95 protein-coding genes, 1 tRNA gene and 2 pseudogenes (2 of these 98 cut by a window edge) are annotated in these 115,343 nt (G+C 36.9%); 50 read left to right on the top strand and 48 right to left on the bottom strand.

What is annotated here, in order from left to right; translation table 11 throughout:
* The 3 genes from DAY19_RS13970 to DAY19_RS13960 all read right to left on the bottom strand — a co-directional run.
* Positions 1 to 1,479, bottom strand: partial view of an ATP-binding cassette domain-containing protein gene (locus DAY19_RS13970; protein ID WP_115363510.1) — the 5' portion only. 687 nt of this gene lie to the left of the window's left edge; only the first 1,479 of its 2,166 coding nucleotides appear in the window; its start codon is at positions 1,477 to 1,479; its stop codon lies beyond the left edge, outside the window.
* A gap of 8 nt (positions 1,480 to 1,487) precedes the next feature.
* Positions 1,488 to 3,134 (bottom strand): ABC transporter transmembrane domain-containing protein, encoded by a 1,647-nt coding sequence (locus DAY19_RS13965; protein WP_115363508.1) that lies wholly within the window; start codon positions 3,132 to 3,134, stop codon positions 1,488 to 1,490.
* Between the two features lie 71 nt (positions 3,135 to 3,205).
* The gene (locus DAY19_RS13960; protein WP_115363506.1) at positions 3,206 to 4,108 is read right to left on the bottom strand and encodes a Rossmann-fold NAD(P)-binding domain-containing protein; all 903 of its coding nucleotides are present in this window, start codon (positions 4,106 to 4,108) and stop codon (positions 3,206 to 3,208) included.
* Between the two features lie 272 nt (positions 4,109 to 4,380).
* Between DAY19_RS13960 and DAY19_RS13955 the strand changes: the two genes are divergently transcribed.
* Together DAY19_RS13955 and DAY19_RS13950 are read left to right on the top strand one after the other, a co-directional pair.
* Positions 4,381 to 4,716, top strand: coding sequence for a hypothetical protein (locus DAY19_RS13955; protein WP_115363504.1), 336 nt, complete (start codon positions 4,381 to 4,383; stop codon positions 4,714 to 4,716).
* 21 nt (positions 4,717 to 4,737) lie between these two features.
* A complete protein-coding gene (locus DAY19_RS13950) occupies positions 4,738 to 6,351 on the top strand; it encodes a PhoU domain-containing protein (RefSeq protein ID WP_158536919.1) in 1,614 nt (537 codons plus the stop codon).
* Here DAY19_RS13950 and DAY19_RS13945 read toward each other — a convergent pair whose 3' ends face one another.
* The 9 genes from DAY19_RS13945 to DAY19_RS13905 all read right to left on the bottom strand — a co-directional run bounded on the left by DAY19_RS13945 (position 6,352) and on the right by DAY19_RS13905 (position 20,859).
* Positions 6,352 to 6,924, bottom strand: a complete 573-nt coding sequence (locus tag DAY19_RS13945) for a hypothetical protein (RefSeq protein ID WP_115363500.1) — start codon at positions 6,922 to 6,924, stop codon at positions 6,352 to 6,354.
* Between the two features lie 73 nt (positions 6,925 to 6,997).
* Positions 6,998 to 7,765: a hypothetical protein gene (locus DAY19_RS13940; protein ID WP_115363498.1), complete on the bottom strand. Its 768-nt coding sequence runs from the start codon at positions 7,763 to 7,765 to the stop codon at positions 6,998 to 7,000.
* A gap of 80 nt (positions 7,766 to 7,845) precedes the next feature.
* Positions 7,846 to 9,144, bottom strand: a complete 1,299-nt coding sequence (locus tag DAY19_RS13935) for a S8 family serine peptidase (RefSeq protein WP_158536918.1) — start codon at positions 9,142 to 9,144, stop codon at positions 7,846 to 7,848.
* An 88-nt stretch (positions 9,145 to 9,232) separates the two neighbouring features.
* A complete protein-coding gene (locus DAY19_RS13930) occupies positions 9,233 to 10,147 on the bottom strand; it encodes an endonuclease/exonuclease/phosphatase family protein (protein WP_115363494.1) in 915 nt (304 codons plus the stop codon).
* Entirely contained in the window at positions 10,148 to 10,945 is a 798-nt protein-coding gene (locus tag DAY19_RS13925) for a hypothetical protein (RefSeq protein WP_133296980.1), read from the bottom strand.
* Between the two features lie 74 nt (positions 10,946 to 11,019).
* A complete protein-coding gene (locus DAY19_RS13920) occupies positions 11,020 to 12,084 on the bottom strand; it encodes a hypothetical protein (protein WP_115363490.1) in 1,065 nt (354 codons plus the stop codon).
* Between the two features lie 136 nt (positions 12,085 to 12,220).
* On the bottom strand, positions 12,221 to 17,314 hold the full coding sequence (locus tag DAY19_RS13915) for a hypothetical protein (RefSeq protein ID WP_115363488.1): 5,094 nt from the start codon (positions 17,312 to 17,314) through the stop codon (positions 12,221 to 12,223).
* Positions 17,315 to 17,496: 182 nt separating this feature from the next.
* The gene (locus DAY19_RS13910; RefSeq protein ID WP_115363486.1) at positions 17,497 to 19,677 is read right to left on the bottom strand and encodes a hypothetical protein; all 2,181 of its coding nucleotides are present in this window, start codon (positions 19,675 to 19,677) and stop codon (positions 17,497 to 17,499) included.
* Positions 19,678 to 19,773: 96 nt separating this feature from the next.
* Entirely contained in the window at positions 19,774 to 20,859 is a 1,086-nt protein-coding gene (locus DAY19_RS13905; RefSeq protein WP_115363484.1) for a tRNA dihydrouridine synthase, read from the bottom strand.
* A 94-nt stretch (positions 20,860 to 20,953) separates the two neighbouring features.
* Here DAY19_RS13905 and DAY19_RS13900 point away from each other — a divergent pair, with 94 nt between their 5' ends.
* Positions 20,954 to 21,595, top strand: coding sequence for an HAD family hydrolase (locus tag DAY19_RS13900; RefSeq protein ID WP_158536917.1), 642 nt, complete (start codon positions 20,954 to 20,956; stop codon positions 21,593 to 21,595).
* A 9-nt stretch (positions 21,596 to 21,604) separates the two neighbouring features.
* Positions 21,605 to 23,041, top strand: coding sequence for a signal recognition particle protein (gene ffh / locus DAY19_RS13895; RefSeq protein WP_115363480.1), 1,437 nt, complete (start codon positions 21,605 to 21,607; stop codon positions 23,039 to 23,041).
* Positions 23,042 to 23,417: 376 nt separating this feature from the next.
* Here ffh and DAY19_RS13885 read toward each other — a convergent pair whose 3' ends face one another.
* The 3 genes from DAY19_RS13885 to DAY19_RS13875 all read right to left on the bottom strand — a co-directional run bounded on the left by DAY19_RS13885 (position 23,418) and on the right by DAY19_RS13875 (position 25,701).
* Positions 23,418 to 23,885: a hypothetical protein gene (locus DAY19_RS13885; protein WP_115363476.1), complete on the bottom strand. Its 468-nt coding sequence runs from the start codon at positions 23,883 to 23,885 to the stop codon at positions 23,418 to 23,420.
* A gap of 271 nt (positions 23,886 to 24,156) precedes the next feature.
* Positions 24,157 to 24,975 (bottom strand): hypothetical protein, encoded by an 819-nt coding sequence (locus tag DAY19_RS13880; protein ID WP_115363474.1) that lies wholly within the window; start codon positions 24,973 to 24,975, stop codon positions 24,157 to 24,159.
* A gap of 183 nt (positions 24,976 to 25,158) precedes the next feature.
* Positions 25,159 to 25,701: a YceI family protein gene (locus DAY19_RS13875; protein ID WP_115363472.1), complete on the bottom strand. Its 543-nt coding sequence runs from the start codon at positions 25,699 to 25,701 to the stop codon at positions 25,159 to 25,161.
* Positions 25,702 to 25,735: 34 nt separating this feature from the next.
* Between DAY19_RS13875 and DAY19_RS13870 the strand changes: the two genes are divergently transcribed.
* Positions 25,736 to 25,975 carry a hypothetical protein gene (locus DAY19_RS13870; RefSeq protein ID WP_115363470.1) on the top strand — a complete coding sequence of 80 codons (240 nt, stop codon included), beginning with the start codon at positions 25,736 to 25,738 and terminating at the stop codon, positions 25,973 to 25,975.
* Positions 25,976 to 26,464: 489 nt separating this feature from the next.
* Here the strand turns inward: DAY19_RS13870 and DAY19_RS13865 are convergent, their stop codons facing one another.
* The gene (locus DAY19_RS13865) at positions 26,465 to 26,896 is read right to left on the bottom strand and encodes an Rrf2 family transcriptional regulator (RefSeq protein WP_115363468.1); all 432 of its coding nucleotides are present in this window, start codon (positions 26,894 to 26,896) and stop codon (positions 26,465 to 26,467) included.
* Between the two features lie 146 nt (positions 26,897 to 27,042).
* On the opposite strand from DAY19_RS13865, the gene hmpA reads away from it, so the two are divergent.
* The 4 genes from hmpA (at position 27,043) to DAY19_RS13845 (ending at position 31,448) form a co-directional block, all read left to right on the top strand.
* Entirely contained in the window at positions 27,043 to 28,212 is a 1,170-nt protein-coding gene (gene hmpA, locus DAY19_RS13860) for an NO-inducible flavohemoprotein (protein ID WP_115363466.1), read from the top strand.
* A 114-nt stretch (positions 28,213 to 28,326) separates the two neighbouring features.
* Positions 28,327 to 29,628 (top strand): cytochrome-c peroxidase, encoded by a 1,302-nt coding sequence (locus tag DAY19_RS13855; protein WP_115363464.1) that lies wholly within the window; start codon positions 28,327 to 28,329, stop codon positions 29,626 to 29,628.
* A gap of 120 nt (positions 29,629 to 29,748) precedes the next feature.
* Positions 29,749 to 31,020: a hypothetical protein gene (locus DAY19_RS13850; RefSeq protein ID WP_115363462.1), complete on the top strand. Its 1,272-nt coding sequence runs from the start codon at positions 29,749 to 29,751 to the stop codon at positions 31,018 to 31,020.
* Positions 31,020 to 31,448: a hypothetical protein gene (locus tag DAY19_RS13845; protein WP_115363460.1), complete on the top strand. Its 429-nt coding sequence runs from the start codon at positions 31,020 to 31,022 to the stop codon at positions 31,446 to 31,448. Before DAY19_RS13850 ends, DAY19_RS13845 begins: the two co-directional genes overlap by 1 nt.
* Here the strand turns inward: DAY19_RS13845 and DAY19_RS13840 are convergent.
* A complete protein-coding gene (locus tag DAY19_RS13840; protein ID WP_115363459.1) occupies positions 31,440 to 32,315 on the bottom strand; it encodes an arginase family protein in 876 nt (291 codons plus the stop codon). The two genes, DAY19_RS13845 and DAY19_RS13840, sit on opposite strands and share 9 nt — an antisense overlap.
* Before the next feature lie 23 nt (positions 32,316 to 32,338).
* Here DAY19_RS13840 and DAY19_RS13835 point away from each other — a divergent pair, with 23 nt between their 5' ends.
* Entirely contained in the window at positions 32,339 to 33,652 is a 1,314-nt protein-coding gene (locus DAY19_RS13835; RefSeq protein WP_115363457.1) for a DUF4339 domain-containing protein, read from the top strand.
* Between the two features lie 11 nt (positions 33,653 to 33,663).
* On the opposite strand, the gene DAY19_RS13830 is transcribed toward DAY19_RS13835, so the two are convergent.
* Complete coding sequence (locus DAY19_RS13830; RefSeq protein ID WP_115363455.1) at positions 33,664 to 34,503, bottom strand: MBL fold metallo-hydrolase; 840 nt, start codon at positions 34,501 to 34,503, stop codon at positions 33,664 to 33,666.
* Between the two features lie 203 nt (positions 34,504 to 34,706).
* Between DAY19_RS13830 and sucC the strand changes: the two genes are divergently transcribed.
* From sucC to DAY19_RS13810, 4 genes are all read left to right on the top strand, one after another.
* A complete protein-coding gene (gene sucC / locus DAY19_RS13825) occupies positions 34,707 to 35,879 on the top strand; it encodes an ADP-forming succinate--CoA ligase subunit beta (RefSeq protein WP_115363454.1) in 1,173 nt (390 codons plus the stop codon).
* Complete coding sequence (gene sucD / locus DAY19_RS13820; protein WP_115363452.1) at positions 35,879 to 36,754, top strand: succinate--CoA ligase subunit alpha; 876 nt, start codon at positions 35,879 to 35,881, stop codon at positions 36,752 to 36,754. The genes sucC and sucD overlap by 1 nt, the downstream gene beginning before the upstream one ends.
* 44 nt (positions 36,755 to 36,798) lie before the next feature.
* Complete coding sequence (gene ndk / locus DAY19_RS13815) at positions 36,799 to 37,227, top strand: nucleoside-diphosphate kinase (RefSeq protein WP_115363450.1); 429 nt, start codon at positions 36,799 to 36,801, stop codon at positions 37,225 to 37,227.
* A 192-nt stretch (positions 37,228 to 37,419) separates the two neighbouring features.
* Entirely contained in the window at positions 37,420 to 37,893 is a 474-nt protein-coding gene (locus tag DAY19_RS13810) for a CarD family transcriptional regulator (RefSeq protein WP_233500278.1), read from the top strand.
* Between the two features lie 113 nt (positions 37,894 to 38,006).
* Here the strand turns inward: DAY19_RS13810 and DAY19_RS13805 are convergent, their stop codons facing one another.
* Complete coding sequence (locus DAY19_RS13805; RefSeq protein ID WP_115363446.1) at positions 38,007 to 38,603, bottom strand: TetR/AcrR family transcriptional regulator; 597 nt, start codon at positions 38,601 to 38,603, stop codon at positions 38,007 to 38,009.
* A 104-nt stretch (positions 38,604 to 38,707) separates the two neighbouring features.
* On the opposite strand from DAY19_RS13805, the gene uvrB reads away from it, so the two are divergent.
* Positions 38,708 to 40,705, top strand: a complete 1,998-nt coding sequence (gene uvrB, locus DAY19_RS13800; RefSeq protein WP_115363444.1) for an excinuclease ABC subunit UvrB — start codon at positions 38,708 to 38,710, stop codon at positions 40,703 to 40,705.
* Here uvrB and DAY19_RS13795 read toward each other — a convergent pair.
* Positions 40,668 to 41,180 (bottom strand): M48 family metalloprotease, encoded by a 513-nt coding sequence (locus tag DAY19_RS13795; protein WP_115363442.1) that lies wholly within the window; start codon positions 41,178 to 41,180, stop codon positions 40,668 to 40,670. The genes uvrB and DAY19_RS13795 overlap by 38 nt on opposite strands.
* A 113-nt stretch (positions 41,181 to 41,293) precedes the next feature.
* Here DAY19_RS13795 and DAY19_RS13790 point away from each other — a divergent pair, with 113 nt between their 5' ends.
* A complete protein-coding gene (locus DAY19_RS13790) occupies positions 41,294 to 41,692 on the top strand; it encodes a hypothetical protein (protein ID WP_115363440.1) in 399 nt (132 codons plus the stop codon).
* Positions 41,670 to 42,818 (top strand): metallophosphoesterase, encoded by a 1,149-nt coding sequence (locus DAY19_RS13785; protein ID WP_115363438.1) that lies wholly within the window; start codon positions 41,670 to 41,672, stop codon positions 42,816 to 42,818. Before DAY19_RS13790 ends, DAY19_RS13785 begins: the two co-directional genes overlap by 23 nt.
* On the opposite strand, the gene DAY19_RS13780 is transcribed toward DAY19_RS13785, so the two are convergent.
* Positions 42,815 to 43,825, bottom strand: coding sequence for an HD domain-containing phosphohydrolase (locus DAY19_RS13780; RefSeq protein ID WP_115363436.1), 1,011 nt, complete (start codon positions 43,823 to 43,825; stop codon positions 42,815 to 42,817). The two genes, DAY19_RS13785 and DAY19_RS13780, sit on opposite strands and share 4 nt — an antisense overlap.
* Positions 43,822 to 46,500 (bottom strand): putative sodium/potassium/calcium exchanger, encoded by a 2,679-nt coding sequence (locus DAY19_RS13775; protein ID WP_115363434.1) that lies wholly within the window; start codon positions 46,498 to 46,500, stop codon positions 43,822 to 43,824. The genes DAY19_RS13780 and DAY19_RS13775 overlap by 4 nt, the downstream gene beginning before the upstream one ends.
* Positions 46,501 to 46,727: 227 nt before the next feature.
* Here DAY19_RS13775 and DAY19_RS13770 point away from each other — a divergent pair, with 227 nt between their 5' ends.
* Entirely contained in the window at positions 46,728 to 47,561 is an 834-nt protein-coding gene (locus DAY19_RS13770; protein ID WP_115363432.1) for a flagellin N-terminal helical domain-containing protein, read from the top strand.
* Positions 47,562 to 47,621: 60 nt separating this feature from the next.
* Here the strand turns inward: DAY19_RS13770 and DAY19_RS13765 are convergent, their stop codons facing one another.
* A complete protein-coding gene (locus DAY19_RS13765; protein WP_115363430.1) occupies positions 47,622 to 47,966 on the bottom strand; it encodes a hypothetical protein in 345 nt (114 codons plus the stop codon).
* A 131-nt stretch (positions 47,967 to 48,097) separates the two neighbouring features.
* A complete protein-coding gene (locus DAY19_RS13760) occupies positions 48,098 to 48,505 on the bottom strand; it encodes a DUF523 domain-containing protein (protein ID WP_115363429.1) in 408 nt (135 codons plus the stop codon).
* 134 nt (positions 48,506 to 48,639) lie between these two features.
* Here DAY19_RS13760 and DAY19_RS13755 point away from each other — a divergent pair, with 134 nt between their 5' ends.
* Positions 48,640 to 49,827 carry a hypothetical protein gene (locus DAY19_RS13755; protein WP_115363427.1) on the top strand — a complete coding sequence of 396 codons (1,188 nt, stop codon included), beginning with the start codon at positions 48,640 to 48,642 and terminating at the stop codon, positions 49,825 to 49,827.
* A 43-nt stretch (positions 49,828 to 49,870) separates the two neighbouring features.
* On the opposite strand, the gene DAY19_RS13750 is transcribed toward DAY19_RS13755, so the two are convergent.
* The 8 genes from DAY19_RS13750 to DAY19_RS13715 are packed head-to-tail and all read right to left on the bottom strand — an operon-like array spanning position 49,871 to position 56,841.
* Entirely contained in the window at positions 49,871 to 51,361 is a 1,491-nt protein-coding gene (locus DAY19_RS13750; protein WP_115363425.1) for an aldehyde dehydrogenase family protein, read from the bottom strand.
* 9 nt (positions 51,362 to 51,370) lie between these two features.
* Entirely contained in the window at positions 51,371 to 52,582 is a 1,212-nt protein-coding gene (locus DAY19_RS13745) for a thiolase family protein (protein ID WP_115363423.1), read from the bottom strand.
* Positions 52,579 to 53,241: a 3-hydroxyacyl-CoA dehydrogenase family protein gene (locus DAY19_RS13740; RefSeq protein ID WP_115363421.1), complete on the bottom strand. Its 663-nt coding sequence runs from the start codon at positions 53,239 to 53,241 to the stop codon at positions 52,579 to 52,581. Before DAY19_RS13740 ends, DAY19_RS13745 begins: the two co-directional genes overlap by 4 nt.
* Positions 53,234 to 54,097, bottom strand: a complete 864-nt coding sequence (locus DAY19_RS13735) for a 3-hydroxyacyl-CoA dehydrogenase NAD-binding domain-containing protein (protein WP_115363418.1) — start codon at positions 54,095 to 54,097, stop codon at positions 53,234 to 53,236. The genes DAY19_RS13740 and DAY19_RS13735 overlap by 8 nt, the downstream gene beginning before the upstream one ends.
* Before the next feature lie 6 nt (positions 54,098 to 54,103).
* Positions 54,104 to 54,916: a Phenylacetic acid catabolic protein gene (locus DAY19_RS13730; protein ID WP_115363416.1), complete on the bottom strand. Its 813-nt coding sequence runs from the start codon at positions 54,914 to 54,916 to the stop codon at positions 54,104 to 54,106.
* 28 nt (positions 54,917 to 54,944) lie between these two features.
* On the bottom strand, positions 54,945 to 55,733 hold the full coding sequence (locus DAY19_RS13725; protein ID WP_115363414.1) for an enoyl-CoA hydratase/isomerase family protein: 789 nt from the start codon (positions 55,731 to 55,733) through the stop codon (positions 54,945 to 54,947).
* Positions 55,734 to 55,735: 2 nt separating this feature from the next.
* Complete coding sequence (locus tag DAY19_RS13720; protein ID WP_115363412.1) at positions 55,736 to 56,515, bottom strand: enoyl-CoA hydratase-related protein; 780 nt, start codon at positions 56,513 to 56,515, stop codon at positions 55,736 to 55,738.
* Between the two features lie 14 nt (positions 56,516 to 56,529).
* Positions 56,530 to 56,841, bottom strand: coding sequence for an EthD family reductase (locus DAY19_RS13715; protein ID WP_115363410.1), 312 nt, complete (start codon positions 56,839 to 56,841; stop codon positions 56,530 to 56,532).
* A 285-nt stretch (positions 56,842 to 57,126) separates the two neighbouring features.
* Between DAY19_RS13715 and DAY19_RS13710 the strand changes: the two genes are divergently transcribed.
* Entirely contained in the window at positions 57,127 to 57,492 is a 366-nt protein-coding gene (locus tag DAY19_RS13710; RefSeq protein WP_115363408.1) for a hypothetical protein, read from the top strand.
* 7 nt (positions 57,493 to 57,499) lie between these two features.
* Here the strand turns inward: DAY19_RS13710 and hppD are convergent, their stop codons facing one another.
* Complete coding sequence (gene hppD / locus DAY19_RS13705; protein WP_158536916.1) at positions 57,500 to 58,573, bottom strand: 4-hydroxyphenylpyruvate dioxygenase; 1,074 nt, start codon at positions 58,571 to 58,573, stop codon at positions 57,500 to 57,502.
* Positions 58,574 to 58,675: 102 nt separating this feature from the next.
* Here hppD and DAY19_RS13700 point away from each other — a divergent pair, with 102 nt between their 5' ends.
* The 12 genes from DAY19_RS13700 (at position 58,676) to DAY19_RS13645 (ending at position 76,920) form a co-directional block, all read left to right on the top strand.
* Positions 58,676 to 59,191, top strand: a complete 516-nt coding sequence (locus DAY19_RS13700; RefSeq protein WP_158536915.1) for an energy transducer TonB — start codon at positions 58,676 to 58,678, stop codon at positions 59,189 to 59,191.
* An 83-nt stretch (positions 59,192 to 59,274) separates the two neighbouring features.
* Positions 59,275 to 62,703, top strand: a complete 3,429-nt coding sequence (locus DAY19_RS13695) for a thiamine pyrophosphate-dependent enzyme (RefSeq protein WP_115363403.1) — start codon at positions 59,275 to 59,277, stop codon at positions 62,701 to 62,703.
* Entirely contained in the window at positions 62,700 to 64,037 is a 1,338-nt protein-coding gene (locus DAY19_RS13690; RefSeq protein WP_115363401.1) for an NUDIX domain-containing protein, read from the top strand. The genes DAY19_RS13695 and DAY19_RS13690 overlap by 4 nt, the downstream gene beginning before the upstream one ends.
* A gap of 256 nt (positions 64,038 to 64,293) precedes the next feature.
* On the top strand, positions 64,294 to 67,143 hold the full coding sequence (locus tag DAY19_RS13685) for a hypothetical protein (protein WP_115363399.1): 2,850 nt from the start codon (positions 64,294 to 64,296) through the stop codon (positions 67,141 to 67,143).
* Positions 67,144 to 67,463: 320 nt separating this feature from the next.
* Positions 67,464 to 70,028 (top strand): hypothetical protein, encoded by a 2,565-nt coding sequence (locus tag DAY19_RS13680; protein WP_133296979.1) that lies wholly within the window; start codon positions 67,464 to 67,466, stop codon positions 70,026 to 70,028.
* Positions 70,029 to 70,154: 126 nt separating this feature from the next.
* Entirely contained in the window at positions 70,155 to 71,777 is a 1,623-nt protein-coding gene (locus tag DAY19_RS13675; RefSeq protein ID WP_115363396.1) for a carboxyl transferase domain-containing protein, read from the top strand.
* A 22-nt stretch (positions 71,778 to 71,799) separates the two neighbouring features.
* The gene (locus tag DAY19_RS13670) at positions 71,800 to 72,594 is read left to right on the top strand and encodes an enoyl-CoA hydratase-related protein (RefSeq protein WP_115363394.1); all 795 of its coding nucleotides are present in this window, start codon (positions 71,800 to 71,802) and stop codon (positions 72,592 to 72,594) included.
* A 6-nt stretch (positions 72,595 to 72,600) separates the two neighbouring features.
* Positions 72,601 to 74,505 (top strand): acetyl/propionyl/methylcrotonyl-CoA carboxylase subunit alpha, encoded by a 1,905-nt coding sequence (locus DAY19_RS13665; protein WP_115363392.1) that lies wholly within the window; start codon positions 72,601 to 72,603, stop codon positions 74,503 to 74,505.
* Positions 74,506 to 74,516: 11 nt separating this feature from the next.
* Positions 74,517 to 75,431 (top strand): hydroxymethylglutaryl-CoA lyase, encoded by a 915-nt coding sequence (locus tag DAY19_RS13660; protein WP_115363390.1) that lies wholly within the window; start codon positions 74,517 to 74,519, stop codon positions 75,429 to 75,431.
* Positions 75,431 to 76,246, top strand: a complete 816-nt coding sequence (locus tag DAY19_RS13655) for an enoyl-CoA hydratase-related protein (protein ID WP_115363388.1) — start codon at positions 75,431 to 75,433, stop codon at positions 76,244 to 76,246. The genes DAY19_RS13660 and DAY19_RS13655 overlap by 1 nt, the downstream gene beginning before the upstream one ends.
* Entirely contained in the window at positions 76,203 to 76,604 is a 402-nt protein-coding gene (locus tag DAY19_RS13650; RefSeq protein ID WP_115363386.1) for a hypothetical protein, read from the top strand. Before DAY19_RS13655 ends, DAY19_RS13650 begins: the two co-directional genes overlap by 44 nt.
* On the top strand, positions 76,591 to 76,920 hold the full coding sequence (locus tag DAY19_RS13645) for a hypothetical protein (RefSeq protein WP_115363385.1): 330 nt from the start codon (positions 76,591 to 76,593) through the stop codon (positions 76,918 to 76,920). The genes DAY19_RS13650 and DAY19_RS13645 overlap by 14 nt, the downstream gene beginning before the upstream one ends.
* Here DAY19_RS13645 and DAY19_RS13640 read toward each other — a convergent pair.
* Positions 76,901 to 78,949 (bottom strand): ATP-dependent helicase, encoded by a 2,049-nt coding sequence (locus DAY19_RS13640; RefSeq protein WP_115363382.1) that lies wholly within the window; start codon positions 78,947 to 78,949, stop codon positions 76,901 to 76,903. The genes DAY19_RS13645 and DAY19_RS13640 overlap by 20 nt on opposite strands.
* Before the next feature lie 182 nt (positions 78,950 to 79,131).
* Here DAY19_RS13640 and DAY19_RS13635 point away from each other — a divergent pair, with 182 nt between their 5' ends.
* From DAY19_RS13635 to DAY19_RS13610, 6 genes and pseudogenes are all read left to right on the top strand, one after another.
* On the top strand, positions 79,132 to 80,148 hold the full coding sequence (locus tag DAY19_RS13635; RefSeq protein ID WP_133296978.1) for a C1 family peptidase: 1,017 nt from the start codon (positions 79,132 to 79,134) through the stop codon (positions 80,146 to 80,148).
* A 202-nt stretch (positions 80,149 to 80,350) separates the two neighbouring features.
* Positions 80,351 to 80,437, top strand: a pseudogene (locus DAY19_RS15550) (endonuclease III); the annotation flags it as partial.
* A gap of 171 nt (positions 80,438 to 80,608) precedes the next feature.
* Positions 80,609 to 82,054, top strand: a pseudogene (locus DAY19_RS15545) (FumA C-terminus/TtdB family hydratase beta subunit); the annotation flags it as partial.
* A 27-nt stretch (positions 82,055 to 82,081) separates the two neighbouring features.
* A complete protein-coding gene (locus DAY19_RS13620; protein ID WP_199506664.1) occupies positions 82,082 to 84,010 on the top strand; it encodes an acetoacetate--CoA ligase in 1,929 nt (642 codons plus the stop codon).
* A gap of 107 nt (positions 84,011 to 84,117) precedes the next feature.
* Positions 84,118 to 84,819 carry a hypothetical protein gene (locus tag DAY19_RS13615; protein WP_115363378.1) on the top strand — a complete coding sequence of 234 codons (702 nt, stop codon included), beginning with the start codon at positions 84,118 to 84,120 and terminating at the stop codon, positions 84,817 to 84,819.
* 4 nt (positions 84,820 to 84,823) lie between these two features.
* Positions 84,824 to 86,992 (top strand): hypothetical protein, encoded by a 2,169-nt coding sequence (locus DAY19_RS13610; protein WP_133296977.1) that lies wholly within the window; start codon positions 84,824 to 84,826, stop codon positions 86,990 to 86,992.
* On the opposite strand, the gene DAY19_RS13605 is transcribed toward DAY19_RS13610, so the two are convergent.
* The 3 genes from DAY19_RS13605 to DAY19_RS13595 all read right to left on the bottom strand — a co-directional run bounded on the left by DAY19_RS13605 (position 86,987) and on the right by DAY19_RS13595 (position 89,172).
* The gene (locus DAY19_RS13605; protein ID WP_115363374.1) at positions 86,987 to 87,583 is read right to left on the bottom strand and encodes a hypothetical protein; all 597 of its coding nucleotides are present in this window, start codon (positions 87,581 to 87,583) and stop codon (positions 86,987 to 86,989) included. The genes DAY19_RS13610 and DAY19_RS13605 overlap by 6 nt on opposite strands.
* 102 nt (positions 87,584 to 87,685) lie before the next feature.
* The gene (locus DAY19_RS13600; RefSeq protein ID WP_115363372.1) at positions 87,686 to 88,813 is read right to left on the bottom strand and encodes a hypothetical protein; all 1,128 of its coding nucleotides are present in this window, start codon (positions 88,811 to 88,813) and stop codon (positions 87,686 to 87,688) included.
* Positions 88,813 to 89,172 carry a response regulator gene (locus DAY19_RS13595; protein ID WP_115363369.1) on the bottom strand — a complete coding sequence of 120 codons (360 nt, stop codon included), beginning with the start codon at positions 89,170 to 89,172 and terminating at the stop codon, positions 88,813 to 88,815. Before DAY19_RS13595 ends, DAY19_RS13600 begins: the two co-directional genes overlap by 1 nt.
* 205 nt (positions 89,173 to 89,377) lie before the next feature.
* Here DAY19_RS13595 and DAY19_RS13590 point away from each other — a divergent pair, with 205 nt between their 5' ends.
* The 3 genes from DAY19_RS13590 to DAY19_RS13580 are packed head-to-tail and all read left to right on the top strand — an operon-like array spanning position 89,378 to position 94,799.
* Positions 89,378 to 93,487 carry a proline dehydrogenase family protein gene (locus tag DAY19_RS13590; RefSeq protein WP_115363367.1) on the top strand — a complete coding sequence of 1,370 codons (4,110 nt, stop codon included), beginning with the start codon at positions 89,378 to 89,380 and terminating at the stop codon, positions 93,485 to 93,487.
* On the top strand, positions 93,487 to 94,302 hold the full coding sequence (locus tag DAY19_RS13585; RefSeq protein WP_115363365.1) for a pyrroline-5-carboxylate reductase family protein: 816 nt from the start codon (positions 93,487 to 93,489) through the stop codon (positions 94,300 to 94,302). The genes DAY19_RS13590 and DAY19_RS13585 overlap by 1 nt, the downstream gene beginning before the upstream one ends.
* Positions 94,302 to 94,799 carry a PaaI family thioesterase gene (locus DAY19_RS13580; protein WP_115363363.1) on the top strand — a complete coding sequence of 166 codons (498 nt, stop codon included), beginning with the start codon at positions 94,302 to 94,304 and terminating at the stop codon, positions 94,797 to 94,799. Before DAY19_RS13585 ends, DAY19_RS13580 begins: the two co-directional genes overlap by 1 nt.
* A gap of 1 nt (position 94,800) precedes the next feature.
* On the opposite strand, the gene DAY19_RS13575 is transcribed toward DAY19_RS13580, so the two are convergent.
* The 3 genes from DAY19_RS13575 to DAY19_RS15345 form a co-directional block, all read right to left on the bottom strand.
* On the bottom strand, positions 94,801 to 95,568 hold the full coding sequence (locus tag DAY19_RS13575; protein ID WP_115363361.1) for a Nif3-like dinuclear metal center hexameric protein: 768 nt from the start codon (positions 95,566 to 95,568) through the stop codon (positions 94,801 to 94,803).
* 21 nt (positions 95,569 to 95,589) lie between these two features.
* Positions 95,590 to 96,813 (bottom strand): tetratricopeptide repeat protein, encoded by a 1,224-nt coding sequence (locus DAY19_RS13570; protein ID WP_115363359.1) that lies wholly within the window; start codon positions 96,811 to 96,813, stop codon positions 95,590 to 95,592.
* Positions 96,814 to 97,024: 211 nt separating this feature from the next.
* Positions 97,025 to 99,286 carry a hypothetical protein gene (locus DAY19_RS15345; RefSeq protein WP_199506663.1) on the bottom strand — a complete coding sequence of 754 codons (2,262 nt, stop codon included), beginning with the start codon at positions 99,284 to 99,286 and terminating at the stop codon, positions 97,025 to 97,027.
* 234 nt (positions 99,287 to 99,520) lie between these two features.
* Here DAY19_RS15345 and DAY19_RS13560 point away from each other — a divergent pair, with 234 nt between their 5' ends.
* Positions 99,521 to 99,976 carry an acyl-CoA thioesterase gene (locus tag DAY19_RS13560; RefSeq protein WP_115363357.1) on the top strand — a complete coding sequence of 152 codons (456 nt, stop codon included), beginning with the start codon at positions 99,521 to 99,523 and terminating at the stop codon, positions 99,974 to 99,976.
* 68 nt (positions 99,977 to 100,044) lie between these two features.
* A complete protein-coding gene (locus tag DAY19_RS13555) occupies positions 100,045 to 100,323 on the top strand; it encodes a hypothetical protein (protein ID WP_115363355.1) in 279 nt (92 codons plus the stop codon).
* On the opposite strand, the gene DAY19_RS13550 is transcribed toward DAY19_RS13555, so the two are convergent.
* The gene (locus DAY19_RS13550) at positions 100,320 to 101,018 is read right to left on the bottom strand and encodes a M15 family metallopeptidase (RefSeq protein WP_115363353.1); all 699 of its coding nucleotides are present in this window, start codon (positions 101,016 to 101,018) and stop codon (positions 100,320 to 100,322) included. The two genes, DAY19_RS13555 and DAY19_RS13550, sit on opposite strands and share 4 nt — an antisense overlap.
* A gap of 16 nt (positions 101,019 to 101,034) precedes the next feature.
* The gene (locus tag DAY19_RS13545; RefSeq protein ID WP_115363351.1) at positions 101,035 to 102,984 is read right to left on the bottom strand and encodes a hypothetical protein; all 1,950 of its coding nucleotides are present in this window, start codon (positions 102,982 to 102,984) and stop codon (positions 101,035 to 101,037) included.
* A 130-nt stretch (positions 102,985 to 103,114) separates the two neighbouring features.
* Between DAY19_RS13545 and DAY19_RS13540 the strand changes: the two genes are divergently transcribed.
* Both DAY19_RS13540 and DAY19_RS13535 read left to right on the top strand, forming a co-directional pair.
* Positions 103,115 to 103,708: a YiiX/YebB-like N1pC/P60 family cysteine hydrolase gene (locus tag DAY19_RS13540; protein ID WP_115363349.1), complete on the top strand. Its 594-nt coding sequence runs from the start codon at positions 103,115 to 103,117 to the stop codon at positions 103,706 to 103,708.
* A 3-nt stretch (positions 103,709 to 103,711) separates the two neighbouring features.
* A complete protein-coding gene (locus DAY19_RS13535; protein ID WP_115363347.1) occupies positions 103,712 to 104,344 on the top strand; it encodes a class I SAM-dependent methyltransferase in 633 nt (210 codons plus the stop codon).
* Here the strand turns inward: DAY19_RS13535 and DAY19_RS13530 are convergent, their stop codons facing one another.
* The 4 genes from DAY19_RS13530 to DAY19_RS13515 form a co-directional block, all read right to left on the bottom strand.
* Positions 104,345 to 104,713 (bottom strand): hypothetical protein, encoded by a 369-nt coding sequence (locus DAY19_RS13530; RefSeq protein WP_115363345.1) that lies wholly within the window; start codon positions 104,711 to 104,713, stop codon positions 104,345 to 104,347.
* Between the two features lie 235 nt (positions 104,714 to 104,948).
* Positions 104,949 to 105,161 (bottom strand): (Na+)-NQR maturation NqrM, encoded by a 213-nt coding sequence (gene nqrM / locus DAY19_RS13525; protein ID WP_115363343.1) that lies wholly within the window; start codon positions 105,159 to 105,161, stop codon positions 104,949 to 104,951.
* A 22-nt stretch (positions 105,162 to 105,183) separates the two neighbouring features.
* The gene (locus DAY19_RS13520) at positions 105,184 to 106,212 is read right to left on the bottom strand and encodes an FAD:protein FMN transferase (protein ID WP_115363341.1); all 1,029 of its coding nucleotides are present in this window, start codon (positions 106,210 to 106,212) and stop codon (positions 105,184 to 105,186) included.
* Entirely contained in the window at positions 106,212 to 106,604 is a 393-nt protein-coding gene (locus DAY19_RS13515; RefSeq protein ID WP_115363339.1) for a nucleoside triphosphate pyrophosphohydrolase family protein, read from the bottom strand. Before DAY19_RS13515 ends, DAY19_RS13520 begins: the two co-directional genes overlap by 1 nt.
* Positions 106,605 to 106,780: 176 nt before the next feature.
* On the opposite strand from DAY19_RS13515, the gene DAY19_RS13510 reads away from it, so the two are divergent.
* The 3 genes from DAY19_RS13510 (at position 106,781) to lpdA (ending at position 112,240) form a co-directional block, all read left to right on the top strand.
* The gene (locus tag DAY19_RS13510; protein WP_115363338.1) at positions 106,781 to 109,507 is read left to right on the top strand and encodes a 2-oxoglutarate dehydrogenase E1 component; all 2,727 of its coding nucleotides are present in this window, start codon (positions 106,781 to 106,783) and stop codon (positions 109,505 to 109,507) included.
* 20 nt (positions 109,508 to 109,527) lie between these two features.
* The gene (gene odhB, locus DAY19_RS13505) at positions 109,528 to 110,760 is read left to right on the top strand and encodes a 2-oxoglutarate dehydrogenase complex dihydrolipoyllysine-residue succinyltransferase (protein WP_115363335.1); all 1,233 of its coding nucleotides are present in this window, start codon (positions 109,528 to 109,530) and stop codon (positions 110,758 to 110,760) included.
* Positions 110,761 to 110,836: 76 nt separating this feature from the next.
* Entirely contained in the window at positions 110,837 to 112,240 is a 1,404-nt protein-coding gene (gene lpdA / locus DAY19_RS13500) for a dihydrolipoyl dehydrogenase (protein WP_115363333.1), read from the top strand.
* 123 nt (positions 112,241 to 112,363) lie between these two features.
* Here the strand turns inward: lpdA and DAY19_RS13495 are convergent, their stop codons facing one another.
* The gene (locus DAY19_RS13495; RefSeq protein ID WP_133296976.1) at positions 112,364 to 113,299 is read right to left on the bottom strand and encodes a hypothetical protein; all 936 of its coding nucleotides are present in this window, start codon (positions 113,297 to 113,299) and stop codon (positions 112,364 to 112,366) included.
* 151 nt (positions 113,300 to 113,450) lie between these two features.
* On the opposite strand from DAY19_RS13495, the gene DAY19_RS13490 reads away from it, so the two are divergent.
* On the top strand, positions 113,451 to 114,941 hold the full coding sequence (locus DAY19_RS13490; RefSeq protein ID WP_158536913.1) for a PilZ domain-containing protein: 1,491 nt from the start codon (positions 113,451 to 113,453) through the stop codon (positions 114,939 to 114,941).
* Positions 114,942 to 115,031: 90 nt separating this feature from the next.
* Here DAY19_RS13490 and DAY19_RS13485 read toward each other — a convergent pair.
* Positions 115,032 to 115,118: transfer RNA gene (locus DAY19_RS13485), tRNA-Leu, on the bottom strand.
* A 32-nt stretch (positions 115,119 to 115,150) separates the two neighbouring features.
* Here DAY19_RS13485 and DAY19_RS13480 point away from each other — a divergent pair.
* Positions 115,151 to 115,343, top strand: partial view of a hypothetical protein gene (locus tag DAY19_RS13480; protein ID WP_115363327.1) — the beginning only. The gene runs 1,157 nt beyond the window's last position; the window shows 193 of its 1,350 coding nt (coding positions 1–193); the start codon lies at positions 115,151 to 115,153; the stop codon falls past the right edge of the window.

Genomic DNA, 115,343 nt, shown 5'->3' with positions numbered 1-115,343 from the left:
AATATTTTTTAATAATGGGATCAGAGTAATTGGGTTTGTGTAACTGACTTGAGTAAATCTCAAATCGAGGCTTTTTAAATAGAGATCTTCAAGTGAGTATAGTGACCTTTTTTCTATATCTTTAATTAATTCTATGTGTATGTCTTTTAGAACTTTTCTCGAAGATAAATTGGAATTTCGATTAGTTAAGTAGCGATTTATTGGAAGAAAGATAAAAATAATGAGCGAGATACTTGCTAATAATTTTGAGATACTTAAATCTTGATTCCAGTATTGATTTATACCGATCGTTAAACACAGAATTATCGTAATAAATGATAAAACGTAAAAATGAATTGCATATTTGAAAATAAGCATTTCACATTTTAAATCATGTAAAGCACTACCGGCAGTCATACTAGTAAGTCTTTTATTAAAAATAGGAAGTATATTTTCAAAGAAAATAGATTCAGAACGCCTTTTTAATTCATTTGTTAGTATCATTCTTTGCTTTGAAATATTTTGGAATAAAGTTTTTGCAATACGAAGGTTACGATGATGTCTCTTATAATGAAGAAAGTAGAAAGGGGACATGATCAATATTGGAAGGGCCATCTTCCATGATATGATCACTAATGGGATAAGAAACAATGGTACAAAAAGTAAATCTAGAATTTGAGCGGTTGTATTTGAGCCAAAAAACCTTGTCATTCGATTAATCTGCTCGTATAGGTTTATATTGATATGTTCCTTTTCAATATTCGCATCTTTAAAGTTTATCATTTGTCTAAAGAGTTCTGTCTTTAAAAGATAATTAACTCTTGATGATGTCCATGCGATTATACTCGATCTTATATTTCTTATTCCGTAATCAATGGCCAGGACTATGACTACTCCCGTTGATGCATTGATAAGAGTTAGACTATCTCTTGTGATTAAATAGTTCTCGTGTATAAAATAAATGTAGTAGGGTATTACTAGTATTGAACAGGTGGAAATTAAAGTTAGTAGATATAGAGAGTTTATATTTTCCCTAAAGCGAAAGAAAAACTTTATCATCCATTTTTTTTCATTTTTGCTTATGTTGTTTACGGTGTTTTCTTTGTCGTCGCTACTGATCAAAACCCGTCTTTTTACAAGTATTGCTGAATTAATATTTATATGACTTGTTTTTGAAAGGTCTTTTCTTTGACCTTTTGAGTTTAGAAGGTAATATTCCTTTTTGCCATCATCATAAGAATAAATTAATAGGTCACCATCTTTACAGTAGTTATCGATGTTTTCATTTATTATTATAAAGCAAGGTAGTGCCTCTCTTTCTATGTTTTTAAAGCTAATATCAAGATGAATGCTTTCAAATCCTAATGATGAAAGTGCATTTCTAATGTCTACTAGTCGCATTCTTGGGTACGACAAAAGAATCTCACTTACATCTTTCTCATGTATATCGTCTTTTTTAAATTCAATAAAGTAGCTAAATAACCTCTTTTTATTATTCATACATTATCCTAGGTTAAGTAACTACTGTATTCACCTATGCGATTATTAAATAAGTCTCTATTACATAGGTTTATGTAGTTATGGTCTTTTGAGTTTATGAAAATTATTTTATTGTCTCTAATGTTTGCGATATGATTGTATACTTTTGCGTAATCTCTCTTATCAATATTCGCTTCAAAGTCGTTGAGGAAGATGACCTCTGGGTCTAAAGCAAGTTTTCTTGTCATGTAAATTAGTGCTTTTGCTTCGTTTGAAATTAAAGATGTATCCTCTTGAGTGATATATGTCTCTAGTCCTAGAGGTAATGCGCTTAGTATTTCGTTTAATCCCAGTGTGTTAATGTAATAGTTTAAATTTGATTCTGGTATCAATCCAAACGAAGTTAGGTTCTCTTTGATTGTTCCATCCCATATATTCACCTGTCCATTGAGTATAGTGATTTTCTTATAGATAGAGGTCTCATCAATGTTTATGAGGTAATCATCATTAATGAGAATTTTATTTCTTAATTGATTGATTTTTGATGATAAGATGTAATTGATCATGTTTTCATCTGCATTCTCTAAAGAGATAGTATCTCCTTTCATAAATGGAACCATTACTTCTTTCTTATTTTGCTTTAGAGGGATAATCATTGAATAGATGGTTTCAATAACTTTTGTTCCCATCTCCTTTTGATGTATAGAGGGGCTGATTGATAAGTCTTCTATTATCTTTGTTTCATGTAAACGTTTTATAACTTTAAACATACCAATGGTCGGGCCAAAGGACTTACTTGCAATATATACACTTGCCACAAGTCCACCTATTCCTATTTGATTTATCGTTATTAGATACGAACCTACAGCTATTATTAAGATGATATTTATTTGGGCAAATAAGTTATTTAAGTTTATGTTATTTAACTCTTCTTTATTGGTGATAAACTCCTGTTTAACTGCTCTTCTCATTAATACTTTAAAACGATTGTGAAAAAGGTTAATTCGACCAAATCTTTTAATTGTTCTGAGGTTGTTTAGTGTGTGATAAAGAAGGTTATCTTTCTTTATAATTGAGAGATGCTTAAAATATATTGAATCTCCAACTTGTTGTGTTGAGTTTAGTGAAAATATTGTGAATATGATAATTAACACTAATGGAATAAATGCCAGTATTGGATTGATATATAAAAGAAAACCAATGTACATAAGAAGAAAGGGGAGCTCTGTAAGAGTAACAATGCCACTATTTGCATAAAGGGCCTTGTCTGCACCGATCTCATTTAAAGAATGCTGAAAGAGTCCTATATTATAATATGATGGATCCATAATGATATTTTTAATAAGATTTTTAGTCTTGTTGTTATCGTAACGGGCGCTGTTAAACGTTATTATATAAAATCTTAAATATTTAAGGCCGGCCTCTACCAATATAAAGACAACGAGTGCTAGCAGGATGTAAAGTAAGAGCGCTGTATCTCTTTCTGGAATTGCTCTGTCGAAGATATTTAATATAAGAATCGGTATCGCAAGAATGGCCAGATTAATGATAAAGTTTAAAGAGATTAATAATGGTAGAGAGATAAAGTTATAATTATATAATTGAACACACTCTTTAAACCACTTTCTAAGTGAATTTGGTAGGTGTGAAAGGCTGATATTCTCTTCATTAGTCATGCCATCTCCTATAGTGGGAAACTATATGAGATTAATCGACGACATTGAGAGACTTTTTGACTTAATAAAAGTTAAATTGCAGCTCTTGTATTTGCAATTGCCAAGTGTTTAGCTCTTCTTTCTACAAGGTCTTGAATAGCAAGTTTTGCTTGATCAATCTTTTCTGTCTTCTTCTCGTTTAATACTTTACCGTGGTTTAGGATATCTCCAAGGCGGTAAACTCCATGCTGCTTGTCGTATTCAGTTTGAATCGCAGAAGGTGAGCCAAGGTCGACGAAAACAGAGTTATTTGGACAGTGACCTCTGAAGTGCTCATCAGCAAAAATGGTATCATTAGATCCAATTGTATTCACATGAGAGTTGAACTTGTAATAAGAATCAAAGTCTCTCCATTTAACGGTTTGAATATTTACGTTTGGAAATTCTTCAATGAGAGCTTGTACTTTTTGTGGATTTCTAGCACTGATATAAATATTGTATTTCTTCATTAAGTGCTTAATCGAATCTCTTGCAAGTTGTCCTGAGCCAAGAATTAAAACATCACCAGTTTCATATTTTGACTGAATGATTCTTCTCATGATTCCGGCATATGATTGTTGACCAATCTTAACGAGGTGCTTTTTTCTCACCTCTTTAGCATCTTTAAAAAGTTTTTCTAAAACTCTTAAAATAACAGAAGAGCGAATATCTTCTTTAAGGTAATTTGCAAATGCTTCTTTAAATTGAGCAACGATCTCACTTTCACCTTTTAGTTTACTTTGTAGACCGCAAATCGTTTCTAAGAGAAAGTGATAGGCTTGTTTTGAAGTATGGTATGTACCTAAGGCTTTATCCTGTGAATCAAACTCTGTAGTTGTGAGAATGATTGTTCTTTGGCAAGTAATTAGAACAAATGCCCCTGGCATCTCTAATAGTCTTTTAGGTATTTCGTTACTTTTTGTTTGAATATTAAGTAAATGGATCTTTTCTAACAAAAATCTGTTCCTTGCGTTGTGTTATTGTCCGATCTCTGTAAAAAGAGATTACAAAATTCAACACTTAAAAGTGTCACAATTTTGTAGAATTCATTATGCATTGACGATATTGCGTTAATTTGTCTTCATTGAGCAAAATAGTCAATGTTTTCTTTACAATATTACTATCTTACACATTTTTATTTAGGTCTAATTGAGTCTGTCTATGATGCGATCAATAACTTCCTAAAGTTCTTTTCACGGGTAGAAATTTCTGCTAATTTGTCCTCATCATGAATACAGTTACGAAAAGTTCAAATGATGTGGCCAGTGAGGCCAAAAAGCCTAAATCAGCGTTTAAAAGAGTGCTTGAGAGGCTGTGGAATAAGTTGAAAAAGCCTGCTTTAGCATTTGATCGCAAGGTTGATGGGGCCATTTCTTTCTTTATTCAACACTATGGCAAAACAAAGTTCATGGTGGCCATGTCAAAGAAAATTCAATACTTAGGAATTGAAGGACTTTGGAATAAAGGCCCAAAAGCTTTTATTTATTTTTTCCTATTTTATCTAATTCGAGATACAATATTGTACATAATCATACCAATTTGGGTGGCCAAGGCTACTTCGTAAATTAATTTTATTATGTACTATTTGCAACACATCTTATTTTTTATCTCAGGTCTCGCAATTTTCTATTATGGCCAAAGAATTATTTCAGCTGGAATTCAAAGTTTAGGCTCACAAAGTATTAAACATATCGTCTCTGATATTGATGGTAAAAACTTTGTGGTTAACTTTTGGAATGGAGCAAGACTAAGTCTTCTAGCATTTTCCCCAACTATGGCAAATCTTGTTACCATTGGTCTAGTTAATGCTAACCTTATAAAGCAAAAGAGGGTGTTGCCAATGTTTTTAGGCTCATCTCTGGGCTCAATTGCAATATTCATTATTCTTGTTTTCTCATCTCAAGAGACGGCCTTGAATCTGATGGCCTTCGCTTTAATCTTAGGTTTAATTTCTCGCAATCTCTATATTAGGAAGTTATGTAAGCTCTTATTTGGTCTTGCTTTCCTATTCTTAGGCGTTGCAGTTATGCACGAGAGTTTTGTAAACCTTGTAACGTGGAAGTATATTCAAAACTTTATCGTCTTATTTATCGATTACTCACTTTTTACAAATATGCTAATAGGACTCACTGTTGGAAGCATCATTGCTGTTATCTTAAGAAGTCAGACAATGACTTTGGCAATTGTAGTGGTTCTTTTAATTAGTAACCTTTTTCCAACTAGTTTTTGCTTTGCAATGCTTACAGCGTCTTCACTTTGTTCGTTTGTCATTAACTTTGATACAGCAAGACGAAATGCAAGACCTTTGGCGATAAGACTAAGCCTTGGCCCATTAATTCATTATTCAGTCGCTACAGCAGCTTCTTTTCTATTGATTGTATTAATTGATCATAATGTTCAAACTGATTTAGATCCACTTAACCTTGTTGTTCTGGGATTCTTCTTTGTAAACATTTTAGCTATTCTTAATTATTTCTTTTTTAAAAACATTATTTCAGAAATGGTTAAAGGCCTATATCCTGATGCTAAGTTCAAGGATCGTCCAAAGCTTAAATTTCTAGGTGATCGTCGTCACATATCTTCAACAATGGCCTATGTCCTAGTAGAGCTAGAAATTGGGAAGCTCATGGATATTGTTTCTCGAATGTTTGATAAATGTTATGAGTACGTAGAAAGTCCAACTAAAGGTGCTAGAGCACTTGCAAAGATTAAAGATTACGAAAAGATAATCGACAATATTCAAATTGAAATCAATGAATTTATATCTAAGGTCATCTCTAGCGGAGTTGAAGAGGAAGAGAGTCGCAATGCCATTAAGTTAATGCAGATTGCTTCTGATCTTGAGCAGCTAGCTGATAGTCTAGATAAGTTAACGACAATGCTTACGAAGTACTATGAAAATTGGCAACTATCGGCCGATGAGTCTGAGCGCTTATTAAACTTTTATAAGGAAGTTCAAAATCTTTTTGCAGAAAGCTTAAGCCTTTATGAAGGGCATATTGCCTCTGAAGAAGATGTTGAACGAGTTATTCATGATACAAGAGAGCTCAAGAAGCATCTGATGACTGAAAGAGAGGACTTCGCTAAAGTTCATCACAATGAAGATGGTCGAAAACATATCTATTATTCTGATATGATGACTTCAATTTCTGTTGTTAGAGCAAATGTGAGAGATATTTACTTACTTCTTTCAAAGTAATTATTCCCATTTCTGCGTTAATCCGTTTTGACAAACGACTAGTGGAAGCTCTTTAACGACAGTATTTTGATCCTTATTAATTGCAAAAGGAAATAACTTTTTAGTTGAAGCTATCTTTCGTCCAATAATCTTTTCTTTATGTGCACGAGAGGCTCTTACTCTTCGATAACGAACACATTTTTTTCCTCTCATTCGAATACATTTTTTTATAATAGAAACTTTATGAATTTGATTTTCGTGATACTTCATCTCCTTTTCTACTTCTTTTTTTGTATTTGTTATAGGAATGTACTTTTCACCATTTGTTGTTCTAATTCGGTAATTACCAAATGGTCTAACCGGTCTTAAAGTCAGTAGATCTTCTTTAGCTTTAAGATTGATATCAACTTTATATTCAAAACAACTATAGTCTTGATCAACAACTTCACTCATTACTTCTAATGCTGTTATTTGAATTTTAAAAAAATTTGGTATCTCATAAAAGTCACGAGCAATCTCAGACAGTCGTTGCTGAGAAGGTTTTTGGTTACAACTTATAAGTAGTAGGGGAATGATTATTATTAAAGCTCTCATGAAATAATCATAAGGCCCTAATGCTATCTTTTAATAGTGGGGAAACGCTTAAATTAGGTTAATAAAGCTAAAGCTAAAACCAAAGTGCTTGCATGCGCTTAAGAGAAATATCAGTGTATTCGATATCTTCTGTTTTAGATGCAAGGCCTCTTCCCTTATCTGCTTTTTCTTTATGTGCTAGATTTTCAATAAGTAGTTTATTAAATACTACGCTCATCTTAACTAGTGAATTAGCACCTTTTAGAGTTTGTGCTGATACTTTCTTATCTTTAGCTAGTGTAATGTAATTAGCAAAAGTATAGTAATTATCTGAGAATCCATTATAACAAAGTTGCTCAAGTTCTTTGTGTGTTCGATCCATATGATCTCTCATCGCCAGAGGTAGAGTCTTCTTTGTTGCTCTTTTTCCTTCGTATGGAAGATGCCAAACAACATTTTCAATATCGTCTGTAATTTCTTCTTTCAAGGTATATTCCCACATTTTCGGTCGATCATTATAATTAATGAACTCCTGATGAAAGGAAGCACATGTTTTAATCTCTTTTTTAAAACTAGGGTATATCTGTGAGAAAGTTAAATATTGTTCATATAAAGATAAGAAATAGACTTTCTTATTATCTAGCTTTGAAATATCTTTAGACGTTTGTGAGTCTGCACTTGCAGGACCTCTTTTTTTCTTTTCAAACTTACGAACTTTATAAGTCGGGGTAGGGTTTACTTCGCTTTCTGATCGGTCTGTAAACTGTGCAAATTGGTCACCAAGCCCGTTACCGTAATGTTGTGATCCAGCACAGCTAATAAGTGTTGTCGATAATAGAAATAGTGTTCCAATTTTTTTCATTTTAGTCACCTCTTACTATCTCTTATCGACAGAAAGAGGCTTATATTTAGAAAAAATAGATGTGTTCTAGAGTGAACCTATCACCATCTTAAGAATCGTCTTGCCGTCATTATTGCGGCCGATTCATTTAAAGTTCCACCACTTACACAAAGATCACTTAATTTAGCTTTCTTAGTAGCTGATGATAATAGTATGTCTTTTACATGCGCTGGTGAAATAGGCTTAGCGTAGTAGTCGGCCATTGCGAAAATTTTGGCCGCTATATTGGTAACGTGAGGAGCTGCCTGTGATGTACCATTAATTGGAATGTAGCGATCTCCTGGTGAACATGAGTATATGGCCACACCTGGTGCAAAGAGAGAAACAGTTGTTTTCCCAAAATTAGAAAAATAAGCTTTATCTTCATTGTCTTCGTCAATTGCTCCTACGGAGATAACATTATCAGCGATAATTGATGAAGGGTAGTGAAGCATTTCATCTGTATTATCTTTCTTATTTCCAGCAGAGAAGACGAATAAAAGATTTGAATAGTTTTCTACGACTCTTTGACCTTTTTTCATAAGGCCTTTCATATAGTCGTTACGAAATTTCGTGATTGTTGACTTGTATTTCTTATCAGCTTCTTTCTCACTTATATCAAACTCGTCTTGAAAGAGTTCGTTTACCATATCGTATGCAGGCTCCCAGCTTTGGCCCCATGAGGCATGATAAATCTTTGACTTACTTGCTGAGTATTTAACTGTCTCTTCAAACTTTTTGATCATCCAAGACTGATAATAGTTTAGGTAATTCTTAATATTTTGAATTTTATAATAGCTTCTTGAATATTTACTCGGTGTAAACTCTTTCTTTTTAAATAGCCCGACTTCATCGTCACCAAGGTAGCGTATAGGCATGAACTTAAGGTCCCAGCTTTTCATTTCATACGGAAGTTTTTTTGTATTCATTGCAAGACAAGTGACATGAGAGCCATGTGTATATGAAGAGAAGTCACTTCGATGATCCATGAAGTCATCATCTTTTCTTATCTCTTTATACCATTCAAGTTCTTCATCTGTTGCAATCTTTAATGTTTTTCGACGTCTAACTTCATAGTACTTGTATACATTTGGATCAAAAGTACCAATGAGTGAAGGGTCGAATACTTTATTAGTATCATGAATAAAGTTCCACCCATTAAGATCATCAACTTTTCCATTTCGATCGGTGTCATATCCGTTTTGATATTCAGAAAAGTTACGATAGAGGTGGGCACGTAGTTTTTCATGGCCAATATCTATTTGGTTATCGCTGATGGCCACGACTGTAGAAGCATACGTACTACTTACGAGAATTAATGAAATTAAAGCTTTTATAAAGTGTTGTGTGTATTTATGCATGAGAAAATAAATAATTGATCTTATGCGTCTTTGCAATTGCATCGCATAAAACAATGCTTCGCGCAACGCCTAAGTAATTGAATATTAATTAGTCTTGAATTTTTATGATGGCATAGACAGGGTAGTGATCAGATGGATTATTCCAAATATCACCTCTTCTACGAGGAGGGCCAATAAGACGACCTGTCGAATTCTTATATTGATAGACAGCAGCATCCATTAAACGATGGCCAAATGACTCTTCCATGAAGATATAATCTAATTGAAGTTGGTGTGCGGCTTGTCCTACAAATTGATAAAACGTTGTTCGGTATTGTAGGGGAAGCTGACGCATAGAAAGTACATCTTTAAGATCAGTCTCTTTATAAATGACTTTAAATTCTTCATCTGTATTTTCATTTGAAGCATTACCATTAAAGTCACCACATAAAAGGATTGGAGTACTAGGATATTGCTTCTTCTCTTCTTTATAGACTTTTAATAATAATTCCAGTTCTGCTTGGCGCCTTCTTACTGACCTAAAGTCATGGCCAGTATCATCATCTCTTTGTGACTTTAGATGTACATTAAAGAGGCTAAGCAAATGCTCTCCCTTTTTACTATTTACACGCAAGTGGGAGAAGTCTCTACTTAGAAAGTAGTCATTGTCATCTTCATCGTGAAGTTGAAAGTCGATTTCTTTATTTGTATGGCTTAGATGTTCAAATTCAAATTCAAGGCCTTTTCTTACTAAGAAAGCATTTTCAATTCCGCGATCACTATTGCCTTGTTGATGGAATATTTCATAACTTTCGTTAAGATAAACTTCGTTAAAGTAGACCAGGCTTTCAACTTGGCCAACTTCTGTTAAGGCATAGATATCGGCATCTATTTCAGTAAAAACTTGTTTTAATTGATTTAAGTTTAGTTTTGATTTGAAGTAGTTTATATTTGGAGGGTTATCGAAAGCATCCCTAATAAAGAAGTTCTCAAGATTATAAATACAAATTTCAATTTGTTTCAATTAACAGCTCCAGCCGAAGATATAGCGATGATACTTTTTCTCTTTTGTATCATAGATCATTTTACAATAAGCCGATTGATATATTCCACTCTTATTGATCTTTTTAAACTTATCTACAAGTTCTTTTGAGCAACTCGTATTTAATATTTCTTTATTTGGGAACTTCTTTGTTGCTAAGGATATATACGTTGCTGTTGAGCCCTTATTTGGTGAAAGTTTCATCGCATAATCAACTTCACGAAACTCTTGTCTAAAGAAAAGATCGTCTCCATTTGTAAAAAATGGAATTGTTGATCGAGGAATAAAGTAAGTTTTATTACTACCTTCTTTAATCATTTGATTTAGTATCACCCCATGAAATGAAGTGATTTCATTAATATTTTTTGTAAAGCGAATCCCTTCATATATCTCTTGGCGCTCTACTAAGACTTTTCCAAATTTATCTTTTTCAGTCTTATGATGTATACAACGTGATTGATAAGTGATGACACTATCTTGTGAGACTGTTGTGGTCCAGAAAGTGAAGGGGAGTCCAAATTCCTTCACAAAAATTTTCTTTTCTTTCAAACTTCCATTTGTAAAGACTTCTTTGAATTTCTCTGAGGTCTTACCTGTCTCTTTTGAACATTTAGAATTCTCAGGACAGCCTTTTATAAGATGTTCAACCATATGTGGCTTAAAGTTTACTTCTTCAATTACTTGAACAGATGATTGAGTATTTTGCTGCTGTGTCATTGCAATACTTAGAGTCGCAAATATACAGGCGAAGCTATATTTGAATAGATGGGCCAATTTCATAATTAAATTGTACTTGGCAATGGAGTTGGGGTCAAAAAAAAAAGCCTGCATTTGCAGGCCTTTTTAAGGGGGGGTTATTGATTCATCCCACGGTTATTGCCGTCTAGGAGGAAATCAATCTGGGATTGTATTTCATATTTTTCAGTAGTCTGACCTCTTCTTATATCGCTGATTCTTGTGTCATTTGAATCATCGCTGTCACGACTTCCTTTTTGTTTAAGAAAGTTTTGTCTTTCTTGTTCATCAAACTTTACGATAACTTTTTGCTCATCTTCATCACTGTCGATTTCAGCAGAGTTAACTTTCGTTTGTAATGTTGTTTTTGTATCAATATCATCAAGTTTATCTTGCTTATTAACTGGATTACTAACACATTCAATCTTAGAGAATTCAAGAGCTCTAATATCTCCAACAAATGTCGATGGGAGACCTGAGGCTTGTCTAATTTCTAGATCTGCATTGAATTCAATTCTTTCTTTTCTTGATGTTTCAAATTCGTTTGTTACCGTTCCAGCTTCAATATTATCACCACTGTTATACCATTTCTTTTGGCCAATAGTGAAAGCTGCCGTTGCTGCATTACTATCAAATCTTGACTCTAATTGCTCTTGAACTGCAACAGGAGTTTCAACTTGTCCCATATGGTCTTTTTCAGCAATTTCTACAAGTGCAGTTTTGGCCTTTGCGTTCTTATCACTTAGCATGTTCTGACAGATTGCATTTGCATCAGACATCTTTTGTAGGTAAATATCCTTGTCTCCATTGTATGCTCTATACTTAAGTGAAGCACGGTAAGCAATAATAGGAGAGTTGTCATAGAAGTCTCTAAGGTCTTCTTTTGAGATTTCAATTGATTCACGATCTTTAATGAAATCCTGATGCTCTTTCTTTTCTTGATTATCTTTCTTTAATTCTCTTTGATAAGCTTCTTCAGCAACCTTGTACTTACCAAGATCACAACGCTCTTTGTATTTTTCGTATCTTTGACGATATTCTTCATCGAAGTCGCTGATCTTTTCAAAGTCCTTGCGTTCGAACTTTCTTTCAACGATTGTACAAATGCTTGCATACGATGACAGTGGAATTAGTCCCGTTAGGATAGCAATTTTAATCATAGTTGAGATGTTTTGCTTCTTCATAATAGCCTCTTGTTTTGTGTAAGTTAAGATACTATTAATAAAGCAATTGCTATGCCAAAAAGGATAAAGCCTAAGGTATTGAAAATTTGTTTTAATTGCTAAGAAGGCCGTCTAAATATTGAACACTGTGTGAAATTTAATCACAGTAGAAGTGGCGATTCCAGCGCTTACCAGAAATGAATTCTGTGTAGTTTGCTGACGTGGCCGTTAGATCATCCATCGAGTCTACAATTGTATTATAGCTTGTTAGTTGAGTGTCTTCTGTGAAGTACCCAGCTGCTGGTTGAGGGTAGAAGTTATCAAAAGCAGAACCATTGCTCACAGTACCTAATTGACAGAATCTTTCACCAATTTGTTGAATCTTTGATCTTACAGTCTCACTTGAGTGATCTGGATAACCAGTTTCAAGGTTATAATGTGTTTCGTCTGGAGTAAGAGACATATTCTCATTATCAGTCACAATACCTTCTGACGAAATAAAGAGGTTTAGATATAAGTTTAGGTCTGTTCCACTAGGGAGGCGACACTCGTAAGTATTATCACTATTTAATACTCCAAAACCTGAACAGCACATATTACTAGGATCGGTTACATTTGAACCTAATTTAGAACAGCATTTGAATTCATCCGCAGAGAAAATCTGTGGTAGTGAAATCGTTGAGCCATCTGTTTTGTAATAGACTTTAGACTCAACACCAGCTGGAGTTCCTGGAATAGCATCTGCTGTAAATGGATCTGGTCCAGCATCATTATATACACCTTCAATCAAGCGACCAACATTTGATGTCCCATCTGCCGGATTAGCTTTTTCATCGTTACAACGAATTGCTTCGTAAGCAACTTGAGGAACGCCAAGAAGTTCGTATTTCTCAAAGATATCTTCGTAATAGGCTTGATTTCCTGGAATCGTACCAAAGATCTCATCTTTCAAATCATATTCAAAAGAGAACCAACCTTTTTGGAAACCATTTAGCGTGGCCTGATTTCCTACGTAGAAGAATAAGTAGTTAAAGTTGTCCTGAATAATACAGTAACTAGGCTCTCCAGTATTTCCATCAGAGTCGATATCATTACTATCAGTAAAGAGAAGGTCGTTTGCTGCAGTACTCACAGAAGAACACGTTACTTCATCACCATAGTTTTCTGGTGCTGGAGCTGTTGCAGAAGGTGGCCCTCTTAGCATATCGCTACTAAAGTTAATATCTGAAAAGTCAGCAGCATCAGTATCGTCTGTATAGTGGAGTAGGACATTGCGAATAGAAGCTATATTCACATAGTCTGGAATATAAATTGCTAGATAAAGGTTGTCTGGTGCAAATCCATTATCACTACTTGGAGCACTAACAAGTGGAGCTTGAGGATTATTAAATCCTGACGGCTTTAAAATAACAGGAGGGTAAGGAGCATTGTAAGTGTCACTAACACCTAATTGCTCATACATACCATAAACTGTTTTTGCTGCTAGACTAATTTGTCCTTCGGCATCGACAGGGCTTAGGCTTATGCGTCCAGATAGGCCAGTTGCCGGTATTTCTGTTGGAGCTTGTGGCGTTTCTGAGTCATTTTGAATATTTGCTTGTACGGCACCTACAGGGTCTCCAGGACGTAGCCAGTCAAAAAGGTTCGTTGGAGAGTCTGGGTAAGTTCTATAGCCTCCAAGTGAGCTCATATATGAGTATTCCATTAGCCAATTATTTTGATTAGTTGGATCAAATCCTTTTTCCCATGATCTCATTGAGTAGTTTAGACAAGCTAACTTAGAAGGTGAAATATTTAGGCGATTACCAACTGTCCAATTATTTGTCCCATCTTCAAACTTTCTTATAAATCCACCACCACAACAATTTGCACGACCTGTTTCATTGATAACTTTTGTATCATTTGCTGAAGGTAGGCCAAAAGATGGAATGGATGGATTTGTCGAGTATGACTCAGCTGCCAAGTATCTTGAGTAGCGTCCGGTCTTATCATTATCTGAAATTGAATCTCTAAGTGGGTTTAAGGCCACGTTATCGACGTTGTAACCAGGTAAGTCTGAGCGTGCGCCAACTGCGGTATACATTGTAAAAGTCTTACTTACTTCACGACAGCATCGATTCTTAGACATGTCATAATTATAATAATTTGCTCCAAGAATCGTATTAAGAAGTGGCTCTTCTTGGCTTTGTCCACAAACAAGCTCTTCTTCCCAGAACTTCTGCTCGGCCATCGTTCCTCCAAAGCTTGAAGGGGATAGTCCTCTGGCGACATCTGCATGTAAACGGTTAGGTCCACAATCTAAGTCAGTATGACAAATTGCTCCTGCTCGTCTTAAACAGGCGTTAGCAGCAAGGGTTTCACTTTGTACATTTAATACGTAGCTTAAGTTTCCAGCTTCTATTGATTTGAATGTTGACTCAGTTGTCACAGGGTCAATAGAGGATGCACTACACATATTTTGTCTAACCGCTAGAGGGTTTCTTATTGGTGTCTCATCATTAAGATAATTACCATCTTCATCAAATACTGGACAGCTTCTAACTTTGCCTGTTTGGTATGCTGTTTCATCACAGGCAGCGATTTGAGAAATATAGTCTGTTCTATTATCGTTATCTTGTTTTTCGTGTCTTAGCTCAAATGCTTCAACACCTGTATTTCCTGTATCAGCTGATCTTCCTGGGATACAAAGCCCAACTTCTGAAGGTTCGTAGCTTCCAGTTGCAGCGTAAATTGATAAGTTTTGTGCAATTGCATTTTGTACTTCTTGTGGTAACTCGTCAGCTCGATTTGTATAAGATATCGGTCTACCAAGAATGCTTGCAGCTTGTCCAAATAGAATCGAAGTTGGCTCATTAGGGGAGCGAATAAGTTCTTTTGAAAAACTTGCTGAATCAAGGGCCGCACAATAGAAGTTAGGAGCACAAGTTAGTAGCTTTGACTGACTTGTCTTCTTCACATTTTCATTTGGATTAAGCTTACAAGGAGAACCTGCTCCGCGGTAAACACAGCGGTTATTTTGTCCGCCACTAATATTTCCTGCAAGTATTGCTGAAAGTGAAATGGCCTCACGACTGTAGTCATTTTTTTCAAAGGCATCAATATCAAATTTAGGCCAATTTGTTTTTACGTCTGTGATTTGTCCACATGCATATTCCCATCCTAGCTTTGCAACACAATCACTATCAGTGTTACAAGAGTGCATATACTGGCAACTCGCTCCAAAGTTTTGAGCAGCGCTATCTGGATCTAGAGAAAAGTCGTAGTCGTGATCAGCTGCTGTTTGACCACCAAGGTCTTCTACAACTGAGACTGTAAAATTACTGTTTTGAGTAAGGTCAGCAAATGGTGCGTTGATTGCTAAGAAGAGCTTATTTGTTGTCGATCTTACTCGTCTTCCTGCACCGACTGCAAACCAAGAAACACCATCAAAAGAACCAATTAGAGCTCCTTGATTAAAGCCATACCAATCTCTTTGGTAACCATTAACATACATTGCTGCTTGAGTCGTAAGACGGTTTCTTCTTTGAACTCCAGCATTTGAGTAGCTAATATGTGAGCTTGCAAGCATCGTTGGTGGAACCCAGCAGGCCCTTCCAAAAATAGTGTCTTCATAATTACCAAATGTTGTATTACTTCCAATAGCTGTACGATCTGTCGTGTAACCACGCCATGTTAATCCATATCCTTTAGAAGACTCAGGATGAGAACTTAAAACTTTTTGCCAAGCATCTTGTTGACAGTATGGGCATGGAGTTGAATATCCACTTGTAGCCGAAATGATATAAACTTGATCAACATCAACTTCAACAACCTTAGCTGGTTGAGCTTGTTGGAGATCAAGAGTCATCGGGCCAAGGACTGCATTCATTGAATAAGTTGTTTCAATTGGACCTGCTTTATTTGCATCATCAAGATAGAAGAAATAATCTCCTTCCTGATTTGTCCCTTCAGGAACTTCTGATAAATTATCGTAAGGCACTCCCGCTAAAGAGAAGAAGCGGTGAGGTGCACTTTTGGCCGATACTAAAACTGATAAGTTTTGAAATGGAGCATCGTCATTTTCGTTTACTGGAATATCACAAGTGATATTTAGGATATTACCATTAGCATCCTTGCCGGCCTTTAAACCGTAATCAATACAGCGGGCATCTAATTGCAGCTCTCCACCAGCATAAGTTGGCTCATGTGGACATCCACACTTTTCCCATATCTTTACTCTTACAGAGTCGAGATCTGGTGAACACTCAGCTGTTTCTCCTAATAAACACTTATAGTCTTTTATATCTGCTTGTAGCTGTTGATTTGCATTATCTAGTTCATCTTCCGTGTCAGTCTCATCATCTTCACTTGGATCAGTGTTGATTGGACACACATAGAAAAGGTTAGGGTAGCTCTTAAATGCATTTGGATTTTCTAGCATTTCATTTAATGCTGTTTGGTATTCAAGACTGTCTTCATCAATATTAGGTCTTGTTGCACCGTCGTTAACACATTGGCCGTTAAGACAGCAGTTATATCCTTGTAGCTGGCACGAAGAGTTTGTACAGCTATTTGTATCTGGATTAGTGGTTGTGTTTTTAACATCAATATTTAGGTTTAAGTTATCAATACCAATTGAGCCAAGAGTAGGTACACTATTTACTGTACCGTACACTGATTCATGAAATCTTAGGTTAAGAGCAGGGAAGCTAGAGTTACATGTAGGACATACATCATTTAAGCTATAAGCTGCTAAAGAACCTGATATTTTATTATTTAGATATGTAGTGTGAGTAGTTGAACCTGTATATCCAATAATTCCGTCTCCACAGAAGGCTTGACTATCAATTGCATTTGCAATTTCGATTCGCATACTTACTTCTTGTGATTTACTAGATTTAATAGGAATTGCCTTTAGGCGAACTTGAGGTTTTTTTACAACACTTCCTGAAACAACTTCCCCGGCACCATCGAAATCAGCAACAAGACAAAAAGCTGAATTTACTTTTTCTGAAGATACAATTGAATTATTAACAACACCACCGACCAGATAAATGGACTCAGTGTCTGTTGAGTTAATGGTAATTGGACCTTGGATATATTGATTCTTTGCATACCATGAGGCATCAGTTGGATTTTCGATAATATTATTCGTTGATTCTTGTTCTGAATCTTCACCATCGACAGAGAGTCGATTATTGGCCGCTTGCATACAAGAGGTTAGTAGCAAGATTGCGGCAAGGAATGTTATTAAAGGTGCACGTAATTTCATTAATTTTCACTTTCCTATCTCTTAACTTTTCGCCCTTTTACGCCGGTAACTTTATAATAACTTATTGATATTAAAAGAAAGGTAAGAAATACCTAATGATGGGTTAAGTGCTTAGAATTACTGGTTAGGTGAGTAGGTCAGTTAAATGTGCGAGTTTTTCAGTCGACAATTATTTGTGTGTTTTACCAGCCATAGCCGAAATCGATCTGTCCAACGGAGTTATTTGAGTAAAAAGGTCCACCCCAAAATCCGAACATATTGGCATCACTTAGATCTAGTTTTTCCATATACCAGTCATAGTATTGTTCTCGATAGGCTATTTGTTGTTCCTGATACATTCCAGTGTATATAGCACTCGGTAGTTGTGCTCTTAATTGTTGGGTAGCAATCATTGGTCCCATAAATTTATAAGATTGTTCAGCTGCATACATTGCAACTCCAGGCCAAAAGCTCTGTTGATGACGTCTAACGACAGAACGTTCTGAAATTGGATCCCAGTCAACATATTCATTATCATCAAGTTTAAAGCTATCTTTTGAAAGTGATAAGCTTTGTTGGTTACAACTTCTTACTTGTAAATATTGGCAAGCTTTCGGAAATTCATCAGGATCAGTTACATCACCATTTCTAACTTCATTTCCATTACAATTGATTTTATCTGATTGTGGACAATACTTTTCTAAGTAACGATTAGAAGTTTGGTAGTCATTTGTATCTTTAGCTCCATAATAATATCGAGAATAATCTTCAACAATAAGCTCTTCTTCTAAATTGTCACCAATAATAGACAAGGTCTTAATACTCTCATTAACCCCTTGAAGAGGTGGTAGACAACGGAATTCATGAATCTGTGGATCTTCACATATATTCTTATAACTTCTCGTCAGAATTGATTTTATAATCTCCAGGTCCTTCATTGGTTGGCTTATAAATAAATCACTAATGGCCTTTTCTGCCTTTGCTAATTCTTCTTCTTGTTTACTAATCAGCTCATCAAGAGAGGAGTCGTCAAGTTCGTCTTGAAGGCATTTAAATACCTTATCTGAAATTTCATTATTAGAGATAAGTCTATCTGTCGTAGAAACGCTTTGCGGACAAAGCTGACTTAGTTTACTAGCAACTTCACCGTTAAAGTCAGTTCTAGTACCTGTTGTCTTATTATAGGCTTCAGTTTCTGCTAGTCCCTTTTTTAGGATATCGTGAAGCTTATTCTTCGTTTCTTGTCGTCTACCATTAGCAAAAATTGTGACGTTTGAAACACTATTGCCACTTCCTATACTTTCGTTTGCTGAGTTAATAGCTCTTGCAAGTTTTCCTGTATCAATAGACTCATCACAATCTACGAGTTTACCTTTACACTTTTTTAATTCATTTAAAGCAGAAGAAATGTCATTGAATGATTGGTCTTCAATTGAGTTTGTAAAAAACTGAGTAGCAAAACTACTTTCTGGAGAACTAAATATATTCTTGTCTGAATTATGCTCTTTATTTAAATCATAGAGTTTTACAATTGTATTTTGATAATAGTTCTTTAGTTCATCGCTCTCACTTAGCAGTGAAAGTGTGTTATTTGGCTTACTGATGGATAGAGATGGACTTCCGTCTTCGGCCTTGTCTAATGAAACATTGTATTGATCGGTTTTAAGCGCATTTAAATGCTCTTTAAAGAAAGATGTTGCATCTTCTTGTGTCGCCACACCAGCATAAATCTTCTTCAAAATCTGACCATAATTATTAATGGTATTCTTGGCCATCTCTTCGTGGCCATCACCAAGTTTGAAGTTTTCAGTAAAGTCATTAAAGACTGAACATTCCTGTTTTACGTCCTCACTTGCATCATCACAAGCTGAGCGCATATAGGAGTAGAGGTTCTTACCGTCACCATTTTTAATATGGTTAAAGATTTTTACAAAAGGATTATCTTCCGTTGAGTTTTGAGCAATACTGTCGGCTTGCTTTTTTGCAAGTGCTGCTACTGTTGAATGGATAACTGCATACTTTGTTACGGCCTGTGTATGCTCCTCAAGAGCAAATAAGGCCTCTAGGGTATTGTCATCAAATAACTCGGCCACATCAAGGCTTTGAGATTCTTCTTTGAATTTAAGATATTCATCGCGAACGTTCTTAAGTGATCTTAGCGCAATGACTTGGGCCATTTGAGCGTCTCGAGCACCTTTTAAATCTGCTAAGGTTGGAGAGTTTGGCTTGTTTTCATCTGCCTTCATCCCATTTTGCTTGTCGTGAACCGACTTAATTTCCATTTCCAGTTCACTACAGTATTCAGCAAATACATTGAGAGAGAGGGAACTAAGTGATGTTCCAATAATTAAAGCTCGAATGAATTCTTTAAATGGTTTTCTCATCTGATTTCTAAAGTTTAAGTTTAAACTATTCTCCCTCAAAGAGACTTATCGTTATAAACATAAGAAAACTTTAGTAAGCCTAGAGAAATTAGAGACTTAGCCGTGACCACCGGCCATGAAGACTTGATTATGGTCGATCTTCTTGTGGCCATCTTTAATGGCATCGAAATATTCACGAGTTACGTTCATTGTTTCTTCAATATCTGGCGTCTGAAACATTGCATTTCTAAAGTGAGTTACATTTGGAAAACCAGCGGCCATCCATACGATATTCTTTCTAAGAGTTATCAGAACAGTTCTTTCTCGATCCGTGTACTCTTCAAGATAATCGCGGAATCTTTCAATAACCTCCAAGTAGTCACTAGGGGTAAATTGAATATCGTCGTCTTCTTTTAGAAAACTTTCTAAGAAGATGAATGGATTTCTAAGAGGCCCTCGGCCAAGCATTAGGGCCTGACAGCGAGTTGCCATAAGTCTCTTTTGTGTCATTTGCCAAGAGTGAAGATCCCCGTTTCCAATAATTGGTAGAGGAGAAGTCTGGGCAATAGTTTCTAGTAGATCCCAATTTGCAAGGCCCTTATAGGCCTGTGTACGCGTTCGCCCATGAATAGCAACAAATTCGACACCTTCTTCTTTTGCGATATGAATAACTTCTTGGGCATTGATAGAATCATCATCCCAACCAGTTCTAATTTTAATTGTTAGAGGAACTTCAATGGCCGACTTCATTTGATTGAAGTACTTACCAAGTTTAGAAGTATCTTTCATAAGAGCAGAGCCACCGCCTTTAGAAACAACCTTTCTAACTGGACACCCCATGTTAATATCGATGAACTTTGGCTCGCGCTCTTGTGCGACTTTGGCCGCTTCTGCCATGGCCGTGCCGTCTTCACCAAAGAGTTGAAGTCCGATATTCTTCTCTCTTGGATGGATTTCTAGCATTTTAACAGTCTTTTCATTCTTATAATTGATGCCGTGACATGAAACGAGCTCACTAACTGTTCCACCAGCACCCAGCTCTTCCATCAATAAACGATATGGAGCGGTACAAATACTACTCATTGGAGCAAGTAGAAGTGGTGAATCAAAAGAAATATCCCCAAGTTTGACTTTTGGGCGTCGTGACATCAAGGTGTCAATCTTAGCTTGAAGAGATGGTGAAAAAGTGCGATTATTGGCCATGCGATTATTTAGCAAGTAGCTAGAATTAGGTCAACATTTTTCGATAATTTGGAAATAATTACTGATGTTTTTTGAAAATCCAAGAGGATATATTGTGTTTGATTGTGATGGGACTCTCGTTTCATCAAAAGAGGCCGTCATTAGTGCTGTCGCGGAAGTTATGAGTATTATTCTTCAGCGTGACGTAAGTATTGAAGAGGCCCGTAAAAAGTATGGCCCTGATATGGTATATACTGCAAATCAATTTGGACTCGACCCAGTGGGAAGTGAAATTCAAAGAAATAAGCTTATGAGCACTTGGAAAGAAGTTACTTCTAAGCAAAGTAATGATTATAAGTTGTTTGCAGGAATGAAGAAGCTAATCTTGGATCTACTAAATCAAGAGTTTCAGCTCTACGTATGGACGGCACGTGATCGTAGGTCGACTCTTAGAATTTTAGATGATCAGGATGTGTTGCAGCACTTCTTGGAGCTTCGTTGTCTAGATGATACAACTCCTAAACCTCATCCACAGGGACTTATCGAAATGCTTGAAGACGCACCTAAAGATAAGATTATGCTAATAGGTGATAGTTTCTCAGATACACAAGGAGCCAAGAGCTTTGGTGTAAAGTCCATCGGTGCTCTTTGGGAGAGTGGGATTACAAAAGATGGATTTGGTGAGCACACTGCCGATTATTGGGCAACTCATCCAAGTGAATGTTTAGAAATAATTTTGAATAATATAAATAAATAGGGAATTAGAATGTTTGATAATTTAAGTGATAAGTTTTCAGAAGCGTTTAAGAATATTTCAGGTAAGGGAAAGATCTCTGAAAGTAATATTGAAGAAACATTAAAGCTTGTTAAGACAGCTCTTTTAGAAGCAGATGTTAATTTTAAAGTCGTAAAGAACTTCATTAATAACGTTAAAGAAGAAGCTCTTGGTGAGAAAGTTATCAAAGGTGTTAATCCAGAGGAACAATTTGTTAAGATCGTTCACGACGAACTTGCAAAGACAATGGGTGATAAGAACACTGAGCTTAATTATATAGAAGGTGGAATCACTCCTATTTTAGTCGTTGGTTTAAACGGTCAAGGTAAAACAACTTTTTCTGGGAAGCTTTCACTTTTCCTATCAAAGAAAGAGAAGAAGAACGTTCTTCTTGTTCCTGCCGATACATTTAGACCTGCTGCCAAAGATCAGCTAATTACTCTTGCAAAATCAATGAATATGGATTGGTTTGATTCAGACCTTTCAAAACACCCTAAAGATATCGCAGCTGATGCCATGGCATTTGCCAAAGAAAACGGTAAGGATATCGTTATTATCGATACGGCCGGACGTCTTCATGTTGATGAAGAATTAATGGGGCAAATTAAAGAAGTACGCCAAGGACTTGAAGGGCTAAATCCAGAAGTTCTAATGGTTGCAGATGCCATGACTGGGCAAGAAGCAGTAAATGTTGCAAAGAGCTTCCATGAAGCTGTAGGGCTTACTGGTGTTGTTCTTTCAAAAATGGACTCTGATGCTCGTGGTGGTGCCGCGCTTTCAATTAAGCACGTAACAGGAGTTCCAATTAAATTCATCTCAACTGGTGAGAAGATGAAAGACCTTGAACTCTTTCACCCGGACCGTCTTGCGGGACGAATCCTTGATATGGGTGATGTTCTAACGCTAGTTGAAAAAGCTGAAGCTGCTATTGATAAAGATGATGCTGAAGGCATGATGAAGCGTTTAGAGAAAGGGAAGTTTTCTGTAAATGATTTCATGAAACAAATGGATATGATGAAGAACTTAGGTTCAATGGCATCAATCATGAAAATGATCCCTGGTATGGGTGGCATGCTTAAGCAAGTAGGGGATCTGACTCCTGCTGAAAATGAAATGAAGAGAATGCGCGTTATCATCAACTCGATGACGAAGAAAGAGCGCGACAATTATAAGATCATGAAAGACTCTCACATCAAGCGAATTGCAAAAGGTTCAGGAAATACTGAAGCTCAGGTTCGTGACTTCATTGCTAAATTTAAGCAAATGGAGCAGATGATGGGTGGACTATCAAAGATGATGAAAGGTGGAGCGATGCCGGGGATGCCTGGTATGCCAGGAATGGACGGGATGCCTGGAATGCCTGGACTTGGTGGTAAGAAAAAGAAACCACGCAAGAAAGGCGGAAAATGGGGCGGTGGCTTCTTCTAAGCGCTCCGCAAAATTGGCCGCCCAAAGGCGGGCTATTGTTTGCGGCGCTAGCTCCCCAATCTTTAGCTAAAAATCTATTTCAACAAGCCGGGTTCAAGCCCGGCTTTGTTGTCTCTGGAGCAATGGGTAAGTTGTCGAATTGAGCAAGACGTCTGCTGCGCCTGACTTCGGTTATGTCCACGATGGACAGTATGTCCGCGAAGGCAGGAGCCGAGAGCGGACCGGCGTAGCAAACTACGCCTTCCCTTGTCTTGCGCTAGCATCCACAGCAAGCTTTAACGAATCAGTTACTTCAATTCAATTTCAGATTAAGTTTTTTACGGATTCGTCCATCGCAAAAAAAAAACGGCCACTTTGGGCCGCTTTCATATGGGAATTATTTTTGTGAGTAAGGAAACTCTAAAACTAGTGTTCTGTCGTGACACTGATCCCAAGAGTAGCTGTGGTAGAGAGAAAGTTTTGTTAACTTAAGCTCTTGTGCTCTTGTTTCTTTGTCTTCAGAGATTACCATTTTGTAACGGTAAGAAAATGCTTCGTATTCATCACAAGCACCTCTTGAAAGAACCTTTCCATCAAGTTCACCACCAAGTAGGTAGTTAACTTTTGAACCTGTATAAAGACGATCATTGATTTTAGCAACAAGCTCTCTTTTTTCACCGTTAATTACCGCGCTGATATATGCTTTTCTTTCGTAAATATCGGCATTGTTAAGAGTTAGATTCTCAACAGTGATTTCAGTTAGTGGTTGGTATGAACCGTCAGTCTTTGCTGAAACTGAGTCCGTTAGAACGTAAGTGTTAGCAATTACTGATGCTGTCATTAAAATTGCAATTAATGCCTTCATTTTTCTCTCCTAAATTGAATTATGAGTCTTTCTAGCAATGTTTATTGGTAGTGGAAAGTTAGGATTGTGTTAATGTGTAAGTTTTTCTTATTGAGTAGGGAAAATTGGAATCGCGGCAGGTTCAGGGGCCTGCCGCGAGTGTGTACTCTAAACTTTATTACTCTGTGCTGTAAGAAAGAGGAGAGATTTATTGTTCTTTTAAGTTATCTTTCGTGTTGGACATAAAGTATCAACTTATACAGACATAGCAAAGTTGAGATTGTGTTAAGATTTATAAGATATAGTAACCAATATCTAGAGTTAATGATCCATTCTCATGAAAGTCATCAATAATAATACTGTGATCTCCATCTCCTGACTTGGCGGCCGTATAAGTTGCATATAGTTCAACAAAGCCTTTGCCTTTGTTGTATCTTAAATAAGGAAGGTAGAGAACCATGCGATCGTCCCCAATCTTCTTCTTACCATCTCGATTATCAGTATACCATTCACTTCCAAAGCCTAGTCCCCAGTTGTCGTTAAAGTTATAATAGGCAAACGTTCCACACATTGTACGCCATGTATTCGTATTTGGGTCTCGTCCATTTCGATTATAGATCTGTGCATACGTATTTAATTCAAATGTGAAATTGTCTGTATTCTTTGAAAGAAAAAAATATCCACGATGATAACTATCATAGCCTCTATTACGATCCTCTCCATCAAAGATATAATTTCGATTTTGGAAGTGGAGGCTAAGCCCGTGTTTATCTTCAGTTAAAATATTATTGATGTAATAACGAAGAGAGGAATAAGCGTATTCGCCTTGGTAAGATTTCTGATTTTTTTGAGAGAAGGTATTTGAGTAAACAGGTACCCAGCGTATGTTTTGATTCTTGGCTATATCGTAGCGAAAGTAGACGAGGTGATCCATATAGATAGCGTCTCGATTACGTGCATTCATTTCTGTATAGGTTGAATTAAGATAGAGAATCTTGAAGTTTGAAAGATTAAAAAAAGATGCTTGTGGTTCATCTAATGTAATCTCATTAACCTGAGCATAGGTTAATTGAATAATCAGTGAAAAAATAAGTGTCGTTAATTTTTTCAAATTGCCTCCTGTAAGAAAAATAGCTAACTATCGGTCGTGCTATTATGAGGAGGTTTCGAATTTTAATCAAAATGAGGAATAGAATTATTGATAATGTTCAAAAGTTATCTTGTATTCGATGTAAACTTTCTCGACAATTATGAAGATTAAATTGGGCCAAACCGAAATCTGGCCCAAATATTATTAATTACACTTTGAAAATTTTGATTCAATTTCAATCTGAACATCACTCCAAGTTTTACCTTCGTGAAGTGCATAGCAGGCCTTGTTGATTGCCGCTAGGTTTTCTCCAAGGGCGAAGTCAAGAACATCAATGATTCCTTCAGCTTCAAGCTCACCATCTTCAATGTCATACTTCATAGGAACTTTCATTGTTTTTCCAGCAAGAGTCATATCCACATATAAGTAATTGCTATCGATTTTATTAACAACACCTGAGATTTTCATATCTTTAAAGAAGAATCTTTCAATCTTAGCATCACGTGATGCATCTTTTGTGTGAACAGAGTTTACATCGATTGTGAAACGAGCACCTTTAACTAGCTCTTTTATTGAACCTTGCTTCTTTTGAGTTTTAATTTCAAACTTTTTGAAGGCCCCACCAACACCGGCTTTTTTGGCCGTTTTATATGCCGTCCATTTTACTGCTGTATTTGAATTATTGTATTCATAACAGTTTGCAAACGTCATGCTAGAAAATAGTAATCCAGCAACTATGAATTTCATTGTCTTTCTCCTTTGAATTGTTTAAATCAAGTATATGAAACAATATGACTATCCGAAAGAATTTTATGTAACTTTACAAAATAATGACAATCTCCTTGGACAGATTGAAGTTAATAGAACTAACAAAGGTTTCAATGCTGAGATCGCGATAGTGTATAAAGAGACGAAAAAAATATTTAAGTATGTTGATCAAGTCTTTGGTGCCGAAGATGAAACAGAGGCCTGTGATATTGGAATGATGAAATTGTCTCGTTTTTTAAAGTCAATTAAGTAACGCCTTGTCTTCATGCGTCAGTCATAAATATGACACACGCATTCTCTTGTTTTATAAAATTTCAATACCTTTTCTATGCGTCATCGAGATGAAAAAGTTGGCACAGGCCTTGCTTATATATAAGCGTGTGTGTGTTGGAGCAGAAAAAAGGATTTTTTCACTCCGTCAAAATGTCTCTCTTTAAGAAGCCGGATCAATGATCCGGCTTTTTTGTTTGCAGCATTTGCCACGATGGCAAAATAATGCAAAAGCAACGCATGGCCGACCCGGATGGGAGGCCAGGTGAACCAACTTCGAAAACTAAATTATTTCTTTTTGCAATGATGATGCATTCCGCTTCTGATTCAACTTCTCACTGACATACTGATTTAATTTTAAAAAGAGAGGGTTTTATGCAATCTACACAAACTCCTTACGTAAGTACCACCCCAATAGCGACACTTCACGAAGTGAAGTAAGCGATCGTAAACTTCTTCATATAAGTGTTCTTTAGAAAAGCGAAAGTAATTCTTCTCGATTTTCAACGATGTCTTCAAGAGTGTACTTTTCTAAGTTCTGGATAAATAAAGATAAGGACTCATTCATTATGGACTTTAGTTTACAGTGAGGGGTGAGTCGACATGGTGACTTACTTCTGTCGCCAATAAAGCAGTCGACAATATTAAAGTCAGATTCAATTTCTTTAATCAATAGACCAATATTAATTTCTTTTGGTTCTTTTGCTAGTTTTATGCCGCCACTGGCCCCTTTGTAGCTTTCAATAAGGCCTAGGCGTGAGAGCTGGTGAATGATTTTTGCAAGATGGTTTCTTGAGATCATATACGTTTCTGATATCTCGCTAGAGGTACATAAGCGCTCGTGGTTTAGGCTTAAGAATATTAAAACTCTGAGGGAATAGTCAGTATATGAAGTTAATTTCATACTTCTTTATTAGCATATATCTATCTGAAATCTATTGTTTTTTATAAATATATATTAAAAATACATGTTTTTATTGCTAGCTTGTTCTTTGTGTTATAAATATGTATTTGAAATACATATTTAAGCAGAAAAGATTAGGAGTTGGTATGCTATCTACACAAACTATTGAAATTGTAAAATCAACAGCACCTGTATTAGAAGAGAATGGTGTATTGCTAACAAGGCATTTTTATCAAAAGATGTTTGAGAATAACCCAGAGGTCCTTCCCTATTTTAATCGTGCGCATCAGAACAGAGGTAGTCAGCAAGAAGCATTAGCAGGAGCAATCTGTGCGTATGCTAAAAATATTGATAATCTCGAGGCCCTTGGAGATGCAGTATCTTTAATTACAAATAAGCATGCAGCTTTAAAAGTTGAGCCAGAGCACTATCCAATTGTAGGAGTTAATCTTCTTGCATCAATTAAGGATGTGTTAGGAGATGCGGCCACTGATGAAATTATTAATGCATGGAAAGAAGCATATTTCTTTTTGGCCGATATTTTAATAGATGCTGAAAAAGCTATTTATAAAGAACAAGCTTATGAGGGTTTTAAGGAATTTAAGATTGAAAAGAAAGTTAAGGAGAGTGAGGTTATTACTTCATTTTATTTAAAGCCTGTTGATAATACAAAGCTTCCAGGCTTTGTGGCAGGCCAATATATCACAGTAAGAGTTCCATTTGATGGAATAACGACAATGAGAAATTACAGCTTATCAGATTATCCAACTAAAGATCTTCTTCGAATAAGTGTTAAAAAAGAAGAGGGAAACCCTGATGGATATGTGTCCAATTATTTACATTCCAAACTAAGTGTAGGGGATGTGTTAGAAGTTGCAGCTCCTGTAGGAAATTTCACTTACAAAAAGTCGAGTAAAGGAAGCGTTTTTATAGCAGGTGGAGTCGGTGTAACTCCTCTTTTAAGTATGACCAAAGCAGCACTTGAAAATGGTGAAAAAAGAATCGAATTCATTCATGCAAATAAAAACCGTTCAGTGCAAGCTTTCAAAACTGAATTAACTAATTTAAGTGAAAAACATGAGAATTTTGTACCCCGATTTTTTTATGAAAGTAGTAGTGAAAAACTGGCCGAAAATGAGTTTGAAGGGTTTATTACTAAGGACTTTCTTCAAAAGTGTAATTTTGATTTGGCTTCTAATTTCTATATTTGTGGCCCAAAGGCTTTTATGGCCACGATGAAAAAACATCTTATTGCGCTAGGTGTTAATTCAACTAATATTTATATCGAATTCTTTGGTCCACTAGAGTCACTTTAAGTTTTTAGGTACGCGGTTGCTAGGATGTTAAATGGAATTGCGTACCTAAAAGTGTTTGACTCATCAAACCTTTCTTTTTAGTATTTTCCATCACACAATTTGGGAATACATACAATGAAAGCAATCCTTATCCTCACTCTTGGGCTTATCGCCTTAGGTGCACAGGCCGATCAACTTGATATCAAACTTAAACGCTACACTGAGCGCTTCTTTTTAAAAGCTGTTAAAAAGCCACAAGGTAAGAAAGTAGAGCTTTATAACCTTGGTAAGGCACTTTTTAATGAGAAGGAGATCTCTGGGAATCGTAATATCTCTTGTGCCGACTGCCATATGCCTGAGTTTGGTAGTGGTGATAAATTACCTGTCGGGATCGGTGAAGGTGGAAAGTGGCAAGGTGATCAGCGCTTAATTGGTAAAGGCCATGTGATCCCTCGTAATTCTCAGCCTCTTTATAATCTCGGTGATGAGAATATGGAGCATATGTTTTGGGATGGACGAGTTCATTATCGTAAAGATTGGGATGTTTATACGACTCCTGTTGAAGCTCTTAATGGAGACTATCCAGAACGTTGGGATATTACTGAGAACCTAGGTAGCGCACTTGCTGCACAGGCATTATTTCCAATCACTTCGCATGAAGAAATGAGAGGCGTTAAGGGAAGTAATGATATTGCTAATGCTAAAGATGAAGAAGCAGTTTGGAAGATTGTCATGAAAAGACTTTTGAATATGCCAAAGTATCAAAAGCTTTTCAAAAAAGCTTATCCAGCGACTCCTCAATCAGAACTTAATATTGGTCATTATGCTCAGGCCATGGCCCATTTTGAAACACATGAATTTGCCGCCTACAATACGCCTTGGGATAATTACCTAAGAGGAGACAGAAGTGCACTTGATTTAAAGGCCAAGCGTGGAGCTGTCGTTTTTATGGAATCGGGAAGTTGTGTCTCTTGTCACGTGGGAACTCTTCTTGGTGGGAGAGGTTTTGCTGCTGTTGCTACACCACAAATCGGTCCCGGTAAGAACGATCCTCGTAAGAATGACGAGGGACGCTTTCTTGTGACTGGACGTGAATACGATCGCTATCGTTTTAGAATTCCACCTCTTAGAAATATTGCTCTAACAGCACCATATTTTCATTCAGGAGCTTATGGGACATTAGAAGATGTTGTGGACCATTATCGAGGTGGGCTAAAGTCTATTGATGATTATGATTCATCTTGGGTTCTTAATTCTTTTAAAAAGAACTTCAAAAAGAATCTCTTTGTAGAAACGAATCCTTATATGCTCTTTAAGAAGAAGGATGCGGCCCATCCGATTTTAAAAAATGGAGAAATACAGATCAATGACATGCAAAAAAGTGATTTAGTCTACTTTTTAAAGCATGCTCTTACTGATGGAGTTAAGCTTAAATAGTAAGTGCCTACAATATTTGTAGGCCAAAATCTGTAATTTCAGCAAAATTAACCTCTTTTTCATTATTTCCTTAAGGTCGTGTTAAAATATTTTTGACGTGTTAGTGCGTAGGGGAAGTTGATGAAGAGAGTTGCCATAATTATTTTCTTATTGGTCACAACAAAACTGATGGCCTTTGATCTTGGTGAAAAGAAAAATGAAGATATTTCTGATGTACAATTCGATGTTGTACGCTCATTTGATATTCTAGATCCAGATACTGGATATTCACATCGTATTGATGCTCCTAAACCAGGGAGTGATAAAAAGATAAAAGTCCGCGTTGTTGGCCAAAATAGTTGGGCCTATCGTATTAAACTAGAAATTGATGGCGTTGAACAAGATAAGGTTTATCAGGTGACAAAGAGATACCTAAAACAAGCTCTTGATATGGCCTCAGCATATAATTATCTTCGTTTAAATCGCACCATCGGTGAGGTTGGTAAACCTCCTGTCGCTCCATGTATTGATGGAGAGGCGCCAAGGCCTGTATTTGTAGATGAAATCTTTGAAGAACCTAAGAATATTGTCACAAGTAATGAGCAGTGGAAGCCTGGCTGTGAAGTTTTAGAAGATCGTAGCAAGCTTTCATCTGAAGATAGTGAACAACGATCAAAATTAGGTCAATGTATTCGCAGTATTCAAAATTCAATCACTCGCCAAGGTTCTCTAGGAGATCGTGGACAGATATTTAGAAATCTTTATCGCTATCTAAGGCCAGAGGAGCAGCACTTTGCTGCAATGGTTTTTACGGCCCAAGGTGAAGCAGGGATTCTCGCTCGTGATATTAATGGAGGCGATCGTCACCCAGAAGAGATGATGATGATTATGAAGGTTATTAATAACCGAGTTAGAAATGCGAATGACGATGCTGCAAGAAGAGGACGTGAGGGTGATAAGACAGCTCTTGATATTGCTTTAGATCCAATGCAGTTTTCAATGTATAACCAAGGTGAGGATAATTGGAGACAAATGACTTACCCTGGTCGTAATCAAGAGTTTGAGACAGCTATTGATGCCTATATGAAATTTGGTTCTGCAGACTTTAAGCCGAAGCCAGATGTTGATCATGTTTATCATTATCATGCCAATTGGATGCTTCCAACCGATGGCGCTTGGGGAGAAGGATTTCGTGCTAACCAAGATAATTGGGAGTTGAATGTGAAAGTAAATGATAATTTACTAAGGCAACCAAATCCAATGTACAATGAAAACAATGCAAGTGATCGTCGTAAGATTGCTCGAAGTTGGAAGAGGCAGCGCCATATATTTTATAAACCAATTGATACTGACGGGCAGATCGTTGACGGCGATGATTGGCACTGGACAGTTAAAACACCATTTAGGTCATAATGAAGAAAGTTATTTTAATATTGATATTCATTTTACAGGCTTTCACTTTTGCTGATGTTAGTGATTGGACAATTGTTAACGACAAAGGTGAATTCTGGCTTAAGAGCAAAACTTCAAAAAGTTTAAAGGCCGTTATTACAAAACGTACGGGTAAGAGCAAAGTCGTTGAGACTAAGTCTGTTGGCAAAAACTATGAATTGATTATTTATTATTCAGGTTCAGCTGGAACATTCCATATGGTTGATATCTTCTATGCAATTATTTTTGATAAGAAGAAGAAGCAATTCATTGGAGACTTCCCTTGGAAGTATAAATCACAGCAAGGCAAGAAAGTTGTTAATCCCGAATGGAAGATCACTGAAGAGAGTATCAAGATTCGTGATGAGCAAACGGGACTAGATAAGACGATCAAATTAACTTCAAATTAAAAAATCATAAATAAGAGAAGCTAGACTTCTTGCATCCTTTGCAGACAATTCATCAAAGAGTGGATTGTATTCATAAATACCAAGAGTCTGTTTCTTGTCTTTTGTATATCGTTGGTACTGGTCTACTAGCATTCTTAGAAATTCAAATGGAATACCATCATGGTTTACTGCACTCACACTTTGCATATCACAACCAGCAATAGCGTCAGCATCGATACTAAAAACAATATCGCCATCGTGCTTTTCATAAACTTCATTTAAGAAAGATACGTCTCTAAAGAGATTCGATTTTTGTTTAAGGGTTTTCGTATCGATGACATCCATTTCTATGCCTTGGTAGTTTTGAGAAACATTAGCATATTCGTGGATACCAATTTGGAGCAGCTTTATTTTCTTTTCATTTGCCAATTGTCTAAAGGGAGTTCCTGAGTGATGGATTTCATCATCTCGTGTATCCAAGTGAGCATCGATATTAATGATTAATGGGTTGTTGAACTTCAGTCCTGAAACAAGAGGATAGATATGGTCGTGTCCTCCTCCTAAATGAATAATTTTCTGTGACTTTATTTTGCTGATCTCATTAATTGAGTTCTTTTGCATTTGGTTGAAGTCATCTTCACTTTGATCTGTAATATCAATTAAAGAAATATTTTTTATCTTCTGATGATTTGCGAATTTTTGTAATTGAGAGATTAGAACACGAGGGCCTAAAGCTGCTCCGCGGCGACCACCATTTCTTACGACCCCAAGATCATTTGCACTAATTAGAATTGAATTTTGTGAATCATTGGCCTCTTTAGACATCACATTCGCTATTGATTGTGATTTTCTTTTTGCCAAATTCTCATCTACCTCTTTCCACCCCATGTATCTTCCTTTAAACTACAACTATGCAAAAAAATTGGTATATTAATCAGTCCGGTAAAAATAAAGGACCATTTACAGCTCAAGATATTATCGACTTTTATGATAAAGGTCTAATTAAGTCTTATCAACTTTGTTGGCGCAAAGGGGCAAAGAATTGGAAACCTGTCTTTGCTGTAATTCAATTGGCCCGCCAAGAAGCTCAGTCTTATTATGAAACTCAGGTTCTAAAAGAAGATGGCCAACTTCCTGAGATACCAATAAATGACGTAAAGGCCTCAACTGAAACTCCCGATATTCCTGCCAGAGAGCCAGTGGAGTTAAAAGAAGTGCCAGAGGAAGAATCAGATTTAGCTGATATTGAAATTTTTCCTAGTAAATTTCCGATATACACAACAGTTATTGCCACTTTCTTTATAGCAGTGACACTCATTGCTAGTATTTACTTTGCAGCTGGCTCGACAAAGTTAAAGAAGGTTGAGGTCCAAAATATTTCGGTGACAACTCTAAATGAGATGAAAAGGCCTGTTAAAGATGGCGATGTACACCTCTTTGTTAATAAAGAGATGTCCACTATTTATGCTAGGCTTCCTTTTAAAAAACCAGTGAGTGTTGAATTAATTCTTCATCGCAAACCCGATCTTTTAGATGGATCTGAAATTTTGATTAAGGCCCATAATATTGGAGAGGGTGGGCTTATTGAATTTAAGGACCTTGTCTTTGAAGAGGGCCGTGAATTCATCCCTGGTTCATATAATGTAACGTTCATTTATGAATTCTTATCTGTTACAGACAATATTAAGAACAAATTGGGAATGGGAACTATTCGAGAAGTTCTAGAAAAGAAAGTTTTTCTTGTACCTGAGTCGAGGCAAGCTTACTTGGAGCAGATTGCAAAAATTGAAAAAAAGCGCAAAACAGCAAAGAGAAAGGCCATAAGTACAATTCGAGAAAAGCTTAGAACACTTGAGTCTCTAATTTCATCGATGTCCATTCATTATCGTCTGTCTTTGAGTCAGAAAAGTGGTTGGCTTGCTCATAAGGAATTTCAACAAAGATATGCTCGAAATATTGGGCCACTTCTACAAAGTATAGTTCTATCTAATTATGAACTTGATAAGACTAAATTAACGAGTACTGAGTTAAAGTTAGAAAATGAAATCCACAATCTTGGTAAGGATATTAGTGCGTGGAGTGCAAAGCTTGTGGAAAAGCTGTCACGTTATGGCTACCTTAATAAGCAGAAACGTCTTCATTTAAGAAAGTTCATGGATGATGATCGAGTGGTGCTTCAATCTGTTAAGAATGAGATTCAAAAACAGATTGAAAGCTTAATGTAGGTCATTTTAGGTCACTGTAGATCTTTACAGATATATTTTCCGCGCTCATTTTGCGTGACTTTTGCACTTGCATACTTCGGGTCGTGCTCAAAGATTACTGTTAGATCCTTTTCAATGATCATCTTTAAGAATTCCATCTTATCCACTGTTGTTTGACCTGGAGCGATATCATAGCCCATTACCCATGGTACATGGACGTGATTTGAAGTTGGGATCAGGTCTGCCAAGTAGATATACTCACTTGTATAAGGATGCACGAGGTGAGGTGTGTGTCCGTAAGAGCATTTAAATCTTAATGTATCATTTGATAGTTTGAGTATCTCACCCTCTTTTCCAGTAAGCCAGTGGACGCGTCCCGCTTTATCAAATTCCTCGATAATATCTTTAAAGTACTTCTTATGAAATGAGCCACTGTCCCTTAATGTTGGATTAAGGGCATATTGCCAATGTTCTCGATGTAGGTGGATCGTTACATTTGGCAGGACTGGCTTAAAGTTGTCGCCATCTTTATAAACCATTCCACCAACATGATCGAAGTGAAGATGCGAGATAACAAGGTCTGTTACATCTTCAGGTTTTATTCCTTTGTCTGCTAATGCCTTTACGAGAGGAGATTGTTCTTGGCGAACATCGAATTGTTGGTCGAACTTCTCTCCGTGGTAATCACCAATACCAGTATCTGTAATAATAATTCTGTCTTGGTCTTTAATGATCCAAAGCCTTAGATCGAGGTCGATGCGGTTGTATTCATCTGCAGGGTGAACCTTGTTCCATAATGGTTTTGGGATGATTCCAAACATGGCCCCGCCGTCGAGCCTAAATTTACCTGGGCTTATTAGTATGTTTTCCATGAGCTAATTGTGCGAAAAATCGGAAATTGCTACAAGACGTTAAGCGTTATTTTGTGAATAAGTCCATGAATTGCCCATTAATCAGTTGAATGACAAAAAACTTGGCAAAAATGACACGACTCACCTAGAAAGTTATAGAGATGACCACTATTATAAGCCAGTAAAATCATGAATATTTCATACACGAAAACTTAGGAGTTTTAATGAACGTACATGAGTACCAGGCCAAGGGTTTAATGAGAGACATGGGCCTGAAGGTTCTTAGAGGTGAAGTAGCAAAGACTGTTGATGAGGCTGTTGCTGCGGCAGAAAAATTAGGTGGAAATATTTGGGTAGTAAAAGCTCAAATTCACGCTGGTGGGCGTGGTAAAGCAGGTGGTGTAAAGCTTGCAAAGTCATTAGATGAAGTTCGCTTACACGCTGACGATATTCTAGGTAAGACTCTTGTAACTCACCAAACAGGTCCAGAAGGAAAGAAAGTTCACACTCTTTTCATCGAAGAAGGATGTGACATCGAGCACGAGTACTATGCTGGTGTTGTTCTAGACCGTGCAACTGGTAAAGTTACAATGATGGCCTCTGAAGAAGGTGGAGTTGAGATTGAGGAAGTTGCTCATAAGACTCCTGAAAAAATCATTAAAGTAGCAATTGACCCAGCAGCTGGATTCACTCCATTTGTTGCAAGAAAGCTAGCTTACGGAATTGGTCTAAAGACTAAGGAAGAAGTAAAGGAAGCAGGTCAATTCTTTAAAGGTCTTTACGATCTATATATGAAGTACGATTGCTCAATTGCAGAGATCAACCCATTAGTAAAAACTAAGCAAGGTGATATCTTAGCACTAGACGCAAAACTTAACTTTGATTCTAACGCTCTTTTCAGACACCCTGAAATTCAAGAGCTAAGAGATCCAACTGAAGAAAGTGAAAAAGAGTTAGCAGCAAGTGAATTTGGTGCAGCTTATATTGAGCTTGATGGAAATATTGGTTGTCTAGTAAACGGTGCAGGTCTTGCAATGGGTACAATGGACATCATTAAGCTTCACGGTGGTGAACCTGCTAACTTCCTAGATGTTGGTGGATCAGCGACAAAAGAAACTGTTCAGAAAGCTTTCTCTCTTATCCTTCAAGATGAGAATGTAAAAGCTATTCTAGTTAATATTTTTGGTGGAATTATGAAGTGTGACATCATCGCTGAAGGTGTTGTTGCAGCCGCTAAGGAACTTGATTTAACAGTACCATTAGTTGTTCGTCTTGAAGGGACAAACGTAGCTCTTGGTAAGAAAATTTTAAATGAATCAGATCTTGCAATTATTGCAGCTGAAGATTTAGCAGATGCAGCGAAGAAAGCTGTTGAAGCGACAAAAGGGGAGGCGTAATGGCCATTCTTATTAATCGTGATACAAAATTAATCACTGTTGGTTTTACAGGTAAGCAAGGAACTTTTCACTCACTACAATCAAGAGATTACGGAACTAACTTTGTTGGTGGTGTAACTCCAGGTAAAGGTGGAACAGTTCATGAAGGTTTCCCTGTTTTTAATACTATTAAAGAAGCAATGGATAAGACGGAAGCAAATGCGGCCATGATTATGGTTCCACCTCCGTTTGCAGCTGACTCAATCCTAGAAGCGATTGATGCTGAGATGCCACTTATTATTGCAATAACTGAAGGGATTCCTATCCTTGATATGGTAAAGGTTAAGGCCGCTCTTGAAGGTTCAAAATCAAGACTAATTGGTCCTAACTGTCCAGGTGTTATCACTCCAGGTGAGTGTAAGATCGGAATTATGCCAGGTCACATCCATATGCCAGGTCGTGTTGGTGTTATCTCTCGTTCAGGAACTCTTACTTATGAAGCTGTTTATCAGTTAACTCAAAGAGATATCGGACAATCAACTTGTGTTGGTATCGGTGGTGACCCAGTTAACGGAACAAACTTCATTGACGTACTAGAGCTATTTGAAAAAGATCCAGATACTGATGCTGTTATTATGATTGGTGAGATCGGTGGTTCTGCTGAAACAGATGCTGGTCGATGGATTCAAAAGAATATGAGTAAGCCAGTTGTATCATTTATCGCAGGTGCTTCAGCGCCTCCAGGTAAGAGAATGGGGCACGCAGGTGCAATCATCTCTGGCGGTGACGATACTGCAGAAGCTAAGTTTAGAATTCTTGAAGAATGTGGCGTAACAGTTTCACGTTCTCCAGCTGAACTTGGTGAAACAATGGAGAAGGTTTTAAAGAACCTTTAATTAAAAGAATTTAGGGAATTTTTCCGCAAGATAATTTTAAGGAGATTAAAATGGAAAGAACTTTTAGTATCATTAAGCCAAATGCACTACTTGATAACAACATTGGTAACATCATTAAGAGATTTGAAGAAGAAGGTCTAAGAATCGCTGCTCTTAAACTTGCTCACCTTTCAAAAGAGAAAGCTGAAGGTTTCTATATTGAGCACAAAGACAGACCATTCTTTGGTGAACTTGTTGCTTTCATGACTTCTGCACCAGTTGTTCTTATGTGCCTAGAAGGTGAAAATGCAGTTGAAAGAAATAGAGAAATCATGGGTGCGACTAACCCAGCTGAAGCTGCTGAAAACACTCTTAGAAAGCTATATGCTAAATCTATCGGTGAGAACGCTGTTCACGGTTCTGATTCTCTTGCTTCTGCTGAAAGAGAACTTGCTTATTTCTTCGAAAAAGATGAAATTTGCCCACGTTTCTAATTAGTTAACTAATTGAAATTACAGATATATTTATCGAATTAAGCCCCTCTTATTGAGGGGCTTTTTTTTGGCCCGCATTTCTACAACCTTCCGTCTAAAAATCATACCCCATGTGTAAATCTTACAAGCTGCATTGAGAGTCATGGCGCGTCGTAGTATAACTGAGTGAGAGAAATACCCATGGAGGTAGAAATGTTTAACATTGGTGATTACGCAGTTTGCCCAGGACACGGTGTTGGTCAGATTGTGGACATCGAAGAGCGCGAAGTAGGAGAGCACAAGCTTTCGTTCTACATCATTAAGGTTGTAGCAAACGGAATGACTGTCATGGTTCCTACCAATTCTAAAGATGGAATTAGAGTGCTTGTTGACGACAGCGAGATCAATGAAGTTTATCAACTTCTAAATGATCACGATGTAAAAGTTGATAACTCAACTTGGAATCGTCGTTATAGAGACTATATGGAAAAAGTGAAAACTGGTTCACTTTTAGAAATCGCAGATGTCCTAAGATCTTTATTCTTACTTAAGAATAAGAAGAATCTTTCATTTGGTGAGAAGAAAATGCTTGAGCAGTGTAGAGACTTAATTGTTCAAGAGATCTCAATCAAGAATGGTTCTGAGAAAACTGAAATAAAAAATCAAATTGAGAGCTGTTTTGAATAACAGCTTTAAGTTCGAAATTCTTTTTTGAACTTATTCTCTTGTGTTGTGTGTGTGAAATAAGCGTTTGTGGGGTAACTTGCAAACGCTTTATTTATTTTTGGCCTCACAATTGCTTAAGCCTTTAGGCAATCTAATAATTCATTTAATCTAATATCAAATTCTTGAACTTCCTTAGGAAGTAGACAATTTTCATATAGGCAAATTGTTTGCATTAATGAGCCTGTCAAAAATTCGTGTAGTAGTCGTCCCCAAAGCTTAGCATCAACTTTTGGTGAGATGCTACCTTCAGCTTGTCCTTCAACAATTAAGTCCTCTAATCGATTTCTTCCATTGAGGATGACCTTCTCTCCAAATGGTAGAACGACAGAATTAGTGGAAGATTGTTGATATAAGTAGAGGATGATTTTAGCTTCACTGGGCTTATCAATTAGCCAGGTCAGACTAGCTTGGCAGTGCTTGCGTATACGGCCAATACTATCATCAGTTGGTGTGATTAATTGATTTATTAATTCAGTACGTCTTTCAAGAATACTTTCCAAAACCCCAAGAAAGAGCTCGGTCTTATTCTTAAAATAATGAAAGACACCAGACTGGCTAATACCTAGAGTATCGGCAATTTTTTGAAATGAGGTCGCAGCGATGCCTTTTTCAGCGATCTGACCTATGGCAATATCAATGATCTTTGCCCTTTGTAGTTCACCTTTTTTCATTTTTTATCCCTAATTAAAAAATGATCAATTTAGTTAATAATGTAACATATTTATAGCTCAGATAATAATTGTTATCTTTTAATCTAATAGGATACAATCTCGATATGAGTGATAAGACCTTTAATTTACAGTCAAAATTTGAACCTTGTGGGGATCAACCAGAGGCCATCAAGACTATTGTGGAAAAACTCTCTTCTGGAGAAAAAGAGCAAACTCTATTGGGCGTTACCGGTTCTGGTAAAACATTTACCATGGCCAATGTGATTCAAAAGCTTGGAAAAAAGACCTTAATTTTGGCACATAATAAGACACTTGCGGCACAACTTTATGCCGAGTTTAGAGAATTCTTTCCCGATAATGCTGTGGAGTACTTTGTTTCGTATTACGATTACTATCAACCTGAAGCTTATGTTCCGGGAAGTGATACCTATATAGAAAAGGACTCATCTGTTAATGATGAGATCGACAAGCTTCGCCACTCTGCAACTCGCTCTCTCTTAGAAAGAGATGATGTCATCATAATCTCTTCGGTTAGTTGCATTTACGGTATTGGTTCTCCTGATGAGTATGCGAGTATGAGGGAGACTCTCTTTGTTGGTGATGAGAAAGACCGCGATGATTTTCTAAAGTCTTTAGTTGCTATTCAATACGAAAGAAATGATATCGACTTTGTTCGTGGGTGTTTTCGCGTAAGAGGGGATATTGTTGAAGTCTTTCCTGCTCATGAGGATTCGAATGTTGTTCGCATTGAATTCTTTGATGATGAAGTCGAAAGTATAACAATTGTTGACCCACTTAGGGGAACAAAACTTCATAACCTTAGTAAGGTTACAATTTATCCAAAATCTCACTATGTTGTTGGTGAGGAGAAAATGGATGGTGCTCTTGAGACTATTAAAGTTGAGCTAAGAGAGCGCCTACAAGAGTTAGAGAAACAAAATAAATTAGTTGAAAGGCAACGCCTTGAACAAAGAACACTACTTGATATTGAAATGCTTGAAGAGATGGGCTTTTGTTCTGGTATTGAGAATTATTCTCGTCATATGACGGGGAGTAAACCAGGTGATCCTCCACCAACACTTATTGATTTCTTTAAGAAAGACTTCTTAATGATTATTGATGAATCACATATAACTATTCCACAAGTCGGTGGGATGTATCGCGGAGATAGGGCCCGTAAAATGAATCTCGTCGATTACGGTTTTCGCCTACCTTCAGCATTAGATAATCGTCCTTTAAATTTTGAGGAGTTTAAAGGAAAGCTCGATGATGTCCTTTATGTTTCTGCTACCCCTGGTAATTACGAATTAGAGCGGACTCATGGAGAGTTTGTTGAGCAAATTATTAGGCCAACAGGACTTCTTGATCCGATTATTGAGGTTAGGGATGCAACTAATCAAGTTGATGACCTCTTAGTTGAGGTAAGGCGCATTATTGAAAAAGGCCAGCGAGTTCTTGTGACAACTCTTACAAAGAAGTTGGCAGAAGAGTTAACTAATTTCTACCATGGTAGTGGAATTAAGGTGAAATACCTTCATAGTGATATTGATACGATTGAAAGAGTAGAGATCATTCGCGATCTTCGCCTTGGTGAGTTTGATGTTCTTGTGGGAATCAATCTCCTAAGAGAAGGTCTTGATATTCCAGAGGTCTCATTAGTGGCCATTTTGGATGCTGATAAGGAAGGCTTCTTGAGATCTGAGCGCTCCCTTGTTCAGACAATTGGACGGGCCGCTAGAAATAGTGATGGTAAAGTTCTTATGTATGCTTATCAAACAACGAAGTCTATGGAGCGAGCAATCGGTGAGACGAAACGTCGTCGAGCTATTCAAATGCAATATAATGAAGATCACGGCATAACTCCGCAAACGATTCTTAAGGAAGTTTCAGGTGGAGTAATTGAAACTTTACGTGGTGGTAAAAAGAAGGGGAAAAAGAGCGGTCCTAAAGACGTTACCATGTCTCCTGATGAGATTAAAAAGCGTATTGCTGAGCTTAAAATTGAGATGAAAGAGGCCTCAAAAGACCTCCGCTTTGAAGATGCTGCTAAAATTCGTGATGAAATTAAGTTCTTAAACGAATCATTTCTAGTCTTTGGCTAACTTCATGACTAATAGGCATTTTCATTAAGAAGTTAAATAGACCCTTTCCAAATCCATGTCTAATAGCAAAGTCATCTGCTTCAATTTGCTTTGTCATTTCATTTGCATGTAATCTCATTGTGAAATGACGATAGTAGAGATGTCCTAATTCATGAAATATGATTGCATAGGCTTCTTCATTATCTGCTGTTAGAATTGCTTTTTTTAACTGTGGATAGACAAGTACAAATGTCTTATCTCCATGTGATGGAATAACGCTAGAGTGCATGCCCTGACTTTCTAAAAAGACAAGTTCCCCATAAGTGGCCAAGCTGTCTTTTTCTTCTTCACTCAATTGTGAAATGACGTCCTCAAAGAATCTTTTGATTCTTTGATTCTGATTAATCCAGTGATGGGCCGGGTCTGAGAAGTTGACCTTAAAGCTTGGGTTAGTCTCTTGATTCTTTGTAAATGTTTTCTTTAGTGTACTTATCATGAATATCTTTTCGTCAACATTGAAGTTGGCCCAAGAATTTAGCTTATTCTGAGTGAACTAGGTAAGCTTTGCCAATAAGGACCAACAAATTATTAAATAGTTACAATATATGTATGACAAAAACTAAATTTCTTAAGTTTTTTACTCTAGCTTTTGCATGTCTGATCTCATGGCATATGAACTCATATGCGCAACAGAGAATGGAAAAGTCTGAGGCTTTTTTAGTAACAGCTATGCCCAGTTATTATAAAGTTATCTCTCCGGTAAAAAAGAGGGGCTCTCGTGTTGCAGTTGTTATTAAAAATCGTACCCTCTCAACAATTAGAGGGAAGTTTGTCGATGACAATGATAAGAATCTAAAATTTGTCACGATTAAGCCAGACGCTGAAATGAGTATTGAGTTTGATTTTAATACAAAGAATAAATTCTACTTTGTTCCACTAGACCCTTCTTTTCAAAGAGTCGTGTTAAATATAGGAAAGTCCGCATATGAGATTCCTTCGCAAGAGTAACTCAAAGAAGACCATAATCATAATCTCTGATGTCCATCTTGGCGCAGGAGAGTATGTAAATGGTATTAGAAATTATCTCGAAGACTTTCACTATGATGAAGAGTTAGTTGATTTTCTCGAATACTTCAGCAGTGATGAGTATGCCAGTAAAGATGTCGAGTTGATTATTAACGGAGACTTTTTTGACCTTTTAGCAGTTCCTTATGTGCAAGTATTTGATGATGAGTTCTGGTCTGAGGAATCATCGAAGAAGAAATTACAGCTAATTCTAGATGCACATAAAGAGGTGATGCAGGCCCTTAACGACTTCTTAAAAGTAAAGAATAAAAAGGTTACATTTATTATTGGTAATCATGATGCGGAGTTAGTTTTTGATTCTTTAAAAGAGATGGTTCTCAATTGTTTTGATAAAGAAGTACGAGATCGCTTTGTCATAAGAGAGCTAAATGATGAATATCGTCCTACTGATCGTGTTGTACTAAGACATGGCCACGAGTACGAAATTGCTCATACTTTTGAAGAGGAAAGTTGCATTATAGAGGATAAGGACGGAAAGAAATACTTTAATCCGCCTTGGGGCTCTTACTATGTAACACGAGTGATAAATAAGTTTAAAGAAGAACGAGATCATGTAAATGCAGTTCGCCCAATTAATAAGTTTCTCATTAATGGACTCATTTATGATACTTTCTTTACTCTTCGATTCATGTTGGCCAATACCATTTACTTTATAATGGTTCGCTCAATCTATCTTTTTAAAATAAGTAATAACTTTGGTGATTGGTTAAAGCTTTTCATGAAAGAATTACACCTCTTTCAGGATTACGAAGAATTAACTTTTGAATATCTACAAGATGCAAAAGATACGGATGTATTGATTGTTGGCCATACACATGAGCCAATTTGTCGCACTTATACTAATGGTAAAACTTTCATAAATACTGGAACCTGGACTAGAATGTACAATCTAGACTTTGGTAAAGGTGGAGGGAATACCCAACTTACTTTTGCTAAAATTGAAGTCTTAGATCCAAAGAATAATAAAGATGAGCACTTGCCAAAAGTTCAAGCAAACTTGCATACGTGGGAAGGGCGAAATACATTGCCGTATGGTAGCTTCAATTAAAGGCTTAGTACGCTAGTGATGTGAGGCTTTATCTTGTCACTGTAGTTTGTATTGAGACCACCAACTCCCGCTTGAGCATCAACCATATATACAACGCTGCTTAGAGGTGATTTTTCTCCGTTAATTAATCCTGTGCTAAACTCTAGAATATGAGAAATAAATTCTAGGATTTCACTTTCAAGGCTAAGTCCAGCTTGAGAAATTTGTCCAGGCATTCCGCTACCATCATGTTTTTCATGATGGTGATCAATAATTGCCTTACACTCTTCTGATAATTGAACACCTGATTTTTCTATAAGCATACGAGATACTTTCACATGCTTATAATATTGTTCTCGTTGGTCGCTTGTTACTTCTTCAAAGCTCTCATGCATGATATTTGGAGAGATACTTGTAAGTCCAATATTTGCTAGAAAAGAAGCACAGATTAGATCGGCTTGCTTTTTATAGTCTTCAATTCCAAGTTTCTTTGCAAAGAAGAAGCTCAGTGCCACAATTCGATTTGTAAGATTGTCCTTATCAAGATGGGTCATGGCAAAGTGTCTTGCAAGAGAGATAGTATGAGATAAGTTTACAGGAAATGTTGATATCTCTTTTTGTGCCCTTAAGATAATTGGTAGGAAGTCGTCCTGATCGATTGCTTTTGTTAAGACACTGCGAAGAGGTAGTCTTGTTCTTGCTTCTTTTTGATTTGTTTCAACCGCTTTTTCATGCTCTTTTAAGATGTTGATCTTTTCACGAATTTGATTTGCCTCTTGTGGAGTATACTCACTTAATTCTCCAACTGTTGCAAGATAAGTCATTCGTTGTGAAAGCTTGATTGCGATTTTTCCTGTCTTGTTATCTTCAATATACTTTAATAGGTTATAACTATCTTGAGTTAAAGGTGTGTTTGCTTTTAAGTATTCTGTGTAGAGATTCTCTTTCTCTTTATAGACATAGAGAGTAAAAGGGAAGGTGCGAATGTCTTTAAGCGATTTAAGCTTTATATAGAAATAGGCAATCATGTTCGTCCTTTACCAAATATTCCTTTAAAGAGGCTTCCTACTGAGTTTTTTAAACTTGATGCAGCAGACTTATTAGATGAAGCTATCTTCGTTGTCATACGATCTTCACCACTTTTATAACTTCCTTTTAAGGCCTCAAGACAAATCTCTATCCTTTTAGGGGTATCTTCTGATTTTTCGATCTCTTCTCTTGTGGTGAAAAATACTGTGAAGTAACTATAATTTGTATTCTCAATAATAGGGCAGTGATAGTAAAGTGTTTCAGCTTGGAATGTGTCATCATTCCAACTTGGTTTTCTCTTTATTTTTAATATATTCTTCACTGCTTCAAAATTATCTGGCCCCTGTTCACTACCCATAATACATTCATTTTGCAGGTTATAAACAATGAGGGTTCCATCACAGAATTCATTAATATAATCTGAGGTCATCTGTTTTATCTCATCACCATCAATGAGCATATCTGTGGCACGAATGAGAAAGTCCATATCCTTTGGTTCAGGAATAATTATGGAGTTAAGGGCCTCTTCTAACTCTTTTTGATCTTTTGCTTCTTCAATGGCCGACTCGGAGTCAGCGGCTTGCTGATCTTCTTTTGTATTACTTGAGTATTGATTAACTTTTAGTTGATGATCTTGATTATTTGCATTGTTATTATTTGATGGCCTTTTGCTATAATCATAACCTGGAGCTTGATCCTGTTCTTGAAGTTTTTTTAATGCATTACTTAGGTCGTAATCAATTTCTTCTTCACTCTTTTGGTCATAGCCTTGGTCTTTTTCTTTGTTATTTTGCTCAGGGGCATCTGTTACTTTTATTTCTAATTTTTCTTTCGTTCCACCACTGTATTCTGGCTGTTTATCAAGGTTGCGATAATCGATAGTCTGTTCACCTAGATCACCCTTTTTCTCATATTGAATCGAGCCGCCTTCTGCTTGGTCTTCATCTTGATTATCATCCTCTCCATCATCAGACTTTTTCTTTTGCTTTTCATCTCTTTGAACAGGTTTTCTCTTCCCATGTTGTGCTAATGACTCAAAGAGGTCTTCATCTCTTTGCTTGGCATCTTTATTTTCAGCAAGATCTCTTTCAAGGCCCTTTTCGTTATCAATCATTTCATTGTCAGGACTGCCTTGACTTGGTCTTTTTGATGATGCTCCCTTCTTGTGTGCATCTAAAGAAGCAAATAGGTCTTCTTCATCATCATTTTCTTCATTTATATCGTCTACTTCTGGACCAATATCACCCTGATAATGACCACCAAGATCATTTTCTTTTCTTTTAGCTCCACTTTTTACGGCATCCAATGATGCAAAGAGGTCTTCTTCTTTGTCTTCTTCTTCAATCTCATCCATCGTTGGAGCAGTTTGGCCTTTATAATGTCCGCCCTGATCCTTTTGCTGTGTTTGCTTGCCTTTTGAGACTGAGTCTAGTGCAGCAAAGAGATCTTCTTCATCTTCTTCGTCTTCGATATCGTCTAGGCCACTTGAAGTTTGTCCCTTATAATGTCCACCTTGATCTTGATTGCTTGAGGAAGACTTTTTTGAGGCCGAATCAAGAGCTGCAAAGAGATCCTCTTCATCTTCTTCATTTATATCATCAATTCCATTAGTGGTATTACCTTTATAATGTCCACCTTGATCTTGATTGCTAGAGGAAGACTTTTTTGTCGCTGAATCAAGAGCTGCAAAGAGATCTTCTTCGTCCTCTTGATCTCTTGAATCTTTCATTGTAGGTGAGACATCTCCACGAAGAGCGCCACCTTTATCCTCTTCTTTATAAGAGCTTTTTCTAACACCTTCTAAGCTTTTAAAAAGATCCTCATCAAATTCATCATCATCTTCTGATGCCTCAGATTCTGATCCTAGCTTACCTTGAAGGTTACCACCTAATTGTTCGGCCTTATTTGTTGCATTCTTTTTATCTTGGTCTTGTCCATAAAGATCATCATCAAATTGAATATCATCTTTATTGGAATGCTGCTTTTCATTGTGAATTTCGCCCTCTAGCCTGCCTGCTGTTTTTGAATTAATGGCCTGCTCTGCGCTATATTCTTTTGAGTTCTTATATGGATCTTCTTGTGTCTCTTCCCATTCTGAACCAACATTTCTATCATCATCAAAAACATCTTTACCATCTTTGAGGTGATTGTTTTTGTTAACTTTACCTTTTAGGTGGCCAGCATCACCAAATTTTTGGGCATCGGCCTTATCTTCATATTGATCATCATCGCTAAATGTTTTCTTCTCTTCCTTAGAATGGTATTCCATTTCATCGCCATCATCTTGCTTCTTAAGGGAGCGCAGGATTAAGTTGATTTTATAAAGAAGAGTCTTAGGTGGAACAGGCTCTTGGATATACTCCGTAAGACCAATCTTTCTAAACTTATCAAGGGTCTTTGGTGGAATATTCTTACTATTAATAAGGAGTATCTTTACATTGTTCTTAAATATGAACCTTTTTAAAGGTTGAATACACTGAGCACATTTCTTCGGTTGGCAGGCGATCGTGAGGGATTGGCCAATAGTAGGGACGAGTTGATTATATTCCTCTGGATTTTCGACATCATAGATTTCAATACCGTCATTTTCGGCATTTTGCTCGATTGTCTCTTTAAGTGCCTGCACACTCTTAGTTAAAGGATGCAGAAAGATTAGTGGTTTTCCCTCTTCCATGGTCTCTATTATCGGCTATTTATGAATTTTATTTATGAACATATATGTAAAATATTTTAAATTATTTTTAATTTTTTCTAAAGCTTTAGTTTTTACCTCCGAGAAGCTTTGTGTTAGGTCAAATGACTTAATTGAAATTTAATAATTCACAAGAGCAGTATGCTCATTGTTCCAATGGTCGGGACAACCCTGAGTACGGGGAGTATGTAGATCACGGAGGTATCACAATGGGTATGCGTATTAACACAAATGTATCGTCTCTATCAGCTCAAAGAGCGTTAGGTCAATCGAATTCAACTCAACAAAAATCTTTAGAAAAGCTTTCATCTGGTACAAGAATTGTACGTTCAGCAGACGATGCTGCAGGTTTAGCAATTTCTGAGAAATTAAAGAGTCAGGTTAGATCTAGTAAGCAAGCTGAGAGAAACGCAAATGACGGTATTTCAATGATTCAGATTGCAGAAGGTGGTCTGAATGAAGTATCAAACATCTTAGTAAGACTAAGAGAACTATCTGTTCAATCAGCGTCGGACACAGTAGGTGACACTGAGAGACAATTTACTGATCTTGAGTATCAAAACCTTAAGCAAGAGATCCAAAGAATTTCTGAAGTTACTGAATTTAACGGAAAGAAACTTCTAACTGGAAACGGTGATAAGTATGATATCCAAATCGGTATTAATAATGATGATTTTCAAGATAGAATTCAGTTCGATACAAACGTACTAAGTTCTGGTCTTGAAGCTCTAGGTGTAGCTGATTTAGAAGTTGGTTCAAAAGAAGGTGCTCAAGCAGCTTTAGCAAATCTTGACTCTGCAATTGAAAATATCGCAGGACAAAGAGCAGAGCTAGGTGCTAAGCAGAACAGACTTAACTCTACAATCAACAACCTACAAATTAGTACTGAGAACTTAAGTGCAGCAAACTCACGTATCAGAGATACTGATTATGCAGCAGAAACAGCTAAGAAAGCAAAGAGTGACATCCTTGTTAACGCTGGTACTTCAGTTCTTGCTCAGTCTAATTCTCAAGGTGCTGCAGCTCTAAAACTAATTGGTTAATTAAACCAACCACAATAAATACTGCAAAAGGATAGCCCCGCGAATGCGGGGCATATTTATTTAATGAGCAAAATTTACTTGAGTAGGGTTATTAATCAAAATCTCTGGCCCGTATGCATCTAAGGCCTTTAAAACTTCATCAAATTGTTCTCGAATTATATCAATTGTTTCATTACAGAATTCATCATTTAGTTGATTTTGAAGTAGGGCCATATAATGGGCCGCTTTTTCACTACCAAGAGTAATGGAGTCATTGATTACATGATTAATTTTCATATTAATAATTTCTTTAAAATCTGACCATTGTTCAGGGTAGTCTTTTAAGTGAATTAGTTGGTCAGTGATATGCTTCATTCTTCCTTGTAGATTCTTTGCTAATAATAGCTTCATTTCAAGATCATTCATTTCTACTCCTTAGAAATAGGGTGCCATGCTCCTTTTGTTTCGCAAGTGCGAAACAAAAGGAGCATGGCACCTAATATACCGAATTAAAGCAGTTGAATTTAGATTTTTTGAGTAGGTGTGAAAAGATGAAATTAGTTACAGGACTTAACTTGAACGCCATTTTCTTTTAAGAGCTTTGTGAATTCACCGTCACCATCTGTTAATTGACCCTTAAATGATCCGTCATAGATTTTTCCAAGGCCACACATTGGAGATTTCGACTTTAATAAGGCCTGCGTGCATGAGTTTTCAAGTGCGATCTCTAGTGCCATTTGTGCTCCCTTCTCATAATTTAAGGTGACATCTTTTCCATCAATTGTGATGAGTTTACCGTCTACATTCTCAGCAGGTGGCCTAGGCGTAGGTAGTCCTCCTAGCTCTTCTGGACATACCGCAATGGCCTTGCCCTGAGCAACGAGTTCTGTAACATCTTGAATTTCCTTGTGCTCTCCATCGTAACGACATTTCTTGCCGGCCAAGCACGCACTAACAATAATCATATTTAACAAGAATAAGTTAATTTCGTCGAAAATGCCACGCTGAGTCGAGGATTCTTGAATAATTTACAATACTATATTTGATAAGAACTATTATGCTATTACGTAGTGTTAAATAAAGTTTTTGGAGAGAGACTTTGCTTAAGAACGCAACACTTGTATTGGCCTTTGTTTTTCTAGTGATCTCATGTGGAGCTCCTGAAGGCGAGAGTCAATCAAAACCAAATATTCAAAAACAAGAATCGAGGCTAGAGGCTTCGACGAAAGTTAATTTCACTTGCTTTGAAGATGGCCAGTGTTCGGACTCGTTCGTACTCTCTATTAATAGCGCATCTGACTTTCCTCTATATTGTACAGGGTATCTAGCAAATAAGAACCATATGATTGTACCAAGTCACTGTCTTGCAAAGGCAAGTTGTGAGCAGATTGCTGCAAAGACTATCTCTGGTGAGATCCTTAAGTGTAAGAGCATTGAAGATCACAATACGAAAATTGATAAGAAGAAAACATTTAACGGTGAATTCTCAGTTGTAGAGCTAACTCCTTCTTTAGAAGGTGAGCTGACACCAGTATCAGATAGTAAGATGAGAGACTTTCATTATTATCAGCTTTGGTATGTTAGAAAGAATCTTGGAAACTCAGGTTATCAGCTTCGACGTATGAGATACAATTGTCGTAAGACTACTGATAATGTCATTTTCCCTGGAAATAATTATGATTCTTCAGTTGTAGCAATGAAGAATTGTAACTTAAAGAATGAGGCCATGGGGGCAGCAGTTGTGGATACTCGCTCAGGTGAAGTTCTAGGACTGGTTCACGATGCTATTTCAGAAGATAAGACTTATCGTCGATTTATGCATGGTAGGCGTGGAACATCTTTGACCTTGGCAACTCCTATTAATTGTATTCTTAAGGAGTTCAATATGGAGACAAAGTCATATGATGACTCCCTAAAATATTGCAACCGTCCTGTTTACCGTCCTGGTACTGAAAACTTCTCAAAACAATTAAAATCTCTTTTCACTTTTTCTTCAACACGTTCAATTAAAAATGTATTTACTAGACTTACAAGTGATGAACTTACAGGTGAAGTGAAGCGAGAGTTCTTTGCAATGGAATATGAAGTATTACCTTATCGATATCCAAGAGTTAAGGTATGTCGTTTTAACCCATATTTAGATCGTAATTATGAAGTATATGGTGGTGATTATACTTTGGGTTGTTATGATGAAAAACTAAATGTTGTCTATAAAGAAACCCAAATGGAGAATTCATTTTCTATTTACGATGACTTTGGAAACCTTGCTATTAAAGTACATTATTAATAAAAAAAAAGAGCGCTTTAAGCGCTCTTTTTTATTTTAGATCTTAAAATATAGCATCAAGCCACATTTTTCCTTCACGAGTATTGCAATCAGACTCCCAAAGGTGCTTCACTTCAAGGTAGGCCTTGATTCCTTCTTCACCCATTTCACGTCCAATCCCTGACTGCTTGTAGCCACCAAATGGCATTCCTGGATTAAGTAGGTGATACTCATTAATCCACACAGTACCAGCTTCAATCTCTTTTGCTATCTTAAGTGCACGATCTTCATTCTTAGACCATACTGCTCCAGCAAGTCCGTAGATTGAGTTATTTGCCATGTTGATTGCATCATCTTCTGTTTTAAACTTTGTAATTCCAACAACTGGCCCAAAGATCTCTTCATGCCAGATTGTATTGTCTGGAGTGATCTCAAATGCCGTTGGTTTAATGTAGAAACCTTTATCAAGACCATTCTCTAGTTCTTGCTCTCCACCATAGATAAGCTTAGCACCTTCTTCTTTTGTTTTATTGATATAATTCATAACATTATCAAATTGCTTTTTACTTACAACTGGCCCAAGCCCCGTTGTTTTTTCTTGTGTTGGCCCTAGTGGAACCTGAGCAATTCTTTCTTTAAACTTTGTCATAAATTCATCATAGATCCCTTCTTGAACAAGAAGGCGAGTACCAGAAGTACATGCTTGACCTGAGTGATAGAGAAATGCGTAAAGTGCAGCATCCACTGCAATATCAAGATCAGCATCATCAAGGATGATATTTGGAGACTTCCCACCAAGCTCTAGTGTCGCATTTTTTACTTCATTAGCAGCTTGCTTTAGGATCTCTCTTCCAATCTCAGTTGAACCAGTAAAGGCAACTTTTGAGATATCTTTGTGATTTACTAAGAATGCGCCTTCTTTTGCTCCACCAGTCACGATATTAACAACACCTTTAGGAACACCTGCATCGATTAAAACCTCTGCAAGCATCATTGCTGTCATTGGCGTTTCAACAGCTGACTTTAAAACTGTTGTACAACCTGTCGCTAGAATCGGTCCGATTTTCCATGCGGCCATTTGTAGTGGAAGATTCCATGGGATAATTTGAGCACAAACACCAATTGGCTCAAAACGGCGAGTGTTCTTAGAGAATCCGGCACGAGTTGCTTTCTCATCAACTTCTTCAAATTTAAATCCTGCAGTAACCTTACTCATGATCTTAAAGAAGCTTGCACTATTATGGATATCTGCAGCGGCTTTTCTAAAAGTTGAACCACTATCTTTAATTTCTGCAGCGATGAAATCACGCTTTCTTTCTTTGATAAGTTCTGAAACTTTAAGAAGGATCTCTGAACGTTTTACCTGATCCATATCGCGCCATTCTTTGCTGTAGAATGCTGTTTTTGCTGATTGTACAGCTTCTTCTAAGTCCTGAGTGGAAGGGATATGTACCTTTGATACAAGCTCCCCATTTGATGGGTCTATTGAGTCCACCATTTCACCAGTTGAAGAAGGTCTAATTTCACCATTGATATATAATTTTACTTCATCCATACTTTTCTCCTATTTACAGTTTTCTACGCTTAGTGAGACTCCTTGACCGACACCAACACACATTGAAGCCAGTCCTTGTTTAAGACTCGCATTATCTTTCATGATATGAGTTAGTGTTGTTACAATTCTTGCCCCAGAACATCCAAGAGGATGGCCTAGTGAGATTGCTCCACCACGTAAGTTTATTTTTGATTCATCAAGGCCAAGCTCTCTAATACAACCAAGTGATTGAGATGCGAATGCCTCATTTAATTCCACAACATCAAAGTCTGAAACTTTCTTGCCAAACTTATCCATTAGCCTCTTTGTCGCTTCAACTGGGCCTAGTCCCATGATATTTGGGTGAATTCCTCGAACACCGGCCCCTGTTAATTTAACAAGTGGTGTAAGATTATGTCTTCTTAAGAAGTCTTCACTTACTAGTGCAACACAAGCAGCGCCATCATTCATCATTGAAGAGTTTCCGGCCGTTACACTTCCATCTTTTTTAAAGACAGCACGAAGGCCAGAGAGAGCTTCCATCGTTGTTGATGGCCTTGGTCCCTCATCTTTAGATACTGTTAATGTTTCTTTTCTAAGCGCAATTTCAACTGGTAGAACTTCATCGTTAAAGTCTCCATTCTCCCATGCCTTACAAGCTTTTTGATGTGAGGCAAGAGCGAAGGCATCTTGATCTTCTCGAGAGATTCCAAGTTTTGCTACAACTTCTTCTGCTGTTTGACCCATTCCAAGAAGTGGAAACATCTCTTCCATTTTCTTATTTGGAAAACGCCAACCAAAAGTCGTATCAAACATTTTTGAGTCTCTACCAAATGGTGTTGATCCTTTTGAAATAACTAAAGGTGCACGAGTCATACTCTCAGCTCCACCAATTAGGAGGCAATCGGCCATTCCAAGATTAATTCGTGACCAACCGTCAATAATTGCATCTAGTGAAGATGCACATAGGCGGTTTAATGTTACACCTGGTACTTCGTAGGGAAGTCCTGCCAGAAGTGCTGACATTCGTGCTACATTTCGATTATCTTCACCTGCCTGATTTGCACAGCCGACTATGACATCATCAATTTCTTTCATATCAAAGTCGAAATTTTGTGAAAAATCTTTGAAAAGATTGGCCAGCATATCATCGACTCTTAAGTGAGATAAGCTTCCTCCAAGTTTTCCAATAGGGGTACGTTTTGCATAAACGATATATGCATCTTTATATTGTATTGTCATAAATTCATCCTAAGTAAGCGGGAAGGTCGATATCTAGCATCACCAGTAACTTCCCTTAGTTCTTCAAGAAGCATGATTACTTTTTCTACTCCAATCTTTTCACACCATTCAAAAGGTCCATGAGGATAATTAACTCCATAGCACATGGCCTTATCGATATCTGCTTGAGTTGCTAGATTCTCTTCTTTAGCAAAGAAGGCCTCATTGATTATCTGTGAAATAACACGTGGGTAAGTAAATCCAATTCCTACATGATTGACGATTTCAAGATCATATCCCAAGTCTTTGAAGACTTTAAAAGTTGTCTCTTCATACTCATTATCTTTTTGATAAAGTTCAAAGCATTTTTTTGGAGAATAGAATGCTGAAGCAACAGCTCCTACAACATTCTCATATTGTGTTATGAGGTATTCACCCCAATTTATTGTTAAGTCTGAAATAATTGGGCCATCATAAACATTATCTAAATGTTCGTAGAGGTCCATTTTAGAGTTTCGATCAAAACAAGTTAGATCAATGATTAAAGATGTCTCATCAAAGTCAACGCCATCGAGGGTGTTGATATTGAATGGATCAACAGTGATAGAAGGGTAGTCACATCCGTGAACACTTTTAAGAAGAGGGTGATTGTCACTTATTAATATAGTTACCTTATTCATAACGATAAAATCCTTCTTTTACTTTGCGTCCAATACGTCCACTATCAACCATTTCTCTTTGAATCTTATGTGGTCTAAAACGAGGTTCATAGTAATATGATGCCCAAACAGATTGGGTAACATCATAGTTTACATCAATTCCTATTAGATCCATTAATTCAAATGGTCCCATTCTAAAGCCACCCACATTCTTCATTACGCGATCAATCTCTTCTACTTGATCCTTGTCGTAATTCTCTAGACGGTGAAATGATTCACCGTAAAAGTTTCGGGCCACACGATTAACAATAAAACCAGGTGAGTCTTTGCAAAGGGCCGGTTTCTTTCCGTATCTTTCAAACCAATCATAAAGTCCGTGAGCAATATCTTTCTTACTCCAAGGAGTTTCAATTATTTCTACTAGCTTCATAATCGTAGCTGGATTGAAGAAGTGTAGTCCTAAGAAGTTTTCTCTTCTTGTCTTTGATAAGTCCTTGGCCATCTTAGTTATTGGAATTGAAGAAGTATTAGAAGCAAAGATAGTGCTTTCTTTCATGATCTCATCAAGTCGGTTAAAGACTTGGCATTTGATATTTAAGTTTTCAACGATGGCCTCAATCACAAGATCGTGATCTATTTGGTGTTCCATCATATCTACGATTCTAAGGTTCTTTTTAAAGGCCTTAATCTCATCCGCATCAAATTTTGCTTTGGAATGTAGTTTATCCCATGAGCTATGAATTAGATCGCCGCTTGCTTGGGCCATTTCTAAATGTTGGTCGACCAGTTCAACTCTTACACCGTGTTGACAGAACCATTGAGCGATTCCTCGCCCCATGGTTCCTGCACCAATAACTAAAACACTATTGATATTCATATAAGCTTATTGCCTTTGAGGCTGTTCTTCTTCCTTATACTCAGGAAGAACTAGACCAGCTTCTTTACATAATTTTTCTACTTCATCGACAAAAACGTCGCGAACAACAGCATTTGTTCTCTTTTTAAGACCTAACTTAACGTAGAGATCATTTGAGCGTCCCTTAGTTGAACCAAATACATTCATAACTCTTGGCCACCATACGTTTAATCTTTCTTGAAGGAATTCTTTGTTATCACCTTCAGCTAGAATCTTGATCCACTTGTCACCGTGTGCAAGGTGCATGATCTCTTCTTTATAGATTCCTTCAATTCCTTTTTTCCACGGTAGGTAGCTTGAATCAAGAGTATCTTCTAGTTGGTGACCTGCAGCTCTATCCATTAAGAAGTTAAATAGAATAAAGTCTTCCCAGTAATTAATACCGTAGTAGAAGATATTAACTCGGTAATCTTTTTTCATTCTTTGAAAACCTATCTGAGCTAGATCTTCTTCCATTTTAAAACCTAGTTCTGATTCTTGAATGTGAGTATCAACATCTTCACCTAGACCTTTAAGTAGACGGTAGCAAACTGAAGCGTGTCTCATTTCATCTTTTACAATTTGAGCAACAACAACCTTTTCTTGCATTGTTGGAGCTTTTTCAATCCATGGTGCATAACCAAGAGCACCTGAATACTCAGAATCATGTTGCATCCAAAGTAGATTTCTTAATGCTTTCTTATATAGGGGAGGAAGTTCATCACCCTTATCAAATTTCTTTCCATTTTTAATGTCTTCAAAAAGTTGAAGTTCTTCTTGAGTGTATTCTCTTGCTGCCATATGGCCTCCTTATTATTAATTCGTCTTTTTATTTACCTAAAAATTTTGCTTGTCTCTTTTCAAAGAAGGCATTTAATCCTTCTTTATAATCTTCACTATTTCCTAGAAATCTTTGATAAGAAGTTTCTCGATCCATTGATTCTTGAAATGTTGAGTCTGTGGCCACTTTAATATTCTCTTTAATCGCTTTTAGCGATAAAGGGGCCATGGCATTAATTTGATCGGCCCACTTCTTAGCATCTTCAAATGCTTCTTCACTAACCTTATTGATTAGACCAGCTCTCTCCATTTCTTCTGAAAGTAGTGGTTGATTGAAGAGGAAGAATTCCATGGCCTTCTTTTGACCTAAAGCTCTTGTAAATGTGAACGTTGATCCTGCATCTGGACAAAGACCTAGTTTTGAAAATCCAGAGACAAATTTGATACCTGGTTTTGCAATAACAAGATCACAAGCTAAGGCCACAGATACACCCGCACCAGCAACAACACCTTCAATTGCTGCAATAACGAGTTTTTTAGAGTTAGAAATTGCATTTACAAGTGGATTCCATTCTGTTTCTAAGGTAACACCTAAATCAACAGGCTTTTCTCCTGCTTGAACAGTTCGATCATTTAAGTCTTGTCCTGTACAGAAGCCTTTTCCTTTCGATGCTAGAATGAGACATCCAACCTCATCGTCTCTATTTAGAGTTCTTATGGCCTGAATGATTTCTAACTTTGCTTCCTTAGAGAGAGCGCCATAAACTTCTTCACGATCAATAGTGATAATTCCAGTAAATGACTTCTTTTCTACTATAATGTTTTTATATTCACTCATGATTAATTACCTTTATATTCTGGGTCGCGTTTTTCTAAGAATGCTCGCATACCTTCTTTTTGATCACTACTTGAAAAAGTAAGATAGAAGTTACGACGTTCAAAGTCGACACCGTCACTTAGGCTCATTTCAAAGGCCTTGTTAACAGACTCTTTAATAAGCTTAATTGCAACAGGGGCCTTGTTTGCGATATTCTTTGCTGTCTCATATGTTTCTTGCATTAGTGTCGTACTAGGTACAACTTTGGCAACGAGTCCCCAGTCAAGTGCTTGCTTGGCCTCAATCATCTCTCCAGTCATTGCAAGCATCATGGCCTTTGATTTTCCAATGGCGCGAGTAAGGCGTTGAGTTCCACCAGCTCCTGGAGTTGTTCCAATCTTAATTTCTGGTTGGCCAAACTTTGCGCTGTCACCGGCAATGATAAAGTCACAATGCATGGCCAATTCACATCCACCACCAAGGGCGTAACCATTTACGGCCGCAATAATTGGCTTTGTAATTTGAGCAAGTTGTTGCCATGAGCGGAAGCGATTATTATTGATTTGATCAATTGGTGTTGCTTCAACCATTTGTGCAATGTCTGCTCCAGCAGCAAAAGCTCGATCGTTACCTGTTAGAATAATGACTCTGACTTCAGGGTTGTCATCCAGTTCAAAAAGCTTGTCTACTAACTCTCGCATTAAGTCTGTAGAGAGGGCATTTAGAACTTTTGGGCGATTAAGTTTCACAAGGGCAATATGCTTGTGATCGTTATATGGAAATTCACATAAAATATTACTCATTGAGTTTTCCTTAATTAAAGTGAGATCACTTCTTCTTTAGCAAAGTGAACAGAAACAATTTCCTTTGCGAAATTGAATAAGTCTTTTCCACAGGCCATATTCTCTTCTGAGCTCATTCCTGTTTTAAAATCATCTTTATTTTCAAATACCAATTCTGCAATAACATGAAGGTCACTTGCTCCACGTGGTGTACCTGTAATGCGATTGAGACGGATTTCTTTGAGGCTTGGAACTTTCTTAACTAGGGGAGTATGAACTTCTGAGTAGTGCTTTTCCCAAGCATCAATATCATTTGGTATTTTATAAATAGCGATTAACTTATACATAAGCGTCCTTTCTTCATGAGTGTCAAAATTTTAGTTAAATAAAGCAATATTGTAGGAATAGAAGACCCTTTTTGAATAGGCTTGTTGAGTCATTTCTTGACGTGTTTTCAATGATTTAGACAGTAGAATAATTAGATATTAGGATAAACTAATATCAGAGATGAGATTTTTATAACGCACGGTGAAATTTGTTCAAAATAACCCTTTGCGTTGCTGATTTAGTTTATATTCTTCACAGTTAATAAATTATGAAACAAATGATTATGCCTTAGGGCGGAGTAAAATATGAAAAACTTAATGAGAGCAATATTCGCAATTTTACTTGTTAAAGCAGCACTAGCAACTTGTGTTGCACCTAGAGATCTACAAGTATATGTAGTTGAGTCATTCCTTCCATTTCACAACACTCACGTTGTTGTTAGTATGGATCGTGAAGATTTAATTATTTCAAAAGATGTTGTTTGTACTAATTTTGAATTTGATTGTGCAGACAAGTCTGATTACGAAGTTTTAGAAAGCTTTGTTCAGGAACTAATCCAGATTCGTAAGGTTGCTTATGAGTCTTGGCAAGATATAACAGTAGACAAGAAATGCTTTGTTCCTACATCTGTAAGAAAGCAAAGCATTTCAGATTGTCTTAAAAGAATTTAATTATTTCTTAGTCCAGGTATCCTCTTGCGATTTGATCCCTTTCAATAGCATCAAAGAGGGCCTGGAAGTTTCCTTCACCAAAACCATTGTGATTCTTTCTTTGAATAAATTCAAAAAATAGTGGGCCAACATAAGTTTGAGTAAAGTTTTGGATGAGGTAGCCTTCCTCATCACCATCTACAAGTAATTGACGATCTTCAAGCTCGCTTAGATCTTCAGTTACAGTGAAGTTTCTTTTTGGAATATCTTCATAGTATGTATGAGGAATATCTAGGAACTTAATATCTCTTTGTCTTAAATCTTTTACTGTTGAAAGAATATCACCACAAGTTAGAGCAATGTGTTGAACACCTGCTCCTTTATGTAGATCGAGGAACTCTTGAATTTGGTCTTTTCCACCAGCTTCTTTTGGCTCGTTAATTGGTATAATTACTTCACCTTTAGGTAGTTGGACAACTTCTGAGTTAAGCCCTGTTTTTGATCCTTTGATGTCAAAATAACGTGTTACCTTAAATCCATAAACACGGTCATAGAACTCAACCCATTTCTTCATTTCACCCTTTGGAACATTATTTGTTAGGTGATCAATTCTGGCCACTCTTGAAGCAAGAGGTTGGGCCTTTGGGTCTTCTTCTAGTTTTTTGAAGTCTGGACGAAAGTAAGCTTTTGGTCTTTCTATAAATTCATTGGCGACATCTCCGAAGCCTTTGATTCTGGCACTCTTATAAACACCGTGTTCACTTTCTGTTGTGATTACTTCTTGTAGGGATTCAGCACCACGCTCAAGTGCTGTCTTGTATGCATATTCACAATCTTCAACTAAGAAAGAAATTGTCGAAACACCTTCACCATGAGCATTTAAATACTCTCTTGCGTGTCCAGATTCGTTTGCTGTTAAAAGGAATCGAACTTGGCCTTGAGAGAACAGCTCCTTTTTTTCTTCTTGGTTTTCATATGTTTTAGAAAAACCAAAAGTATAGAATAGGTCCTTAGTCTTAGTTTCTAGTGAGTCACATGTGAACTCGAGGTGATCAATTGCTAAAACCCCTAATGGATTTTCTGGAGAGATTTTTGAACTCATAAAACTTTCCTTGCTGTATAATTTAATATTGTTGATTCTCTTAATATGGAGCAGATAGTAACGACTTTTCCCATATGGTGCAAGATGCATTATGATAGGCCTATGAAACATCGATTTTGGTTCTTCTTTTTTGCAATAAGTCTTTTGGTGCATGCTGTTATTTTCTTCACAAATCTACGTGAAGGTAGAAAGCAGATGCAGCGAGAGCGTATGGGGATTGATATTCAGATTAAGGCCCACTCAATAAAAAAAGAAGAGTTTAAGGAACCTGTAGAAAAAGATAAACAAAATCAAAAGAAAATTGTCGAAGAAAAGTTATATAAGAAATCTCAAAAGAGACAACAAGAAGTGGTTACAGCTAAGACTTTTGATAATCAAATTCTACAATTTGTTGCTCCTTTATACCCTCGAAGTGCAAGACGTATTGGCGCAAGTGGCATTGTAGAGGTCCTGATAAAGGTTAATCCAAGTGGGAAGGTCGAGTCAGTAGAGCTTGTTAAAGGTGCCAGTTATGACGCATTTAATACTGCTGTTTTAAAAGTGGCATCTAACTGGAAGTTTAAGCCTCAGAAACTTACCACGACATTTAAGAAGAAGATTGTGTTTACAATCGATTAAAAATTATAAAAAGTGACGCGCTGGTACGTCAAAAAACACGATTAAATCACTATACTCATTTCTCAATTAAATTTAGAGGACATATGGCAGAATATCGAATTCTTAACGGGAATGAATTAATCATTCAAGGTGCACTTGAAGCAGGCTTTAACCTATATACTGGTTATCCAGGATCACCTTTAGCAGATTACTTTAATATCTTATATAAGAAGAAAAATGAGATGCATGAAAAAGGCATTCGTGTAGTTATTGCAAACTCTGAAGCAAATGCAGCGGCCATGGCAAGTGGTGTAAAGCAAGCAGGTCGAGACTGTTTAGTTGCAATGAAGTCGATGGGGCTACATGTGGCAAGTGATGCTCTTAGTGTTGGTAACTTTGCTAATCCTGCTAGACCAGAAATAATAGATGGCCGTGAAATTTATCCGGCAACTGTCATTTGTGTTGGTGATGACCCATGGTCAATGTCAACTTCAACAGCTGCTGATTCAAGATATTTATTTAAGCATCTACATATGTCATTTCTTGAACCTTCAAATCCAACAGAGTTGAAGGATTGGATCGCCAAAGCAAAAGAGATCTCATCAAAAACGAGTCTCTATCAAGGACTTCTATTAAGCACTTTCTTAGCTGAAGGTGGAGGACGAGTTGAGTGTTTTGAGGAAGCAAAGATTGATGGTGAGTTAATTGACGTTGATCCTTCAACATTTGATCTACAAAAAAACGTTATGGTTCCACCAAACTCTCTATTTGCAGATATTTCTATGATCAAAGAACGCTTTCCAAAAGTGAAAGAAGTTCTAAAAGAAATGAAACTTGATGCAAGGTTTGGAAATGAGAATTCAAAAATTGGATTTATCTCAAGCGGTGTTATTTTTGAAACCTTAAAGCAGTGCTTAGAAGAAGGGGATTATCTAGAACACTTCTCTTTATATAAAGTCGCTTCTTCTTTTCCTCTTGTGGATGATTTATTAATTCCTTATTTAAAAGGATTAAAAAAACTTGTTGTGGTGGAAGAAAAACGAGGATTCTTAGAAGGTGAAGTACGATCGCTTTGTCAAAAACACGGTATTGAAATTGAGATCGTAGGTAAGGAGTTTGGGGAAAATGAGGGCTTTCCTGCTTATGGAGGTTTAAGTTTTGAAATCATCAGTGAGAAACTAGAGGCCCTTAAGGACTTTCTTGAAATTGGGCAATGTAAAAGCCTAGCATTTGAAGAACGTAACTTTGGTGAAATCTTACCGAAGAGACTTCCTACTTTTTGTCCAGGATGTCCTCATAGAGAAACTCTCTCATTATTAAAAGACTTACGTCGTTGGCTAAAGGCTCAAGATATTGATCTCATTACTCACGGTGATGTAGGTTGTTATTCTTTATCATTTCTACCTCCGTTTGGAGAAATGCATAATCTTTCGGCCATGGGACAAGGTGGCGCCCTCGGTGCTGGTATGGACTTATTTACTAAGAATCCATCAGTAGTCCTTATGGGAGATTCGACTTTCTTCCATTCTGGGATAACAGATATTTCAAATTCAGTACAAGCTGATCACGATATAACTTATATACTTCTTGATAATGACAATACAGCAATGACAGGGCACCAGATGACCCCTGCATCACAAATTAATGTAGAAGGTAGCAAGAGACCTAAACAAGATATGCTTAATATTGTTCAAAATTTAGGAGTAAAGACTGCTAAAGAAGTTCATCCAAGTGATCGTTATTTTTATAAGAATCTCATGCGAGATTTTGTGACACAAAAAGGTGTTAAGGTCATTATTTCTAATAAAGAGTGTTCTCTTACATATCAGGCCAAGGTTAGGGCCAGTGAAAGAAATACGATGAAAAATAGTGGAGTATTAAAAGAGAAGACTTTCTATCAAATTAATACTTCTGCATGTGAAGATTGTCGTGTTTGTATTGAAGAAACAGGATGTCCTGGCCTGACACAAGTATTTGATGCCTATGGGACAAAGATGGGAATTGACCCTACAATTTGCGTAGCAGATAGCTATTGTACTAAGTTTAAGGTCTGTCCAAGTTTTGAGAAAGTAACAGTTAAAAACTTTCATCCTACAAAGTATCGTCCAAGTGACTTTTCACATTTAGATTTTGATTTAAAAGATGTTGAGACAAAGAAAACTTTTGACGATATTGCTCAAGGTGATACTTGGCGTATGGTCGTCACAGGAGTCGGTGGATCAGGAATTACAACCATATCTAAAATTATTGCAAACGCAAGTATTAAGATGGCAGGCCGTGACGATCTGGACTTCAAGTTTATGGATCAAAAGGGTCTTGCTCAAAGAAATGGGAATGTGACGGGTCATATGTCGATATGTCATAAAACAAAGTCAATGGGGGCCGTAACTCCTCGAGGAGCTTCTGATGTACTTTTAAGTCCAGACCTACTTGATGGAATTGGACAATTAGGCTTCCTTCATAGTGAAAACGGTGTTGCTGTTTTTGATGACTCTTATCAAGTTCCACTCTCTATTATGTTAGATAAAGGACTATCTGAAGAAAGTCTTACAAAACAAAAACTTATTGAGAAAGTTAAGTCTCGTAATGATGAGAGAATCATTATGGTTCCACTTAAGAAGTGGTGTAATCTATTCTTTGGAAAAGCTGTCTATGCTTCAAGTATGATTTTAGGTTACGCTTATCAATTGGGACTTGTTCCTTTTAGTGACCAAGACTTATTGGACGCTCTTGGAAACTCAATTAAGAAAAGTGAAGTCGATAATAATATTGCAGCTTTTAGACTTGGACAAGAAATGGCATCTCTAGGTGTCGAAGAGTTTGAAAGAAAGCATAATGATTTAAAAGTTAAAGAAGAGACAACTCTGAATTTAGCTATTGAGTCTTTAAAAGATTCTCTTCTTCCATGGCATAATACAAATTATTTTATTTCTAAGTTTAAAGAAAACTTAGATAAAGCAATTGTTGATATTCCTTGGATGAAAAAAAGACATCTAATACAAATTCTACATGATCAATTTATTTATAATAGAGGAAAGGATACAACGGAATTTATATCAGGAGCTCGTGCCATCAGCACTATTGTAAGTGAAGAGAACCGTGTCTTAGCAACTCAAGTTCTAGCAAAAACATATTTTGTAAAAGATGAAGTTATGGTAGCTCACTTAATGCTTTCTCCTTTCTTAAAACAAATGGAGGACAAAACTTATGGTGCACTTGGTACAGGTATTGTAAAACAACGAATTAATCGTCCTTCATTTGATATTTTAAATAAGAAAATTGAATTTGATATCTCACCAAAAAATTGGCAATTAAAATTAATGCGACACTTTAGGGTGCTTAGAACTCTTCTTCCATCATGGCATCATAAGGAAAGAGCAATAGCTAAAACAACTCGTGACTTCTTATTTAATGGCCTACAAAAGGTCGATAATGAGTATCATGCTTTAAAGTTACTTGATAATATTAAAGGTTATCGAGATGTACGTTATGAAAAAGCGCAAAATGCATTTAATGAATTGGGAATAAATTGAAACAGTCAGTATCAGCTATATTTATTTGTGGTGAAAAAGTTCTCTTCATGAAGAGACAAAATTATCTAAGGGCCTTTCCTGGGTATACCTCTTTTCCTGGTGGTAAAGTTGATAAAGAAGATATTTTAGAAGGCGGGGATAATTATCTTGAATACGCTCTAAAAAGAGAAATCAAAGAAGAGTTAAATATTGACCTAGATGATCTCCAATTATCTGGGCATATTATTGATATCGCAAAATATTCACTGGCCGTAACACCTGACTTTAATCCACATCGCTTTGAAAATTATTATTTTAAGATCTTTATAAAAGATGAAGCCCATCTTGAGGATATTAAATTTGAATTCGATCAAGGTGAAATTGCATATACGAAATGGTTTAATTGCCACGAAGCTTTTGAATCATACAAGCAAGGGCAAATGCTTGTTGTCCCTCCAATGATTACAATTTTAGAAGACTTAGATCGAGATATAGCAAGCCTTGATTTTTTAGATGCAAATCTAAAATATGATTCAAAAAAGTGTGTTCCTATGATTGAGCCTCTCTTTGGTTTACGTCAATATATGCCACTTTCTAATACATTTCCTCCAGCAAATCGCACAAATTGTTTTGTTCTTGGTGATGACGGGCACAAGAAAATTATCATCGATCCTTCTCCTAAAAATAGTGATGAATATGAAAAACTTCTTAACTCTATTGGTGAACATGACATTTCAGAAGTCTTTCTAACTCATCATCATCCTGATCATCATGAATACAGCAGAAGACTGGCAAAAGAGCTCGGTATTTCATTTTCAATGTCTAAAGGAACTTATGATCATCTATTAGAAGACTTCGATAAAGATTACTTCAACGAGTTTGATGTTAAGTTTTATCAAGATGGTGATATCGTTGTTAAGTCTTGTGGGGTGGATGTGAAGTTGATTACAACTGGTGGTCATGCTTTTGGGCAAAGTTCTCTATACCGAGTCGATGGTGCTTGGATGATCGTTTCAGACCTTATCCAAACTGTTGGTACCGTAACAATTGGTGGTAAGGGCTCTTGTATGAGAGAGTATTTTCAATCCTTACAAAATGTTATCGATATAGATCCTCAAGTTATTATGCCTTCTCATGGTATTTGTCTTGGTGGAACTCTTAAGATAAAGAAGACACTAGAGCATCGTTTAGAAAGAGAAGAGCAAGTAAGGAAATGTGTTAGTGAAGGCAAGGAAATCGAAGAGATTTTTAAGGAAATCTACCCTGATTTACCAGAGCGTCTTAAGTCATATGCCATGGCAACAATTACTTCTCATCTGGAAAAGCTAAGGGACTTTGGCCCTGGAATTTGTTAATTGTGTCTATTTATTGGCAGAAAATAATGTCCAAATTTTGATGACTATTTCTTAGACTGATTATCGAAACTCAATAATTTTAGCGTGTTATTGGGTATAAAAAAATTATCTTTAAGATAATGGCCTGAATTCATTTATTCCACCTCAATTTCAAGTGAAAATAATAGTAGGGAGAAACTTACTGTAGTGATCAGTTACTCAAGAAATCTTAATAAATAACCGATAAATTAAGAAGAGTTATATTGTGAGGAAGGAAATGAGAGCTTTAAATTCAATATTGATTTTGATCTTTGCCACTCAGACAACATTTGCGAATGATATTCGTTTAGATTCGTCTCAAGTCGTGCAAGCATCTCCGGCCAGTCTTGATGGTGCTGCGGGGAATAATTCACTAGAAGCTAGCGCCTCTCGAGCTCAGCAGGGGATGATTGAATATAAAGCTCAAGAGTACAATGCTATGAGTGAATTTGATAAGCCAGATAACTCAATTCTTTCTATAACTGAATTTAGTGATTCAGAATCAGTTGACCAGTACTTAATGAGTCCTGCATATAATACTGATTTTTCTTATAGTAGAGATATAAACCTAGAATATAGTAATGAACCTAAAATAAATATCTATAGTCCAAAGTTTGATTTTAATTATCGATTCGATGACGATTCATCGCAGCCGTGTGGTTCTTTAGATGGATTTTCTTCTAATGAAAGTATATTTAAGAGTTTTCTAAGCTGGGGACGTGACTACCAAGTCTTTTCGTCTGTATGTAAGGATTATCTTGAAGAATTTGATTCTTCAGAGGGCCTAACAACTAAATTAAATTCTCAAAGCTATTGTGGCTGTGTCGGTGACTTAGCATCAGAAGAAAGTCACGCAGATTTATCAGATGATGATGTTTTAAATGATTTTCAAAAAAGCTTTTATCAAAATATTATTGCTAATCGAGTAACTGACTTCCTTCAGACATTAAGAAAGAATGCGCACCGATATCAGGATTTAGATAAAGCTGAAGATCTATACAATTTTGAAGCAGGTGACTTTGGATGTACTGAAGATGATATTGATACGATGGCCAAAGAGCTTAATCAGTGTTTTGAGGGGCCTGCAGCAGATCTAATTGATGAGAAGAATGGATTAAAAGATGAAATCTTAATCTTCAGTAGTAAAGCTAATAATAGAATTTCCCAAATCTTTAATAAAGCAAATGAAGAAATTAAAGACTTTAGAGATGATTCTGTTGACCAGAACTCTAGTAACAAAGGGGACGATGATGAGCGTATTAAGCGTGAAGCTCAAAAGTTCTCTGATTTAATTATTGTAGGTTTTGCTAAAAATAATGATGGTACAGGAAGATTTCCTGATGAGTATTTAAGTCAAGTAAGAGACTTCTTAAATAGGAGTCCTCTTTTAAGGCAAGGGTTCCAAGCTCACAAGCAGCGTTATGTGGATATGTATAATATCAAAAAGCGCACAGATCTGAGAAGTCAAGGGATTGCTATGTCTCCTGTTGAAAAAACTGTTTTTGATATAACTGATCAACAAGAAAAGAGTTTCGCTGGTATGTTTGCTCTACTTTTATTCGATAAAACGATGATGAGTTTGGGGAACAGACCTGAGTTTAAGAACAATACAAATTATAAAAATGACATCATTGAAGGCATCACTCAAGGAAACCCTGAAACATTTGCAAGTATAAGAACTTCGATGGCAGATTATTTAGCGTCTAGTTATGAGGAAAATATGGGCTCTTGTTCTCAAAAGATACAAAAGCTAAAAGAGTCTTGTGATCCTGCTAATGCAAAGCAAGTAATGACAAATGTTAGTGCTCAAGAGTTTATCGATGCAAATAGTGAATTAGATAATGATTCAAGTGTTAAAAATTCTAAACTATATTGTGAAGTACTAAATCGTGATTTAATTGATACGAAAGTAGCAAACTCTAGAGCTGGAGAGATTGAAACATTAACACCACAGCAAGTTTATGCTGAAGTTAAAGAATCTGAAAAACAAAAAGTTTTCTCAGATAGCCCAGACTCTACAGATACTGCTTCTGGAACTGAAACAATTGTTAATACAACAGGACGTGGAGATCAGATACTTGATAATAGTGGACCAGAAATCGATGATGCTGTTGCAACTTCAACGAGCACTCAAACCACTACTGAAGAAGACTACAATTTCTCTGAAGCAGCGAACTTATTAGATAATATGAACTCGTCTAATAATATTCCAGATTCAAACGTGATTGATGGTAATACAATGCAAGCAATTGTATCAAACCCAAATACATCAGTTGAAGAGATTGAGTCAGTTAAAGATCGTATTGAAAGAGAAGCACAAAATATTGAAGAAGAGCTAGAAAAGAGTGAAGAGTCAGTATCTGCTGCTCAAGTTGATGAAAATAACGCTCTTAAAAAAGAGTTAGATGCCCTTAGGGCACAGATCTCTGAGCTAAACTCTGCAATTGCAAGTCGTGATAAGAAATCAGAAGAAGAAAATGAAGATAGTCTAAACGAAGAAGAAAAAGTTGTAGAAAAACCTCAGCCTACTTCAAATAACTTTGCTGGTTTTGGATCGGGGAATAATGTACGTAGAGACAATGCTTTTGCTCCACAACAAGCGAGCCGTGCCACAACTGGTAGTGCCGCTGTTCCAACTGCTCCGGCAGCGACATCATCATCTTCATTCTCTTCGGCCGGACAAGGACTTTCTGCAATAAATAAATTAGGTGCAACTGGAGGCCTAGGATTATCTGGAAACTCTGGATCTTCTAGAGCTGTTAGCGGTACTGTTTCTAATTCAAATATAGCTAAAAGCGATCAAAGACTTGTTGCAGAGGCAATTTCAAATGGAAGCACTAGCGTTGTTCTAACAGATGGACGCGTATACTATATTGGTCAAGATGAAGAAGGAAACGTTATTCTATCTGAGACAGCCGAAGAGGTGATGGCCGGTGTAATGGGGCCAGAACAAGAGGGTCCACAATTACCAAAGCCTAAGGCTGAAGATGGGCCTAAGCGAGAAATTGCATCAGAAAAAGATGAGACAGCAGCACAAGAAGAAAGTATTTATTCTAAATTTTTAGATGCTGCAGAAATATCAGAGTAGTAAAAACTTAATATATTTATAATATATATTGGCCATCTTAGGATGGCCTTTTTTTATATTTATTTTAAACATATTCCACACTTTATTGGCGCAAAGAGTTTTTATTCATTAAATGCCATTTATTTTTTATTTCATCTTTGTAAATCAAATTTTAGGTACTTATGTATTAAAGAAGTTTTCTCTGTAAACTATATATGTAGCTATAGTCGTTCTTTGAGATAATAAAATCCTCGAGATGACCTCTATCAATAGATTTTGGTCACTTTAGGAATCAGTTGAACTATCCGATGGATAAAACAGATCAAGTATCTAGGAATAAAATGAAATTTAAAACGACTATTATTACTCTATTCTTTTTTCATCAATCAGTTTACTCAGCTTCCTCTAGTTTATTTGCTTTAACAACACAAGGGGGAAGTCTTAATAGTCGTGACCTTCAACAGCAGATTGAACATTATCAAAATGTATTTGATCACTCGAGAAGATCTCAATCAATAGACTATAATAATCCTACCAGCAATATGAGTGAACTCCCTCCGTCAGTATTATCAAAGTCAATATTTTCAAATAGTGGCGACTGTTTTGGAAGTGTTGTTCCACAACAGACACCATTGAATGTTGTGACTGACTTAGAAGATGATCTCAAAGATCGAGCCTATGCCTGTCGTTATGATCTGTATAGTTTTGATACTGAAAAACCAAACGAAAAAAAGATTAATGTCGATCAATATTGTCGCTGTGTCGATAAAGTCGCAGCAACTTCACCTGAGAAGTTTGTTATACCTGATAATTCTTTTGAAGCCTTTAAAAGTAAGTCCTATAACAGTATTATGGCAAATAGAGTTTATGACCTTTTTAATTTAATAGAGTCCAATGCCTTTAGTTTTAATAAATACAAGGAACAATATCATATCAATAATGGAGCTTCTCCAGACTTTTCTTGTACAGAATCAGATATTGATAAAATAAGTGAAAAAATTAAGGGATGCTTTAATGCAGATGTTAAAAATGCCTTAGATGAAAAATTTGAATTATCATTTAGTGCAAAAGGTTCTAGAGACGGTGATGGCAATCTAAAAGATGCAAAGACTCGCTTAACACATATTTTTGATAATGCTACTGACAGAGTAAATGAGTTTTACGGTAGTGATAATAGGAGAGTATCAGATTCTTCACAAATTATTGATCTTGTGTATAACGAATTTAATAAAGAAAGTCATGGCGTTGATAAATTTAGCGATGAGTATCTTGGAAGAGTTAAAAAGTTTATTGAATCAAACGAACTATTTCGACACGAATATTATGGCCATCGTCAAAAGGCGATTGCTGAAGCGGATGAAGATAATCGTATTCGCTATTACCAAACAAGAGGTAACGAAGGTACACTGAATTATAAAGAACGTATTTTTTCGACAAAAGATGAAAATGATTTCATCATAAGTTATTTAACAACTCTAAATATTAATTTCCTTAAAAATGTAGTGAATAATTTCGATGATCTTGAAGAGGTTTCAAATTTTCTAAATGACCTTGATAAGTCAGAAGACTTGACTGTAAAAAGAAAGGCCAACTCAATTTTTTGGAAAACAATTCATAACTCTAATAAAGAACTTGTTGATGAGTGTAAAGATAGAATTGAAGCACTAGAATATGCCTGTAACCCAGCTAATACAGATGAGGTTATGGAAGGTATTACGGCCGTGGAATTTTCTAAGTCCAATGAAAACTTTGGTGGGCAAGATATCTTTTCTGCTAAGTATTATTGTGGTTCAGTCGGAACAGCAATTGATACAAAAGTTGCTTCTAGTTATGGAAAAGTCTATCGTTCAACTGCCGATACAAGTACAATTTTTAACGATATAAAAACATCTTATTCAAATGAAATTGCAAGCTTTAGTGAATCTGGAACAAAGAATAAATCGTCATTAGTTGACTCTTCATTTACAACAAATAAACAACCTATTTCTGAAGAAATAACAGATAATACTTTTGATCAAAGTGCTGAGTATTTATCTAAAAACTTGGAACAAAGAGAAAACTTACCAAATCAAATGGATGGGCAAAATCTAGCATCATCTATAGTTCAAAATAATTCTATTAAATCGTCTCGTGATGAAACTTACTCCGACAATAAAGATGAGATTAGTGATGTTATAATTGATCAGGATGAGAAAATCACGAGTGATTCTACTGATAAATTAAGGGATACCGAAAATAGTCTAAGAAAGCAGATTTCTGAATTACAAAATCAAGTCGCTGAATTTACAAAAAATGTTAATAATAGTGAAAAATCGCAACGTGATAAACCTTCGAATACAAAGAAAGCTGCTACTGCCTCAAGTGAATTAGAGAATCCATTTAATAGAAGCTCTAATAATATTAGTAGAAGCAGTGGAGCAATAACTCCTTCTGTATCTAATATTGCCCCAGGTCCTCCAGCCACTGCTTCTAGTAGGTCAGCTTCTTCTGGTAGTTTCTCATCTTCAACCTCATCTGGAACTGCATCTATCGTTAATAATGGAGGAATGAAGCTCGTAGCAAACTCAAATAATACCCAAACAATTAAACTCGATGATAATGTCATCAATTCTCAAGATAGAAAGTTAGTAAAAGAAGCGCTTCAAAGCGGAAGTAATATCGTTGTATTGGCAAATGGCGTTACTTATTTCATTGAGCATGATGAAAACGGAAATGTAATCCTGTCTGAGTCTTCTGAAGAACTGGAGGCCATAGCATTTAGTTCATTTGTTGGCCCGCGTCTTCCAATGCAAGCTAATGAGATCAAGCAAGTGGCCGGTCGCAGTATTGCGTCTGAAGTTATTGAAAAAACAGATGAGGATAGTATTTATATGAAGTTTCTTAACGCTGCTGAGGCCATAGAGTAATATTAAAGACCTTCCTTACATCTTCTTGAATTTTGTGATGCATCATAACGTGCCTTGCCTTGTCAAAATCTATGATAAATAGATAAAATTGCTCAGTTTTATTACAAATATTAGAGGCAATTTTCTATGACTAATTCGCAAGATACGATTTCGATTCATTCGAAAGTCGATCGCACTAGTGACGACTTTAAAGAAAACTTCAAATTTCATTTTTCAAATGTTGAAGAACTTAGACAAAGAGTAAATAAAGCTCATCAAGGTGGAGGAGAGAAGTCTGTTTCACGTCACCATTCACGAGGAAAACTTTTACCACGTGAACGTATTGATAAGATCCTCGATGCAGGATCTCCATTTATTGAACTTTCATCATTAGCAGCTAATGGGATGTACGGTATGGATATTCCAAGCGCCGGTATTGTAACTGGTATTGGAAAAGTTCATGGTGTTTGGTGCATGTTTGTTGCAAATGATGCAACTGTTAAGGGTGGAACATATTTTCCAATGACTGTGAAAAAGCACTTAAGAGCACAAGAAGTTGCACGTGAAAACCGCCTACCATGTATTTATCTTGTGGATTCTGGTGGAGCATTCTTACCGATGCAAGATGAAGTTTTTCCTGACAAGGAACATTTTGGAAGAATTTTTTATAATCAGGCACAAATGTCTGCTCAAGGTATTCCACAAATTGCTGTGGTTCTAGGATCATGTACTGCTGGTGGAGCTTATGTACCTGCAATGGCAGATGAATCAATTATTGTAAAAGATAATGGAACGATCTTCTTAGGAGGACCTCCACTTGTAAAGGCCGCAACAGGTGAGGAAGTAGACGCTCAGACTCTTGGTGGGGCCAAGGTTCACACAAGTGACTCTGGTGTTGCTGATCACTTTGCAGAAGATGAAGAGGACGCATTAGCGATTACTCGCTCAATTGTTGAAAATACAAATTTCATTCAAAATGAAGATGACTTTAATTTTGAAATGCCAAAATATGATGCTGAAGATATCTATGGAATTCTACCTAGAGATACGAAGAAGCCATTTGATATTCGTGAAATCATTGCTTGTATTGTTGATGGATCACGCTTTCATGAATTTAAAGAAAAGTACGGGCCAACACTAGTGTGTGGTTTTGCTAAGATCTGTGGTGAAAGAGTAGGAATTGTTGCTAATAACGGAATTCTTTTTTCTGAATCAGCAATCAAAGGCTCTCACTTTATCCAACTTTGTGGGCAAAGAAATATTCCACTAGTATTCCTGCAAAATATTACAGGGTTTATGGTCGGTTCTAAATATGAAGCAGAAGGGATTGCAAAGCATGGCGCTAAGATGGTTACAGCTGTTTCTACTGTAAACGTACCAAAGTTCACTGTTGTTATTGGTGGATCATTTGGTGCTGGAAATTACGGTATGTGTGGACGCGCTTATTCTCCACGTTTTATGTGGATGTGGCCAAATGCACGAATTTCTGTAATGGGTGGAGAGCAAGCTGCTGGAGTTCTTGCAACAGTTCGACAAGATGGCCTTAAAGCAAAAGGTCAGGCTCCAATGACGCCTGAACAAGAAGCTCAGTTTAAACAACCAATCTTAGACAAATATGAAGAAGAGGGAAGTGCTTATTATTCAACAGCTCGACTTTGGGATGATGGTGTAATTGAGCCACATAAGACACGAGATATCTTAGGTGCTGCTATTAAAGCAAGTAAACAAGCACCAATAGAAGAGACTAAGTTTGGTGTCTTTAGAATGTAATGAGAATTGAGAAGGAGTTTATATGAGTGGATATATTAAGGAATTAAAAACGAGTGGCGAAGAGGCCGGTGTATGTTACATCACTTTAAATCGCCCAGAAGTACATAATGCTTTTAACGATGAGATGATTGCTGCTCTAACAGAAGAGTTTCTTGGACTTGAAAATGATGACTCTGTAAGAGTTGTTGTTCTAACAGGTGAAGGGAAGTCTTTTTGTGCGGGTGCTGATCTAAATTGGATGAAGCGTATGAAAGATTATTCAATGGAAGAAAATATTGCTGACTCTAAGAAATTAGCAGGACTTTTTCATGCGATTAATAATCTTTCAAAACCAGTTATTGGAAAAGTTAATGGAGCCGCCCTTGGAGGTGGTGTTGGACTTGTTGCTTGTTGTGACTTTGTTATTGCAAGTGAGAGTGCAAAATTTGGTTTAACAGAAGTTAATCTTGGACTTGTTCCTGCTGTTATCTCTCCATTTGTTATTGCAAAAATTGGAGAGTCAAATGCTCGCCATCTTTTCTTAACTGGTGAGAGATTTGACGGGAAACGCGCTCTTGAGATTGGTCTTGTTCATCAAGTTTCACTTGATCGTTACTACGATGCCGATATTGTACATATGGCAAAACAACTTATTAAAGTTGCTCCCAAAGCTCAAAGAGAAGCAAAAAAGCTTATTTTTGGTGTTAAAGAGAGACTTGGAAATACTGAAGAAGTTACTGACTACACTTGTAATGTTATTGCAAAACAAAGAATTTCTGATGAAGGTCAGGAAGGGATGAGTGCATTACTAGAAAAAAGAAAACCAAACTGGAAATAGAATAATATGAAAGAAATAAATAAAGTTCTTATTGCTAACCGAGCTGAAATTGCATTACGAGTAATTAAGACTTGTCGCAATCTCGGGATTAAAACTGTCACGCTTTATACTTTTGAAGAAAGAAACCTTCCTCAAAGAGAATTTGCTGATGAATCTTATTATTTAGAAGGAAACCTTCTAAGTGAAACTTACCTAAATATGGATAAGATTATTCAAATCGCAAAAGATAGCGGCTGTGATGCAATTCACCCTGGTTATGGTTTCCTATCTGAGAACGCAGAATTCAGTCAAAAAGTAACAGATGCAGGTCTTATCTTTATTGGCCCTACACCCGAGCACATTATTCTTATGGGTGATAAGAAAGGCTCAAAAGATAAGATGATCGAAATTGGTGTTCCTGTTATCCCTGGATATAATGGCGAAAACCAGGATCCTGAACTATTGAAGTCACAAGCTGATAAGATGGGTTATCCTGTCCTTATTAAAGCTTCTGCTGGTGGTGGTGGAAAGGGAATGAGAATTGTGGAAAGTTCTCAAGACTTTTTAGCTGAGCTTGAAAGTTGTAAGCGTGAAGCTTTAAGCTCTTTTGGTTCTGATATCGTTCTTATTGAAAAATTCATCACTAGCCCACGACATATTGAAATACAAGTTGTTAGTGATACTCACGGTAATCACTTCCATTTCTTTGAAAGAGAATGTTCAATTCAAAGACGTCATCAGAAAATTATTGAAGAAACACCTTCACTTGCTTTAGGTGATGAACTACGTAAGGCCATGACAGACGCTGCGATTAAAATTACGAAATCGATTAATTATCACGGTGCTGGAACAATTGAGCTTATTTTAGATGGAAACGAATTTTACTTCTTAGAGATGAATACTCGTCTTCAAGTAGAACATCCGGTAACAGAAATGGTAACGGGGTTTGATCTAGTTGACTTACAACTAATTGCAGCTAGTGGTAAAGCATTTGATTTCACTCAGGATGATATTAGACAAATTGGTCATGCGATAGAGTGTCGTATCTACGCTGAAGATCCTGACAATGACTTTATGCCTGCTATTGGCCGTCTCGAATACATAGGTGATGCTATCGACGGTGTACGTCTTGATACAGGTTACAAGAATGGAAATTCTATCACAGTAAATTTTGATCCTATGATTGCTAAAGTTATTACTTGGGGTGCAGATCGTGATGAAGCGATTGGGACAATGATAGCTGGATTAAACCATCTACCTTTTGAAGGTTTAACTACTAATAATGACTATCTTGTACGTATTCTTAAGCATGATGCATTCTTAAAGGGTGACACATATACACACTTTGTTAAAACATACGAAGAAGACTTGGCCCCTGCTGAAGTTTATGCTGAAGAAATTGCCGCTACATTAGCGCATGACTTCTTAAGAGATAATATCCTTTTCGATTCTTTTAGAATGAGCGGTGAGGCTTTAGAAACTCGCCATTATATCGTTGATGGTAATGAGCTAACTGCTACTTTTAAATTTTCTGGCGTAAGCTCACTCATCGTACGCTTCTTCGATTTTACTTTTGCAGTTGATATTGAAGAAGATGCACTATGGGTTAATGATGTTCCATTTCATATTTTAACTCAAAAGAATGCATATATTGTTAATAGTAAGCGAGTTGAAGCAAAAAGGCTTGTTGCTAAACGCTCTGGTGCCGCTACTGGTGAAGCCGGTGATATGAGCTCTCCAATGCCTGGGAAAGTATTGAAAGTACTCGTTGAGGCAGGGCAGTCTGTTTCAGTTGGCGATGCACTGATTGTAATGGAAGCAATGAAAATGGAACATACTGTAAAAGCATCTCGTGACGGAAAAGTCGATGCAATATTAGTTAATGAAGGTCAGACGATTGATGGAGGAGTCGAGTTAGTCGAACTGGCATAATTGGATAATTTATGAGTAATTTTAGTAAAGAGATTAAAATTGTTGAAGTTGGTCCTCGTGATGGCCTACAAAATGAAAAAAGTTTTGTAGAAACCGAAGATAAACTAGAGTTTATTCGTCTTCTAAGTGAGACGGGACTTAAGACTATTGAAATTACAAGCTTTGTTCGTCCGGATAAAATTCCTCAAATGAAAGACGCTGCAGATCTTTATCCTAAAGTATTAGAACTAACAAAGGGCAAGGGGATCTCAACTCCTTGTTTAGTTCCTAATTTAAAAGGTCTCGAGGTCGCTAAGTCTTTAGGTGTAAAAGAGATTAGTATGTTCACTGCAACTTCTAATACTTTTAATCAAAAAAATATAAATGCGACAATTGAAGAAGCACACGCTCGTCAAGTCCAAGTCGCTCGTGAAGCTAGTGATGCTGGAATGAAATTACGTGGCTATCTTTCAACAGTTTTTGGTTGTCCTTATGAAAAAGATATTGAGGATGATGCCATTATTGATGGGATAAAGAGATTACTTGATTTAGGTTGTTATGAGATTTCTTTAGGTGACACTATTGGTGTTGCAAACCCAGTACAGGTTAGACGAATTACTAAAATGATTGCAAATGAGTTTGATCTTAATCAGATGGCCATGCATTTTCACGATACAGAAGGTATGGCCTTAGCAAATATCTATGCTTCTCTGGAAGAGGGAGTTACTGTCTTTGATTCATCTGCTGCAGGTCTTGGTGGTTGTCCTTATGCAAAAGGTGCCAGCGGAAATGTTGCAACAGATGATGTGGTTAATCTTTTAAATAAATTAGGATGTGATACTGGTATTGATATGGATAAGCTTCATGCTGCAAGTGAATTTATCACATCAAAGATTGGACATCAGGCTCCATCGAAGTTTTTTCAAGCATATAAAGGAAGAAAGTAATGGCAATTTACGGATACGAGTTTGAGCAATTAAAAGTTGAAAAAAACGGCCATGTATTATGGCTTAGTTTAGATAATCCTAAAATGGCAAATGCCATTACAAATAAAATGATCGCATCTCTTACTGAAGTCTTAGAATATGCTGATACTGATAGTGAAGTTAGAGTTATTGTTATAAGTGGAGAAGGAGATAACTTCTGTGCTGGCGGGGATATTAAAGCGATGCAGGCCCGAAAAGGTATGTTTGCAGGGGAGCCATTCGAGTTAAGAAACCGTTACTCTAAAGGAATTCAAAATATTCCTCGTACAATCGAAAAATTACAAACACCAGTTATTGCAATGGTTCACGGAGGTGCTATCGGTGCAGGTTGTGATTTAGTTGCAATGTGTGATCTTGCTATCGCTAGTGATGATGCAAAATTTGGTGAAACATTCTGTAAGCTTTCTCTTGTTCCCGGAGATGGTGGACCTTATTTTTTAACTCGAAAAGTTGGTTATACTAAGGCAATGGAGATGTATCTCACAGGTCGTATTTATACTGCTAAAGAGTCGATGCATATGGGTCTTATCAATAATATTGTAACGGGTGAGGATCTAAAACTTGCTGTTTCTGCTACTGCAAATGAAATTGCGGCCAATGCTCCTGTTGCTGTACAATTAACTAAGACAGCTATGAAGCGTGCTAGTCGTGATGATCTAGAAAGTCATTTAAATCTTATGAGTGCATATCAAGGAATAGCTCAAAGAACTAATGATCACTTTGAAGGGCTAAGTGCTCTTAAAGAAAAACGTAACCCGGACTTTAAAGGTAACTAAGATTAAATTCTTAATTTTTTTAATATTTTTTGTTTCCTGCTCACATACTCTTTATACTGGAGATGGTGAGCGTCTATTACATATTTCAAAGCATGCCAATCGAGAAGTCATTATTCTAAAAGGTGATCACACTAACGATAATATGTTTTATGGAACCTTACCTAAGGTACATCACGTAAAAATGGGAAATGATTTCTTTAGAAGACGTAGTGAATATGTTTCGAGAGTAGAGATAACTGAAATCGAAACAACATGGTATCAGTGGGTCAAGTTTTTAAGTCTAGGTTTATTTTCACGCAAGGATGTAAAAGTTAGGGCCGTGACAGATATTGGGGAGAATGAGTATGAAGTTTATTAATCTTCTCTTTATTTCACTCTTAATTACTTCTTGCGCAAGTGGTGTGAAGTTAAATAGTCAGTTCTGTGCTTCAAGAAATGGTGTATGGGCAAAAAAAGATGATGTCCTTGACTACAAAGCATCCAAGAAGGTTGTTGGCTTCGGTATAGAAGAGAGACGAATAAGAGATATTCTTTCTCAAAGAAGTTATGACTGTCGTAAAGTAAGCCGTATGCGTGTAAGAATCGATCAGGATTTCTTCGATGCTCTTTTAAGCCTTATACCTGGTTATTCTTCAAACACAGTTACAATTGAATTTAATCTAGAAGATTCATAAGCCCTGAAAAGAAGTCCTTCTTATATTTATCAACTTCTTCTTGGCTTTCAAGGTGACCAAAATTTTGGCGATCTTGTTCCTGATAAAATCTCTTGGCATCATCAGTTACAATAAAGCGAGAGCGATGTCTTGGAAGCATATTCCCGTATATCTTTCTCTCTTTACACACTGTCATGATGAGCTTTTCTTGTGCTCGTGTAATTCCAACATAACAAAGTCTGCGCTCTTCAGCGTCACCTTCGTTATTAATAATTGTTCTCTTATGTGGAAGAAGTTCCTCTTCAACTCCAATCATATAGACTTGTTTAAACTCAAGTCCTTTAGATGAATGTAGCGTCATAAGAGTTACTTCATTCTTTCTAACATCGTCATCTTCTTCATCGTCATCTCTTGAATCTTGAGAGTCTTGTAGCATTAGTTTTTCTAAGAATTTAGATAGAGTTGCAGACTCTTTAAAGTTTTCAGTAAAACGAGCAGCTGATTCTATAAAGAAGTGAATATCATCTTTTCTTCGACTAGCCTGTTTTGCTTGATCATAGCACTTATCGATGTATTCAAAGTATTTTAGGTCTTCAATTAAGTTTGTTATGGCCTCACTAAGTGAATACTTATCAAAGTAATTCTTTGTGTTCTCAATTAGCTTAACAAAGTTTTTTATCTTTTCTTCACGACTTCCTGCAAGTTCTGGCGATTTCTTCATCGCAGAAAATAAGTCAATTTCATGGGCCTCACTTTCTTCAAGAAATTTCTCAAGTGTTCTTATACCGATTCCTCGACTTGGAACATTTAGTACCCGTCTTAATGCCATTTGGTCGGCCGGATTACGGATTACCTGAAGGTAGGCCATGATATCTTTTACTTCTTTCTTCTCGTAGAATTTTTGACCACCAATAATTGTATAAGGAACTTGTGATAGTCTTAGTTGTTCTTCAATTGGTGCTGCTTGTGTATTTGATCGATATAAAATTGCAATATCACCTAAATGTCCACCTTTTGACTGGTGGGAGACAATATCTTCAACAACGATTTCTGCTTCGTGATCAGTATCCGCTAATTCCCAAAGAATTGGCTTCATGTCACTTGGCTTATCTGACCACAGTGTTTTATCACGACGATCTTTATTCTCTTTAATAACTGAGTTTGCTAATTTCAAAATAGGTGAGACTGAGCGATAGTTTTGCTCAAGTTTTACAACTTTAGCTCGTGAGTAGTCTCTTTCAAAACCAATAATATTAGAAATATCGGCACCTCTAAATGAATAGATGGCCTGGTCATCGTCACCAACCACACAGAGATTATCATGGGCACATGTTAGATGACGAATAAGTCTAAATTGTAATGGATTAGTGTCTTGGTATTCATCGACCATGATATAGCGAAATTGTTCTGAATATTCGCGGGCCAACTCTGGGTTTTCATCAAAGAGTCTAACTGTAAGTAGTAGAATGTCATCAAAGTCGATTGCATTATAGAATTTCAATTTATCTTGATAGAATTCATACATGAAGTTAACTGCATGATCGTATGGATCTTCACCGTCAAAAAACGGTGAGTCTGCAAAGTCTTCTGGTTTTATCCCTTCATTTTTTAGTTTACCAATCTTAGATGCAATGATCTCTTTTTTAAATGCACCTTTATTATCGTGATAAAGCCTAAGGCCTTCTCGTATAATACTTAATTGATCTGTTTGATCATAGATTGAAAAGTTCTTATGATAACCAAGATGAGTAATCTCTTTTTTTAGAATCTTAAGCCCTAGAGAGTGAAATGTTGCAAGGGTCATTCCTCTTGATTTTTGTTTACCAAGTAGGGTAATAACGCGCTCTTTCATTTCTTTTGCGGCCTTATTTGTAAATGATACGGCAAGGATACTTTTTCCAGGAATATGAAGGTTGTCGACCATGTGCGCAATTCGGTAGGTAAGAGTTCTTGTCTTACCACTACCTGCACCCGCTAAAATTAGCACTGGGCCATCGATAGTCTCAGCTGCTTCGCGTTGTTTGTCGTTTAATCCTGCCAATGAAATCATATCCTATAATGTGCCCTCCTAGAGCTGATTAGGCAATCTATTTTGACCTCAAGTAAGAGAATTTTTATGCACTGCTTGTTTATAAATTTATAAGTATTTAAAGTCGCAATGCATCTTGCTAAAACCGAGTTAAATGGTCAAAATTTCAAGTTATGAACACAACACTTATAAAAATTATTTTATTGAATTTGGTAATTCTCTTTAGCTCAGTCCATGCCGATGAGCTTCCATCTAAGAGTGATATTCACGGCCTCATTGGTTTACAAACTGCTGTAAAGTCTCAAGGCTCTCGAGGCACTTGTACAATGTTTACGGCCATTGGAATGGTGGAGCACTTGTTGATACGTAAACAAGGATTTTTACCCGTTGAGTTAGATCTGTCCGAGCAATGGATGGAGTATATTATTATGAAAGATAAGCTCACTGAAGGCTCTTCAACTTCGAAGAATATGAGGGCCATCTTAGATATGGGTGTTGTTTATGAAAAGACATGGCCTTACTCTCGTAAAAAATGGCCATCTCTTGATGAAGACTTCCCACAAATTAATATTGCAAAGAAAACATGCGGGCACCTTGTTGTTCTTCCTAAGTATTTAAAGTCTTGTTTACTTGGTCAAAGAGATCCAAGACTTTTTACAATGTCTGATTATGATATTGCACAAATTGACCCTGACTTTATTCCAATTAGAAAGGAATCAATTTATCTAAGAGATACTTTAGTAAGTAACTTATTTAAGAGAAAAAAATCATATAAATCAAGAGACCTCAATAAAATTAAGCAATGGTTAAATGACGGGAAGTCCGTTATTATGGGTACTAAATTATATTACGGTTCTTGGAATTCTAAGAAGACAATTACTCACGAAATTCAAGAGCGTGATAAGTCTAAATGGTATGCAGGTATTGTTGGATACCCTGAGATTGGGACTCGAGATCGTCGAATTTCTTCTGTCAAAGGAGGAGGCCATTCTATGATCCTTGTTGGTTACGATGATGATGTTATTGTAGAGACAAAGATGCAAATGGAAGATGGTTCTTGGAAAGAGTTTGAATATAAGGGAGTTTATTATTTTAAAAACTCTTGGGGCGTAAAAGGCTTTGGGAAAAAATTTAAACTCGATGGAGTAAGCTATCCAGGATACGGAATGATTACTCAAAAGTATGCACATGAATTTGGAAGATTTTTCTATATCGATTAAATAATTTAAGGAGTTGGCCATGGCCGTAAAGAAAAAAGTAGCTAAGAAAAAAGCAACTAAGAAAAAAGTAGCTAAGAAAAAAGTAGCTAAGAAAAAAGCAACTAAGAAAAAAGTAGCTAAGAAAAAAGCAACTAAGAAGAAAGTAGCTAAGAAAAAAACAACTAAGAAAAAAGTAGCTAAGAAAAAAGCAACTAAGAAAAAAGTAGCGAAGAAGAAAGTAGCGAAGAAAAAAGCAACTAAGAAAAAAGTAGCTAAGAAAAAAGCAACTAAGAAGAAAGTAGCGAAGAAAGCAACTAAGAAGAAAGCAACTAAGAAGAAAGCAACTAAGAAGAAAGCAACTAAGAAGAAAGTAGCAAAGAAAGCAACTAAGAAGAAAGTAGCAAAGAAAGCAACTAAGAAGAAAGTAGCAAAGAAAGCAGCTAAGAAGAAAGTAGTAAAATTACCAAATAAGAATACGGCCCTTTTTGATTCTCTACTTGAGCTAATTCGTGTTACTTCTACAGTCCTACCAGACGACGTGCAGAAAGTTGTTCTTGAGGCCCTTCATAGAGAAGAAAAGAACACAACTGCTGAGTATGCAATGAATATCATTCAAGCAAATATTAAAATGGCAAAGATGAAGTCTCAGCCTCTATGTCAGGATACTGGAACAATTGTTTTTAAAGTTTCTCATCCTAAAGACTTTGATCAAGCAGCTTTTCGTAAAATCTGCGAGAAGGCCGTTTTAAAAGCAACTGAAATTGGATACCTAAGACAGAATTCTGTTAATTCTCTTACTGGAAAGAATGACTGTATGAATGTCGGTGGTGGCCATCCTGTCATTAAGTTTGAACAACATAAGTCAAAATCACTAAATGTAAAACTAATGCTTAAGGGTGGAGGATGTGAAAACGTCGGTGCACAATATTCACTTCCTAATACAGAGCTAAATGCTGGACGTGATCTTGATGGTGTAAGAAAGGCGATTCTTGATTGTGTACAAAAGGCACAAGGAAAGGGATGTGGACCAGGTGTTCTAGGTGTTTGTATTGGTGGTGATCGTGGAACAGGTCATGTCGCTGCTAAAGATCAATTCTTAAGAAAGCTTGATGATACAAATGAAAACCCAGAGCTTGCTGCTCTTGAGAAAGATATCGTTGAAACAGCAAATAAATTAGGTATTGGACCAATGGGATTTGGTGGAAAGACAACTCTTCTTGGATGTAAGGTAACAGATCTAAACCGTCTACCAGCATCATTCTTTGTTTCAGTTTCATATATGTGCTGGGCATTTAGAAGACAAGGTGTTGCTCTAAAATCAAATAACGAAATTAAGAACTGGTTATACTAAGAGGTCGAAATGAAAAGACTAGATTATCCTTTTACAAAAGAACAAATAAGAGAACTAAAAGTTGGTGACATGGTTCTTATTTCAGGAAAAATGTTTACTGGACGTGATGCTGTACATAAGCGTTTACATGAGGGCACAGAACCTCCTGTTGATTTAAATAATCAAATTATTTATCACTGTGGTCCAGTCGTTCTTGAAAAAGATGATGGTACATATGAAGTAAAAGCAGCAGGGCCTACGACTTCAATTCGTGAAGAGCCATATCAATGGGAAGTTATGAGAGATCATGGAATCCTAGGAGTTATCGGTAAAGGTGGAATGGGTCAAAAGACACTTGATGGTTGTAGAGAATATGGCTGTGTATATTTCCACGGTATTGGTGGTGCAGCTCAGGTTCTAGCTGAAAAGATTAAATCAGTGGATAATGTTTATTGGCGTGATCTTGGTTCACCAGAAGCTATCTGGGAATTAACTGTTGAGGAGTTTCCTGTTGTCGTAACAATGGATGCTCATGGAAACTCTCTCCATGAAAAAGTAGAAGCTGATAGCGCTCAAGCATTAAAAGGACTGCTTTAAATATAATCGAGTACTGAGGAAGAAGAAGTGAGTAATATTTTATACACGCCAAGCAACGTAAGAATTCAGTCATCAAATATGATGGAGTTCATTAAGTATATTAATAAGTCTCAAGGCCTTGATTGCCAGTCTTATCATTCTCTCCATAAGTACTCGGTTGATAATCCAAATAGTTTTTGGAAAGAACTCGTAAAATTCTATGATGTTGATTTCAGCGGAGAATTAGAGCCTGTATGTACTGATCTAAGTTTTGATACTTATGGTTGGTTTCCAAATATGAAGCTTAACTTCGCAAAGAATATGCTCAAGAAAGGCCGTGATGTAAATATTGCTCTAAGCAGTGTTCGAGAATCTGGTAAAACAATTAAAACGACATTTGAGCAATTGCGAAAAGATGTTTCAGGATTACAAAAAGTCATAAAAGATCATATTTCTAAAGGCGATGTTCTTGCTTGTTATATGCCAAATATCACTGAAACTGCGACATCAATGTTAGCGACAACAGCTCTTGGTGGAGTATTTACTTCGACTTCAAGTGACTTTGGTATCGAAGGTGTTATTGATCGTTTTGGCCAATCAAAACCGAAGGTCCTTGTTACTGTTAACGGATACGAATATGGTGGAAAATACTTTGATCTAACAGATAAGATAAATGCTGTTGTTTCAAAGATTGATAGTATTGAAAAAGTTATTGTCGTTGATTTCAAGGGCGAGGGGATGGATGTTTCATCAATTCATAAGGCCGTCTCTTGGAGTGATATTGTAAAGCCAAGTGAAGATGAAATCGAATTTATAGAGTGTGATTTTAAAGATCCTCTTTATATCATGTATTCATCGGGGACAACTGGAAAGCCGAAGTGTATTGTTCACTCAATTGGAGGAACATTACTTAACCATATTAAAGAATTAGGCTTACATACAAATCTAAAAGAAGATTCGACAATAATGTATTTCACTACTTGTGGTTGGATGATGTGGAATTGGTTGATCTCTTCACTTTATTTTGGAGCAACTACAGTTCTTTATGAAGGATCACCTGCATATCCAACTTTCGGTGACTTTATTTCCTTAATTGAAAAAGAACAAATTAATATATTTGGAACAAGTCCTAAGTTTTTAAAGGCCCTTGAAGATTCAGGTATCGATCTTTCTAAATATGACTTTTCATCTTTAGAAACAATGCTCTCAACAGGTGCACCGCTACTACCTGAGCAATTTGACTATGTTTATAATAAATTTAAAAAAGATATCCAGCTTTCAAGTATATCTGGTGGAACAGATATTATTGGTTGCTTCTTCTTAGGAAATCCTATTCTTCCAGTTCATCGAGGAGAGTTACAATGTGCAGGCCTTGGAATGGATGTCACTTGTTTTGATTCTCGTGGAAAAGAGGTAAAAGGTGAGGAAGGGGAACTCGTTTGTCTTCAAAGCTTTCCATCTCGACCAATTTATTTCTTAAATGATGATAACGGCGAAAGAATCCACAAAGCCTATTTTGCAGAGTTTAAAGGCGTTTGGCATCATGGTGACTTTATTAAAATCACTGAAACAGGTGGTGCACAAGTTTTAGGGCGATCTGATGCTACTCTTAATCCTGGTGGTGTTCGAATTGGTACCGCAGAAATTTATCGCCAAACTGAAACAATTGACTTCATCGAAGATTCAGTTTGTGTCGGAAAGAATATTGATGGGGATGTCGAAGTATGGCTCTTTGTTGTCACAAAAGATGGCCATGAACTTTCAAAAGAAGATATCAAACTAATTCGCTCGCGTATTCGTGAGAACACAACACCAAGGCATATGCCTAAGAAGGTGATTGCAGTGAAGGGCATCCCATACACACGCTCAGGTAAAAAAATGGAAATGGCCGTAAGTCGTTTAATAAACGGACGCAAGCTCGATAATGTTCAAGCGGTATCAAATCCAGAAAGTCTAGATTATTTTAAAAGCCTCTAAAGACCGACAGATACAGTCGGTCTGGCCGATCTAAGCCAAATTAAAAAATTATAAGTAATCCCTAAAGTCAGTAACTTAGAAGCCGATTAGCTGACAAAGGATTACTTATGAATAAATTCATTTTACCATTTTTAACATTTCTTTTTGCCTTTCATAGCAGTGCTTTTGTGGGCGTAAGAGCAATTCAAGGTGCAGATGTTGACTGTCTAACTGAGTCAGTTCCACCTATTCTCGATCGTAAAAATGAACTTAATTTTAGAATGATTGCTGATGTAAAATCTTATGGCACAAATACATCTTATCCAAATTATCCGGATAATATTGCTGATATTATGTATCCAAGTCGTAGGGCAGTCTGTGATGCTTATCGTACGCCAAATAAACTTTTACCTTCATATAAAAAAATTATGCAACATATTGATGAAACATACAAAGAAGGAAATCATAGAGACTTCTTTTTTAAATATATGTTGTCTATGGATTGCTGGGCATTTAGTAAAAACTTTTTTGATCATGTAAGTAGTGGTGGTGATTACTCATACTATCTAGGTTCTATGATGAAGTCTACATATGGGGGCGTTGATCCTAATGCATATATTCGAATTACTAGAGAAGGTAAGTCATTTGAAGGACCCATGTTCTATGTCTTTGAACATCTAGAAAAAAATTATAAAAATTCGAAAAATGCGAAAGAGTACTCAGCTGTAATGAGAAGATTAAGATCTGGTGAACGATTTAACTTAGTCCCAGTGAAGTCTATAAGAGAGATTAAAAGGTCTGAACCAAATATGCCAATAAACCTTAATTAAGGATATGATGAAGATATTAATTACGTTCCTAATGATTCTGGTATCACAATTAGCAACAGCTGAATGTCGCCAAGGGATTGTTTCGATTTTCACAGGTGGAGATAGCTTTGCTGATATTGCGGAACGTATGGGAACTGGTTTTCATTCTAAGGTTGGAAAGACTTGTGTTGAGAGTATCGGCTCTGATGTAAATATAGACTCTTACTGTGAATGTGTCTCTGCAAATGATAAAGCAGATTATAGTCAAAGTCGTAAGATTTTTCGTCAAAGAAATGGAAAACACCTCAAGGGGAGTATTTTCATGATGGCAAGAAATTTAGTTAAGGCCGTTGATCAGGATTTAGAATTAAACTGTAAGCTCCATAAGACTCTTAATTCACATTGTAGTGAACAAATGATTAATGAGATGTTTCCTGAATATGTAGGTAAAGACTTTGCAAGTGAATTAGGTATTGATTTTCATGAAATTTTTAGTTCAAGTGTTGATAATACAAATAATACTATAAGCAAGTTTAGAACAAATTCTTGTCAGTCTCTAATTAAGAATGATGTTGAAAGCTTGAGTATGGAGCAGTCTGACTTAGATAACTTCTGTGTTGATTTTAATCAGAAGGTTAAGAGCTTTTGCTCAGGTGAATCGATAACTTCTACAGAAAAAGACGATTTTGAATTTGAACTACCATTTTTAGAAAATGTAGATAGTTATAATTACTATTGTAAGATAAAAGATCGACCTAAGAGACAAGACTTATCATTAAATATATTTAGCACTCTTTCAGCCGCCTATAAGAATAATAACGAGGAAGCTAATCCTAGGTGTGAAAAGATATGTAAAGATAAAGCTCCTTATTCAATTCATGGCTGTAATGTTGATAAGGAAAAAGCCTTAAGTGAATTTGTAAAGGAAGGATGTACTTCAAAAGAAAATCAAAATTTACCAAATTGTTTATTTTTAAAAGAGGCAATTGGAAACCAACTAATCAAAGATATTAAATCGGGATCTATGAGTGAAGAAGATATCTCTTATTTAGAAGAGTATCTACATAAAGATGATTTCGATGATATTAAGTCTATGGTTGGACATGCAAAGAATGAGACGGCATCACTTAATAAAGGTTCTCTTGTTTCTCAATTCTTTGAGAGTAAAGATGGGGAATCTTTCGATATTGGTGGGACAGATAACGAAAATATCGCACAGGAAGCTGTTGAGAACAAAGGTAACTCAGTTGCCCAAGGAGATTCTAAAATTATCTCTTCAAATGATTCAAATATTAATAATGTTGTTACAAATGCCCCTGCTCAGCAAACTCAACAGGGGCCAGTTCAACAAAGTAACTTAAACACAAATAATGGAAGATTAACGATGGGATCACGTGGACGTGGTCGCAGAAAAGTTTCAGCTAGAACTAAGCAGATGGTTGAGACGATTAAGACATTACGTGAAGCAGGTAGTTCTTTAAAAGATGCGATTGCAGCGCAAGATCGTCGTATGAAGAAAGAGCGAGAGGAGCTTGCAAGAGCTAATCGTGAAAATTATCAGCGTTATGATGCTGAGACTTTAGAGCCAATTAGAAGATCTCCTTCAAGTGATGATCGTAGAAGAAGTAATGATAGACAGATTGCAAACGTGGGGAGCCCAACTTCTGGAAGTGGTGGCAGTAATGGGATGAGCTCTGGAGCTGGTGGTTCTGGTGGTACAGGAAACTCAACTTTCTTGCCTCCTGAAAAGAAGGCCACTGTAGTTGATATCACAGGACGTTCTGCTCCAGAGTTAGATTTAAATAATCTACAAAGCTCAGGTGCAACATTACCAGCATCAATAACAAATCATCCTGATGCATCTGAAATTTCTAAGATGTTTAATGGACTTGAATATAAAAAAGATAGTGGGCGAGGGCCTGCAAGTAAGGATGATGAAATAAAGAAGATAAAAGTTGATTGGTCTGCAAAAAGTATCGATCTTGGATCTCTTCTTATTAATGCTAAGGATATTAAGCCAGGTGAAGAGTTTATTTTATACAAAGGCGATATGGACCAATATGTTCGCCTTGTTCCTTCATATACTTTCCGTAGAGGAAAGAAGGTCTTTATAGGTTATCGTATTGATAATCGTAGTAGCGAAAATGCCGATCTAGCATCTAGTATCTTTGCTAAGAAATTTCTTATTTTATAATTCTTCAGATGGTAGATCATCCGACGGAGGTAGATCATCATCAGAGTCTGTTGGAGGCACATCATTAACTGGTGCTTCTGTTAGACGCTTATAAATTACAATGAGGCGATCCTTTTGCGCATTAAAGAATAGCACAAGGTAGAATTCGTCTGATTGATCATCTCTAAGAGACTCTAGGTTTCCTGATTGTTTAAGAGAATCAGCTTTAGTTGAAGAATAGAAGTCTTCAATTTTCTTTGTGTCTTCATATGAAAAACGACTTGAACCAACATGTTCTGTTGCAAGAGTGTCCATAATGACATTGATTTTTTCGTCTTTTAGTGAAAGTTGTAATCTTCCTTCTCCTTCAAAAGGCAGGGCCGCTTGAAGTTTTTCTTTTAGTTCTTTTGTGAAGTCAGCGTATGAACATTTATTGGAAACGAATACTAGCTCATTTTCAGGCTTACTCTCAAGACCAATTAACTTATCTTGACTAAGCTCGAGGCAGACTTGGTTATCATCTTGCCCATTATCACCAATTGTAGTGTCATCTTGAGCTGGATTTGCAATGATTGCGAATGAAATAAATAATGTTAAAAGTGACTTGATCATAATTAACAGTTCCCTAATATTTATTGTTGTGCTTGATATTCCCACATTTGTGAACATCAGGCAAGGAAATGCTAGGAATTAAGAGGTTTTTACCTGGTCTAACTAGTTGATTTTCTTAGCGCCAGAGTATTTAAGTCGCACAGTGTCGCTCATCCACTTGCCGGCCACTTCTTCGGCCATGAAATCGTCACAATGTAGGGCAGGGTTTCCGCGAGCAAATTTCACTTTTCCACTGTAGAAATTGAGGCACGTTTCACCATAGAAATTTAAGTATTCTGGGAAGTTTTCTGCAAAGCGTTTGATGATGATTTTAGATTTTTCAGCGACTTTTCCATTTTTGCGCTCAAAAATCTCACCACTAAGAGGATATTGCTTTTTAAGATTATCAAATATTTTCATTCTCTTTTTATAGTTGGCTGAAAGCATCTCTATCTGGTTCCAGGCCATATTCATGATTGGCCCCGGTTTAGGTGAAGTTAAAAGATACGTCATGAGATATGTGTCTGAAGTAATATCATCAATCTTTTCAAATGCACGAAACGTTAGGTATATGATTTCACTTGTATAATCTGCTTTGTCTAAAAGAGCATGGATATCTTCTTTTGAGAAACCATTGAGGCAATCAGGATTAAAGATATCTTTGGACTTTTTTACAATTGTATCCTTGGTATCTTCTCTTCCAATTTCATCAACAAGGATTTTGACTAAAGCTTTCTGGCCTTGCTCTTCTTTACAGTAGTAAATTGAATCATTACTTTTTAAAGGAGCTTTAACTAGGTTGTCATAATTTGATTTAATCGAGTTATTAAGGTTTTTATAAATATCGAAATCAATATCTGGATATCTGGCCGAGTGTGAAATGTATCGATCGAGATCCTTAATACAGTTATTGCACTTCTTAAAATAGAGTCTTGCAAATTTAGAATAGGCCAATGTGTAAAATGCGTAGGCTTTTAAATTTTTATTTTCTATATACTTAGTTAAAAGATTGAAATTTTCACGAGTGACTTGTTCTTTCTTTATAAATTCATCAGCTTGGGCCGTGGCCATCTCTCGTGTCATCTTCTTCCACTCAAAATCTCTTTTGGATGGACGTACATCGAGGTGATGCTTCATATATTCATTATATGACTTCTCACTATAGAGGACACGTAAGTCCGCTAGTGTATAAGTCAGTGCAAGCGCTTGCAATGACAGAAGTGATAGAATGAAGCAAAAGCTTTGGCGCATTAAAGAATTTCCTCAATTAAAGATAAAAGTTGTTCTTTCTTAAACGGTTTTCTCATAAAGTGAACTTTTTGAGAGATATCGTCGCTATCTAACTCTTCGTCACCTGAGATAATTATATACTCAAGTTTTCCCGCTTTTGGGCCACTTTCAAAACGTCTTACGACTTCAGGGCCATTGATGACGGGCATATTCTTGTCTGCAATAACGATTTTAAGGTCATCGCTAATATTATGAAAATATTGCTCTACGTCGTGCTCTCCGCTTAGGGCCTTCGTCTCATGACCACCTGCGCTCAATGTCATGGCAAATAGGTCAGCAATATTCTCATCGTCATCAATAAAAACAATTTTTTCTTTCATAGTCTTATCTTCGCAAAGTTAGACTATTATCAAAAGTAATATTTAGTTATTTTTGTGCTCTGTGACACTACGTAAATATGTTTTTTTAATATCTACTTTGTTTTATTATACCCTTTGGAAGTTAAATGACAAAATAAATCGGCTATCTTGATTCTAAGAGAAAGGATCAAGTTGCCAAATTTTTATAATTTTTAAGGGAGTTAATGTGAAGCTACCTGTTATTAAACAGATCAATTTAGATGAGAATTTTAGACTCGATTTTTATGAACATTTCTCATCACTTATTCTCGATGAAGAGAATAATCTAAAAGAAGAAGTAAAAAAAGAATTAGTCTTTTGGACTTCTTTTGATAGTTCATTCAAATTTCAAATTGCTCTAGAAGGAACACAATTTCTTTTAGGTGTTGATAATAAAGATAAGGTTCTAAGACTTTGTAATGTTAAGATGGCAAATGAAATTTTTCTTCTTGATAATTTCAACGGAGAAAAGAATAAAGCCTATAAAGCATTTAAGAATCATGTAACGAAGGTTATGAAGGTTAGAATTGGGGACTTCCCTGGTGTTAGTCGTATCATTACAAAACGTTATAACTTAGATACACACGCCCAAATTGATACTGAAGAAGTTTCAAAAATGACTGAGACGATTACTAAAAAGCTTTTAGTATATATCAATGGATATTCTCCTGTCTTTTTTGAAAAAATCTCTGACTTTGCTTTAGGTCTTACGGCCAATTATGCTCTTCTAAGAATTCACTTACTTAAGTTCTTGGCAATTCTTCCTTCTCTTGATCACGATGATGAAGGAACAGAAGTTAAGAGGACTTTAAAAGAAGCGTTAAGACGTCTTATTGTCGATTCTAAGAAAGCTGAAGAACTTGGCCTAAAAGGGGATAGACAACCTCTTCCTTCTCAATTAGTTCTTCTTTTCTACTTTACTTTATTAATTGTAAAAGTCTTTCCAGCAAAACCACTTGCTGCCATTGTTCGTTTTAAAGTTCGATTTATGGCAAGAAGATTTATTGCAGGTGAGACAATTGAAACAGCCCAAAAGAATTTCTCGACGATCTTTAAGTCTGGTCGTGATGTAACCCTGGATCAGTTAGGTGAGTTAGTTGTATCAGAAGAAGAAGCTGATAATTATATGAATGAAGTTCTAAAACTAGTTAATGGTTTTAGTATGCATATCTCTCCAGGTCGTAGAAATAAGGCCGGAATTCTTCGTGCCCACGTATCGATTAAAGTTTCAGCTCTTTGTTCTGACTTTAGGCCAGAAGCTTTTAATTATACATATAGTTTAGTTGCTCCAAGACTTATCAAGATCTTAAAAGCAGGGATGGAGCAACAGGTTTTTATCAATATCGATGCCGAACACTATCACTACCGCGATATAGTTTTTGAGGTTTATAAAAAGGCGCTTCTTGATACTCCTGAGTTAAAAGATTATGCAGATACTGGTATTGTTGTTCAAGCCTACCTTCGTGACTGCTACGAGCATCTACAAGACATTATTGATCTAGCAAAACAGCGTGGACATAATATGCCAATACGTCTTGTAAAAGGTGCTTATTGGGATGCTGAAACAGTTGAGGCCGAAGCTCATGCTCACAACGCTCCTGAATTTTTAAATAAAGAAGAAACAGATATTAACTTTAGACAAATGATCGATGAGACATTTAAGGCCTTTCCACATATTAAATTATGTCTTGCCTCTCACAACTTCTCTGATCACGCTTTTGCAAGTGCTCTTAGAGAGACTAAATATAGTGATATCGATGAAATCGAACACCAGTGTCTACATATGACATATGAGGCCTTGTCTACGGCCATGGCCAAAATGGGATGGGCAGTCAGAAATTATGTACCTATCGGTTCATTAATTGTTGGTATGGCATATCTCGTTCGTCGTATTATGGAGAACTCATCTCAAGTTGGTGTTCTGACAATTATGAGAAGTCATAAGAAGAATGCAAAACTTATGGCACCAAATGATATTTATGCTAAACATCATGAGGAAGGGCTTCTAAATCTTGACTCAACAATCACAAATATCTTTGGTGATTTTTCTAATTGTCCACCACTGAAAACTTATCTCGAAAAAGAATTGAAGTACTTTAGAAGAGACTTTGAAAAGTTTGAATTAGGTAAAGATTATGAAAGTGATTTCAAACTAAGTGGTGAAGTTGAAAATGTACTTTCTCCTTCAGATGGAAAATCTGTCGTAGGTAAAATTACTTTTGCTACACTTGATGATGCGCAAAAAGCGTTAGATACAGTTGATAAATCATTCTATGATGGAGAGTGGTCGAGTTACTCTTGGCAGAAACGTGCCAGTATTATGGCCCATGCTGCTGAGATTATGTATATGCGCAGAAATTACTATTCTGCACTTATTATGCATGAGTCAGGTAAGGCCATTAGTGAGGCACTTGCAGATGTCGATGAAGCAATTGATTTTTTAAATTATTATATTCGCCGTTTACAAGAAGTTGGCCCAAGTCGAGACATCGATGCTCGAGGCCCATTTGCTATTATCGCACCTTGGAATTTTCCAATGGCCATCCCATGTGGAATGACTGCATCAGCACTTCTAACAGGCTCAAGTGTTATCTTAAAGCCTGCAGAACAAACTCCACTGATTACATGTGAGCTAGTTAATCTATTCCATGAAGTAGGTGTTCCAAAAGATGCTCTTATTCATCTTCCTGGTGTTGGTGAGACTGTTGGACAAAAGCTTGTTGAAGATGAGCGTATTGCAGGTGTTATCTTTACTGGTTCAAAACCAGTAGGGGTTCATATCGCAAAAGTTTGTAGCCAACGTTTATATCATAATCGCGAAACGCAAAAGACTTATCCAGTTAAAGTCATCACTGAGATGGGTGGAAAGAATGCTGTAATTGTAACGAATAACGCTGAACTTGATGAAACAGTTGATGGAATTCTCTACTCAGCATTTGCTCACGCTGGACAAAAATGTTCGGCGGCATCACGAGTTCTTGTTGACCGTGAAGTTAAAGATAAACTCATTGCAAGGTTAAAACAGGCTGCACTTGATATTAATGTCGGGCCAGCAACAGACTTTGCAAGTTATATTAATCCACTTGTAAGCCAAGAAGAAAAAGACCGTTTAATCGCTCAAGTGAAACAAGCATGTGAAGAAGCTCATAAGTATGGTGGTAAAGTTCACGTAAATCGTAGTGAGGAAGATCTTCCAGGTTATTGCGTTGGACCAACTGTTATTGAACTTCCAAAGTCTCGCGCCTATGATCCTGAAAGCTTTGCATGTCGAGAGTTATTTGCACCAGTCGTACACATTCTTCCTTATGATGATCATGACGATGCATTAGAGTTATTCAATAGCGTTGAATACGGACTAACAGGTGGGATTTTCTCTCAATCTCAAGATGATATTGATTATCTTTCAAAAGAGATGCTTGTGGGGAGTAATTATATCAACCGTGGTATCACTGGTGCTCGTGTTGCGATTGAGCCATTTGGTGGATTTAAAATGTCTGGTACAGGTCCAAAGGCCGGTGGTGAAGACTACTTACGAAGCCTATTTGTAAGGCCAAGTGATGAAGATATTTCTGAGTCTTTCTATGAAGAGGGTGGAAACGATTCTCCTGTCATCTCTCGCTCTTCTCGATCAGATCACTTTATTAGACGTGAAAAGATTCTAGGTGCTATTGATGAAATTCTTGGGAATTTTGGTCCTCTCTTTCCTGGAACATTTGGTGGTCAAAGACATAATATTATTGAATTAAAAAAATGGTTTGAAGTAGAATACCTTGAGCTATTAAATCATGGCCGAAATAACCGCTATATTCCTGGTCAGATTAACTACTCTGTATTTGATGCTAATAAAGACCGCGCACTCTATTTAAGTTTAAATAAAGATATTAATATGCAGACATTCTTTGCTGTTCTAATGTCTTTAGCGGCAGGAACAGGTGTGACAGTTCTTTGCTCTAACAAAGCATCTTATCAATGGTGGAACTTCCTTATTGATATTTTAAAGAAGAATCGTTTCTCTAAGAAGAATATTGATTGTTACTTTGTAAACAAAGATAAAATGCATGAGCTTCTAAAAGAGAATTTTGATGTTGTGATTTGTGATGGAGATGAGGAGAATATTAGAGAGTTCAATAAAATTCAAGGTGAGTATAATGGGCAATCTGTAATGACGACTTTTATCACTCCTCTTGAAGACTTTATCAATTGTTCTTACTTTGATCTCTTCCACCTTTTCTCATGTGAAAGAAGTTACGCTGTAAATATCATGAGGCATGGTGCACCGATGGAGTTAGATCAGTAATGGCCTATCGACATCTTATTTTAGGCGCAGGGAATATGGTCCGTGCGCTTTTACCTAACTTTATTTCAGTTGCTAAAGAAAGTGATGAGAGTGAGTTCTTTGTGTTTACTCCTTCTGGGACAAAGGCCAAGAAGTTCGCCGAGGACTTTGATGTAAACTGGATTGAAAGTTTAGAGGACTTAAGAAATCAACATATCGACTTCATTTGGTGTGGATTTAAGCCACAACAATTAATAGAAGTTGCAAAAGAGGTTGAATTCTTATCTCATCCATACCTTACAATTGTTTCTCTACTTGCGGGTGTTGATAGTGCATCACTAGCTTCTGCTCTTGGAAGTGAGGAGGTTATTAGAATAATGCCTAATACTCCTGCTCAAGTTGGTCTTGGTGTAAATGCCCTTTATAAGTCTAAAAGAGTTCATCAGGATAAATGGAAGTACTTCTGGGATGCCTTTAATACAAAAGGAATCAATACTGTCTTTGAGAAAGAAGATGATATCGATATAATCACTCCTTTTTCTGGTTCTGGTCCTGCATATTTTTTTGAAATAGCTCGTATTCTAATTTCTGATCTTGAAAGAAGAGGAATTGATAAGAAGCTTGCACACCAAATGATTGCCGGTACAATAGAAGGTGCTGGGAGAATGCTAGTACAAAATGACGATGCACAAGAACTTCGTGAAAACGTTACATCAAAAAAAGGTGTTACATTTGAAGCCTTGGAATCTTTAAAAGAATCAAATTTAGAAAAAATATTTAATATTGCAATGGAGCGTGCTTATCAAAGAACGCTTGAATTAAAGGGAAATAAGTAATGAAGAAAGTTCTAGATAAGCTTCCCGAAGGCTTAAGGAATACTGCTTTTGTGCGTCTTTTTGGTCTTACAAAAGTTCCAATGATCTTTTGGTTAAGGCCGACTGTAATAGAATTAAGCGAAGAAGTTACTGCCATCAAGATTCCATTATCGAGAAGATCAAAGAACCATCTAAATAGTATGTACTTTGGTGCTCTTGCTTGTGGAGCTGATTTAGCAGGCGGATTTGCAGCAATGAAGAAAACGATGGATAAAGGAAAGAGAGTCTCTCTTGCTTTTAAAGATTTCCATGCGGAATTTCTAAAACGTGCTGAAGGGGATACTGTCTTTACTTGTAAGCAAGGTAAGGAAATCGACGAATTCGTTGATATGGTTCTAGCAAGTGACGAAAGACATAATCTTCCGCTTAAGATCACAGCAACTTGTCCAGATGTTGATGATGAGCCAGTTGCTGAATTTACAATTACTCTCTCTCTTAAAAGAAAGTCTAAGAAATAAGCTAGGCTGGGTTGGGTGAGTCGATGAAGACGCACTCAATCCCGTACTTTTCTTCAATCAAGTCTTTAAGCGCAAGGACACCAAATCTTTCTGTCGCATTATGGCCTCCTGCAAAGAAGTGGATTCCTTCTTCTCTGGATTCATGCCAGTCGTGCTCACTCATTTCTCCCGTAAGATAGGCATCTAACCCTTCGCGAACACAGTAGCGCCAATCTGAGTTAGCTCCACCTGTGATGATTCCCATCGATGAAATCTTTTCATCATTTGGTTCACTATGAATGATATCGTGATTTAATATATTTTTTAGGAGGTCTTTTAGCTCGCTTGGAGAGAGAGGTCTTTCAAACCTTCCTTGAAGCCCTGTAGGCATTCCTTTGTGATCCCCGTATGGTGCTAAGTCCTTTAGACCAAGCCTCTTTGCTATTCCAGCAGCATTACCATCCTCAAGATGAGCATCAAGAGGTAAGTGGTAACCAAATAGGTTAATATCATTTTTAATAAGAGGTTTAACTCTTTTTGCAAAGCTTCCTGTAACGGTTCTTACTCCATGAAATTTCCAGAATAGTCCATGGTGAACAATCATTGCATTTGCTCCCATTTCAACTGCTTTTTCAATTGAGTCACGTTGTGCTGATACAGCAAATGCAATTTTTGAAATCTCAGAACTACCTTCAATTTGAAGGCCATTTGGTCCATAGTCTTGGTAATCATAAATATTTAAATGATTATTTAAAAACTTTGCTAGCTCACGTGCTGAAACTTTTGCCATAAATGATATCCATACCTTTAATTATTGTGTTGGTTGGTTATCATTATCGCCTTGGTTATCGGAGAAATCAACTTTGAACTTTTGGAAGCCACGCTTTGTTGTATTATCTTCTTCTTTTAGTACTGAAGCACGAATTTTACTAACAGTGTGGCGAAGTTCTTGATTTTCAGGAACTAATTTAAGAGCAACTTCAAACTCTTCCATTGCTTTGTCGAAGTTATTAAGTTGCATATATGCGCGACCAGCATTGATGTACGGGTATTCGCGATTTGTATATTTAGGGGCCTTCTTAGCAAGTTCATACCATTTGATTGATTCATTGATATGACCTTCATTTAAAAGTAGGGTTCCTAGATCGTTGTATGGAGCACCATATTCAGGATCGATCTCAATGGCCTTTAAGCAAAGAGACTTTGCTTCTTCATTATTTCCCATTTGAGAGTTTACCCAGGCCATCAGTGTTAAGACTTCTGCCGTCTCTTTATGGCCACGTGCCTTTTCAAATAACTCTAGGGCGCCGGCCAAATCTTTCTTAGATACTAGAACGTGAGCTTGTGAAATATTTTGCTCATATTTCTCTTCTCTTTTTGCATTCATTCCAAGTATTGGCGCAGTCTTAGCATGTGCAAGATTTAAAATTTCTAATGTTTCAAGAAAGTAGAGTGGAGGATTAAGGCTGGCCTCATCTTCAAACTCATCTTCGTCAATCTCATCAACACGTCCACCTTCAATCAAAGTAAAAGGACCTTTCTTGATAACTGCATGTGGTTTGATGACTTCTTTCTTTTCTTTGATATCAATTGCCTTAAGTAGACCCATACGAGGAGTGGCCACATCAAGGGATGACTTTTCAATAAGAACGAGGTGTAATTCTCTTGTGTACTTATAAACGAGATTAATTAATCTTGTTATTGCACCAACAACTTCTTCATCATTCTTTGGCCCAAGAGCTACAAAGCTTTCAATAAAGTTATTCATTATTCTAAGATTTTCTCTTCCTTGGCGGAAGTTATCTTGGTGAATGAGATTTAGTTCACCAAAGTGGCTTGGAATAATTAGTTCACATACTAATTTCTCATATTCAGCGCTAAATTCTTGAATAACTACTCTAGCTTTAGGCGTTAGGTGAGTGTCACTCAATTCACATACTGCGTGAAGGATTCTTTCTACGTAACTTCTTGCTTGTGTTAGTTCACTTAATAGGATCTCTTGAACACTTGTCATATCTTCCCTTGATTTTTTCATATCTCAGTCCTTGAAATATGCACTTTCGGCATCATTATGTCTACGTTGCGACGCATCGTGCTCGCTCATTTAGTTACTTTATACACATACACGTTACGTGCCAATTTTCTTCTTTTTAAGTATTTGATTTTATTAGGGTAGAATTAGAATGGGGCCAAATTATCTGGCCCCAGTGTTTAAACTTTTGATGTATTTGTTCGTACTTTAGCTTCTATTCAATTGATTTTGTTTCGTACTTTAAAAGGTTTCCTTTATTATTGGCCTTATCATAGGCAGATGAAATTCTTTGGAAGAGATTTCCTGACTTTGAACCAATGGCCGCCTTACCTTTAAAGTTAAGTGAACTTAGGTTACGGTTCTTATTTTTATCGAACATATTCTTAAATGGATTTGCATCATTCTTTGTGTTCTTTCTTCTACTTGCGATTCCACGTCCACCAACAAAACTTGGTCCACGTCCACCGATATAGCTTAGACCTTTGGTTCCACCTGAAGCTGCTGTCGCTCCGGCCTGTGGCTCACCGCCACCGCCTGCTGAGGAGCCTCCGCCGCCTCCGCCGCCACCAGGGTTACTTCCACCACCGCCGGCACCTTGTGCTAGGCCTCCACCTTCTGTAACAGTTGCACCAGAACCAAATCTTCCTTTAAGTCCTCCGCTTGGAGATGACTTTGTTACCGCTGTTGATGTATCAACATTAGCGGCAGTTGGATCTGAAGTTGTTGAAGCTGCTGAACCAGTTGATTCTGTTGTATCTGTAGGCTGGTAAGCTTGATTTGTTCCAAAGCCTCCAACGTTATAGTCGCCAAAACTTGGGACATTTACTGCTGCACCAAAGCCTGTCTGGCAATCTGGGTGAGTAGGGTTTGCTGTACAAAATTGCATATAAACATCTTCATTTTGATAAAAGTCTTCTGGTAGTTCAAGAGTGTTCATCCCTTCGATTTTTCCAATCGCTCCATCAATCATTCTCTTTTGTTTTCCAAGTTGAGAAACGGCCATGGTCTCTGCCGCTACTTCAACACCCGCTTCTGCTGCGATCTTATTCCCAGCTCTCTTTGCATTTCCATTTCTAAAGTAATTAAATCTCGATCCATCCAGTAGATTTCGACAAAGTACTTTTCCCTCGCCAATACCTGTCGTTAATTGACTTACATGTGTATCAAATTTTGAAATTGCACCATCTACTGGATTTTCACAAAATGCTGGATTATCTAAGAAGTCATCAACTGTTGGGATGGCCGCTGAGAAACCAGCGATGGCCGCTAGTCTTGCTGCTTGAATGGCACGTCTGTTTTCTGCCATATCTTGTTGAGTGGCAAGATTATCTTTTTGTGTTTTAAGCGCTTCCGTTGTCACATTTGAATTAGGGTCCATATTCATAAGCTTTTGCTGCTGCTCACTACGAAGTGATTGGGCCTCATATTGTTGGAATGTATTATTTGCAGCTGTTCCAATTTCCGCACTATTATGAGCTACGATAAGAGCTGAACACTCGTCATAATCAAGTGTTTCTAGTCCTGTTAGGTTACAAGTGATCTTGCCATCCATTGATGTTAATTTTTCAGGATTAATATATGGATCTTCTTGTTCTCGTCCTTCTTTAAAATTTTCACCAAAGACTGCTGCTAGTTGAGAACAAGCTGCAACTTTCTTTGCTGCTTTTGAAACTGTCACAGAAGGAATTTCCTGACCTCTTTTAGAGTCGCCATGAAGACGTACTGTAAAAATTGCTACGGCCTTATTATAGTCTAGATCTGCACTTCCATTAGAGTAGATATCCTTTGAAATATCTTTCCAATCAGTTCCATTTGCAGCCTTTGCAAAGACTGCCTGACACTCTCTTGCAGCACTTGAACCACGATAAGCGACATCATCGCTTGAGATATTTGAAATAACTAAATCATCCCAAGCGCTATTTGCGCATTCTTTAAACTTATCAGGGGTTAATGTCTCCCCATTAGCTGTCGAGTAGCATGTATTCCAAACGGTCTTATTATCATCGCTCGCATCTGGAGCTTCTTCCATTGTTGGTCTTGCTGCTCTTGCTGCACTTTGTCCTGCAGCTTCGGCTGTTCCTGCTATATCAAACGCTGTATTACATGAAGCCAATGATCCTGTACAAGTTGTCGTTTCTGTTCTTGTGACCGTCACATTATCATCGTCACCTTGTGGTCCATCTACTACGCCTTCAATAGGTGCTTTGGATGATAGACCTTGTTGCTCAATTTCATCAGGAGTTAAGCGAACTAATACTGTTTCACCAGTACCAGCGAGTGTTGTTCGTGCGAGATTTCCACCGCGTTGCTTGCAACTAGCTTGATTGAATTGTATGGGAGGATCTATTTCAACTTTTTGACCACTATTATTATAACAGTCTATACTGCCTAGATTTGCATATACGGTATTATTCAATAACCAAAGTATTGGCAGTAGATAGAATGATACTTTTGCAGTGTCGAATAGTTTTTTCATGTTCATAGTTATCTCGAAAGTTAAGTTATCCTTACTTAAATTATAAGTTCTAATCGGTTAATTATTGTTAAAAGTTGAGTATTTAAGCATGTTTTGGCCTCTTGAGGGGTGTTGCATTACTTAAGTACTTAAAAACCTGTTCATTTATAGTTGAGCAAGAGGTAAAATAGCCTTTGGCCACTTGCCAAGTTAAATGGCCAATTTTAAGATTTCAGTAAGTTAGAGGTGCTAAATATGAGTGAACAATTTGATGTAAATATTGAAAATTACGATGTGGAAGAATCTGTCTTTGATTTTATTGTGCAAGAGACTCATTTAGATTTTTTAGGGCATATGAATAATGCCACATATTTAGAAATTTATGAGCAGGCACGATGGGAGATGATCACTAAGAATAATTGGGGTGTTGGCCGTATCATGAAAGAAAAACGAGGCCCTGTTATTATTGAGATCAATATCAAATACAAGGCCGAGCTAACATTAAGACAGCCAATAAAGATTCATACGAAGATTATAGAAATAAAGAATCCAAAGGTCTTAACGATTCAGCAAGAAATGCGTGATCATGATGGCAAAGTCTATAATACGATTACTATGGATGTAGGGCTTTTTGATCTTAAGGCAAGAAAGCTTATCGCTGCTAATAGTGAATGGTTAGATGCAATTGGCTTAAAAAAGAAAAGTTTGTAAGTTTTACTCAAAACTCATGCTAGAAGCTCAATTGTGATAAATAGTTTAAAACTATTTAGGGAGCCAGTATGAAGATTTTAGCAGTATTATCAGTTCTATTTATTTCACTTAGTGCACAAGCTTTTTCTGTTCAAGGTGAGCTTAAAGAAGTTAAGGTTGGAATGCTTGGAACAGCGATTCCTATTAAAGTTATCAAGACTCAGGATGAAACTCTTGTTGTAGACTTTAAACAAGGAAATTACCTTGAAGAATGTTCTAACGGAGAATATGAATTAACTCAGGTTACTTCAAATGATGTTGAAGGTTATAATAGCTTCTACGTTGAAGAATTAAATTGCCTTGATTAGGCCAAAAGTTTTTTAAAGAAATGATCATATATATGCTGTGAGTTTGCTTTCACTTCATCTAAGAAAGTAAGCTCACGCATCTTTTCATGCTCTAATAATTCACAGAAAATTTCGTATGTATATTGCTTGTGATATTTTGCGGAAATCTTAGCGTAACTAATATGCCATGCTTCAGGAGCAACTCCTCCAAGATCCTCAAGATATGGCCTATAGTAAGAATAGCTTTTTTGCTCTTCAATTTGCTTATTTAGCCATTGGCCAAATTCATAAAAAGGTCCATCTTTTTCAAATTCAGAAGGTATGAGTTGGATATGATAACCTTGTGGCCAGCTATTTCCATCAACGACATCTAGCTCTGTTCCCCAATGATGACGTGAAGTTCCTGGTAGGGCAGACCAGTTAATAATGCTTTTTACAATTTCATGGGAAGATAATTTCTCAACGTCTAGCTCAACACCTTCACGATTATAGATCGGTCTTTTACCTTCACACTTTTCGTTCCAGATCCTTAATTGATCTTCAAAAGAGCGAAATGAGCTTGTTACATAAAAATCAATTCCATTTTCATGGGCGTATTTCTTAAATTCTTGAAAGTCATTATATGAGTCTTTGTGAAAGTAGCGCTTAATTGATTCATCAAAGATAAGATGATCTTTGGTCATACCAAATAGAACTTCCTTGTTAACATTACTCATAGTTTTCCTAATCTATCTATTCTTCAAATAATTTCTTTAGTCCTGACTGAACATAGCGATGTGAGATAACTTTAAAAATTGAGACGGACTTATCTTTAATAATATCGTTATCACCGTAATCATAGCGCTTCTTTGAATCGCCATCACCAGCTCCTTGTCCATAACTTAAAACTTCAGAGCTTGAGTCATTACTAAACTTCCACTTACTACCAGTGCTTTTCTTATTTGATCGACGCGTATTTTGTTTTCTCACAACAAGAGACTTCTTTGCTGGAGAGTTTTTCTCTACACTAGTTAGCGCATTTTGAAATGATGAATCTGTTGGCCTAAGACGAGCAAATTGTTCACCTGCTCCGGCACCATTAAAGATAGCAACATTATTATTTCCACTTTTTGCAAGGTCTCTAGCTATTTTATCTGCGACTTTATCAAGACTAACACCTGTTGATTTTGCAAAAGGTCCTTCGATTTTCTTCTTTAATGCCTGTATCGTCTTTCCTGCCATAGCAGCTGTTTTATCTGAAGTGCTAGCATTGTATGTTCCACCGTTTCCTTGAAGGGCTTCATTTGCGACTCTTACACCTTCTGAAGCATCAAGTCCTCCAAGTGCTCCACTTAGGGAACCAGGTGATACAGAAACTGTCATACAAGCGTTTTCACCCTTATTATTTTTTAACTTACGACACTGACATTCGCGGTCAAATTTCCCGTCTTTAAAAATACAGCCTTCTGGATTGCTACTTTTTGCAGCTCGACTTGAATCACTTGTTGCCACAAACTTACCAAAGTAACGATTCCAGTATGCTTGACATGTATTAGACTTTTCTCGATTAGGATTTCTATTTCCATCAGAAGTATAACAGTAACAAGGAGGGTTACTTAAATCATCTCTTCCATCTGGACAGAATGAAGCAATGGACTTCGTGTACTTCTCTTTTAAGATCTTTACTTGTTCAACATTTGATTCTGCATCTTGTTTATTCTTCTTTGCCTGTGAAGAGACGAGGAGGGCTGATGGAACAGTCACTGCAGAGCTTACAAGAACTCCACATGGGTTATTAAAAACACCTTTCCATCCCGCTAGGGAATCTAGTTTAGTAAAGGAATCCTTAAATGAGCCACACGCTGCAAAGCCTGTGCTCCACATCTCCATGACAGCTACACCCGCTGCTGCTGTATACCCTAAGGCCAGTGTCTTAAATTGCTTTGCTTGCTTGGCCGAAACTTCAGCAACATATTGCTGCTCTTTTTCTAACATATCGTATGCGGCCATTTGTGCATTCTTCATGGTTTCAGCATTACTAGAGATCTCTTCATATTCAGCTTTCATCTCATCTGTTTTCTTCTTTACATCTTCTTGATTCATTTTCGTTTGATAGAAGCTATAAAGTGAGACACCACTTAGAACGAGACATGACTTACATGTATCATTATTTTCTTCAGTTTGTTCTTGAGTTTCACTTTTATCGGGTGGATTTTGCTGTTCACCTTCTGCAACTTGCTCTGGTTGTTTTGGTTCTTCTACTGGCTTCTTTGTTGAGTCAGCATCTGTTGGTTTGTTATCTTCACTAAACCAATCAGAGTTTGCGATTGCGACAGTCGCAGATGTTACGGCCGTAACAATACCCCAAGCTTCAGAAAAGCCAGTGAGGAAGTTTCCATCTCCAGTGTCTTCTGCTTCACCGCCTGTTACTCTAGCAGAGCCGTCCTCTGCTAATTCTTCAACGGCCTTGGCCTGGCGCTCATCTGCTGCATTCTTCATACACTCTTGTCTTTGGGCCTTGCCTTCGATCTTTTCACATTTCGTGAACTCATCTCGGTTCTTGATTGAGCCTTCTGTGTACATACAGCGATTTAATGTTCGATTGAATGTTTGTCCAGTAGGGCACGACTTTGAGGAAGCAAAGATATCAAAGTGCCCAAGTGCGAAACTTAAAAATATGAACGTTAGAATTATGCCTTTCATTTTTACTTGTCCCTTTTTTTTAGGGTATAAATCTAGTTACTTAAGTAGTATAACAGCAAAGCTTGGTCTTATGATAGTAGGGAAATGAGGAGTACCTACTTTAAGTATCTGAAAAGATAGAGGTTTTGATATGAAGACAGCTGGATTAATACTGATAATGTCGATTTTTGCTAGCCTTAAAACATTGGCACTACCAATGGATGAGCTAAAAACAGGAGATATTCTACTTTTAGATATGGACTGCTTCAGCTGTGAGTTAATTGAGAAACAAACCAATGGGCCATTTTCTCATTCTGGTATTATTTTAAAATATGGAACGAAAGTATATGTGGCCCAATCTCTTGGGATTGTTCATCATCTACCGCTTGCAAAATTTCTTCGCTATACAAATAAGCCAGTTCAAGTTGTAAGACCTAAGTTTATAAACTTCACAAAGAGAAGAGCTCTTTTAGAAAGTTATCAAAATGATTTCTTAAATATGCCATTTGACCATGAATACACTTGGGATGATGATAAGCTTTATTGCTCTGAATTTATCTATAAGCTTTTAAAGAGTGTTTATGCAATTGAGAACTTTGCGCCAAAACCGATGCGCTATGATGTAAATGAAGATGGTTGGCGCCGCTACTTTGGTGGAAATGAGCCTCCACATGGTCAACCTGGACTATCACCAAATGATTTTTATCGCTCAAGTGACTTTGTAGAGATGGGGCCGCTATACTAAGGTGTGGATAAGTTTAATAAGGCCCATTTAGATAGTGACCATTTTCAATTAGCACCTAGCTTGCAAGAGCTTGTGGCAAAGGCCCTTGATTTAAGTTCAATTGATATTCATCGAACTTTAGAAGTAGGCTGTGGTCAAGGTTTACAACTGTCTTCTTTTGAATTCTTTGAAACTTTGGGCATCGACCGATCGCAAGAGGCGATTAAGAAGGCATCTCAAAACTTTCCACAAGGCTCCTTTAAATGTTTATCAAGTCTTTCACTTAATGAATTAGAAGGTGAGTTTGATCTCATTTTAGACTCTCATCATATTCATTATCTTTCATCTAAGGATGATATTTCTCATTACTTAGAAAACGTATTTCAAAAGTTAAGTGTAGGCGGGCTCTTTTGTATGGAGGCCATGGTTTCACATAAGAAGATGTTACTTGAGAATATGGAAGTGACTGTATTAGATTTTATGGAATATGAAAGACTATTTATTAATAAAGGATTTAGAATTCTTTATTTAATGATGCCTACAGGACGTAAAATAATTGCAGATAAAAAAAGAAAGGCCGCTCTTTCGAGCGACCCGGATGTCTTACTGGTCATTGCTACTAAGGAAGACGTAGCAAATTGTATTGAAAATAATTGATTACTCCTCGTCATGTGGTGTTCTTGCGATTTCTAACTTCTTTCCTCTCTTTGGTGCATCTCCACCAAATCTTTCAACATATAGAAATTTGATATCTTGTGCTGTTAAAGTATCACCATTCTTAAGTCTGATCTCGCGACCATCTTTAAGATCTGCTAAGTTTCCAAAAGTCTTGCGGATATTTGAGATTGAGCTGATATCGAGAAATTCTCCTCTGTAAGTCTCAACTGCCATTCCACGATCAAGTTTTTGTACTTGCTCAGGCGTGATTCTCTTCATTGTTCTTGCGTGAACTCTTTCTTGGATTGTTATTGATAACATAACTAATCCTAAAGTGATGTAAAGTGCTCTCCTCATTGTACTTTTCATATTGGCCTCTTTTCCCTAATGGTTCGCTCTTCCTGAAGCCGTCAGCTTTAAACTTCCTGTTTAATAGCTTTGTTGCCAATATAAAAGCATGAACTGTGCCAAGTTTGAACACGTACATTCAACTACTTACGCTGGTGCAAAAGTGCTTAAAGGGTTCCTTTTGGCCCTATAGGATAGTAAAAAGGCCCCAATTTGGAGCCTTTTTGTTATTTGAAATCTATTTGAGGAATTTTGATTATGCCTTTAGGCAATCTTGCGCTTCTTCAGGGTGTTCTTTGCATTCTTCTTTTTTTTCACAAAACATGCAATCTTCACCAATGATTTTTCCAAGTCCACCACAAGAGCCTTGAAGCTTACGATTTGAAAGGATGACACCTACTGCCATTCCCGTAATCGAGATAGCAAGGACAGCAAAAGTAACGAAAAATAGCTTAATATTTGAATCCATAATGTCTCCGTATCAGAGTGTTTTACTTGGTTATCTTATCAAATTCCTCTGTCGATGTCTCTAAATACTTTCCTGAACCATCGTCAGAACGATAGATGAAGAACGCTTTCAATTTATTTTTTTTAGCATAGGCAATGGCCTTCTCTTTACCCATTGCCATTAAGGCCGTGGCCCATGCATCTGCATCCATACATGTATCTGAAACAACGCTCACTGATGCAAGTTGTGATGCAACAGGTGCTCCGGATTTGAAGTTGATCGTATGTTGATAGCGTTTGCCACCTTCTTTAAAAAAGTTTCGGTAATCACCAGAAGTCGCTAGAGCAACGTCTTTCATTGTTACGACACGAACGACGGGATTGCCGTCTTTATTAGAAGGGGACTCGACTCCAATTTTCCACGGTCTTGTAAGGGATTCTCCCATTGTTCGTACTTCGCCTCCCACTTCTACTAGGGCATTTCGTATTCCTTGAGACTTCAATAGCTCAATTAATGCATCAACCCCGTAACCTTTGGCTGAAGCAGATAAGTCTAAGTAGACTCCATCAACAGACTTCGTAAGAGTATTGCCATCTAGTTTGATTTTCTCATAACCAACTTTCTCTTTTGCAGCTAGTACATCAGACTGTGATGGAATCTTTCTCTTCCCATTTGGACCAAAACCCCAAAGGTTTACAAGAGTTCCTATTGTTGGATCAAAAGTACCATCTGTCTTTTTCGCTACATCAAGTGCATGCTCAAGAGTTCTCTTAAAGTCTTTGCCTGGGAAGAATTTCTCATCTTTACTCATTTTGTTAAATAATGAGATCTCTGAGTCGCTTATATATGTACTCATGGCCTTGTTGACTTCATCGAGACGAATTTCAACATCTTTTTTTAGCTTTAATTCATTGTATCCCTGTGGTGCAATAAATTTTATGTTGTATATTGTCCCCATCGTTGGGCCAGAAAGGCGATAGAATTGTAGTTTATCGCTCTGACAAGATGAGAAAGTAGTTAAGGCGATTAAAAAGATCGCCAAATTAAATATAAAGATTCTGTTAAGTTTCATTAGTTAAAAGCCTGACCCTCAAGAATTTTTCTTTCGCTTTCAAGATCGCGCTTGTCGGCCTTTTCTTCACTGAACTTTTCACCATAACGCGCCTTAAGTTTTGTGATATTGCGCTCCATTACGTCTTCAAACTTAATTCCTAGCTCATCACCAACAATTGCCATATACCAGAAAAGATCACCTAGCTCTTCCGCAAGATTAACACGGTCAAGTTCCTTACCGTAGAATATATGCTTCTTTAGAGCATCAAGGAATTCACCTGCTTCTGTTGAAATACCAATTCCAGCGTGAAGAAGTCTTTTAACTCCATCGTCTAAAAGACGTGTATTCATCGCATCAAAGTCTCTTGATTCCGTTCTGATTGCATCACTCATATATTTTCTTGAGTCCATAAATTCTCCTGTTATTTTTTGTGTGGTGAAGCCGACTTTATCACTTTAATTTTTATCTAGTCAAAGCTTGCCTGTGCAAAAAGAAAACTTCACGAACTGTTAAGATATAATGTATATTAAGACGCCTAAATTATTAATTTGTAGTAACTGCAAAGCAGTAAAATGGATTTTATCAAATGGAAAAATTCGACTTTTCAACCCTCTCTAGTTCAGACATTTCTTACATCGACTCTCTCTATGAACAATACGAAGCAAACCCTCAAGAAGTTGAGGAGAGCTGGCGTAACTTTTTCCTAGGTTTTGAGTTTGGTGCAGGTAAGGGATCTGCTAGCGGCGGAGATGTCAGCGATGAAAAGCTTCGCAAAGAATTCAACGTATTTAGACTAATTCAATCATTTCGTTCACGTGGACACTTACTATCGGATACAAACCCGATTCGTCCAAGAATTGATCGTCGTGCCCATATTTCTTTAAAAGACTACGATTTATCTGACTCTGATTTAAAAGAAGTATTTACTTGTGGTGAGTTTGTTGGCCTAGGAGCAACGACTCTTCAAAATATTATGGACCACATGATGAAGCTTTACTGCGGAAAGATCGGTGTTGAGTATATGCACTCAGATGACACTGAAATGAGACGTTGGTTTAGAGAAGAATTTGAAAGCACATATTTAAAGAAAGAATTTACAGTTGATAAGAAGAAACGAATTCTTCACAAACTGAACGAAGCTAATGTTTTTGAAAACTTTCTTCAAACAAAATACACAGGTCAAAAGAGATTCTCACTAGAAGGTGGAGAGTCGACAATTCCTGGACTTGATGCCGTTATTAATGAAGGTGCAAGACTAGGAGCTAAAGAATATATTATTGGAATGGCCCACCGCGGACGTCTAAACGTTCTTGCCAACACTCTTGGTAAAACATATGAGTATATCTTCTCTGAATTTGAAGGAAACTCTGTTGAACAAGCTGAAGGTGAAGGTGATGGTGACGTTAAATACCACATGGGATTTACTTCTGTAACAAAAACAGAAGACGATAAAGAAGTTTATTTAAAACTTCTACCAAATCCATCTCACCTTGAAACAGTATCTCCTGTGGCAACTGGTTATGCTCGTGCACAAATTGATATTGCTTATGAAGGTGATGAAAGTAAGATTATCCCAATTGTCATTCACGGTGATGCGGCCGTAGCTGGTCAAGGGATTGTTTACGAAACATTACAAATGTCGGAGCTTCCTGGTTACCGAACAGGTGGGTCGATCCACTTTGTAATTAATAATCAAATTGGTTTCACGACTGACTTTACAGATGCACGTTCATCTCATTACTCAACATCTGTAGCAAAGATGTTGAATATTCCAGTTATTCACGTTAATGGTGACTGCCCTGAAGACGTTGTTTACGCTTGTCAGCTTGCTGTTAAATTCAGACAGAAGTTTAAGCGTGATGTTTTCGTTGATATGGTTTGTTACCGTAAGCACGGTCATAACGAAGGTGATGAGCCGAAATATACTCAACCTGAACTTTACGGGATGATTTCAAAGCATAAGAATCCTCGTGAAATGTATATTGAAGAATTAGCAGCTAGTGGATCAGTTGATCGTGCAGTTGCAAAAGAGATGCAAAAAGAATTTAAAGACCTTCTTTCTGATCGTTTTAATAATGTTAAACAAAACGAAATTCCAAAGAAAGTACCAGGTCCACATAGAGAGTGGGGAGATCTTCGTTTTTCTAAATTAGAAGACTTTTTAAGCTCACCTGAGACTGCTGTTGAAAAGAGCGTTCTAGATAATATTATTTCATCAATAACTTCAACTCCTGAAGGCTTTAAGACTTTAAGAAAAGCTCAAAAGCTTCTTGATCAAAGAAAGGCAAGTTATGAGAATGATGAAATTGATTGGGCACTAGCAGAGCTATTTGCTTACGGTTCAATTCTGACAGAAGGAAATGATGTACGCTTTTCTGGTGAAGACGTTATTCGTGGGACATTCTCACACCGTCACGCAAAAGTTTTTGATGAGAAAACAAATGAAGCATACTGTGGCCTAGAACACCTAACAACTGGTCAAGGTGACTTCTATATCTATAATTCACTTCTATCTGAATATGCTGTACTTGCTTTTGAATATGGTTATTCTCAAGCAACGCCACATGCTCTAAATATCTGGGAAGCACAATTTGGTGATTTCACTAATGGTGCTCAAATTGTTATCGACCAATTCATCTCAGCTGCAGAAAGTAAGTGGAGAAGAATGAGTAACTTAGTTATGCTTCTACCACACGGTTATGAAGGAGCAGGACCTGAGCACTCTTCTTGTCGACCAGAGAGATTCTTACAACAATGTGCTGAAGAAAATATGGTTATTTGTAATATTACAACTCCAGCAAATATGTTCCATGCTCTAAGACGTCAGCTTAAGTGGGAATTTAGAAAACCACTGGTTGTTTTCACTCCAAAATCTCTTTTAAGACACCCGCTTTGTCAGTCTAAAGTAGAAGACTTCACAAGTGGCAAGTTTGAAGAAGTCGTTGATGATTCTTGGGTGAAAGCTAAAGATGTTAAGAAGGTTCTTCTTTGCTCAGGTAAAGTTTATTACGATCTACTTAAGCATCAGCAAGAAAATGACCGTAAAGATGTGGCCATTGTTCGTCTGGAGCAATTATACCCGCTACCAACAACTAAAATTAAGGAAATCCTTGATAAGTATCCTGATGCAACTCACCGTTGGGTCCAAGAAGAACCATCGAATATGGGAGCTTGGATGCATTTAAATCGTTGGCGTGATACTTTTAGAGATATTGATTGTGTATCAAGAAAAGCTTCGGCTTCTCCAGCAACAGGATATGCTTCGGTACACGTTAAAGAACAAGAGACTATAGTAGAAAAAGCTTTTAGCTAAAAAATAAATAAGGATAAAAAATGGCAATCGTAAAAATTACTATTCCACCAATTGGAGAATCAATCACAGAAGTAGCTCTTGGAGAGTGGCTTGTTGCTGATGGAGACTTTGTAAACGAAGGTGACGAACTTGTTGAAGTAGAATCAGACAAGGCGACACTTCCTCTTCCTGCTGAAGAAAGTGGTGTAATCAAGATTATCGCTGAAGAAGGTGCAGAGCTTGAAATTGGTGCCGTAGTTGCTGAGCTTGATACTTCAGCTTCTGCTCCAGAACAAGGTTCAAGCGATGATGCTCCAACTTCAACTGAAGCTCCTACAACTCCAGCCGCAAATGCACCTGAAGGTGGAGATAAGAATTATCCATCTCCAGCCGCTTCAAAGATTCTTGCAGAAAAAGGAATTGATGCTTCAAGTGTAAATGGAACAGGGAAAGATGGCCGCATAACAAAGAATGATGCAGTAAATGCAAAAGCTTCTAAACCAGCTTCGGCTCCAGCTGCAAAAGCTGCTCCAGCTCCTGAAATTGAAACACAAACACCAATGGGTGGAGCAAGTAGAGGAAAAGAAGAAGTGAAAATGAAGCGTATCCGTAAGACAATCGCTAAGCGTCTTGTGGAAGCTAAGAATACAACGGCAATGCTAACAACTTTCAACGAAGTTGATATGTATAACGTGATGGAGCTTCGTAAGAAGTATAAAGATGCTTTCAAAGATAAGCACGATATCGGACTTGGGTTCATGTCTTTTTTCACAAAAGCATGTACAAAAGCTCTTATGGAAATCAAAGGTGTTAACGCACAGATTGATGGTGAAAATATCATCTATCACGACTATGCAGATGTTGGTATCGCGGTATCAACTCCAAAAGGTCTAGTTGTTCCAGTTATTAGAAATGCTGAAAGCTTAAGTCTTGCTCAAATTGAAAAAGAAGTAAGGAGACTTGCTCTTAAAGGTCGCGATGGAAAGCTTACAGTAGACGAAATGACTGGTGGAACATTTACTATCACTAATGGTGGTGTTTTCGGTTCAATGCTTTCAACGCCAATTATTAACGTTCCTCAATCTGCGATTCTAGGAATGCACAATATTGTTGAAAGACCAGTAGCTGTTAACGGACAGGTTGTTATTCACCCTGTAATGTATCTTGCACTATCTTATGACCACAGAATTATTGATGGTAAGGAATCAGTAACATTCCTTAAGATGGTAAAAGAGATGTTAGAAGATCCTGCTAGAATGCTTCTGGATATTTAAAATGTTGGGTGCCATGCACCTTTTGTTTCGCAAATGCGAAACAAAAGGTGCATGGCACCCGTAGAAAGGAATAAATATGAGTAAAGAATTTGATGTTGTTATAATTGGTTCAGGTCCTGGTGGATATATCAGTGCTGTTCGTTGTGCACAACTAGGAATGAAAGTAGCGATCGTTGAAAAATACGATACTCTTGGTGGAACATGCCTAAATGTTGGTTGTATCCCATCAAAAGCATGGCTTGATTCAAGTGAGAAGTATCATGAAGCAGTTCATGAGTTTGAGGCACACGGAATCACAACTGGTAAAGTTAAGGCCGATCTAAAAAAGATGGCAGAACGTGTCGCTGGTGTTGTCGCAGATACTTCAGGTGGTATCACATACCTTATGGGGAAAAATAAAGTTGAAACTTTCCATGGGTTTGGATCATTTGTAGATGCTCACACTCTTAAAGTTGAAGGTGAAAAAGAGGAAACTATTAAGGCAAAAAACTTTATTATTGCAACAGGTTCAAAGCCTGCAACAATTCCTGGAATCGAGATCGATAAAGAAAGAATCATTACAAGTACAGAAGCTCTTAAGCTTGAAACTCTTCCAAAGCACTTCATCGTAATTGGTGGGGGAGTTATTGGACTTGAGCTTGGTTCAGTTTTCCTAAGACTTGGATCAAAAGTTTCTGTTGTTGAATATGCTGATTCAATTCTTGCAACAATGGATAAAGACTGCTCAAAAGAGATGAGAAAAGTTCTTAAGAAGCAAGGAATGGAATTCTATACAGGTCACGGTGTAACTGAAGTTGTTAGAAAAGGCGCAAAAGTTCACGTTAAGGCCAAAAACAAAAAGAATGAAGAAGAGATTAAACTTGAAGGTGACTACTGCCTAATGGCCGTTGGACGTCGTCCATATACTGACAAGCTAGGTCTTGAGAATGCTGGTGTAAATCTTGATGAGCGTGGACGTGTTATTACTGATGATCATCTAAGAACTAACGTTTCTCATATTTATGCAATTGGTGACGTTACAACAGGGCCAATGCTTGCGCATAAAGCGGAAGAAGAAGGTGTTGTTTGTGCTGAGATCATTGCTGGTCAAAAGCCACATATCAATTACAACCTTATTCCTGGTGTCGTCTACACTTGGCCAGAGGTTGCTTCAGTTGGTGTAACAGAGCAAGAGCTTAAGTCGAATAAGACTCCTTATAAATCTGGGAAGTTTCCATTTAAAGCAAGTGGACGTGCTCGTGCCTCAAATGAGTCTGATGGTTTCGTAAAGGTTCTAGCTGATAAAGAAACAGATGAGATCCTAGGAGTTCATATCGTAGGTCCTCGTGCTGCAGACTTAATTGCTGAAGCTGCAACTGCTATGGAGTTTAGAGCTGCTGCTGAAGATATCGGGCGCATTTGTCATGCACACCCGACTTATTCTGAAGCATTCAAAGAAGCTGCTCTTGATGCCTTTGATAAAAAACCTCTAAATATATAACCGCGGCATCTTAGCGAAGCTAAGATTTGACGCGGTATAGGCTCCCATGCTCTTCAGCTAGGGAGCTTGTCGAGAGGCGTGCGTTTATGCACGCCGGTTCGTCTCTGGAGCAATGGGAAAGTCTTACTTCCTTATCACCCCACTTGAAAGCTCATAACTCCCATCCACAAAAATCTTACGAATATAGCATCCATCAATTTGCTTACCTTCACGTCGCATGGAAATGATTTGTTGAACGTTAGTATCAAGCTCGCTACTTTTTATTGTTTCTAAGTTGTCACTAAAGTGGATTGTGCGAGGAGGGTTTTGAAGTTCAATGGTAATCTTCTCTTCCTCATCAAAATAAGCTCTTAGGCCTTCTTTGTCTGCAAACCAAGGCTTTCTATCATTTATTATCATAAGGTCGTCAGCGCTTGAGCTGAGGTGGTTTAAAGATACGATAGCTTCACTGTCTCTTCGCTTGCTAAAAAAGTAACTCATTGGATTATGTCTTGGCATAATAAGTTTCGTAAATACTTCTTTATGCTTATATGCGTGGCCTAATCGGTTAATTAGTTGTCCGTGTGCCTCTATGGCGATAATAGGTGAGTCAATAATTTCTAAGATTTCCTCAAGTGCATCACATACAGGAAAGTAGAGAAAGATATAGTCTGGGCGATATTTTTCGACATGAGTCTTTCTAAAGTAGTCGTTTAAAAAGATATGTTTTGATGAATCCAGAATATTGATGGCGTAGTCAATTCTCTCTTTTACTGGCTCGATACTTACTATCGTTATTTTAGGAAAATAGGCCTGGGCCACAAATGCCATTTTGCAATAGGATGCTCCAATATCACAAATGGTAACTTCCTCTCCATTACTTCTGGATTGTACTTCTTTTAAAATCTCATAAAAATCCAATAGAGATGTATTGATCGCCTCTTCTTTTAGGCCTTGAAGGTAGAGGTTATCTTGATCTTGTGAATGGCCATTATTTAGTTGAGACTCGATTTCAGAGACCTTATTTAGGTCAAAACCAACTATTTTTGCCAATTTTATTTCGTTTTCTATATTGTTCATAAATTTTTAAAATAAGTATTTTCAGTCACTTAGTAACTAGTTCTAGGAAAACTTGATAACTATACTAAACAAATTGAATATAAGCCTTTGTTATTATTAAACTTTAATTAATATCTTACCGATATACTAAGAGTAGTAAAAGAGGATGACTTTGAAAAAGATTATTATTGCAGACACATTAACAGATTTTAGGGAAGTTGATCTCAACGATCTCTATGTTGAGGCGTTGTCTGGAGTCGTTTTTTCAAATCAATATGCTTTTGATTCTGGAAAGGGAATATGGAGTCATTTAAGTGAGCACCAGATTCCTGATGTGGTAAGAAAGGCCCTGCAAAAATCTCCTACAGATTTTGATTGTCCTGAAACTTCGCCAGAAGGTATGGCCATCATCCAAAAAGTTGAAGCACCAAGCACAGACCAAAATGAGTTAGTAGCTATTATTTCTAGGCTAATTAAAGAAGAGGTTGGTCAATTACGTGATGAAATGTCTGTAAAGGTGGAAGCAGTTGAAACACGTATTGGTGATGCGATTAAGAATATTCCAAAATCAGCAGCTCGTGAAATAGAAGATAGTGGAGTCGATGCCGTTGAGTACAAGAAAAAGTTTGAAGCATTAAAAGTTAAATATAAGAATCTTTCTGTAGAAAATAAATTGGCCAAGAAGAACCTTTCTAAGGTTATTGCTAAGGCCAAGGCCTTAAATGCTAAACTTGAAGTTGCAGAAAGAGAGCTTGAACACTTCAGAGAATATTCATTAAAAGCTTCTCAAACTCCTACAAATAATGTGGAAGAAGAAGTTTTAGAAGTTACGAATGAAACACAAGAAGTTAATCATCCTGAAGAAGATTTAAAGCCAAAGATTAATATGATCTCTCAAGATGTTCTCATCAGTGACGGCCCAGTTATTGACGAGACTGATGCGAGCGAAGAAGTAACTGGTGAATTTGATATTTCAAGTGGAGGACTAGAGATGGCCTCTTCTAGTCGAGCCCAATCAGATGATGATGAGCTTGAAAGTCTTAATCTAGAAGGCCTTAAAAGTGGTAAGTCTTATGAAATCTCAAATAAGAAGACTTGGTTATATGATACAGGTGCTGGAGTTGTCGGTCCTCTTCGTTTTGATGAGATGCTAGAAGATCTTATCAAAGGAAATATTAAAGGCGACACTCTTGTGAAAAAGAAAGTTGGAGCTTCTTGGGTTCCTTCAAGAGACTGCCTAGAGCTAAATACAAAAGCAGAAAAGATCTTCGATGATCCGCAAAATCCAGAAAATAATAAATACTTAATAGAAAGAACTGAATATCGCGTTGGCCTACAAGAAATTGTTTCGTTCTCTATCCGCGGAGTTCAAAAAGAATTTAAAGGTTATTTAACGAACCTTTCTTTAAGTGGTGGCTTTATTGAAGTGACACAATTTGAAGATGTCTTTACGCAAGATTCAATGGGAACAATCTTTATCTCAGAAGGCCGCTTCGAAAGAGCAATTGCAATTGATTTTACAATTATGCGTACAAGTGCACAAAAGAGACCTAAAGGCCTTGGTATACGTTTTGAAGCAGTTTCAGATACAGTCTTAGAAGTTATTGGTGAGTGTATGCTAGAGATTCTCAATAACGACGATCAAAATAAATCTGCTGCATAAATTTCGCATCGAATAAATCCTGAAATTAATGTTTCTAATAATGAGCTTGATTAAGTTGAATGTTAAGTTGATAATATTAGAATAAAGAAATGGTGGTTCGGGCGGGACTTGAACCCGCACGGGGTTGCCCCCACTGGATTTTAAATCCAGATTGTCTACCAATTCCAACACCGAACCGTTAATTGCGTTTTAAGATTTTGGACTATAATGTGTATATTTGTCAATTCAAAAAAACTACTAAATTCATTTTTCTTTTACTTGCCTTTACTATAATTGGTTGTGCAACAAAAAAAATTGTACTTCCGACGAAAGAAGTTAACCCAAGTTGGTTTGATGCAGGTGAGAAATTTTCCTACAAAAACTATGAAGGTAGAACAATTGGTCATCTATTCTTCGACTTTG

The organism is Halobacteriovorax vibrionivorans, from assembly GCF_003346865.1.
Lineage (GTDB): Bacteria > Bdellovibrionota > Bacteriovoracia > Bacteriovoracales > Bacteriovoracaceae > Halobacteriovorax_A > Halobacteriovorax_A vibrionivorans.
The sequence above is the reverse complement of the archived record's forward strand: the minus strand, read 5'-3'. Positions and strand labels throughout refer to the sequence as shown.

Coding starts and splice junctions, on each gene's coding strand:
- DAY19_RS13780 (WP_115363436.1), bottom strand. CDS start 43,825: ATGATTGCCTATTTCTATATAAAGCTTAAATCGCTTAAAGACATTCGC.
- DAY19_RS13920 (WP_115363490.1), bottom strand. CDS start 12,084: ATGAAGAAGCAAAACATCTCAACTATGATTAAAATTGCTATCCTAACG.
- DAY19_RS13940 (WP_115363498.1), bottom strand. CDS start 7,765: ATGAAAAAAATTGGAACACTATTTCTATTATCGACAACACTTATTAGC.
- DAY19_RS13785 (WP_115363438.1), top strand. CDS start 41,670: ATGAGATTCCTTCGCAAGAGTAACTCAAAGAAGACCATAATCATAATC.
- DAY19_RS13760 (WP_115363429.1), bottom strand. CDS start 48,505: ATGATTATTGTTAGTGCGTGCTTGGCCGGCAAGAAATGTCGTTACGAT.
- DAY19_RS13720 (WP_115363412.1), bottom strand. CDS start 56,515: ATGAGTAATATTTTATGTGAATTTCCATATAACGATCACAAGCATATT.
- DAY19_RS13700 (WP_158536915.1), top strand. CDS start 58,676: ATGAAACATCGATTTTGGTTCTTCTTTTTTGCAATAAGTCTTTTGGTG.
- DAY19_RS13910 (WP_115363486.1), bottom strand. CDS start 19,677: ATGAGAAAACCATTTAAAGAATTCATTCGAGCTTTAATTATTGGAACA.
- DAY19_RS13655 (WP_115363388.1), top strand. CDS start 75,431: ATGGCAATTTACGGATACGAGTTTGAGCAATTAAAAGTTGAAAAAAAC.
- DAY19_RS13570 (WP_115363359.1), bottom strand. CDS start 96,813: ATGAAAAAATCAAGGGAAGATATGACAAGTGTTCAAGAGATCCTATTA.
- DAY19_RS13850 (WP_115363462.1), top strand. CDS start 29,749: ATGAAGAGAGTTGCCATAATTATTTTCTTATTGGTCACAACAAAACTG.
- DAY19_RS13645 (WP_115363385.1), top strand. CDS start 76,591: ATGAAGTTTATTAATCTTCTCTTTATTTCACTCTTAATTACTTCTTGC.
- DAY19_RS15345 (WP_199506663.1), bottom strand. CDS start 99,286: ATGAAAAAACTATTCGACACTGCAAAAGTATCATTCTATCTACTGCCA.
- DAY19_RS13575 (WP_115363361.1), bottom strand. CDS start 95,568: ATGGCAAAAGTTTCAGCACGTGAGCTAGCAAAGTTTTTAAATAATCAT.
- DAY19_RS13615 (WP_115363378.1), top strand. CDS start 84,118: ATGAATAAATTCATTTTACCATTTTTAACATTTCTTTTTGCCTTTCAT.
- DAY19_RS13585 (WP_115363365.1), top strand. CDS start 93,487: ATGGCCTATCGACATCTTATTTTAGGCGCAGGGAATATGGTCCGTGCG.
- DAY19_RS13835 (WP_115363457.1), top strand. CDS start 32,339: ATGCAAAAAAATTGGTATATTAATCAGTCCGGTAAAAATAAAGGACCA.
- uvrB (WP_115363444.1), top strand. CDS start 38,708: ATGAGTGATAAGACCTTTAATTTACAGTCAAAATTTGAACCTTGTGGG.
- DAY19_RS13520 (WP_115363341.1), bottom strand. CDS start 106,212: ATGAAACTTAACAGAATCTTTATATTTAATTTGGCGATCTTTTTAATC.
- DAY19_RS13605 (WP_115363374.1), bottom strand. CDS start 87,583: ATGATCAAGTCACTTTTAACATTATTTATTTCATTCGCAATCATTGCA.
- DAY19_RS13830 (WP_115363455.1), bottom strand. CDS start 34,503: ATGGAAAACATACTAATAAGCCCAGGTAAATTTAGGCTCGACGGCGGG.
- DAY19_RS13660 (WP_115363390.1), top strand. CDS start 74,517: ATGAGTAATTTTAGTAAAGAGATTAAAATTGTTGAAGTTGGTCCTCGT.
- DAY19_RS13885 (WP_115363476.1), bottom strand. CDS start 23,885: ATGAAGGCATTAATTGCAATTTTAATGACAGCATCAGTAATTGCTAAC.
- DAY19_RS13805 (WP_115363446.1), bottom strand. CDS start 38,603: ATGAAAAAAGGTGAACTACAAAGGGCAAAGATCATTGATATTGCCATA.
- DAY19_RS13530 (WP_115363345.1), bottom strand. CDS start 104,713: ATGAAAAGTACAATGAGGAGAGCACTTTACATCACTTTAGGATTAGTT.
- DAY19_RS13925 (WP_133296980.1), bottom strand. CDS start 10,945: ATGAAATTGGCCCATCTATTCAAATATAGCTTCGCCTGTATATTTGCG.
- DAY19_RS13545 (WP_115363351.1), bottom strand. CDS start 102,984: ATGAAAGGCATAATTCTAACGTTCATATTTTTAAGTTTCGCACTTGGG.
- DAY19_RS13750 (WP_115363425.1), bottom strand. CDS start 51,361: ATGGATGAAGTAAAATTATATATCAATGGTGAAATTAGACCTTCTTCA.
- DAY19_RS13840 (WP_115363459.1), bottom strand. CDS start 32,315: ATGGGGTGGAAAGAGGTAGATGAGAATTTGGCAAAAAGAAAATCACAA.
- DAY19_RS13675 (WP_115363396.1), top strand. CDS start 70,155: ATGACTAATTCGCAAGATACGATTTCGATTCATTCGAAAGTCGATCGC.
- DAY19_RS13775 (WP_115363434.1), bottom strand. CDS start 46,500: ATGGAAGAGGGAAAACCACTAATCTTTCTGCATCCTTTAACTAAGAGT.
- DAY19_RS13540 (WP_115363349.1), top strand. CDS start 103,115: ATGAAGACAGCTGGATTAATACTGATAATGTCGATTTTTGCTAGCCTT.
- DAY19_RS13915 (WP_115363488.1), bottom strand. CDS start 17,314: ATGAAATTACGTGCACCTTTAATAACATTCCTTGCCGCAATCTTGCTA.
- DAY19_RS13665 (WP_115363392.1), top strand. CDS start 72,601: ATGAAAGAAATAAATAAAGTTCTTATTGCTAACCGAGCTGAAATTGCA.
- DAY19_RS13725 (WP_115363414.1), bottom strand. CDS start 55,733: ATGAGTGAATATAAAAACATTATAGTAGAAAAGAAGTCATTTACTGGA.
- DAY19_RS13735 (WP_115363418.1), bottom strand. CDS start 54,097: ATGAATATCAATAGTGTTTTAGTTATTGGTGCAGGAACCATGGGGCGA.
- DAY19_RS13810 (WP_233500278.1), top strand. CDS start 37,420: ATGTTTAACATTGGTGATTACGCAGTTTGCCCAGGACACGGTGTTGGT.
- DAY19_RS13935 (WP_158536918.1), bottom strand. CDS start 9,144: ATGCATAAATACACACAACACTTTATAAAAGCTTTAATTTCATTAATT.
- DAY19_RS13865 (WP_115363468.1), bottom strand. CDS start 26,896: ATGAAATTAACTTCATATACTGACTATTCCCTCAGAGTTTTAATATTC.
- DAY19_RS13730 (WP_115363416.1), bottom strand. CDS start 54,916: ATGGCAGCAAGAGAATACACTCAAGAAGAACTTCAACTTTTTGAAGAC.
- DAY19_RS13745 (WP_115363423.1), bottom strand. CDS start 52,582: ATGACAATACAATATAAAGATGCATATATCGTTTATGCAAAACGTACC.
- hmpA (WP_115363466.1), top strand. CDS start 27,043: ATGCTATCTACACAAACTATTGAAATTGTAAAATCAACAGCACCTGTA.
- DAY19_RS13715 (WP_115363410.1), bottom strand. CDS start 56,841: ATGTATAAGTTAATCGCTATTTATAAAATACCAAATGATATTGATGCT.
- DAY19_RS13680 (WP_133296979.1), top strand. CDS start 67,464: ATGAAATTTAAAACGACTATTATTACTCTATTCTTTTTTCATCAATCA.
- DAY19_RS13875 (WP_115363472.1), bottom strand. CDS start 25,701: ATGAAATTCATAGTTGCTGGATTACTATTTTCTAGCATGACGTTTGCA.
- DAY19_RS13845 (WP_115363460.1), top strand. CDS start 31,020: ATGAAGAAAGTTATTTTAATATTGATATTCATTTTACAGGCTTTCACT.
- ffh (WP_115363480.1), top strand. CDS start 21,605: ATGTTTGATAATTTAAGTGATAAGTTTTCAGAAGCGTTTAAGAATATT.
- DAY19_RS13855 (WP_115363464.1), top strand. CDS start 28,327: ATGAAAGCAATCCTTATCCTCACTCTTGGGCTTATCGCCTTAGGTGCA.
- DAY19_RS13515 (WP_115363339.1), bottom strand. CDS start 106,604: ATGGACTCAAGAAAATATATGAGTGATGCAATCAGAACGGAATCAAGA.
- DAY19_RS13495 (WP_133296976.1), bottom strand. CDS start 113,299: ATGAACAATATAGAAAACGAAATAAAATTGGCAAAAATAGTTGGTTTT.
- DAY19_RS13770 (WP_115363432.1), top strand. CDS start 46,728: ATGGGTATGCGTATTAACACAAATGTATCGTCTCTATCAGCTCAAAGA.
- sucD (WP_115363452.1), top strand. CDS start 35,879: ATGGCCATTCTTATTAATCGTGATACAAAATTAATCACTGTTGGTTTT.
- DAY19_RS13965 (WP_115363508.1), bottom strand. CDS start 3,134: ATGACTAATGAAGAGAATATCAGCCTTTCACACCTACCAAATTCACTT.
- DAY19_RS13555 (WP_115363355.1), top strand. CDS start 100,045: ATGAAGATTTTAGCAGTATTATCAGTTCTATTTATTTCACTTAGTGCA.
- DAY19_RS13955 (WP_115363504.1), top strand. CDS start 4,381: ATGAATACAGTTACGAAAAGTTCAAATGATGTGGCCAGTGAGGCCAAA.
- DAY19_RS13595 (WP_115363369.1), bottom strand. CDS start 89,172: ATGAAAGAAAAAATTGTTTTTATTGATGACGATGAGAATATTGCTGAC.
- DAY19_RS13740 (WP_115363421.1), bottom strand. CDS start 53,241: ATGAATAAGGTAACTATATTAATAAGTGACAATCACCCTCTTCTTAAA.
- DAY19_RS13905 (WP_115363484.1), bottom strand. CDS start 20,859: ATGGCCAATAATCGCACTTTTTCACCATCTCTTCAAGCTAAGATTGAC.
- DAY19_RS13870 (WP_115363470.1), top strand. CDS start 25,736: ATGAAACAATATGACTATCCGAAAGAATTTTATGTAACTTTACAAAAT.
- DAY19_RS13790 (WP_115363440.1), top strand. CDS start 41,294: ATGACAAAAACTAAATTTCTTAAGTTTTTTACTCTAGCTTTTGCATGT.
- DAY19_RS13510 (WP_115363338.1), top strand. CDS start 106,781: ATGGAAAAATTCGACTTTTCAACCCTCTCTAGTTCAGACATTTCTTAC.
- nqrM (WP_115363343.1), bottom strand. CDS start 105,161: ATGGATTCAAATATTAAGCTATTTTTCGTTACTTTTGCTGTCCTTGCT.
- DAY19_RS13580 (WP_115363363.1), top strand. CDS start 94,302: ATGAAGAAAGTTCTAGATAAGCTTCCCGAAGGCTTAAGGAATACTGCT.
- DAY19_RS13600 (WP_115363372.1), bottom strand. CDS start 88,813: ATGCGCCAAAGCTTTTGCTTCATTCTATCACTTCTGTCATTGCAAGCG.
- DAY19_RS13945 (WP_115363500.1), bottom strand. CDS start 6,924: ATGAGAGCTTTAATAATAATCATTCCCCTACTACTTATAAGTTGTAAC.
- sucC (WP_115363454.1), top strand. CDS start 34,707: ATGAACGTACATGAGTACCAGGCCAAGGGTTTAATGAGAGACATGGGC.
- DAY19_RS13795 (WP_115363442.1), bottom strand. CDS start 41,180: ATGATAAGTACACTAAAGAAAACATTTACAAAGAATCAAGAGACTAAC.
- DAY19_RS13640 (WP_115363382.1), bottom strand. CDS start 78,949: ATGATTTCATTGGCAGGATTAAACGACAAACAACGCGAAGCAGCTGAG.
- hppD (WP_158536916.1), bottom strand. CDS start 58,573: ATGAGTTCAAAAATCTCTCCAGAAAATCCATTAGGGGTTTTAGCAATT.
- DAY19_RS13550 (WP_115363353.1), bottom strand. CDS start 101,018: ATGAGTAATGTTAACAAGGAAGTTCTATTTGGTATGACCAAAGATCAT.
- DAY19_RS13765 (WP_115363430.1), bottom strand. CDS start 47,966: ATGAATGATCTTGAAATGAAGCTATTATTAGCAAAGAATCTACAAGGA.
- DAY19_RS13610 (WP_133296977.1), top strand. CDS start 84,824: ATGATGAAGATATTAATTACGTTCCTAATGATTCTGGTATCACAATTA.
- DAY19_RS13670 (WP_115363394.1), top strand. CDS start 71,800: ATGAGTGGATATATTAAGGAATTAAAAACGAGTGGCGAAGAGGCCGGT.
- DAY19_RS13685 (WP_115363399.1), top strand. CDS start 64,294: ATGAGAGCTTTAAATTCAATATTGATTTTGATCTTTGCCACTCAGACA.
- odhB (WP_115363335.1), top strand. CDS start 109,528: ATGGCAATCGTAAAAATTACTATTCCACCAATTGGAGAATCAATCACA.
- DAY19_RS13695 (WP_115363403.1), top strand. CDS start 59,275: ATGGCAGAATATCGAATTCTTAACGGGAATGAATTAATCATTCAAGGT.
- lpdA (WP_115363333.1), top strand. CDS start 110,837: ATGAGTAAAGAATTTGATGTTGTTATAATTGGTTCAGGTCCTGGTGGA.
- DAY19_RS13560 (WP_115363357.1), top strand. CDS start 99,521: ATGAGTGAACAATTTGATGTAAATATTGAAAATTACGATGTGGAAGAA.
- DAY19_RS13710 (WP_115363408.1), top strand. CDS start 57,127: ATGAAAAACTTAATGAGAGCAATATTCGCAATTTTACTTGTTAAAGCA.